The following is a 115,343-nucleotide window of genomic DNA, read 5'->3' on the forward strand; positions in this document are numbered from 1 at the left end:
CCTTTTTTGAAGAAATGATGGATAACGCGTCATTTCTACAATAAAGGAGCTTTAATGCGTTTGGCTACGAGAAAACAATCATAATATTCCTTATACAGGTAATTATGGAGATCGTTTTTTTCATGTTAGGTTTGATGCATGACTAGTGTATTGTACTACGTTACTGCCTATTGGCAAATGATAGAAACGCTCGATCCCGGATAATTTATGCAGGAAGATTAAATGAAGACCGGGGATGAGGAAGGGGTCTGAAATGGTCAGAAACGATAATCATCCGAACGAGCTGACGAAGCACGAGCAGCTTCTGCAGCATATTCGCGAGCTGCCGATCGGCACGAAGATTCCGGTTCGCCAGATGGCGAAGGAGCGGGGAGTGTCGGAGGGGACGGCTTACCGTGCCCTGAAGGAGGCCGAGCAGCTCGGTCTCGTCAGCACGAAAGAGCGGATCGGCACCGTCCGTGTAGACAGGAAGAGGCGCGGTCATCCGGAACAGCTCACGTTCGCGGAGGTGCTGGAGATCGTGCAGGGCAGTCTGCTGGGCGGCGAGGAAGGTTTGGACAAGACGCTGCACAAATTCGTCATCGGCGCGATGGAGATCGACCAGATGGCCGGCTATATCGACGCGGGCAGCCTGCTGATCGTCGGCAACCGGGAAAACGCCCACCGCATTGCGCTGCAGCAGGGAGCGGGCGTTCTGGTCACCGGAGGATTCGGAACCAGCGAGGAAGTGAGAAGATTGGCCAACGAGAGACGGCTGCCGATTCTCACCTGCCGTCACGATACGTTCACCGTCGCATCGATGATCAACAGAGCGATGTACGATCAACTGATCAAACGCAAAATTATGATTATCGCCGACCTGATGGAGCCTTCGGCCCGAAACGGTGCGCTGAAGCTGTCGTCCACCGTCGCCGACTTCGTAAAGCTGAGCGAACAGACGGGGAGCAGCCGTTTTCCCGTTACGGACGAGTGGAACCGCGTTGTCGGGATGATTACGTTTAAGGACGTATCCGGCTCTCCGACGAACCAGACGCTCGATAAGCTGATGACGAGGCGGCCGATGACGGTTACGCTCAATACGCCGGTCGCGTCGGCGGCCCATCGGATGGTATCGGAAGGGATCGAGCTGTTGCCCGTCGTGGACAGGCAAAGAAAGCTGGTCGGAGCGATCAATCGGGGCGAGGTGCTGCGGGCGATGCAGTTCGCCAATCGACCCGCCCACCTGGGCGAGACGTTCGACGCGCTCATGTGGGGCGGCTTCGCGGAGCAACGGGACGAGGAGAACAGGCTGCAGTACGCGGGATTGGCCACGCCGCAGATGTCGGGTCCGCTCGGCACGATCTCCGAGGGGGTGCTGACGTCGTTAATGCAGCAGGCGGCCAGCCGGGCCGTCGAGGATCTGCGTAGAAAAGAGTATGTACTGGACAATATGACGACGTACTTCCTGCGCCCCGTTCCAGTGGATGCGAGCATTTCGATCGTTCCGCGGATTATCGAGGCGAGCAGAAGGTATGTGAAGGTAGAGGTGGAGGCTCTGCTGGACGGCGAGGTGGTCGCCAAAGCGATGCTGGCCGCCCAGACGATCGACCCTTCCTGATCGCCGGTTTACTGGCGCATCAGCCGGGTAAAGTGGGAGTGATTGCGCAGGCCGGCGAACAGGTTGAATAAGCCGAGCAGGAGGAACGCGGCGCCGACTATGACTCGTACCGAAGAGCCGGGGAACATGAACATCTGAATGAGGGCGATAAAGATCAGCATCAGCCCCATGCTGATGTTCATTCGGGAGGCGTACAGTCCGCGAAGGCGTCCGTCGCTCGCGCGGCGGGAACGGAAGCTGTAGAACGCGGAGAAAAAGACCGTTACGACGACCAATATTCCGAATAACCATTGAAGCGCGTTGACCATGACGAAGAAGCAGCTCCTTTTGAACGTTGCGATACCTGCAGAGGTAGTTCATAAAGTCAAAGCTTGATCGCGAAGCCGAATCAGGAAGCGGATTCGTCATCGAAGCTTGAACTTTCTGAACGCGCACTTATATTCTAGGGCGTGTATGCAAACCTACTATCCTCGGAGTATACATACACGCCCTAGCATTGTACCACAAACGCAGGCTTCTTCCGACATGACTCGCATATGCGCGTACGGCCCGAACTCGGACTATTTTCCGGCCAAATGCTTTTTCGCTTCCACCCATACCTGAAGCACGCCGTCGACGACAAGCATCGTGCGGATCGTCACATCGTAGTTCTGGCCTTCGATCTGATCGTACACCTTTGTGTTAAGCAGCTTTCTGGCGAAGGTGGAATCGGTGTTGATCATATAAATGCTGCGGCCAATGAAGATGTCCAGATCCTCCTTTAACCGCTTCTTCAGCTCTTTTTCCGTCAGGATATCGACCGTCTCCGCATCGTTCGGCTCGTGAATAAAGATGGCCACGATGCTTCGTATGACGTTTTCCTTGCGTACCTGATGCGCCATTTCCAAATCTTTGCGCAGCGAGTCCGCTTGCTCCTTAAGCTCGTAGTTTTCCAGAATGATCTGGTCGACGATATTGTTTTTGAGGGCGCTGTAGACGGCGCTGCCGACGATCATGCCGCATACGAAAAAAGCCATAACCTGCATGAACTTCTGGAACCGGTCGAACGAAGGGATCCGCACAGACCGATCACCCCCCGTTGTTATGCAGCCATTGAATAAGCTCGACGCCCATATGCGCGCCAAGGAAAGCAAACAGGATGTAACCGATCTGCTGCATGGCCGGGGAGAGGTAGCCGACCAGCATGTGAGACTCGATGACCCGGATCGGATCGATCGTGCCACCGACTGCGGCGACGAGTGCCCATATTTTTAAATTGCTGGCGACCTGCAGCATTTTCTCCTTGGGCGGAGTAAACAGAAATACCGATCCCATTCCCGCGAGCAGCGCTCCTCCGAGCACGACGCCGAAGGCGATGAAGAAGCTGAAAGCCGCTTTCGTGAAAAACTCGTCCATGTCCATCCCCCCGACCGCATTCGCCTGGCGGCTTCTGCGGTTGATTGTTCTCTTTCATATCTATGGGACTGGCAGGGGCGCTTATGATACAATAATAAACGGGAATGCTCGAACGTGTGTTTGGGACACGGGTTTGGGAGAGGAAGAATTTCGGAAAAGAGGGGGATTATCATGTGCGATTTCGTCCACCTTCACGTTCATAGCGAATACAGTCTGCTGGACGGCGCCGCCCGGATCAAGGAGATGGCGGCCAAGGCGGCGGAGCTGGGCATGACCTCGCTGGCTCTGACCGATCACGGCGTCATGTACGGGGCCGTACCTTTCTATAAAGCGTGCGTTGAGCGCGGCATCAAGCCGATAATCGGCATGGAGGCCTACATAACTGCAGGCTCAAGGCATGTCAAGCAATCGCGCAAGGAGCAGCCGATCTATCATCTGACGCTGCTGGCGCAAAACGAGACGGGCTACCGCAACCTGATGAAGCTGACGACAATCGGGCATCTGGAAGGGTTCTACTATAGACCTCGCATCGATTATGAGGTGTTGTCGGCTCATTCGGAGGGCGTCATCTGCCTAAGCGGCTGCATGAGCAGCGAACTGTCTAAACGGCTTGAGGAAGGCGACTACGACGCCGCGAAGGAGCTTGCGCTGCGCTATCGGTCGCTGTTCGGAGAAAACTATTATTTGGAGATTCAGGATCATGGGCTGCTCGAGCAGAAGAAGATTACCGCAGGAGTGATCCGGCTGTCCGAGGAGCTGGGCATTCCGCTCGTCGCGACCAACGATTCCCACTATATTTGCGAGGAAGATCATTCCCTTCAGGACGTGCTGATGTGCATCGGCACGGGCAAGACGATGGACGATCCGGAGCGGTTCAAGATCGCCACCGACCAGTTGTACATGAAGAGCGGCGAAGAGATGTCCTCGATGTTCCGGCATGTGCCGGAGGCGATCGCCAACACGGTCAGAATCGCCGACAGCTGCTCGCTGGAGCTGGAGTTCGGGCGGCATATTTTGCCGAAGTTTTTTCCGCTCCCTGAGGGCAGTACGGTAGGGCGGCATTTGGCCGAGCTCTGTGCCGAAGGCTTGCGCGCGCGCTACGAGGGGACCGAAGAATGGTCGGACCCGGATTTCCGCACGGCGGCTGCCGAGCGGCTCGACTACGAGCTGCGCGTTATCGGAGAGATGGGGTTTGACGATTATTTCCTGATCGTATGGGATTTCATTAGGTTCGCGCACGAGCACGGCATCGTGACCGGGCCGGGCCGCGGTTCGTCCGCGGGCAGCCTTGTCGCGTACGTGCTGAACATCACCGATGTCGATCCGCTGAAGTACAAGCTGCTGTTCGAGCGGTTTCTGAACCCCGAGCGGGTGACGATGCCGGATATCGACATCGATTTCAGCGACGAGCGGCGCGACGAGGTCATCCGCTACGTCGTCGGGAAATACGGAGCGGAGCACGTCGCGCAGATCATTACGTTCGGAACGCTGGCGGCGCGAGCGGCTGTTCGGGACGTCGGCAGAGTCATGAACCTGCCGTACGGTGACGTCGACAAGGCGGCCAAGCTGATTCCCGGCATGCCGGGAATGTCGATCGAGCGGGCAATGCGCGAAAGCCCGGATTTCAAGGCGCTGGCGGAAGGGGCGGGCGATGCGAGCCGGCTGATCGCGATGGCGCGCAGAGTGGAAGGGATGCCCCGCCACGCCTCTACGCATGCGGCGGGCGTCGTGATCTCCTCCGATCCGCTGACCGACTATGTGCCGCTGCAGGAAGGGACGGAAGGGGTACCGCTGACGCAGTATTCGATGGAGCATCTTGAGGCGATCGGCCTGCTGAAGATGGATTTCCTCGGGCTGCGGACGCTGTCGATCATCGAGCGGGCGCTGGCGTCGATCCGCGAGCAGACCGGCCGGGAGCTGCGCTGGCAGGAGGTGACCTACGAGGACCCCGCGACCTACGAGCTGATGGGGCGCGGCGAGACGACGGGCATCTTTCAGCTCGAGTCCACCGGCATGCGGCGGGTGCTCAAGGAGATGAAGCCGTCCTCATTCGAGGATATCGTGTCCGCGGTCGCGCTGTACCGCCCCGGCCCGATGGAGTTTATCCCGCAGTTTATCCGGGCCAAACACGGTCAGGTGGAGGTAGAGTACCCGCACGCCAATTTGCAGGAGATACTTGCCGATACTTACGGCATTATCGTCTATCAGGAACAGATCATGCAGATCGCTTCGGTCATGGCCGGCTTTTCTCTCGGCGAGGCGGATTTACTGCGTCGCGCAGTTTCGAAAAAGAAACGCGAGGTGCTGGACGAGCAGAGGAAGCATTTCGTCTCGGGCAGCTTAAAGCTGGGCTACAACGAGCAGGAGGCGAACGGCGTATACGATCTGATCGTGCGCTTCGCCGATTACGGTTTCCCCCGCGCTCACGCTGCCGCCTACGCGGTGCTCGCCTTCCGGACGGCCTATCTGAAAGCCCACTATCCGGTCGCGTTTATGGCGTCGATGCTGACGGCCGTCGTCGGCAACCAACGCAAGACTGCGGAGTACGTGGACGAATGCCGCCGTATGGGAATCGCCGTGCTGAAGCCCGACGTCAACGAGAGCGGCGTGCTGTTCTCGCCGGCGGCGAGCGGGGACGCCATCCGCTTCGGGCTGGCGGGCGTGAAGAACGTCGGCACGCAGGCAATCGAGAGCATCATGCGAGAGCGGGCCGACAGGCCCTATGAGAGCTTGAGCGATTTTTGCCGCCGTATCGATCCGCGTACCTGCAACAAGCGAGTCATTGAATCGCTTGTGCAGGCGGGAGCGCTGGAGTCGATGCCGGGCCATCGCGCGCAGCAGCTCGCGGCGCTCGAGCCGACGGTTGCGGCCGCGGCGCAATGGCGCAAGGAGCGGGAGGAGCTGCAGATCGAGCTGTTCGATTTCGAGGAGACGCCGAACTGGAACGTGGAGCTGCCTCCCGTTCCGCCCTATTCGCAAACGCAAATGCTAGAGCTTGAGCGGGAGCTGATGGGATTTTATCTTTCCGGCCATCCGCTTGACGCTTACGACGAGCTGCTGGAAGAGCTGAAGATCGAGCGGCTTGTAGATATCGCCGAGTTGGCGGACGGGGCGACGGCGTTTACGGCGGGAATGATCGTCTCGCTCAAGCCGTTCGTTACGCGCAAAGGCCAAGCGATGGCGTTTCTGGAAATCGAGGATCGGATTATGGGAACGGAGCTGGTCGCTTTTCCGTCCGCATGGGCGAAAGCGTCCTCGTTCGTCAAGAAGGGCTCGCTCGTCTTCGTGCGGGCGAAGGTGCAGCATGGAGATGAAGATTACAAGCTGCTTGCGGACGATATTCTGCCGCTGGATGCTCAGGATTTGAAAGCGCAGGCGGATAGGCTGCGGCGGTTGGGACAACGCTTTGCCGGAGGCTCCGGCAGAGGCGGCGACCGCGCCGCGCCGCCGGGGGGGCCGTCCGCCAGGGGGCCGGAGGCGGCGAGAGCGGGCCCGACAGCGGCGGGAGGAACGGTTCGGGCCGGGAATGCGCCGCCATCGTCGCGGTCGCCGAGCGCCGCTCCTGCAGCGTCTCAGGGAGCTGCAGCGCGGCGAGCGGCTGCTGCGTCGTCGGAAAGCGCCGCGTCGCAGCGCGTCTATATTCTGATCGACGCCGGGCATGAGAAGCCGGCGACGCTGATCCGCCTCAAGCTGCTGCTGAAGGCGCATCCCGGCGCTCTCCCGACGATACTCCGCTACGAGCAGGCTCGCCGCACCGTAGCCTTGAGCGACGAATACAGCGTCGATCCTTCGACAGAGCTTGTCGAACAGTTGGAGAAGCTTCTTGGTGCGGGCACAGTGAGGGTTAAGTAGTTCAAATTGGCGATAAGAGAGGGAAAATCAAATGGCATTGCTTCAGTGCAATTTCGTTTCCGAAACGTTGGAGATTTCGGCTTCCATGAACGTGATTATTCCGCAAGGGGAGAAACGCCGTCCGCTTAAGACGCTGTATTTGCTGCACGGCTTGTCCGACGACCACACGATCTGGTGCCGGAGAACATCGATCGAACGCTATGCGGATGCGTACGGCATCGCCGTCGTTATGCCTGCCGTCAACCGCAGCTTCTACGCGGATATGGCGCACGGGGCGAAGTATTGGACGTTCGTCAGCGAGGAGCTGCCACGTTTGGCGCGCTCGTTCTTCCCGTTGTCCGATCGCAGGGAGGACAACTTTGCGGCAGGGCTTTCGATGGGCGGGTACGGCGCGCTGAAGCTCGGTCTCTCGCACCCGGATCGCTTCGCGGCCGTGGCCAGTCTGTCCGGAGCCGTCGACGTCAACCGTCTCGTCGCCGAGGGATTCGGCGGAGACATTAAAAACATCGTCGGAGACACGAATTCGGTAGTGGGCACATCTATCGATCTGTTCGCTTTGGCGGAGCGGGTTGCGGACCAGTCGGGCTCGCCTTTGCTATATCAGTGCTGCGGCACGGAGGATTTCTTGTACGAAGACAATATCCGCTTCCGCGACCACTGCCGCAAGCTCGGGCTTCCGCTTACCTACGAGGAGGAGCCGGGAGACCACGAATGGGGCTACTGGGATCTGAAAATCCAGAAAGTACTAAGCTGGCTCCCTTTATAGAGGCTGTTCATGACCTAAGAGACTATGCTTGACTCATCTGTTTACAAGTTATGGGTAATTGGATCGTCAAGGCATGACCCGTTCGCACACATGAGCGCCCCCTTGTGATGAGACTTTTTGGTGCGGGTGATGCGCGAAAATGGAGCTGGGGAGCGGCGAATAGGTCCGCGAGACGGTCTTAAGCAGGGCGCCGGAGCCGGCGAACGTCGAATAAGTCCGCGAGACGGTCTTAAGTGCGCTTCCGGAGCCGGCAAGCGGCGAATAAGTTCGCGAGAGGGTCTTAAGCGCGCCGCCGGAGCTGGGGAGCGGCGAATAAGTCCGCGAGACGGTCTTAAGCGCGCCGCCGGAGCTGGGGAGCGGCGAATAAGTCCGCAAGACGGTCTTAAGCGCGCTTCCGGAGCCGGCAAGCGGCGAATAAGTCCGCGAGAGGGTCTTAAGCGCGCCGCCGGAGCTGGGGAGCGGCGAATAAGTCCGCGAGAGGGTCTTAAGCGACCCGCCGGAGCTGGCGAACGTCGAATAAGTCCACGAGAGGGTCTTAAGCGCGCTTCCGGAGCCGGCGAACGTCGAATAAGTCCGCGAGAGGGTCTTAAGTGCGCCGCCGGAGCGGGGGAGCGGCGAATAAGTCCGCGAGAGGGTCTTAAGCGCGCCGCCGGAGCCGGCGAACATCGAATAAGTCCGCGAGAGGGTCTTAAGCGACCAGCCTCGGTGCCGAAAATCCGACTTTTTGAACTTATTTTGAACGGTAGTTCATAAAGTCCGATTTTGACTGCGCAACAGGCCAGGATGCAGATTCCGCATCGAATCTTGAACTATGCCGGATCTTCCGGTAGACGGCGGCAGCCCGGGCTATGCCCTGAGCAACTATCCGCATCTGCCGCTTCTCGGTTGCTAGTGTTGCGGAATCTGTGCTATGATTTCCATATTGCCTGTCTTGGTTTTTCATTGAATGCTTAAGAAATTGGGGGTACCGCATCATGTGGACGGTCATCTACATCGCACCGACCGCTAAGATCGCCGACAGAATTCAGAAGCGACTTACCGATGAAGGGTTTCTCGTACAAGTACGCCCCATAAACTTAACGAAACCGCAATACGAGATATTGGTTCCATCCGGCGAGGTGCGGGAAGTAGAAGAGGTATTAGGCAGCATTTTGCACCTGTAATTCAGTACGATACCCATAGAGGTTGTTCGAATGGGCCCGGTTGTCGGGCTTTTCGAACGCGGGCCCCGCCATTATCGCTTGTGAGGTGTCGCTGTGTTCAAGGATCTATTTCAGAAGAAAAAATACGCCGTCGTTCCGTCGGAACGCACGAAGAGGGATATTCCCGAAGGGCTGATGAACCGCTGCCCGAAATGCGGTCAAATCCAGCTCAGCAAAGAGTTGGAGAAGAACTTGAAAGTGTGCTCCGGCTGCGGACATCACTATCGGTTAAACGCCTGGGAGCGCATCGCGATGACGCTCGATGAGGGGCGTCTTTTTGAGATTGATGAGAATCTGATCTCCGAGGATCCGCTGAACTTCCCGGGTTATGCGTCCAAGCTGGAGCAGCAGAAGGCGAACTCCGGATTAAAGGATGCGATCATTACCGGTGAAGGCGAGATCGGAGGCTTCCCCGTTGTAATCGGCGTTATGAGCTTCGATTTTTTCAGCGGAAGCATGGGCTCCGTCGTTGGCGAGAAAGTGACGCGCGCCATCGAGAGAGCTACGGAGAAGAAGCTGCCGCTTATTTTCTTTTCCACCTCGGGCGGCGCACGGATGCAGGAGAGCATTCTCAGTCTGATGCAGATGGCCAAGACAAGCGCAGCGCTTGCCAAGTTCCAGGGACAGGGCGGATTGTTCATCTCGGTGTTCACCGATCCGACGCTGGGCGGCGTGTCCGCAAGCTTTGCCAGTCTCGGCGACTACAACTTCGCCGAACCCGGAGCGATCGTCGGTTTCGCCGGCCGCATCGTTATCGAGCAGACGATTCGCCAGAAGCTGCCGGACAACTTCCAGACCGCGGAGTTCAACCTGAAGCATGGACAATTGGATAAGGTTGTTCCCCGCAAGGAAATGAAAGCCATTCTGACCAAACTGCTAGATATGCACGCGTGGAAAGGAGAGCCGGCCGATGTCAAGTGAACTGCCCTTTGAGAGGCCGCTCGCCGAATTACGCAAGAAGATAGACGAGCTCAAGCAGTTCGGAGCCGAGAAGCAGATCGATTTCACGGACGAGATCTCTCGGCTTGAAGAGCGTTACAAACAGCTGGAGTCCGAGGTTTACGAAGGTTTGAGCGCGGCTCAGATTATGCACATGGCCCGCCATCATCAACGTCCAACCTCTTTGGATTATATTCCTCTTATTTTTACCGATTTTATCGAGCTGCACGGAGACCGGGTTTTTGCCGACGATCTGGCGATCGTCGGGGGCTTGGCCAAGCTGAACGGCGTTCCGGTGACGATTGTCGGACATCAGCGCGGGAAAGATACGAAGGACAACATTCAACGTTTTTTCGGCAGTCCCCACCCCGAAGGGTTCCGCAAGGCGCTCCGCTTCATGCAGCAGGCGAATAAATTCGGCCGCCCAATCATTACCTTTATCGACACGAAGGGCGCTTATCCCGGCGACACCGCCGAGGAACGCAACCAATCGGAGGCGATCGCCCGCAATCTTAGCGAAATGGCGATTTTTGGCGTGCCGATCCTCTGCGTCGTCATCGGCGAGGGCGGAAGCGGCGGCGCGTTGGCGCTGGGCGTCGGAAACCGCGTGCTAATGCTGGAGAACGCGATCTACTCGGCTATTTCTCCGAACGGAGCCGCGTCGATTCTGTGGAAGGACGCATCCAAAGCCGACCAGGCAGCGGAAGCGATGAAAATCACGGCGAAAGATTTGCTCGAGCTAGGCGTCATCGAAGAGATCATTCCGGAGCCGCAAGGCGGAGCGCATCGGGACAAGGCTACGCAAGCCGAGTCGATCAAAGAGGCGCTATGGCGCAATTTGCAGGAGCTCAGCAAGCTGACGCCGGATGAATTGAGGGAAGACCGGTACCGGAAGTTCCGCAAAGTCGGACGTTTTGGCACCGCAGAGCTGGAATAGCTCTCCATATAAGCAACTTGGATAGATAACGGAGGAAAAGAAATCATGCGTAAAACAAAAATTGTTTGTACGATCGGACCGTCCAGCGAATCGCTGGAAAATACGAAGAAGCTCATCTCTGCGGGGATGAACGTCGCCCGGCTGAACTTCTCGCACGGAGACTATGAAGAGCACGGCAACCGGATCAAGGTGATTCGTCAAGCTTCCCAAGAGCTGAACAAAACCGTCGCGATCCTGCTCGACACGAAAGGGCCGGAAATTCGTCTTGGCAAGCTGAAGGAAGAGCCAATCGACCTCGTACAGGGAGAATATATTACCCTTACAACGGAAGAGATCCTCGGCGACATCAACCGCGTTCCGGTTACGTACAAGGAATTGCCGTCCGACGTTAGCGTCGGCGCGACGATTCTGATCGACGACGGTTTGATCGGCTTGACGGTACTCGACATTCAAGGTACGGAAATCAAATGTCAGATCGTCAACAGCGGCCAGATCAAGAGCAAGAAAGGCGTTAACGTTCCCGGAGTGGCGATCTCCATGCCGGGCTTGACGGAGAAGGACATCAGCGACATCAAATTCGGCATCGAAGTCGGCGTCGATTTCATCGCGGCTTCCTTCGTTCGCCGCGCCAGCGACGTGCTTGAAATCCGCGAATTGCTGGAGCGTCACGACGCTCGCCACATTCACATCATCTCCAAGATCGAAAATCAGCAAGGCGTAGACAATCTCGATGAGATTTTGGAAGTGTCGGACGGCCTGATGGTTGCCCGCGGTGACCTTGGCGTTGAAATCCCGGCGGAGGAAGTGCCGCTCGTCCAGAAGCAGATGATCGAGAAGTGCAACCGCGCCGGCAAGCCGGTCATTACCGCTACGCAAATGCTGGATTCCATGCAGCGCAACCCTCGTCCGACACGCGCGGAAGCTTCCGACGTCGCCAATGCGATCTTCGACGGCACCGACGCGATCATGCTGTCCGGCGAAACCGCGGCGGGCAAATACCCGGTGGAATCCGTACAGACGATGTCCCGCATCGCCGAGAGCGCGGAATCTGCACTGCATTACCGTGAAATTTTCACGAAGCAAGCGAACGCCCAGCAAACGTCCGTAACGGAAGCGATCAGCCAAGCGGTAGCCAATTCCGCGCTGGATCTCGAAGCGAAAGCGATCGTTACTTCGACGGAGAGCGGTTATACGGCGCGCATGGTTTCCAAATACAAGCCGAAATCTCCAATCATCGCCGTAACGCCGGTCGAACAGGTGCTTCGTCGCCTGCAGCTCGTCTGGGGCGTTATTCCGGTGAAGGGCGTGTCTGCGTCCACGACGGACGAAATGTTCGAAATCGCGGTACAAGGCGCTTTGGAGAGCGGCCTCGTTCGTCTGGGGGACACGATCGTTATTACGGCTGGCGTGCCTGTCGGTCGTTCCGGAACGACGAACCTGATCAAGATCCACAACGTCGGCGAACTGATCGCCAAAGGGCAGGGCATCGGCTCGCAGAGCACGACTGGCAAAATCGTAATCGCAAGTTCTCCTGAAGAAGCGATCAGCAAAATGACGTCCGGCGCGATTCTTGTAGCTCCGTCGACGGACAAGGAGTATATGCCGGCTATCCAGAAGGCGGCTGCAGTTATTACGGAGTGCGGCGGCATTACGTGCCACGCGGCGGTTGTAGGGCTTAACTTGGGAATTCCTGTTATCGTCGGTGTGGACAACGCAAGGAAGCTGCTGGAAGACGACATGGAAGTGACGCTGTATGCCGAGCATGGCGTCATCTACTCCGGTCAAGCCAAAGTAATGTAAGCAACTTAACGCATGATTATTTCCCTGCGGCTTAGCCGCAGGGGATTTTTGTATACAAGTGAAACCGAGAGGCAAGATTCAACGTATCGAATTTTATCGGCAGTCCGCCTGAGAAGGAGCAAACGATGTGGCCAAATGGTTTTTGCACCCGCTGAGGGTAAGGTATCAAGAGACGGACCAGATGGGAGTCGTCTATCACGTCAATTACTTAAACTGGTTCGAGATCGGCAGAACGGAATGGGTGCGCAGGGCCGGCATCTCCTATCGGGAAATGGAAGAACGAGGTTTGCTATTGCCCGTGACCGATATGGAAGCCTCCTTTAAGCAGGCGGCCCATTACGACGAATGGATCACCGTGTGCACGCGGGTAGCGGAGATGACAAGCCTTCGCGTCGGATTCGAATCGAGAGTGCTCGCGGGCGACCTGACGGAGAGTCTGGGAGCCGAGTTTGAAGGGGAGGAGCCTCCGGGCGTTCTGCTCGTCAAGGGCGGCACTCGCCACGTATGGGTGAATAAGGAGTGGAAGCCGGCACGATTCGCTCGGGAAGCTCCGGACTGGTATGATAAAATGGCGGCATTAGCGGAACTAAAATAGGTTAAACGCGAAAAGAAAGGTGAGGGCTATGCAAAGAAAGCTGCTGACCATTATCGTGCTGGCGATTCTGATCGAGATTTGGGGCGTATATATGATGGGCCGTTGGATCGGAGGCTTCTGGACATTCGGGCTGCTGCTTGCGACAAGCTTGCTTGGCGCCTACCTGATTCAGACGGAGGGCCGCAAAGTATGGCAACAGGCTCAGCAACAGATGCAAAGCGGGCAACCTCCGGGACATACTTTGCTTGAGGGGCTGTGCGTGCTCGCGGGCGGCATTTTGCTTATCGTCCCGGGTTTTATTTCGGATATCGTCGGTTTGACGCTGCTGTTTCCCCTGACCCGTCCATTATATCGGCTGTATATGTACCGCTGGCTTGAACGCCTTGTGCGCGGAGGCAAATTCACGATCTATCGCGGGCCAAACCGCTGGTAGACGCGCGCAGACAGGCATTCGGGCGCCTAACGCTCGATGCGAAAAACGCGAAGCCGGCTGTCGATAGCCCGGGTTGCGAGAATTTCTCTGACCTGGGTCGAACTCATTTCACATTGCGTTAACGGAACGTTGATCTTCCGTTTACATTCGACCAACATAATGAAGGAAACAAGTCGGCGCAGCAGTTGGTCGCTGGCATTTTGAACAGGGGGAAGCGGATTGTCTAGCGTCAAGAAGTACATTAACCGCGATTTGAGCTGGCTGGAGTTCAATAGAAGGGTGCTCGAGGAAGCAGAGGACGCAGGAACTCCTCTTCTGGAGCGACTGGGGTTTCTGTCGATCGTGCAGAGCAACCTGGATGAATTTATGAGCGTAAGAGTGGCGGGATTACAGGCTCAGAGCAAAGCCGGCTACGCGAAAACGGATTTTACCGGCTACACGCCGCAAGGACTGATCAAGCGGCTGATGAAACGGAGCGTCCGAATGGTGCGGGAGCAGTATCGGACTTATCGCGAGCTGCTGCGGTTACTGGCTAAGGAAGGCGTATCGCTGTCGACTTACGCAGATTTGAACGACGATCAGAAGCTGGCGCTGACAGAGTATTTCAAACGTATCGTTTATCCGGTCCTGACCCCGATGGCGGTCGACCAGAGTCGTCCGTTTCCTCTCGTTCATAGCAAGGAATTGTACTTGGCGGTTGTGCTGAAGGGGGAGCAAGGAGAGGAAGACGAGGAGGATTCCACCTATTGCGCGATCGTTCAAGTGCCGTCGATATTGGCTCGCACGGTCGTCGTTCCCGGACGGAGAAACAGCCGCAAGCTGATCTACCTGCTGCTGGAGGACTTGATTAAAGAGCATATCGGCCTGCTGTTCAGCGGCTATCGGGTGGAGGCGGTTCATGCCTTTCGCGCGACGCGCAACTCCGATTTGACGCCGAATGAGGAAGGCGCAGAGGATTTGCTGCAGGAGATCGAGAAGGAGCTGCGTCGACGCCAGAGGGGATTGCCAGTCAGGCTGGAGGCGGAGAAGGGAATTCATCCCGACGCGCTGGAGCTGCTGCAGGACGAGCTGGAGCTGTCCGAGGCTTTCATCGACGAGATCGACGGACCGCTCGACCTGGGCTTCCTGTCCAAATTCGTCGCGGCTCTGCCGAATTACGATCATCTCCGCTATCCGAAGTACGAGCCGGTCTATCCGGAGGAATTCGATGATACCGACGATATTTTGCCAATACTTAGGGAGAGAGACGTGCTTGTTTACCACCCTTACGAATCGTTCGAGGTCGTCAACGACTTTGTGCTGGAGGCGGCCGCCGATCCGAACGTTCTGGCGATCAAGATGACGCTGTACCGCGTCAACGTCAACTCTGTGCTGATCAAGGCGCTGTCTCAAGCGGCGGAATCCGGCAAGCAGGTGACCGTCGTCGTGGAGATTAAGGCGAGGTTTGACGAGGCGCGCAACATCGCATGGGCGCGACAGCTCGAAAAATCGGGATGTCATGTCGTCTACGGCTTGGTCGGATTAAAAACGCACGCGAAAATTACGCTTGTCGTGCGCAAGGAAGCCGATACGCTGAGAAGATATGTGCATGTGGGAACCGGGAATTACAACGAGAGCACGTCCCGTTTCTATACGGATGCGGGGCTGTTCACGAGCCATCCCGATATCGGAGCGGATGCGACGGCGCTGTTTAACGAAATGACCGGCTATTCTACGCCGCATCAGTGGTCGGCCTTCGCCGTCGCTCCGGTTGGCCTGAAGCCGAAGCTGTTCGAGCTGATCGACCGCGAGATCGCGAGCGCGAAGAACGGATTGCCGGCCCGGATTGTGGCGAAGATGAACTCGCTCTCGAACCAGTCGATCATCGACAAGCTGTATGAGGCTTCCCAAGCAGGCGTACAAATCGAGCTGATCGTAAGAGGCGTGTGCTGCCTGCGCCCCGGAGTGCCGGGGCTGAGCGACAACATTCGGGTGATCAGCATCGTCGATCGTTATCTTGAGCACGCGAGAATTCTCGCCGTCGCCGCGGAGGGCAATGAAGAGGTCTATATTACAAGCGCGGATTGGATGACCCGCAATTTGAATCGCAGGGTGGAGTTGATGTGCCCGGTATACGACAAAGGGCTTCGCCTGATGCTGATGAACCTGCTGCAGATGAACCTTGCGGATAACGTCAAGGCGAGGGAACTGCAATCAACGGGCTCCTACGTGCGGGTGTCGAACGATCAAACGCCGCTGCGCAGCCAATTCGAAGCGGCGGATATTCCGCTTTGGAAATCGATTGCGGCGGCGTTCGACAAATAAGCTGGTTCAGGCAGGCGAGTGGTCTTCCTGGATCGTTTGCAGATCGGGAGTCATTCCCCATATTTTTTTGAATTCCTTGGCCATATTGCCGACTTCCATCTGTTCGACGGGAAGCGGATGTTCGGACTCGGCGAGCAGCTTCAAGTGTTTTCCTTTAACCGAGATGTGGAGCGAGGAGATCGCCTGCGACTCGCTGCGGTCCAGCGCCGAAGCTAGCAGCAGCAGCGCTCCAAGCTTGCCGATCGTCTCCGCGTCTCCGTCCGCAAGCATCGATTGATAGGGAGATAGCTTGCGTTTTAAGGAGCTTGCGCTCCGGTAGGAGGCAATTCCGGCAGCCAGTATTTTTTCCCGGTGGGACAGGCCGTTCCAGTGGGTGTGCAGCAGCATATAGAACGTATGGTCCGCACAGTCGTTGTAGTCGATCATTGCGCCGATTCGGAACAGTCTGGCGGCCGTATCCAACAGCCTGCGGCTGCCGGCGGGAAGCGGAGATACGATGTTCAACTGCTCGAACAGCGCCACGGCCATTTTACGCACCTGCTGCAGATGCCCTTCGGGCGCTGCGGGATATAGAGCGGCCAGATTGCGAATGCTTTCCTCAAGCACGTCGTCGTTGGATTGAGGCGGCGGATAAGGGCGGCACGTTTCGTAAAACAGTCCGTCCCGCAGGCCGGTGCCGCATACGACCAGCGTCGAAGATCGGGCATGCTCGACGACGCCCCGCAATATCGCGAGTCCCGGCACGATGACATCGCCTCGGTCTTTGGATAGGCCGGGGCGTTTTCTGCGCTGGGGGACAGGGAGCCGGGCCAGATCGTCCAGCGTGGCGGATACGTCGGAGGCGGGCAGCTCATAGCCGTGCAGATGCGGGAACGGATAGTCGATCTCCCGCTGGCGAAGCTTGGCCAGCGCCCGGACGGTGCCGCCGAGACCGATCAGGGGCAGGCCGGGATGCTGCGCAATCCAGTCGGCTTCTTGCAGCAGCCGTTTCGTTTCCGCGACGATCGCGGTCAGCGTCGCTTGCTCTACAGCGGCTTCTCCTAAGCCGTAACGGGCGGAGACATTGACGCAGCCGATCGGGAAAGACACGGCCTGAGCGACCTTCCGCTCGCGGATCAGCGTAATCTCGGTGCTGCCGCCGCCGATATCCACGACGAAGCCGTCGGCGAAACGCAGACTGTTCAACATGGCCGCGCTGCCGATGCGAGCCTCCTCTTCGCCGGATAATATTTCGATGTCGACGCCGGCGGCGGAGCGAAGCCGCCGGATCACGTCCTCGCGGTTGGCCGCCTGACGAATAGCCGCCGTAGCGACGGCGCGGACGCGTTCGGCCCCGTGCTTGGCGCATATGCGGACATAGTGGCGCAGCACTTCGGCCAGCTCATTCACCGCTTCCTCGGGCAGGGTGCCGTCGGCAGCCATGCGCTGGCTCAGCCTGGCGGACCAGCGGCCCTGGTCTACAACTCTGTAAGCTCCGCTAACCGTCAATTGATAGACGGACAAGCGAACGGTATTGGATCCGATATCGATAATTCCGGTTATCCGGTTCGTAGTTGCGCGCATTTTCCAAGCCTCCACCTGTTTTGAACCTTTGCTATTTCGCTATTGTAGCATAGAATTAACCGGCGGAATAATGAGGAAGACCGATGCAAGAATGTTTTGTGATGAGTCCGATAAATCATTTTTATACCCCTATCGGTTCCATTCGCCTGTGAAATCGATTATCATTAAAAAAGGTCAAAAAATGTTAAGATTGCTGCGGTTTGCGTACAATATCAAGCTGAGAGCGCTTGTGGCTTGCGAGCAAACATATATGGCGCATGTTCAAAAAGTCAAATCGGACTCTTTGAGCTACTTCATATTACGGGCATCCCTCTCGGCGAGGGTGGAAGACAAGCCGACGGACATGAATTTTCCGGTCAAAGGAGAGAGAAAATATGACAGCAACCAAAGGCCTTGAAGGCATCGTCGCGGCGAAGTCCTCTATCAGTTCCATTATTGACGGCGTTCTGACCTATCAAGGAATTAACATCGACGAACTCGCGGAAAAGGCTTCGTTCGAGGAAGTCGTCTATTTGCTGTGGCACGGCAAGCTCCCGAACCAATCCGAGCTTGACGAATTAATTGCGCAATTAGGTGAATACGCTTCTGTTCCGGCCGAAGTGATCGCAGGCTTGCGTCTGTATCCGAAAAACGCCAACTCGATGGCTGCGCTGCGCACGGCCGTATCCAGCCTGGCGCTGTACGACGCCGAAGCGAACGATATGAGCAGCGAGGCGAACTACCGCAAAGCGGTGAAACTGCAAGCTCAGCTGCCTACGATTGTAGCCGCGTTTGCCCGCATTCGCGAAGGCAAAGACCCGGTAGCTCCGAAAAAAGGCGTAGGAATCGCCCATAACTTCCTGTACATGCTGACGGGCGAAGAGCCTGCTCCGGTCGCTATCCAGGCGATGGACAAGGCGCTTGTGCTTCATGCGGACCACGAGCTGAACGCTTCGACGTTCTCCTCTCGCGTAACCGTAGCGACGTTGTCCGACATCTATTCCGGCGTAACTTCCGCAATCGGCACGCTGAAAGGCCCGCTGCACGGCGGAGCGAACGAAGCGGTCATGATCATGTTGGACGAGATCGGTTCCTTGGAGAACGTGGAGCCTTACATCCAGAACAAGCTGGACAACAAGGTCAAAATTATGGGCTTCGGCCACCGCGTGTACAAGAACGGAGATCCTCGCGCCAAGCACCTGATGCAGATGTCGCGCCAGCTCGGCGAGCTGAAAGGCGATATGACGCTGTACGAGATGTCCATCAAGATCGAGGCGCTCGTAACGGGCCAGAAGGGGCTTAAGCCGAACGTAGATTTCTACTCGGCTTCCTGCTATACGATGCTGGGCATTCCGCGCGATCTGTTTACGCCGATCTTTGCGATCAGCCGCGTATCCGGCTGGACGGCCCACATTTTGGAGCAATATGAAGACAACCGTCTGATCCGCCCGCGCGCGGAGTATGTCGGTCCTGTAGACCAACACTATGTGCCGCTCTCCCAGAGAGGCTAAAGCTTGTCTGCAAACCCGCTGTCCTCGGAGTATGCAGACACGCCGTAAGGCAGCAAAGCGGGTAGCCGGCGGGTTGCCTCCATCGCTGCTTGGCGCGAGGCGAGCCGCCGGTTGTTATGCCAATTTCAATATAGATCGTATTCAGGAGGAGAAACGTAATTATGAAACTCGAAAAATTCGCAGCGCCGACTTCCGGCGAGAAAATCACAGTAACGAACGGCGTACTGAACGTACCTAACAATCCGATCATCCCATTCATCGAAGGCGACGGCACGGGCCGCGACATCTGGAAAGCTTCCAAGCGCGTGCTTGACGCAGCTGTAGAGAAAGCTTACAACGGCGAGAAGCAAATCGCTTGGTACGAAGTGTTCGCAGGCGAAAAAGCATTTAACGAATACGGCGAATGGCTGCCTAACGATACGCTCGAAGCGATCCGCGAAATGATCATCGCAATCAAAGGTCCTCTGACAACGCCAATCGGCGGCGGCATCCGTTCCCTGAACGTTGCGCTCCGTCAAGAGCTTGACCTGTATGTCTGCTTGCGTCCGGTTCGTTATTTCCAAGGCGTTCCTTCCCCGGTTAAACGCCCTGAGCTTGTAGATATGGTTATCTTCCGCGAAAACACAGAGGACATCTATGCCGGCATCGAGTACCAATCCGGTACGGAAGAAGTTAAAAAAGTGCTTGAGTTCCTGCAGAAGGAAATGGGCGTCAAAAAAATCCGTTTCCCGGAAACTTCGGGCATCGGCATCAAGCCGGTATCCGAGGAAGGCTCCAAGCGTCTCGTTCGCGCTGCGGTCGAGTACGCGATCAAGCATAGCCGCAAATCCGTTACGCTGGTTCACAAAGGCAACATCATGAAGTTCACGGAAGGCGCGTTCAAAAACTGGGGCTACGAAGTGGCCGAGCAAGAATACGGCGACAAAGTGTTCACATGGGGCCAATACGACGCGATCAAAGCCGAGCAAGGCGAAGAGGCGGCTAACGCGGCTCAGAAAGCGGCTTTGGACGAAGGCAAAATCCTCGTGAAGGATGCAATCGCCGACATCGCTCTGCAACAAGTTCTGACTCGTCCGACAGATTTCGACGTCATCGCGACGCTGAATCTGAACGGCGACTACCTGTCCGACGCGCTGGCTGCTCAAGTCGGCGGCATCGGCATCGCTCCGGGAGCGAACATCAACTATGCGACCGGTCACGCGATCTTCGAAGCGACGCATGGCACGGCTCCTAAATATGCGGACAAAGACGTCGTTAACCCGGGCTCCGTTATTCTGTCCGGCGTTATGATGCTTGAGCACCTCGGCTGGCTGGAAGCGGCCGACCTGATCTACAAAGGCCTCGAGAAATCGATCGGCAGCAAAGTCGTCACTTACGATTTTGCCCGTCTGATGGAAGGCGCAACGGAAGTGAAATGCTCCGAGTTCGCCAACGAGATTATCAAAAACTTCTAAGAAGCACGACTAGAGAGAGACCGTCGTCCGATTCGGACGGCGGCTTCTCCTTCAATTGGGGAATAATCCATAATACAGGCCCGGAACGAGCAATCGTCCGGCTAAGGAGCTGCGGCGAAATTAGCGGAACTTTATTCCATCGCAGTCTCCAATGACGAGGAGGACAACCAAATGGCAATCAAACGTGCGAAAATTACGGTCGTGGGCGCAGGCTTCACCGGCGCGACTACGGCGCTGATGCTGGCCCAGAAGGAATTGGGCGACGTCGTTCTGCTCGATATTCCCCAGCTTGAGAATCCGACGAAGGGCAAGGCGCTCGATATGCTGGAATCGACCCCGGTCCAAGGGGTGGACGCCAACATTATCGGTACGGCGAATTACGCCGATTCGGCCGATTCCGACGTTGTCATCCTTACGGCGGGTATCGCGCGCAAGCCGGGCATGAGCCGCGACGACCTCGTGAACACGAACGCGGGCATCGTGAAGTCGGTGTGCGAAAATATTAAGGCGACAAGTCCTAACGCGTATGTGCTCATTCTGTCCAACCCGGTCGATGCGATGACCTACGTGGCCAATAAGGCGCTCGGCTTCCCGAAAAACCGCGTCATCGGGCAATCCGGAGTTCTGGACACCGCTCGCTACAACACGTTCCTTGCGCAAGCGCTCAACGTGTCCGTAGAGGACGTGCGCGGCGTTGTGCTTGGCGGTCATGGCGACGATATGGTTCCGCTCGTTCGCTATACGACAATCGGCGGCATCCCGGTCGAGAAGCTGCTTCCGAAGGAGCAGATCGACGCGATTGTGGCTCGTACACGCACCGGAGGCGGCGAGATCGTGAATTTGCTGGGCAACGGCAGCGCGTATTACGCTCCGGCGGCTTCCCTTGTACAGATGACCGAAGCGATTCTGAAGGACAAGAAGCGTATTTTGCCGGTGATTGCGCTTTTGGAAGGCGAATATGGCTACAGCGACCTGTTTATGGGCGTTCTGGCCGTGCTCGGGGGCGATGGAATTGAGAAGGTGATCGAGCTGGACTTGACGGCGGAAGAAAAGGCCGCGCTAGAGAAGTCTGCGGAATCCGTTCGCAATGTCATCCAAATTGTCGAGAACGCCTAACGGCCCTGGGAGCAATCGCCGAATCCTGCTTTACAGCGGGATTTCGGCGATTTTTTTGCGCTTTGCGGCGATTTTGCCTCGAGGAAGACTGCGTTTTTACCGTTTCGGCGGGAACAGTTTTGCTCGTCCGATTTTTTTGTGTATACTTAGGATGTCATAGTTTGGTGTATTGATTAATGGAGGTTGCGACTAATGGCGAATGTAATGTTGTTTTTGCACGTAGTAGGAGCGGTTGGAATGGGCATATACGCGATTCTGCCGTTCGTGGTCGGAAAGTTTAAGCAGCTGTCCGGCTCAGCGCAAGAGGGACTGGCTCGCGGTCTGATCTCCGGCGGCAGAATCGGGCAGTATTCGTTGGTGCTGCAATTGATTACCGGGGGTTACTTGCTGACGGGATTAAACGTGTCTTACAGCGTTTCCTGGATGATAGTCGTGGGCGTGCTGTTCATTGCAATCGGCGCCTTGTCCGGAATTGTGCAAGCGCCGCTTAAGATGATCGCAGCCGCGTCCGTCAAAGGCGAAAGCGCAAGCTCCTCGATTTCGAAGGTTCAAACGTTGAGCTCGATTATTTTCGTTCTGTTTTTGGTTATTATCTGGCTGATGCAAGTGCCTTGGTACAAGTAATAAGTCGTGGGCCGAATAATTGCATGAACCCTCGTTCGCTTGGCGGACGAGGGTTTTTGGTCTGGCTTTTAACGAATATTGGAACAATTCCACTGCTTGGTGCGTCAGAGTCACTGAGGTGATGCAGAAATGAAAGCTTCGTTGGCGCTGATGACGTGTCTCCTGCTCATGTTGTACGGAGGCATGATTGCTGCGCCGGGTAAAGCGCACGCCTGCTCCTGCGCGGCGCCTCCATCGGTAGAGGAGGAGCTGAGCCGCAAGACGGCGGTATTTTCGGGCACGGTAACGAAGGTGGTCAAGCCGGACAAGATGATCATCGACAGCTCAAAAGATTTGGTAGAAGTTACGTTCAACGTCAAAAAAGTGTGGAAGGGCGAACTGAGCAAACAAACGAAGGTGTATACGGCGATCGGCGAGGAAAGCTGCGGTTACGTTCATTTCAAGCAGGGCAGCCAATTCATCGTGTCCGCTTACGGAACTTCCGATCGGTTGGAGACGGGAGTATGCGAGCTGACGAAGCCGATGGAGCAAGCCGGAGCGGCGTTAGAGCAGTTGGGAGAGGGATACGAACCGGAGAGCAAGTCCGGAAGCAGACTCGCCGAAGGAGACGGCCCGGTCTGGCCGTGGGTCGCTTTGCTTGTCGCTGTTGGAATTGTCGCGTTGCTCCTTGTTCGGAACAATAGGAGAAGCAGAGGAGGAGAATGAACATGCGGAAAAAAGGGAATCTGCTGGCGCTTCTGGCCGCGCTAGTCTGTCTGCTCGTCGCTTGCGGCGAACGGACGACGGGAACGGCGGCAAATAACGGTGCCGGACAACCGTCCGGGGAGCCGGAGTATGATTATACGGGTTATATCGTCGACATGAGGGACGGACGAATTCTTGTCACGGGCTCTGAGGAGATGGACTTTAGCGCCAACGGGGGAGCGAGCCATTACTACGAAGCGATTTGGTATCAGTATGCCGGATCGGAAGTCGACATCGGCCAGCAGGTCCGGGTATGGTCGGACGGGGCGATCGCAGAATCTTACCCGGCTCAAGGCAAGGCCAAGCGAGTTGAAATCGTTGCGGCGCAGCAGCCCGACGGTGCCAGCTTGGCGACGGAGGAAGCCATCCGCCAAGCGCTCAAAGCTCCCGAGGCCGGGGGTATGTTCCCGCCTTCCGTCATAGCTGCCGAATACGAAGCCGATAGCGGCCAATGGCTGATCGAGCTCGCGCACAACGGGGAAGCGGAGACGGTCGTCATTACGATACCGGATGCGAAATAATAGAAGAGTCGGCTCCCATAAGCGATTCAAGTTCATACAATCCCTGATTTTGGTCTATTTATACGATTTATCGAACAAACGCCCGCCGTTTGAGCCTGAGCAGAGCAGCTTTGTACGATTTATCGAACAAACGCCCGCCGTTTAAGCCTGAGCAGAGCAGCTTTGTACGATTTATCGAACAAACGTACGCCGTTTAAGCCTGAGCAGAGCAGCTTTGTACGATTTATCGAACAAACGCCCGCCGTTTGAGCCTGAGCAGAGCAGCTTTGTACGATTTATCGAACAAACATCCGCCGTTTGAGCCTGAGCAGAGCAGCTTTGTACGATTTTCCAACTAACTTCCCAGCGTAAACTCATGTGTACAAATAGATCAGCTATAAAAAGGTAGGGGCGCAATCCTCGAAAGGAAAGGCCCCGCCTACTCGACCATGCACTTTTTTCTGATCGATCATCTCAAGCAACTCTGCTTATGAGGCAGCCTCACTTGTATTTTATGCGAGCCACTCGTCCCAGCGCCGTTCCAGGTAATTCTTCATCCATAGGCACACTTCCCAGAGATCGGAGACGGGCTGACGAGTAAACGGCAGCGTCTGCAAGTAGCCCGGAGGCCCGAACTCGGGAACGAAAATCAACTGGTCCGCTCCTTGATCGCGACGATGGCGAGCGATGGATCGCCACCAAGCGTCGTGCGCCGCAAGCGCTTCTGCATGCTCGGGAGCGGCCGGATGATTGACCTGCGGTCCTTCGGCATGTCCGACACGGGCGTGAACGTACGAGGCGCGGGCCGTGATGCCGGCCATCCGTTCGGCCTGATCCTCAAGCAAGGATTCGCATACGACGCACCAATGGCTGAAGTCGGCGCAAAGACGCAGCCCCGACACGTCGTTCAGCAAGCGCTCCGTCGTCCATGGCGTATACATAGCCCGTCCGCGATGCGTTTCATGAACGACGGGGATACCGAAAGAGCGTTCAATCTCTACCGCTTGACGGTAGAAGCTCAACTGTTCCTCGTAAGGCATATCGTCCTTGGCGCTGTGCACGTTAACCAGCACCGGCGAGAACGACGCCGCTCGCTCCAGCTGGCTTCGAAGCGATTCGAGGTGATCGCCGCCTGTGAACGCCATCGACGAATATTCCAGTCCATAGCGCTCCAGCAGCTCGCGGAACAGCTTCTCCTCTTCCGGCCCGGGAGGCGGGCTCTCGACTCCTGCATAACCGGCGTCCGCGATGCGCGCGAACCTTTCCTCAAGCGACCAATGCTCCATTCCCCATAACGATTTAAATACTTTCAGCTTCATGATGGCTCATCGTCTCCTTCGTTCTCGGACAGTTCGTCGATTGTTTTTGCAAAGCTTGGCGCCAGATGGACGAGAAACCATTCGACTTCAGGCAGTTCGAGCTGCTTCAGCTTTTCATCTACCTGCTTGCGGGCGGTGGCGAATTCTCGGTTTCCTGCGGACATTTCGCTGGTGCACTTCAGATAGGCGTCCAGCAGGTCGGCGGCCTTTAGCAATTTGGACAGCTCCGGGTCGGACGGCTTGCGAAAGAGCAGGGGCGCATAGCTTCCGCGAAGCGGCTCAGGCACGTTGGCCAGCAAGCGCTCGGAGGCCATAGCCTCTATTTCTCGGAAATTCGCGAGAATCCGCGGATTCTGATGCTTCACAGGCGTCGGAATATCGCCGGTGAATACCTCTGCGGCGTCATGGAACAAGGCGTAGGCGGCAAGCTGCTCCGGCTGGATGTCCCGGCCGAATATTTCCCGTGCAATAACGCCAAGGGCGTGAGCGATCAGCGACACATGAAAGGAGTGCTCGGCGACGTTCTCCGGATGCGTATTGCGCATCAGACTCCAGCGTTCGATGTGCTGCAATCGGTATAAATACGCCAAATAATGATTGGCCATGAAGGAGGCATCCTTTCTTCGGCAAGTCGGAATTGCTCGACTTTGTTACAACTTGTACGGAGTATCTTGTGCTATTATATAATGTATAGGAGTCAACGAATAGAGAGGGGATTCTGCACTTATGTCATCAGCATTCGAACAAAGCGTATACAAGCTCATCGTCGAAACATCTACGAATCTTCCGGCGGATGTCCGCCGTGCCATAGCCGCCGCTCGCGAGGCGGAGGATCAGGCAACTCGCGCAGGACTGTCTCTGTCTACCATCGCGCAAAATATCGAAATGGCCGAGTGTAACGTCTCGCCGATCTGCCAGGATACCGGCATGCCTACTTTTGTCGTTCACACGCCAGTCGGCGCGAATCAGATCGTTATGAAACGGGAAATTCGGAGCGCGATCGCTCAGGCGACGAAAGACGGGAAGCTCCGTACCAACTCTGTCGATTCGTTGACGGGCGCCAATACGGGGGACAACCTCGGACCGGGAACTCCGGTTATTCACTTCGAGCAATGGGAGCGCGACGAAGTCGATGTGCGCCTCATTCTCAAAGGCGGCGGCTGCGAAAATAAAAACATTCAATACAGCCTGCCTTGCGAGATCGAAGGACTCGGCAAAGCCGGACGCGATCTTGACGGCATTCGCAAATGCATTCTTCATGCGGTATATCAGGCGCAGGGCCAGGGCTGCAGCGCGGGTTTTATCGGAGTTGGCATCGGCGGCGACCGGACGACCGGCTACGAGCTGGCGAAGCAGCAGCTGTTCCGCAACGTAGACGACGTTAACCCGATTTCGGAGCTGGCTCAACTGGAGGACTATATTCTAGACAAAGCCAACCAGCTTGGCATCGGCACGATGGGCTTCGGCGGCAACGTTACGCTGCTCGGCTGCAAAGTCGGCGTAGCCAATCGGCTTCCGGCCAGCTATTTTGTCTCCGTCGCATATAATTGTTGGGCTTATCGTCGTCAAGGCGTGCTGCTGGACGGCGATACGCATGAGATCAAGAGCTGGATCTACGAGGGTGGCTCGAGCGTTCCGATGAAGAGCAAGGAGGCCGATTCCGCCGAAGCGCCGAGAGGGAAAGAGATCATACTGCAGATGCCGCTTACGGAAGAAGACGTGCGCGGCTTACGGGTAGGCGACGTCGTCATTCTGAACGGCGAGATGCATACCGGACGCGATGCGCTGCACAAGCATTTGATGGACCATGACGCTCCGATCGATTTGAACGGCGGAGTTATTTATCACTGCGGTCCGGTTATGCTAAAGGACGAAGACGGTTGGCACGTGAAGGCAGCCGGACCGACGACGAGCATTCGCGAGGAGCCGTACCAAGGCGATATTCTGAAAAAATTCGGTCTGCGCGCGGTGATCGGCAAAGGCGGCATGGGACCGAAAACGCTCGCCGCGCTCAAGGAGCACGGGGCGGTTTATTTGAACGCCGTCGGCGGCGCAGCCCAGTACTATGCGGAATGCATCAGGAAGGTGAACGGCGTCGACTTTATGGAATTTGGCATTCCGGAAGCGATGTGGCATCTTCAAGTTGAAGGCTTTGCGGCGATCGTCACTATGGATGCACACGGCAACAGCCTGCATGCCGACGTCGATAAAGATTCGAGAGAGAAGCTGGAGAAGTTCAAAGACGTCGTATTCGCATAACGAAGAAGGAGAGCAAGCCCGATTATGACCAAGTTTCGCCTCAAGCTCACCATGCTCTTCGTGCTCCTGATTGGCTCGTCCGTGCTGGCGGCCGGCTTGCTCATGGGCAATTCCTATCAGAAAAACCATCAGGCGGCTTTGCGCGATCATATGATTCGGGAATTGCACGTCCTGAACGCGGCCGTGCCTTGGCCGGATAAGCTGAACGAGGCTGAAGCGAGCGAATATTTGCAGCAGCAGGCGCAGCGGTTTAAGGAAATTGCCGAGATGCGAATAACGTATATTCGGCTGGACGGGACCGTCATAGGCGACTCCGACCACGATCCTCTGACAATGAACCGTCATCTGGACCGAGAGGAGGTACGCGAAGCGCTGGCCTCCGGAACGGGGAGCAGCGTCCGCTACAGCGACACCTTGAAAGAACGAATGATGTACGTGGCGATCAAGGTGAGCGGGACAGAAGGCGAGAGCGACTCCGGGATCGTGCGGCTGGCGATGAGTCTTGGCGATATCGAGCGCAGCTTGGACAGAATGTGGTTGGCGCTGATTTCAGCTCTACTGCTGTTGTTCATCGTCGCCGGAGCAGTCAGCTATCGGGTGGCGCTCGGGGTGACGCGTCCGCTGGAGCGGATGACTTCGGCGGCGAAACGAATGGCCGATATGGACTATGCAACGCGGGTGCCCGACGGCGGCAAGGACGAGGTGGGAGAGCTGGCGAAGGCGCTGAACGCGATGGCGGCAAGCCTGCAGCACCAGCTCGACGAAATCCGCAGCAACGGGGATCGGCTGCAGAGCGTACTCGACAATATGACAAGCGGCGTTGTCATGATTGCGCCCGACGGCAAGATTACGCTGTACAATCGCGAAGCGGAACAACTGCTCGGCAGCTCGGTTCGCGAGCGAGTCGGCCGAAGCGTCACGGAAATTCGCCAACATTTCGAGCTGATCAACCTGATCCGCGAAGTGTTGGAGCAGCCGGCGTACGTTCGCGAAGAGCTGACTGTGTACTACCCGGAGGAACGGCTGCTTGAAATTCATATCGTGCCGATGACGATGGGCGGGGACGATGAACAGGGCTTGCTGCTCGTGCTGCAGGACGTAACGGCGATTCGTCGCCTGGAGCGGATGCGCAGCGAGTTTGTCGCGAACGTCTCGCATGAGCTGAAGACTCCGGTGGCTGCGGTGAAGGGCTTTGCGGAGACGCTACTGGCGGGGGCGATGAACGACGAGGAAACGGCGAGATCTTTCCTTACGATTATTCAGGACGAAAGCGATCGACTGAATCGTCTGATTGGGGATATTTTGGAGCTGTCCAAGATAGAGTCCCGCCGTTCTCCGCTGCAATTTTCGCCGATCGATCTTCCGGCTTTCCTCGGGCGGATGGCTGAGCTGCTGTCGCCGGAAGCGGGCAAGAAGAGCATTGAGTTGAACGTGCAAGCAGAAGAGGGCTTATTCCTCGAAGCGGACGAAGATCGTCTGGGCCAGATTCTCATGAATCTGTTGCAGAACGGGATCAACTATACGCCAGAGGGCGGAAAAGTGAAAGTAACTGCGGAGGTCGTGGAGTCCGGAGACGGGGAAGAGGAGCTCGTGCGCATTACGGTAGCGGATACCGGGATCGGCATTCCGAAGAAAGATGTTCCCCGTATTTTCGAACGCTTCTACCGCGTCGACAAAGCCCGTTCGCGAAGCTCCGGAGGTACGGGATTGGGCTTGTCCATCGTGAAGCATCTGACCGAGCTGCATCGCGGAACGATTCGGGTGGAGAGCGAGATCGGCGCGGGCTCGAAATTTATTTTGGAACTGCCGCTGCTGCAGCCGTAAACGTTCCGTTTCCGATTTTACATTCCGTTAACATTTGAATGACGTTGGCTTTACAGTGGTATGATAAAACTAACATAGTGAGCCAATAAGGCAGCAAACTGCCGAACCGGAGGTACGCATGTCGGACAAAGTTTTGATTATAGAGGACGAACCGACGCTTGCCCGTCTCGTAACCTACAATCTTTCGCAGGAAGGCTATGAAACGGAAGTGGTAGGCAACGGAGCGGAGGGGCTTCATAAAGCGATACACGAATCCTATGCGATCATCTTCCTGGATTTGATGCTTCCAGGCATGAACGGTTTCGAGGTGCTCCAGAAGCTGCGGCAGAACGGGGTGCGCACGCCGGTCATCATTCTGACCGCAAGGAACGCCGAGGAGGAAGTCGTTCAGGGGCTTAAGCTCGGAGCGGATGATTATATTACGAAGCCGTTCGGCGTCGCCGAGCTGCTGGCTCGTACGACTGCCGTGCTTAGACGTTCGCGCAATGAAGAGAGCAAGCCGGCAAAGGCGACGGACGGGGAGAAGGTCATCACCATCGGCGATTTGCAGATTTTTCCCGATAAGTACGAGGTATGCTCGGGAGGGCAGTGGATCACGCTGCGGCCGAAGGAATTCGAGGTGCTGCTGTATTTGGCGGAACGCCCCGGCATCGTCATTACAAGGGACGATTTGATGAACGTGGTGTGGGGCTTCGATTATATCGGAGGTCAGCGAACCGTCGACGTGCACGTAAGCTCCCTGCGCAAAAAGCTCGAATTGAACCAACAGAGCGTTCAGATCGACTCGATCCGCGGCGTCGGCTACAAGCTGTTCATGAATCGGAAAAGTACGTCCAATTAGCTTATCGCACTTAATAACGACATTTTCGCCCGGTCTTCGCGACTCGGGCGATTTTTTTTTTAGCTCCGTCCCCAAGCGAGCATTTTACGTTGAAACTCCTTCGGCGAGCAACCGTTGAAGCGCTTGAACATTTTGTAGAAATGGGCCATGTTGGCCATACCGATCAGTTCGCCGACTTCGCTTACGCTGACGTCCCGGGTGAGCAGCAGTTGTTCGGCTCGTTTGATTTTGCGGAAGTTGACGTATTCGGTGAACGATTGGCCCATCATTTTCTTGAAAAATTTGACGAAGTAATAATAGCTCATGTTGGCCAATCCGCACACGGCCTCCACGGCGATCCGGTCGTCTATATTCGCTTCCACGAAGTCGATGACCGGCTTAAGGCGGATTCGTTCGACCCGATCCTGGTCGGCGAGCAGCCGGCGCGTATCGTTGCGAATCAGAATGAGCAGCAGCTTTTTGATCAACATGTTGACCGCCAGTTCGTAACCGCTTAACTTGTCGACGGCTTCCTGATGAATTTGGCGAATGCAATCCGCCGCTTCCCGCCGAGCTTCAGTATTTTCCCGGAAAATGTAGTTCATGGCGCTGAGCGGCATTTTGGTCTCGTTGAAATATTGCAGGTATGGAATCGTGCTCTGATCGAAATAATTATTAAGATCGAATTGGAGAACGATATATTTCAGATTGCCCTCGGAGTTGTGGTCTCTGTGCAACTGAGAGTTGCCGAGGATAACGATATCCCCGTCTCTAAGCTCGAAAGTTTCGTCGCTCAAGTCGACGGTCAGCGTCCCTTCCTGGACGAGCATCAGCTCGCATTCGGGATGATAGTGCCAGGTGACGCTCCTGGGATCGAGGCGAACCATTTGCCATATTTTCAACGACAATAACGGGTTCTCGTATTCAATCTTTTCTCTTAACGGTTGCAAGGGATCATCCCCTTATAGAGGTCAATTCAAGCCAAAAGACAAAATCGCATAAAATCCTCGCACTTGCCCGAATGGGAATATCGGCAAAGTATGATACACTATATTGTAGTTTGAATATGGACAAGCCGCAAGGAGGACAAGCACATTGACAAAAGTTAACGTAGGCATGATCGGCTGCGGCGGCATCGCGATGGGGAAGCATTTGCCATCGCTCGCCAAAATCCCGGAAGCGCAGGTAGTCGCATTTTTCGATATTTCGGCCGACCGCGCGCATGAAGCCAAAAACAAATTCGGTACGCACGACGCTAGAGTATATCACGACGTATACGAACTGCTGCGCGATCAAGACGTTCACGTCGTCCACGTCTGCACTCCTAACGATACGCATGCCGAAATTTCCATCGCAGCGCTCGAAGCGGGCAAGCATGTGTTGTGCGAGAAACCGATGGCCAAAACCGCCGAAGACGCTCGCCGTATGCTGGAAACGTCACAGAGAACGGGCAAGAAGCTGAGCATCGCTTATCAGAACCGCTTCCGCGCGGACAGCCGCTGGCTGTACCAGGCTTGCCGCGAAGGCAAGCTCGGCGAGATTTACGTGGCCAAAGCGCATGCGGTTCGCCGCCGCGCGGTGCCGACCTGGGGCGTATTCCTTGATCTGGAGAAGCAGGGCGGAGGTCCGCTGATCGATATCGGCACGCACGCGCTCGATCTGGCTTTGTGGATGATGGACAACTATGAGCCCAGGACAGTACTTGGCTCCTCCTATCGCAAGCTGGCGGAGCAAGGAAGCAGCGCGAACCTGTGGGGACCGTGGGATCCTGACAAGTTTACAGTAGAGGATTCCGCATTCGCGATGATCACGATGAAAAACGGGGCAACGGTATGGCTGGAGTCCAGCTGGGCGCTGAACACACTCGATGTGGACGAAGCGAAGGTGAGCTTGAGCGGAACGAAGGCGGGAGCCGACATGAAGAAGGGACTCCGCGTCAACGGGGAGGAACATGGCCGTCTCTACACGCAGGAAATTCAGATGGCCGGCGACTTCGGCGGCAACCCGCTTCCGGACGACGCGGCCGAGCAAGAGGCTCGCGCCTGGATCGAGGCGATTGCATACGATCGCGAACCTGTCGTAACGGCCAGGCAGGCGCTTGTCGTGCAGGAAATTCTCGAAGCCGTATACGAATCGGCTAGCAAAGGCCAGGCCATCAGCTTCGTCTAAGCGGGACGGGAAGAGCGGGGAGCGGCTGAATCGTGCGGAGTCTCAGGGCTGGCGAAGTTTGACTAATTGCGGTCTGTCAGACCGTAAGAGGCCGTAAAGTCGGCCGATTCGCCTTCGCAACGGTCTGTCAGACCGTAAGAGGCCTGAAAGTCGGCCGATTCGCCTGCGCAACGGTCTGTCAGACCGTAAGAGGCCGCGCCGCCGCCGTTCGCTGCTAAATAAGGGTGGCAATGGATGCCGTCTTTCATGTAAAATAGAATTGTGATTTATGAACGCGCGTACATAAAACGTGCAAAGGCTTCCACTTTCAATGAGAGGTTTGGTGAAGTTCACAATGAAATCCGGCGTATTTATCGTTCTTTTCGCCCAACAATCGTTCGAACAGGCGCTTGATACCGTCAAAGCGGCGGGACTGCAAGCGGTGGAAATCGGTACGGGAGGTTTTCCCGGCACCGCGCACGTAAATGCCAGAGAGATCGTTAACGACGACGCGGCCATCCGCGGCATTCGCGAAGCGGTTGATTCCCGCGGCTTGACGATCAGCGCGCTCAGCTGCCACGGCAATCCGCTGCATCCGGATAAAGCTACGGCTCAATCCGATCATGAGGACTTCGTCGCGACCGTACAGCTGGCGGAGAAGCTCGGCGTGGACACGGTTATTACGTTCTCCGGCTGTCCGGGAGACTCCGAAGGCGCGAAATACCCGTCCTGGGTAACCTGCCCGTGGCCGCCCGATTTCCTGACTGTACTGGAGTGGCAGTGGAACGAAGTTGCGATTCCGTATTGGAAGGAACAGTCGGCATTTGCTCGCAAACATAACATTAAAATCGCCATCGAAGCGCATCCCGGCTTCCTCGTGTACAACACGGAAACCGCGCTGCGTCTGCGCAGTGAAGCGGGAGACAACATCGGCGTGAACTTCGATCCATCCCACCTGTTCTGGCAAGGAATGGACCCGATCGAATGCGTCAAGGCGCTCGGGGACTCCATCTACCACGTGCACGCCAAGGACACGAAGATCGATAAGCGCAATACGGCGCTGAATGGCGTTCTGGATACGAAGCACTACGGAGATATCCTGAATCGTTCGTTCGTATTCCGCACGGTCGGCTACGGCCACGATGACGAGTTCTGGAAAGATCTCGTGAGCACGCTTCGCCTTGTTGGTTACGACGGCGTAATCAGCATCGAGCATGAAGACGGCATTATGAGCGTTAACGAAGGCTTCACTAAAGCGGCAGGTTTCCTTAATTCCCTTATTTTGAAAGAAAGCGCGGGTGAAATGTGGTGGGCGTAAACGACAAAATCAATGTCGGCATGGTGGGCTACAAGTTCATGGGCAAAGCCCACAGCCATGCATATAAAGATGTAGGCATGTTCTTCGAACCGGCCGCCGACGTCGTCATGAAGGCGATCTGCGGACGCGATGAGCAAGGGGTCAAGGCTGCTGCCGATAAATTCGGCTGGGAATCGTACGAGACGGACTGGCGGAAAATGGTCGCGCGCGACGACATCGACTTCGTCGACATCAATGCGCCGAGCGATGCGCATAAGGAAATTACGTTGGCGGCGATCGCGGCGGGCAAGCACGTGTTTTGCGAGAAGCCGCTTGCGCTGAACTTGGCGGACGGTCGCGAAATGCTCGAGGCGGCGGAGAAAGCCGGCGTTAAACATGCCGTCTGCTTTAACTATCGCTTCCTGCCGGCAGTGCAGTTGGCCAAGCAAATCATCGACGAGGGCCGCTTGGGTGAAATCCACCATTATCGTGCGACCTATCTGCAGGACTGGCTTGTCGATCCGAACACGCCGATGGCATGGCGGCTTAAGAAGGAAGTGGCAGGCTCCGGAGCACACGGGGACATCAATGCGCACAGCATCGATCTCGCTCGTTTCCTGATCGGCGAGTTCGATCGCGTTGTCGGCCACAACCGCACATTCGTGAAGGAGCGCCCGATTGCAACGGATGCGGCGGGAGGATTGTCCGCCGGCGCCGGCTCTTCCTCGCAGAAGGACCAGGTAACCGTCGACGACGCGACGGGTTTCCTGGCCGACTTCAAGAACGGAGCGATGGGTATGTTCGTCGCCTCCCGTTTCGCGGCCGGCCGCAAAAACCACAACACGTTCGAAATCCACGGCAGCAAAGGCTCATTGCGCTGGGATCTTGAGAAGCTGAACGAGCTGGAAGTTTACTTCCGCGAAGACGAGCCGAACCTGGCCGGTTTCCGCCGCATTCTGGCGACGGAGTCGACCCACAAGTACGCCGGAAACTGGTGGCCGACCGGTCATATTATCGGCTATGAGCACGCCTTCGTGCATATCGTGTACGAGTTCGTACAGCATATTAAGACGGGCTCGCCATTCGCTCCGACGTTCTATGACGGCGTGAAATGCCAAGAAGTGCTTGAAGCGGTCGACCTGTCGATCGAGCGCGGCTCTTGGGTCGGCATCGACGAAGTTTAAACAATCATGGTAAAAGGGAGCTATCCCAAAAGTAATTGGGACCACGCCTATGCGCAGCAGATGACTGTTCCCGGTAACTTGCCAAGGGCGGTTTTGGCTTGCGCTTGCCCGTAATTTATTAAAGAAAGCTACAGTAGACCGAAATCGAGAAATGGCGACACAGGGATGAAATCCCTAGAGTCGCCATTTCTTCATTTTCGCGCTGTCTTTGGTCAAGTGAGCTAGGTCTTAAGTGAGCTTACTTACTTTTGAGACAGCCTCGTTTATTAGGAGGTTCGAAAAGAATATGCCCGTTCGGAGACCGAATCGTTAGCCTTCGATGTCCTTGCGCAGGAATAGGTTCAGGGAGATGCGATAGGAAACGTATAGCAGCAGCAATCCTGCAATAGGCAGCCCGATAACCAGTTGCGCGCGAGTGGGCAGCATGTCAAAAGTGAGCGAATCCGCCATGTTGCCGATTCCTCCGATGAGGGCGGCGGCCAGAAAGATGACGAGAAACGAGATGAAGGATGAATTTCGCACGCCAAGCCAAAATTGAATGGGATAGTAGAGGGCTGCGAAAGCCATCGCCAACGCCGCTGACAACGACAGGTTCAGGGACGTTAACGGAAATTCGACGCCAAGACCGTATTCGTTAATCGCACGGATCGCGGCGGCGAGAATAATGCCGAGCGCCAGATAGACGAAGACGCTCCCGTATTTTGCTAGTACGATTTGTTTTCTTCGGACGGGCAGGCTGCCAATAAAAAGCATGCTCTTGTTGCGAAGCTCGAGGTTGGAGGCGAACAGCGTCATCATAATCGCGGGCAGCATGCAGATCATCAGCGGGGAGAACGACGACACGGTAAATAAACCGAACATGACCGCATACGCAGCAATGAACAGAAAGTAATATTTTAGAGCGATGACATCCTTGCGAATCAAATTAAACATGCGCTTCCACTCCCTTGGCCGTAAAGAACATAATTTCTTCCAGCGTCGGACGTTCGATACGGGCGTGCCCGGCAAACAACCGCTCGGCTTCCAGCCGGTCCCCGGTCAACCCTTCAAACCCGGATGAGGTTTCCCGAATGCCTGCGAAGATGCGGCGGACGTCCGCGTCCAGCAATTCCTTGTTTGCCTTGACGATAGCGTAGCGATCAAAGATTCGTTCCTTCGATTCATGAAATACCAGTTCCCCTCGATTAAGAAAGGCGATATAGTCCGCGACGCGATCGAGATCGGTCGTAATGTGCGTGGAAAACAAAATCGACATGCGTTCGTCCAGCATCAGCTCGGATAAAATCTCAAGCAGTTCCCGGCGAAACACGGGATCGAGCCCGGCGGTTGGCTCATCCATAATCAGGAGATCGGCATGATGAGATAGAGCGAAGGCTAGGCTCAGCTTCATTTTCATCCCTTTTGACAGGCTGCGGATTTTCGCTTTGGCCGATAGTTCGAAACGGTCGAGATATCTGCCGAATTGTTGTTCATCCCATCGCTTATAGAATGGCGCGTAGACGCTTCTCATTGCATCGACGGTCAGATGCTCGTAATAGCTGCAATCGTCGGCGACATAGCCGATTCGCTCCTTGATCTCCGCTTCATGGGTCGCATGCTCCTGTCCGAAAACTCGGACGTTTCCGTCCTCGGGAAGGGACATGCCCATCATCAGCTTGATAAGCGTGCTTTTACCCGCGCCATTCGCGCCGATAAGCCCGGTAATAAAGCCCTGCTTAACATCCATCGTTACGTCCTTCAGCTCGAAGCGCTTATACTTTTTGGTTAGGCGGCTGACCTCGATAACCGAATTTTCGTTCACGTTCAATCCTCTCCCTCCAATTCCTTGTAAAGCAGCCGAATATGGGCGACAAGCTCCTCCAGCGGCATGTTCAGCGAACGGCTTTCCTGAACGGCCTCGATCAGGGTTCCTTCTAGCAGCCGCAGCCTCTGCTCTCGAATAAATTGCGGATTCGCGCCGGATACGAACGAGCCTTTCCCGACGACGGAATCGATCAGACCTTCCTTCTCCAACTCCTCGTAGGCCCGCTTGGTCGTAATGACACTGATCTGCAAGTCTTTGGCCAACTGTCGAATGGACGGCAGCAGATGGCCCGGTGTGATTTCCCCGTTCAAAATCGACTGACGGATTTGGCGGACAATCTGCCCGTAGATCGGTTCGTCGGATGCGTTAGATAAAATGATATTCATGGCGCCTCCGTATATTGTGTATTTACCGTATATATATAATATATACACTTGAAATAAAATAAGTCAATACGAAACGAACCTGTTTATCTCCGAAGGAGAAACTTTACGTTCGCTTAACGAGAAACGAACGAATGGAAAACAATCTTTTGTTAGTTTCAGAAGTAGGAAAAATATTCTTGTTGAAATCTCGTAGTCTATCACTCATTAACGAGGTGATCTAGATGGCAACGAACGTGCTTGTCGCGGAATCTCGCGCCGTTAAGAAGAACGATGCGCCGCGCTCGGAAAGCGTCTCCCGCCGTCAAGACAGGACGTCAGTCCCGTCCATGCATGAAATGATCCCGTCCGTGGCCGTCAAGGATTGGGCGCGAAGCTGCCCGGTCATCGGCCCCGATCAGAGGGGCGACGAACTGGTCGATTTGTTCCGCCGGCAAAATCAATTCGAATGCGTCGTGATTTGCGATGAGGGCAAACGGCCGATCGGATTGATGATGAAGGATCGGTTTTTCCGCCGCTTAGGTACGTTGTACGGCCTTTCCTTATATGGGCACCAGCCTGTCTCCCACCTGATGGACAAAAAACCGATGATCGTCGAATTGTCCATCGATCCGCAGGAACTGATCGATCAAACGCTGTCCCGCTCGGAGGAAACGTTCTATGACGCCGTGCTGCTCACCGATCGCGGCAAGTTCGCGGGCGTGCTGACGGTAAACGATTTGCTGAACATCTCCAGGCTGCTGCAGCGCGAGGCGGTCAATCGGCAAATCCGCACGATCCGCGATACCGAGACGATGATCGAGAACATTCACGACTCGGTTGAACGGGTTGCGGAAGCGACGAGCGAAGCTCAGTCTTGCAGCGAGCGGATCAGTGAAATTACTGATCAGGGACGCGGGCAGCTGGAGGAAATGCTGAAGCTGTTCAAGCTTTGGTCGATGAATGCGGACAAGCAAGAGAAGGCGGCTTCGCAGCTTACGGATAGAACGTCGTCCGTTGACGGCATCGTTCGGTTGATCGCGGATTTGGCGGATCAGTGCAACCTGTTGGCGGTAAACGCCACGATCGAAGCGGCAAGAGCCGGAGAGCACGGCAGAGGCTTCGGCGTCGTTGCCGGAGAGATCCGCGCGCTGGCGGATCAAACGAAGCGTTCCGCCGGACAGATCGCTGGTCTGGTCCGGTCGATGTCGGAGGCGGTTCAAGTGTCGGCCGGCTTGGCTGGAGAAGGCAAGCAGGGGGCGGACAAAGGCGTGTACAGGGTCAAGAAAACCGAGGATACGTTCGCACAGCTGTGGAGCTCGTCGGAGATGAACCGGGAAGCGGCAACGCTTCTGCAGACGGCCTCTGCGGCAGCCAAGGGCAAGTCCGAAGAAGTGCGTCTGGAATTCCGCAAGCTGATCGGTCAGATCGGTTCCTAAATTTAACAATCGGAAAATGATTCCACAATAGCAGCTTTACAAATCGGGACTATACTCACTATAGCAATGAGAGAAATTTACCATATTCCAGAAGGGTGATAGGTGTCGATGGTGCTTAAGAAGGCGTCCCTGGCAACAGTATTGGCGTTATCCGTAGGAACTGCTTCCGTTGGAGCGGTATCCGCAGCGACAGCAACGGCGGCAAGTACGACGCAGTTGGCAAGCTCCGCTTATTTTGTTAACGGAACTGCGGTTCAACTCGGTACAATTGCGGAGAAAGGCAAAACGCTTGTGTCGCTTAGAGATTTAAGCTCGAAGCTGGGCGTTAAGGTGCACGTTGAGAGCGGAGCGATCCTAGCGAAGCTGAACGGCCACACGGTGGAGCTGAAATCCGGCAGCGGCGTGCTCAAGGTCGACGGAGCGGAGCAAAAGCTGGACGTTGCGGTCAAAAACGTCAAAGGCATCACCTACGTTGAACTGCAAGCCTATGTAGAAGCGCTGGGCGCCAGCCTGTATAAGGACGAGACCGGCACGATCTGGATCGACGCCAAGCTGCTTGCGAACGTGGATCGCATTCAATGGGTAGACGCCCAAAGGTACATCGCATCCCAAGAGACAGAATCGGGAAGAGCCGACTATCTGGTCGAGGCGACCACCGGCAAGTATCGCCTGCTGGATATTGCGGCTGACGCTTCCGATCTGGTTTTGTCGCCAAACGGGGATAAAGCGGCTTACACGAATGCCAACGGTCAAGTATCGGTACTTGATTTGACCAAAATAAGCCGCCCTGTCGTCGTCAGCAACGACACGAACATCAAGCCCGAGCTGGTCTGGTCTGCAGACGGTAAGAGCATTTTCTTCCTGCAAGGGGATAAGGGGAGCGTAATCGCGAAGCTGGATCCCGAGATTAATAAGATTACGAAAATTTTGGACGACAAGGTCGACTATAAGGCGAACCTGGAAGTGTCCGCGGACGGCAAGACGTTTACTTATACGGTAACGAAGCCCGGTTCGGTTGTGGCCGACGGCTCCAAGCCGGTAGAGGCGGACGACGTGGCCATCGACATGAAGGGAACGGAGCCGCAAATCTATCAATTCACGGTCGATCCGACGGTGAAAGAGAACAAAGCGGTGCAGCTGACGACTTCGGTCGACGACAAAGTATTCGTACATGCCGCAGCGGACGCATCGAGCGTCGTGTACGTCAGTGTGAGCGGCGACGCCGCCGCCAAATCCGCGCTGGTTCAAGTCGGCAAGGATAAGAAAACGGCGCCGTTGTATAACGAGCAAGACGTATATCAAGCGGAGTACTCGGGCGGAAAATGGTACTTGCTGACAGAAGGCGACGGAACGAATCCGTTCGTCTACGAAGTAGATCCGGCCGCCGGTTCGGCCAAGCAGCTGCATACATTGTCTGAGGATGTTAGCGAAATATTCGTCAAAGAAGGCGCGCCACTGGCCGTCATTCGCGACGGACGCGTATTCCTGGATCAGAACGGGCACTGGAAGCCGGTTTCCCGTTAATCGAAACCCCATATCGAGAGGAGAAAAAATTGACTATGAAATGGTTCAAATCGTTATCCGTCGCCGCACTGGCGATTGCTATGGTCGCAACATCGGTATCCGCTGCCGGAGCGGCAAGCTCCCTGAAGGGCAAAATCGTCATCAACGGTTCCTCCGCGCTGCTGCCGCTGACGCTGCAAGCCGCCAATGAATTTAAAAAGCTGAATCCGAAAGTTAAAATCTCCGCTTCCGCGGCAGGCTCCATCACGGGTCCGCAATCGGTCCGCAAAGGCATCGCCGACATCGGCGCCGTCGACTGGGACGCTTCCCAGGACGTGCCGGGCTTCAAGAAGTTCGACGGCCAAGTCGCGCACAAAGTCGCCATCATTCCGTTCGCTGCCGTCGTGAACAAAAACGTAAAAGTCGACGACCTGTCGACGAAGCAACTGCAAGATATTTTCTCCGGTAAAGTGACGAACTGGAAAGACGTAGGCGGAGACGACGCCGACATCATCGTCGTCAATCGCGCATTCGGCTCCGGCACTCGCGTCAACTTCCAAATGAAAGCTCTGCAAGGCACGGACTTCATCAGCAAAGGCAACAACTATAAAGAAGTCAAATCGAGCGGCGATATGAAGACGGCTGTCGAAACGACGCCTAACGCGATCGGCTACATCGACCTCGTCTACGTGACCAGCAACATGAAGGCAATGAAAATTAACAAAGTGGCTCCGACGGAAGCTAACGTAGTCAACGGAACTTATAAAGTATGGGGCTATGGCTATTACATGACGAAGGGCGAGCCGAACGAAGTGACGAAAGCGTTCATCGAGTATATCCAGAGCGCGAAGTTCCAAAACGGCTCCTTGAAGAAGCTGAAGTTCATTCCGATCTCCGCGGTTAAGTAACGCTCGCCGCCAACGACGATTCAACCGATTGAACATTCGCGAAGAAACCAGCGAAGCGGCTCCCTCGCCAAGCTGGTTTCTTCATGGGAGGAACTTGAATTTATGCAACTGGATACGTCGGCACGTCCGTCGATCGTCAGCCCGAACACGAGCGATTTGGGCGGCAGCATCAAAGCGGGCTCAGGTCGTTCCTTCGACAGGAAAAACAGACTTCTTGTTTACAATCGCTTTTTCAAAATCGCCTGCATCGCCAGCGCGGTATTCGTCTGCCTGATTCTGTTCGCGATTCTGTTCCTGATGTTTCGCACGGGGGTGCTGACGTTCCGCGACGTCTCCCCGATGACGTTCTTCTTCTCGACGGACTGGACTCCAGAAGAGGATCGCTACGGCGCTTTCGTGTTTATTTTCGGCACGTTTGCTTTAACGCTTCTAACGTTGCTTATTTCGGTGCCTCTGTCGGTCGTCATCGCCGTATTTCTGGCCGATATCGCGCCGAATTGGCTGCGCAATCTGCTTCGTCCAGTTCTGGACCTGCTGGTCGGCATTCCGTCCGTCGTCTACGGATTTCTCGGACTTACGATTCTTATTCCCTTGCTTAGAGACGTAACCGGTACGAATATGGGCGACGGCATTCTGGCCGCTGCGATCGTGTTGACGATTATGGTGCTGCCGACGATTAGCCGGGTGAGCGACGATGCGATCAGCGCGGTACCGCGAAAATATAGAGACGCTTCCTATGCGCTTGGCGCCACCCGCTTTCAGACGATCTTCAAGGTGACGATCCCGGCGGCACGCAGCGGCATCATGTACGGCGTCATTCTCGGGATGGCCCGCGCGATCGGCGAGACGATGGCCGTCGTCATGGTTATCGGCAATACGCCGCAGCTGGCCGATGCGCTGTTCAAGCCGACTTCGGTACTGACGAGCAACATCGTCATGCAGATCGCCAACGTGCCGTTCGATTCGACCTGGAATAACGCGCTCTATATGATGGGCTTCCTGCTGCTCGTGATTTCCCTGTTGATGATCGTTCTCGTGCGACTGCTGCAAAGGGGGGCTGTTCGATGAAAAACGCTACAGCGGCTGCTGGCGCCTTCCGTACGAAACGCAGTCTCAATCTGATCAACAATCGGCTGTTTACCGCATTCGTATGGGGCGTATCCGCCGCCATCGTCCTGTTTATTCTGGCGCTGCTTTATCTGATTTTGCAGAAGGGCTTGCCTTCGTTAACCTGGGATTTCATACTCGGTTTGCCGAGCGAGATCGAAGAGGGCGGAGGCATCGGTCCGGCGCTGTTCAACTCGTTCTACATGCTGGCGATTTCCCTGCTTATCGCAGTTCCGCTCGGTATGGCGGCCGGCATCTATTTGGCGGAATTCGCCCCCGACAACAAGCTCATCGGATTCGTCCGAATTTGCGTGGAAGGGCTCGCTTCGGTGCCCTCGATTATTTTCGGCCTGTTCGGAATCGCGCTGTTCGTAGAGATGTTCCAGATCGGACTGACGATTGTCGGAGGAGCGATCAGCTTGGCGTTCTTGAACCTGCCGGTCATGACGCGGGTGACGGAGGAATCGATCCGCGCCGTTCCGCAGGAGCTAAAGCAGGCTTCGTTCGCGCTTGGCGCAACGCATCTGCAGACGATTCGCCGAGTGCTTATTCCAACCGCGATCAGCGGCCTGGTCACCGGCATCTGCTTGATTGCCGGACGGGCGTTCGGAGAGAGCGCGGTCATCATTCTGACCGCAGGGGTGACGACATCGGGCGAAATGTGGGACTTTAACCTGCTCTCGCCGGGAGAGACGCTCGCCGTACACCTCTGGTACGTCCAATCGGAGGCGATCGTGCCCGACGCTGTGGCCATTTCCGATAAAGCCGCGGCCGTGCTTGTCTTCGTTATTTTGCTCTTCAATATTGTGTTCCGGATTCCGCTGTGGATCAAGGAGCGCAGAAGCAAGTAAGCGCTCATTCGAGAAGCTCGCAGTCAAAGATCGAGCAGCGCCTGAATGGCGCGCTCGGCAAGCTCCGCATTTCCTTCGCGGGCGTTCCGAACGGCGTATAGAGTCCAGTTCTCGGGACGGCCCGGCACATTCGCCGAGGCCGTCTTTCGCGCGTTCTCAGGCAGCATGCATTCGGGCAAAATAGCGAGTCCGAGTCCTGCTTCGACGGCTTGGACGATCCATTGGGCGGAATCGAACGTGCCGGCGACCGACGCGACGCCATGCCGGGCGAGCCAAGGCGCGACAAGCTCGGAAAGAGAACGTTCGGCGTGAACGACGAACGGATAGCGTTGAAGCCGCTCCGCAAGCGCGTGATCCGCCGCTCCGGTCAGCGGGTGATCTACCGGAAGCAGGAGCATGAAGGGGGAGACGAGAAGCTCGATGCTTGGCAGGCGCTCCGGGTCGGCGGATCGGCGTCCCCCGAGCACAAGATCCAGCTCGCCGAACTCCAGCCGCCGATACAACGTGTCCTCGTCGGCCGTGACAACGGCGATACGGCTGCCGGGGAAGCTTCCGACCCGCGCGAGCCATCCCATACGGGTCATTGCCGCCTGCGCGCAATCGGTGCAGCCGATGCGCAGAAGGGCGCGTTCATTGTCTCGCAGCTCGCCGATCACCGTCTCGGCTTCCTCATACAGCGCCCCGATCCGCATCGCATAAGGGAGCAAGCTTTTTCCGGCATCCGTCAGCACCATGCGACCGGCTCTGGCCTCGAACAGCTTGATCCCCCATTCCGACTCCATGTTCTTCATATGAAAGCTAATTGTCGGCTGCTTCATGCGCAGCGCGTCGGCCACTGCGGTCACTTGTTTATAGCGATCGATCAGCTCGACAATTTTCAATTTTAATAGACTCATAATCAATCCTCCGCTTGCGACATGGCGTCATTTAATAAATCTATAATACTATAAATTATATTGAATATTTATATTTACATTTTTCATTCCGTTAACAAAACGAAAACATTGCGCGAATGCGCGCCTTCTACAATATGAACTGTCAACAAAAACAAATGAGAGTTGGAAGGGGAACTATACGAAATGAAAAAGACTGCTTTGCTTCTGATGGTAATGGTATTGACGGTGGTATTGGCCGCATGCGGACAAAACAACAACAATAGCGGAGGCGCAAGCTCGCCGTCGCCGGAAAGCTCGGCTCCCGCAAGCACGACGCCGGCAAGCGAAAGTCCTGCCGCCGAGCTGTCCGGATCGCTGCTGGCGACGGGATCGTCGGCACTGCTGCCGCTGGTTGAGCAAGCTTCGAAGAAGTTCATGGACGGCAATAAAGGCGTATCGATTCAAGTTCAAGCCGGCGGAAGCGGCACGGGCCTGACGCAAGTATCCGAAGGACAATCCGACATCGGCAACTCCGACGTGTTCGCGGAAGAGAAGCTGGATGCGGACAAAGCGGCCGAGCTCGTTGACCACCAAGTGGCGGTAGTCGGAATGGCGGCGGTCGTGCACCCGGAAGTGGGCGTCGACAACCTGACGAAGCAGCAGCTGGTTGATATTTTCACAGGCAAAGTGACGAACTGGAAAGATCTCGGCGGCAGCGATCAGAAGATTCAGATCATCAACCGTCCTTCCAGCTCCGGTACTCGCGCAACGTTCGAGAAATATGCGCTTGGTCAGAAGTCCGAAGACCTGCAAGGCTCCATTCAAGAGGATTCCTCCGGTACGGTAAGAAAGCTGGTTGGCGAAACTCCGGGGGCAATTGGATACTTGGCGCTGAGCTACCTCGACGAATCGATCAAAGTGCTGAAATATGAAGGCGTAGAAGCAACGGTAGACAATGTAGCGAACGGAACGTATCCGGTATGGGCTTACGAGCACATGTACACGAAGGGCGAGCCGAGCGAGCTGGCCAAAGCTTTCCTGGACTTCATGCTGAGCGATGAAATCCAAAACGCCGACGTCGTCGAACTGGGTTACATCCCGGCGAGCCAAATGCAAGTGAAGCGCGACGTGAACGGTACGATCACGAAGTAACAAGTTCCATATCCTAAGCCCAATCAAGAGGCGTCCACGCTATGCCTCTTGATTGGCTGTGTAAAGGGAGAGGTACATGGCTCAGCCGTTAGAAAAACAGCAAGCAAAGCCGCATCTTGCGGAAGAATGGGTCGGCAGAATTTATACGCTGCTTTGCATCGCGTTTCTTATTCTCACCATTGTCTCGATCGTTTATTTCGTCGCTTCCAAAGGACTTAGCACTTTTTTCGTTAACCATGTGAACGTCATCGATTTGTTGACGGGCTTGAAGTGGGCTCCGGATGGAGAGCCTGCGGTATTCGGCGCTTTACCGTTTATTTTCGGCTCTTTCAGCACCTCGCTGCTAGCCGCGGCGATCGCCGCGCCGCTTGGCTTCTGCGCATCGGTGTTCATGGTAGAGATCGCGCCTGGATTCGGGCGCAAGTACTTACAGCCGGTCATCGAGCTGCTGGCGGGCATTCCGTCCGTCGTCTACGGCTTCGTCGGTTTGAGCGTCGTCGTTCCGTTTTTTCGCGACGTGTTTCCCGGCCAAGGCGTCGGCATCGCAGCCGGAGCGGTCGTGCTTTCGATTATGATTTTGCCTACGATTACGACAATAGCGACCGACGCGCTGGCCGCGCTGCCGAAGGGATTAAAGGAAGGCTCCTTCGCGCTGGGGGCCACCCGTTGGCAAACGATATACCGCATTGTGCTGCCGACGACGCTTCCCGCGCTCATGACGGGCATCGTGCTCGGCATCGCCCGGGCCTTCGGAGAAGCGCTGGCCGTGCAGATGGTCATCGGCAACGCGCCGCACATTCCGCGCTCGCTGTTCGAATCCGCTTCGACCTTGACCAGCGCGATTACGTTGAGCATGGGCAACACGGCGATGGGCAGCGTCGCTAACAACGCCTTGTGGTCGCTTGCGCTCATTCTGATGATGATGACCTTCGTCTTCGTCTTCATCGTGCGCTGGCTGGAAAGGAGATCGAAGCTATGAGCGCCAAAACCGCAAATAAAATCGCGACCGGGGTTATCGTCTCGGTGGCCGGCCTGATCGTTCTTGTCCTTGCCGGCTTGCTCGGATTCATTCTCGTCCGCGGGCTAGGACATATCAGCTTCGATTTCCTGACCTCCGCTCCGGAAACGATCCGCAGAGGCGGCGGCATCGGTCCGCAGCTGTTCAACTCGGTGTTCCTGCTCGTTCTGACGATGATCATTACGATTCCGCTCGGCCTGGGGGCCGGCATCTATATGAGCGAATACGCGCCGGCCAATAAGGTTACGAACAGCATTCGCCTGGTCGTCGAAGTGCTTTCCTCCGTTCCTTCTATCATCGTCGGTCTGTTCGGCTTGTTGGTGCTCGTTAACCTGTTCGGCTTCGGATTTTCGCTCTTTGCCGGAGCGCTCGCGCTGACCGTGTTTAACTTGCCGCTGATGGTGCGGATTACCGAGCAGGGGCTGCGCGGCGTACCGAGAGAGCAGAAGGAAGCAAGTCTTGCGCTTGGCTTGTCCAAGTGGAAGACAATTACTTCGGTCATGCTGCCGATCGCAATGCCGGTCATTCTGACAGGCACGATTCTTGCCGCTGGTCGCGTGTTCGGCGAAGCCGCCGCGCTGCTGTTTACCGCAGGCATGAGCTCGCCGAGACTTGACTTCACCGACTGGAATCCGTTCAGCCCGTTCTCGCCGCTGAATCCGTTCCGTCCGGCCGAAACGCTGGCGGTACACATCTGGAAAATCAATTCCGAGGGCCTGGCGCCCGACGCGAAGGAAATTGCGGCCGGAGCTTCCGCCGTGCTCGTCATCGCCGTGCTGCTGTTCAACTTCGGCGCAAGATGGCTGGGACGTTATTTGCACCGCAAGTTTACGGCTATTAAATAGAAGGGGGATGGAACCGGATGGAAGCCATCGGGATGTCCACCAATGATTTGAGCGTCTATTATGCCGAGAAGCAAGCCGTTAAACGCGTATCGCTGGATTTTCGGGCGAAGCAGGTGACGGCGCTTATCGGCCCTTCCGGCTGCGGAAAATCGACGTTCCTGAGAAGTTTGAACCGGATGAACGATCTGATTCCCGATTGCCGCATTACGGGAGAAATCTGGATTCGGGATCGCAATATCAACGATAAGACGACCGACGTCGTCTCTCTGCGCCAACGCATCGGCATGGTGTGGCAGCGGCCGAATCCGTTCCATAAATCGATCTACGAGAACATCGCGTTCGGCCCTCGTTATCATGGAACGAAGAACAAGAAGAAGCTGGACGAAATCGTCGAGCAGTCCCTGCGCAAAGCCGCGCTCTGGGAGGAGACGAAGGATCGTCTGCACAATTCCGCGCTCGCCTTGTCGGGCGGACAGCAGCAGCGGCTGTGCATCGCGAGATCGATCGCGGTCAAGCCCGACATTATCCTGATGGATGAGCCGGCCTCGGCGCTGGATCCGGTGTCGACCTCGAAGATCGAGGAGCTGATCGCCGAGCTGAAGCAGGAATTTTGCATCGTCATCGTTACCCACAACATGCACCAAGCGGCAAGGGTATCGGATAAGACGGCCTTTTTCCTAAACGGGGAAGTCGTGGAGCACGACGTGACGACGAACATTTTTACGAATCCGCAGAAGCAGGAGACAAGCGACTATATCAGCGGGCGGTTCGGATAAAGCGCCGTCGGCGCCAGTACATCAGACAAGAGGAGAATGGCCATGAACTCCATTATCGAGATCGACAACCTGAACTTGTATTACGGAGACTTTCATGCTTTGAAAAGCGTCAATATGGAAATTCCGGAGAAGGCCATTACCGCGTTCATCGGCCCCTCGGGCTGCGGAAAATCGACGCTGCTGCGCACATTCAATCGAATGAACGATATGATCGCCGGCACGCGCATCGAAGGCAAGGTTGAAATTGCCGGCACCGACATCTACTCGGGAGACGTTGACGTCGAGACGCTGCGCAAGCGAGTCGGAATGGTGTTCCAGCAGCCGAATCCGTTCCCGAAATCGATCTACGACAACGTTGCCTACGGCCCTCGTCTGCATGGCATTACCGAACGTAAGAAGCTGGATGAGATCGTGGAGACGAGTCTGCGCTCCGCTGCGCTGTGGAACGAAGTGAAGGATCATCTGAAGCGTTCCGCGAACAGCATCTCCGGCGGGCAGCAGCAGCGGCTGTGCATCGCGCGGGCGTTGGCCGTCGAGCCGGACATTCTGCTGATGGACGAAGCGACGTCGGCGCTGGATCCGATCTCCACGCTGAAGATCGAAGAGCTGGCTCAGGAGCTGAAGGACCGTTATACGATCGTCATGGTTACGCATAACATGCACCAGGCAGCGAGGGTGTCGCAGCAGACCGTGTTTTTCCTGAACGGGGAAGTCGTCGAGTATTCGGAGACGGAGCGGTTGTTCTCCAATCCGACGGATCAGCGCACGGAAGATTATATTAGCGGACGGTTCGGCTGAAGCCGGGGGAGGACGGAGAAGAATGATGGTCAAAAGACAGGAATTCGATCACGGGCTGGAAGAAATTACGCAATTGCTGGTTGAGATGGGCGGCCGTACGGAGAAGGCGCTCATCGAATCGATGGAAGCGCTGAAGAACACCGATGTGGAGACGGCGAAAAAAATCGTTCAATCCGATTCCGAGCTTAATCAGCTGGAAGAGAAAATCAGCGAGATCGGCGCGAAGCTGATCGCGACCCAGCAGCCGGTTGCCAAGGATTTGCGTCGCATTCTGATTGCGTTCAAAATTTCCAGCGATCTCGAGCGGATGGGAGACTTGGCAGTAGACATCGCCAAAGTCGTCATTCGTCTCGACGGACAGCCGCTGATCAAGCCGCTGCTCGACTTGCCGAGAATGGCGGACATTGTGGCGGTCATGATTCGGGAGTCGCTTCATTCGTACGTTACGGAGAACGTCGACCTGGCTTACAAGAGTGCGAAGGACGACGATCAGGTCGACGCTTTGTACTCGCAAATTATTCGCGAGCTGTTCTCGCTGATGGTCGAAAATCCGAAGACGGTCGGCCAGGCGATGCTGCTCAGCTTTGTCGGGCGGTACATCGAACGGATTGCCGATCACGCGACGAACATTGCGGAGAGCGTCGTCTACCTGATGACGGGCAAACGTCCGGATTTAAACCAATAGGCTAGCTTCAGGTCGAGAGCCCCGGATTGGATGCGGAATGTGGGCTTGTTGGGGCGTCTAACGGTCTGACTTCCAATAATGCAGTTGACAACATGCTCTAGGCTGTGCTATATAGGTTGAACCAAAGACGCGTTGAAGAGACGACCCCATGAAATGGAGAAAGTGAATCGGGTCATTACTTCAAAGGGCTGTTCCATAAGCAGAGTTGCTTGGACGATCGATAGACAAAAAAGGGGGATGTACCTCCTGGAGGCCGCCTCATACGCTCCTGAAATCACCGATTAACGGGTTTCCCAACTCAGATTTCAGGAGCGTAAAAGCATCGGAAGGAGATACATACCCCTGTCACCTTTAGCGTCGATCTTCCTCCGGAGCAACTTGAAAGGCTTGTGGGACAACTCTACGGGAAACCGCCCCTTTTGGGCGGTTTTTCGCTTTTTATCGCCATCATCGGCAAACGAACGGAGGATTTATATGGATGACGTATACGATTCGAATAAAAATCAGAGTCAGGATCAGAATCAGGGAATTTCCATCGGCGTTATCGGCCCGGATGCCCTGGTGAAGCGAATATTGCAAGTTCTGAAAGCGTTCCCGTCCTTTAAGCCGGTGGTGCGGACTTATGAGGAGGACGATTCGGCGCCGCGGTTGGCCGAAGAGATTGCGGACGAAGTGGAGGTCATTCTCGTATCGGGGCCGCTCCCTTACCGTCGAATTCGAGAGGAAGCGAATGTGAAGACGGCGCTGCATTTCGTGCCGCTGACCGATACCGGCTTTTACCGGGCGCTGGCTCGGCTGATCAATGCGTTAGGAACGGACCAAAGCCTGCGCTTGTCCATCGATACGCTAGGCGAGCAGATGGTGGACAAATTTCTGAAGGAGATCGGGGAATCCCGCGTTCAAGCGGATCATTACGACGGATCGGCCTATCCAACGCGCGAAGAGCTGATTGCGTTTCATCGCGAACGGTTCGAAGCCGGGATAAGCGACGGGGCGTTGACCGCCGAAGGGGCGGTGGCGCTGGCGCTGACGAAGCTCGGCATCCCGAACGAATGGGTAATCCCGACGGATCAGAACATTACGGTCGCGCTGGAGCGAGCGCTGCTGTCGACGGAAACCCGCCGGAGCAAAGAAGCGCAGATTGTCGTTGGGCTGCTGAACGCGGATCATTTCGAGAAAAGGATTCACGGCCATACGACTGAGCACGACGTGCAGAGATTTAAGTTGGATATCCACCGTATGCTGCTTGATTACGTAGAGTCGCTGGACGGCTATTTGACCCCTCTCGGAGGGGACGAGTATTTATTTTTTACGACGCGGGGCATCTTCGAGCGGGAGACCGGCGGCTACAAAACGATCCCGTTGGGCAGGCAAGCTTTTCGGAAATTCGGCCTATCGCTTAGCATCGGCATCGGCTTCGGGCGCTCTGCCAACGAAGCGGGCACGCACGCGAGAGCCGCGCTGCGCAAAGCGAAGGAGGCCGGAGGGGATACGTGCTTTATCGTGCGCGAGGACAAGACGCTGATCGGACCGCTGGCGATGGCGGATTCGCTTGAACAGGATTTGTCGATTACGGATGCAGAGCTGCTTCGGCGAACGGAGAGCGCGGGCATGACGTCCGCTTATTTGAGCAAGCTGCTCGCCCAAACGGCTCGCACCGGCAGGACGGATTATATGGCGCACGAGCTGGCCGTACTGCTTAACGTGACCGTCCGAACGGCGCACAGGCTTATTTTACAATGGATGGATCATAACCTGGTTCGAATCGTTGGCGTGGAGAAGGTTCCGAAGGGGCGGCCGCGGCAAATTTTCCGGTTCGTCTTTCTGGCGGACGAAAGCTGGAAGTAAGCGAGGGCATGGAAAGTCCGGCCTTCCGACGATTTACAGACGACTTAAAGATTTGTCTTTTAATAAGAGGGGGGATTATGATGAACTTATTCTCGACAACGGAAGGAGAAAGATTGGATGAAATCGATTGAAGAGCTGGAGGCCAAGCTGGCCGAGCCTTCGGAGGCGCTGATTCGCGATATTGCCGCCATCGAGGGAGACATTCTGCTGCTGGGCGTTGGGGGCAAGATGGGGCCGAGCCTGGCCAAGCTGCTTATGAATGCAATTAAGCAAGCCGGAGCGAGCAATCGGGTGATCGGGGCGTCGCGTTTTTCGGAGAAGGGGCTGCGGGAGCAGCTGGAGGCCGAGGGCATCGAAACGATCGCGTGCGACCTGCTTAACGAGGAACAATTGCAAAGCTTGCCGGACGCTTCGAATGTCATCTACATGGCCGGCAACAAGTTCGGCACGACGGGCAACGAATCGTTCACTTGGGCGATGAATGCTTATCTGCCAGGCAGAGTCACGGAGAAGTATCGCAACTCGCGGATCGTCGTCTTTTCCTCGGGCAACGTGTATCCGTTTACGCCGGTTGGGAGCGGGGGAGCGGACGAAACGACGCCGCCTTCGCCGGTGGGGGAATACGGTCAATCCTGTCTGGGACGGGAGCGCGTATTCGAGCACTTCTCCAAAGTCCATTCAACGAAAATGCTTGTCTATCGTCTCAACTACGCCATCGACCTGCGCTACGGCGTACTGCTGGAAATCGCCAAGTCGGTGCAAGGCGGCAAACCGATCGACCTGACGATGGGGCATGCGAACATCATCTGGCAGGGAGACGCTAATGAGATTGCCATTCGCTCCCTGCTCGTTTGCGAAGCGCCCGCCCGCTTCCTGAACGTGACGGGTCCCGAGACGATGTCCATCCGCTGGGCGGCGGAGAAGTTCGGCGAGCGATTGGGAATCGAGCCGGTATTCACGGGAACCGAGTCCGACAATGCGCTGCTGAACAATTCAACGAAGTGCCATCAACTGTTCGGCTATCCCCGCGTCTCGCTGCTCCAAATGATCGATTGGGTTGCGGAATGGGTGGAGGCCGGCGGAGCGACCTTGAACAAGCCGACGCATTTCCAGGAACGAAAGGGGAAGTTTTGAGCGATGAGCGGGAGAAGAGAGCTTACGCCCGAGCTGAAGCGGGCGCTGCATGAGGGGCTGGTCATTCCGGCGCATCCGCTGGCGCTGAACGAGAACCGCCAACTGGACGAACGGCGTCAAAGAGCGCTTAGCCGTTACTATATCGCGTCTGGCGCGGGCGGCATCGCCGTCGGCGTTCATTCCACGCAATTCGAGATTCGCGAGCCGCAGCACAATTTGTTTGAGAAAGTGCTGCGCCTGGCATCCGAGGAGGTAGCGCGAGCGGGGCTGCAGCGTCCGTTTATACGCGTTGCGGGAATATGCGGGCCAACGGAGCAGGCGGTCGCGGAGGCCGAAACGTCCGCCTCGCTCGGGTACGATGCCGGATTGCTCAGTATGGGAGGGCTGCAAGGCTGGACTGAGGCGGACATTCTGAAACGGACGGAAAAGGTGGCGGATGTCATGCCGATCATCGGTTTCTACTTGCAGCCATCGGTGGGCGGCCGGACGTTCAGCTTCGACTTCTGGCGGGCGTTCGCCGACATTCCCGGCGTCGTGGCGATCAAAATGGCGCCGTTTAATCGCTACCAGACGATTGACGTCGTGCGTGCGGTGATCAGCTCCGAGCGGCGGGACGAAATCGCGCTGTATACAGGCAACGACGATAATATCGTTAACGACTTGTTGACCGTCTACAAGTTTCAGGCGGATGGCCGTGTTGTGGAGAAAAGAATCGTCGGAGGGCTGCTCGGCCATTGGGCCGTATGGACGCACAAGGCGGTGGAACTGCTGGAGGAAATCAAACGCGTGCGGGAGCAAGGGAGCATTCCAGCGGAATGGCTGACCCGCAATGTTGAAGTTACCAACTCTAATGCAGCCTTTTTCGATCCTGCTCATGGGTTTGCAGGATGCATTCCAGGCATTCATGAGGTGCTGCGCAGACAGGGACTGCTGGAGGGAACATGGTGTCTCAATCCTCACGATCAGCTGTCGGAGGGGCAGAAGGAAGAGATCGATCGGGTGTATCGGGAATATCCGCATCTGAACGACGACGATTTTGTGCGTCGAAATCTGGCCGAATGGCTGATCTAAAGGTTGTGAGCGGAAAATGCGATTCAAAGACGTATTTTCGATTATCGGGCCGAGCATGATCGGCCCGTCCAGCTCGCATACGGCAGGCGCAGTCCGGCTCGGCCGAGTCGCCAGGGAGCTGCTCGGCGCAATGCCGAAGGAGGCTGACATTGTGTTCTACGGCTCTTTCGCGGCGACTTATGCCGGACATGGAACAGACGTGGCCGTTGTCGCGGGGCTGCTGAGGTTCGGCACGGACGATGCGCGAATTCCCGATTCGCTGCGGTTGGCGGCCGAGGCTGGGATGAAGGTGACGTTCCGGGCGGGAGCGGGAGCGGCCGTTCATCCGAATACGCTATCCGTGGAGCTGCGCTCGGACGATCGCTTCTGCAGGATGACCGGCTGCTCGATTGGCGGCGGCAATATCGAGGTGATTGAGGCTAGCGGCTTTGACCTGCGTTTTACGGCCGATTATCCGACGACGATTGTGTTTCATGGCGACCGTACCGGGGTGCTTGCGGATATTACGCGGCTGCTAAGCGGGGCGAATGTCAACATCGGCTATATGGACGTCGACCGCAAAGGCAGGCTTGGAGAGGCGGCAACGGCCGTTGAGACGGACGGGGGGCTCTCCGACGATCTGCTGGAGGAAATTCGGAGGCTGCCTGGCGTGACCGGCATAAGCTATATCGATCTGAATGGCGGTGCAGAGGCATGAGATTCCGTACTTTGAACGAGCTGGCGGAGCTCAGCGTGCGGGAAGGCAAACCGATCTACCGGTTGATGCTGGAGGATCAGGCAATGGAGTCGGGACGAACGGCCGAGCGGGAATGGGACAAAATGAAGCAGTATTACGGCATCATGAAGGAAGCCGTAAGGAAAGGGGCTGCGGCGGAAGGAGGCTCGAGAAGCGGGCTGACCGGAGGAGACGCGAAGCGGACGCTGGATTACGCTCGTCGGCCGGATTCGTCGCTCGCTCTCGATGCGGGCAAGGCGATGGCTTACGCGCTGGCGGTGTCCGAGGTGAACGCCTCGATGGGGCGCATCGTCGCCACGCCGACCGCCGGCTCCTGCGGCGTCATTCCCGGCGTATTCGTCAGCAGTCAGGAGCGGTTTGGCTGGAGCGACGACGATATGGTCGGCGGGTTGTTCTGCGCGGGAGCGATCGGTTATGTGATCGCCAACAATTCTTTTATTTCCGGAGCTGAAGGCGGCTGTCAGGCGGAGATCGGTTCTGCGATCGGCATGGCCGCGGGAGCGCTGACGGAGCTGAAGGGCGGCAGTCCGGCGCAAGTGGTGCACGCGGTCGGGCTCGCTTTGAAAAACACGCTGGGACTCATCTGCGATCCGGTAGCGGGTTTGGTGGAAATTCCGTGTATCGTGCGCAACGGCTTCGGCGCGGTTAACGCCCTGGCTGCCGCAGATATGGCATTGGCAGGCGTGCGAAGCGTCATTCCGTCGGACGAGGTCATTCAAGTGATGCTGGAAGTCGGCGGCGCCATGCCGGATATTCACCGCGAGACGGCGCAGGGCGGATTGGCACAGACGCCGACAGGCAGAAGACTTGCCGAGCAGCTTGCTGCGGGGACGAGGACGTCAGGCGACAGGAAGGATGGGGAGAACGATGGGGAATGAGGAAATCTATAGAAGCTTACGAGCTTCCGCCGGCGCGATCGAGAGTGAACTGATCGCGCTGCGCAGGAAGCTTCATTCGTATCCGGAGCTTAGCTTCGAGGAGGAGCGCACCTCGGATGCCGTCGCCGAGTGGCTGAGCGGCCTGGGGCTGGACGTCATGCGGCGCGGAGTTGGCGGTCACGGCATTGTGGCCGAACTGGCTGGCAGTCGACCGGGGCCGCGCATTGCCCTGCGCGCGGACATGGACGCGCTGCCGATCCAGGAGGAGAGCGGTTTGCCGTATGCGTCGCAAGTGCCGGGCGTTATGCACGCCTGCGGCCATGACGCGCATACGGCGATGCTGTGCGGCGCGGCGAGATTGCTGGCTGAGCGCCGGGAACGTCTCTCCGGCAGCATCCGGCTGCTGTTTCAGTCGGCGGAGGAGATCAACGCCGGGGCGAAAGCGATGATCGGGCAGGGGGCGCTGGAAGGCGTGGACGAAATCTATGGTTTGCACAACTTGCCCACGCTGCCTGCCGGTCAAGCGGGCACACGCTTCGGGGCGCTGATGGGTTCCGTCGATCAGTTCGAGGTGACCGTGACGGGCCGGGGAGGGCATGGCGCCCTGCCGGAGCAGTGCGTCGATCCGGTCGTGGCGGCGTCGGCGATCGTGATGGCGCTGCAGACGGCGATCAGCCGCGAGCTATCCCCGTTCAGTCCGGCGGTCGTGACCGTTGGCAGCGTGCACGGCGGCGCTGCTTATAACGTGATCCCGGAGCGAGTGGAGCTTGCCGGGACAGTGCGAACTTTCTCTCCGGACGTTCAAGAGAAGATGCCGGATCGACTGCTAAGATTAATCAACCGAACCGCAGAAGCTTATCGGTGCGAGGCGGAACTGCGCTATATCCGGCATGTGCCGGTGCTTGTCAACCGCGACGATTGCGTCCGCCATGCGGAGGCGGCGATCGATGCGGTTCTTGGCCGGGAAAACCGGATCGAAGCGCCCCCGGTGCTGGCGGGGGAGGATTTCTCCGTCTATCTTCAACGCGTGCCGGGCTGCTTCATCTGGCTCGGCTCGGGACCGGAGAACGGAGCCGAGCAAGCATACGGTCTTCACCATCCCCGCTACATGCTGAATGAAGACTGCCTAGCGGACGGCGCGGCGCTATTGGCCGCGATTGCGATGAGCAGATTGGATGACGAGGTGCCCGGGAAAGGCATCGAATAACGGCGAAGAGATTAAGCGAACGAGGGACGGCAAGCGGAACGGCAGCCGAATCGCCTCGTTTCGTTCCTTTTTGCCTCGATTGTCCCCTTAACGCCCGCGTCGGTTGTTTTTAGAATGAAAGCATGCGACGCAAACGAAAGGGGAAAGGTCATGGGCGGCAAACAAGCGGAATGGATCTGGTATCCGGGGGATTTCGAAATCTGGCTGCGTCGGGAGGTCGAGCTGAGACGGGACGAGCGGAAGTCGACGATCGCGCCGATCTGGCGCGTCGACAGTCCTTATACGGTCGTCAGGTTCCGGAAAAAAATCAAGCTGGACCATGCAGAAACGGTGACGTTCTTGGCGGACGGGGAGCTGCGCCTGCAAATCGGCGAGAGGACGATTGAGCATCCTGAGCGAGGCGTGAGGCTGGAGGAGGGGGAGCACGCGATAATGGCGCAGGTTCATCATCTCTCCCGCGTTCCGGCGCTGTTCGCGAAAGGGGAGACGATCGTCACGGACGAGACGTGGGAGGTCGGTCCCTTATGGCATTCCGGCTTCGAGCGCGCCGGTCGGGGGGGCTTCCGCGATCCGGCCGTTCCGCCGGCCGATTTTCGGCTCGAGACGGAGCCGCTGGCCGCCGCGAGCGTTCGACGCGAAGGGAGCTCGCTCTTCGTCGATTTCGGCCGGGAGACGTTCGGCTATGTACGGCTTCACGCGATTCGGGGAGAGGGAGTTGCAAGGCTTGTCTACGGGGAATCGGAGGAGGAGGCGAACGACTTCGAGCATTGCGAGACGTACGACGAGCTCCTCGTCTCGGAGCGGGACGGGGAGGAAGCTACCGTACCGCATTCCAGAGCCTTGCGGTACGTCCGCATTCATTGCGGCGACGGCTTAAGCGTTGGCGGCGTTTCGCTGCTTTACGAATATTTGCCGTTGGTTTACCGGGGCAGCTTCCGTTCGTCCGACCCGCAGCTTAACCGCATATGGGATGTATCGGCATATACGTTTCATTTGAACGCCCGCGAATTTTTTCTGGACGGGATCAAGCGGGATCGCTGGGTCTGGTCCGGAGACGCCTACCAAAGCTATCTCATGAACTATTATTTGTTCTTTGATCTGCCGATTACCCGGCGAACGATCGTCGCGCTCAGAGGGAAGGACCCGGTCGCGCATCACTTGAACACGATTTTGGACTATACGCTTTATTGGTTTATGGGGCTGGACGATTACTATCTCTATACGGGGGATCTGGCGTTTATTCGGGAACAGTACGGCTCCATGCTTCGCCTGATGGCCTTTTGCGATTCCCGGTGCAATGATAACGGCATGCTGGAAGGGCGGCCGGAGGACTGGGTTTTCGTAGATTGGGCGGATATGAGCAAGGAGGGCGAGCTTTGCTTTGAACAAATGCTGTACTGCCTGGCTCTGGAGACGGTTGTGCGGTTCTCCGAATTGCTTGACGACGGCGAGACGGGCGAGCGCTATCGTTCGAAAGCCGGAAAGCTGCGCCAAGACATTCGCAGGACGTTCTGGGACGAGGAAAAGGGCGCGTACGTTCACCGGAGGTTACACGGCTCGATCGATTCGTTCGTGACAAAGCATCCGAATATGTTTGCGCTGCTGTACGGCTTTCTGGAACCGGAGCAGGTCGACAGGGTGAAGCGTGAAGTGCTGCTGAATCCGGACGTTCCGTCTATTACGACGCCCTATATGCGGTTTTACGAGCTGGCCGCCTTGTGCGAGATCGGCGAACAGTCAAGCGTGCGGGAGGAGATCGCGGCCTATTGGGGCGGGATGCTCGAGCTGGGGGCGACTTCTTTCTGGGAGGAATACGATCCCGTCGTTCCGTTGCCCGACCAGTATGCGATGTACGGCAGGAAATACGGCAAGAGTCTCTGTCACGCCTGGGGAGCGAGCCCCTTATACTTGCTCGGCAAATATTTCCTCGGAGTGACTCCGGCGAAGCCCGGTTACGAGGAAGTACAGATCCGTCCTGCGCTGGGCGGGCTGGAATGGATTGAAGGCCGCGTCCCCGTTCCGGCCGGAGAGGTGTTCGTGTATATGGACCGGAAGAGCATCCGCGCTGCGGTTCCGGCCGGAACGGGACGCCTTCGATTCCGCAGCGGGACGGTTCCGACGTGCGCCGACGGCGACCTCGTTCTCCTGACCGACGGATGGTACGAGCTCCTTCTCGACTCTCCGGGCCGCGAATACGAGGTCCGGTTCACTCCGACGGCTTGACGCTCAAATTCGCTCTGTAATCGGCGGGCCCGTAACCCGTCCGGTCCTTAAACGTTCGGCTGAAGTGCTTCCAATCCCGGTAACCGAGTCTTTCGGCGAGCTCGTAGATTTTGATGCCCGGTTCCGAGAGCAGCCTTCTAGCTTCCTCGATCCGCAGGTCGGTCAAGTATTCCAGGAAGGTTTGCCCGGCCCGCTTGCGGAACAATCGGCTCAGATGCGACCGGCTGACGTACGTCAGCCGGCTAACGTCTTCCAGCGTGAGCGGTTCCCCGAGATGATCGCGCATATATTTTTTGGCTTTGGCCATAATTTGCCCTTCCCGTTCCTCGGGGTCGAGCTGCAGGTACAAGCCGTTAATTCGCTCGCTGAGCCCGTGAAACAAAACGTCTTCGTCGCGGGCCTTGGCTGACGGTATACGAGTTTTTCGCAAGTCCTGAGATCATGTCCTTGTCGCAATAATACGAACTTCCGAGGCAGCTCCTCCTCCTTAATTTACCTTCCGTTAACAAAGTACGGGACTACAAATAACGAGACCGTGTTAAGGTGAAGAAAAACAAACGGATCTCGTTAGCAGGGAAACGTCGTGCGGAGGTAGGACGTCATGATGAAGGAGATCGAAGGCTGGTTGGATCGCGAGATTGTCAAATACGGGCTGAGCGCTGACGGACAACCGCAGCGCTGCGGCTTGTTTGTCGTGCGGTGGGAGAGCGGAAGCGGGCATAACGGCGACTCGCCGGCTCGCGTCGCGCGTTTGCTGCGCTTAATCGCACTGCGGCTGTCGAAGCTGTCGAGCTCGGTGAAGGGGTGGGCGCCATCCGGCGAAGGTTTGGTTCTGATCGTCGTATTCTCGCCGGAGGAGAACGACGATTGGGCGTCGGCAGACCTCTCGCCGGGCAGAATGGCGTTTCTTATCCGAGATACGGCGCAGCGAGCGCTGCTGGAGTTCGGATGCTCCGAAATGACGGCGGCGGGCGGCGGTATCCGCAGCGGATTTGGTTGGGCAGTCGGCAAGGACGGTCGGACGCTTCCGAGTACCGCCGGTCCCCGAGAATGGGAAGCCGCGCTGCTCAACGCTTATGAGACCGCCTGGAAGCATATGTTTTTCTCCTCTGCGCCGCTCATCCGGTTTCCGCTGGAGGAACTGCGTGAATCCGCGGCCGATTTCGATTTTTCGGTTCGCTACTTGCCGATCGTGTCGCTGCTCGACGGTTCGTTGTACGGCTACGAAGCCGTTCCGATCGGAGGGCGCAAGGGAGAGCGGATCGACCTGCGCTCCTTCTACGCCCAAGCCGACCAATCCGGCAAGCTGTTCGAGTGGGATCGCCGTTTTCGGGAGGCGGCGATTCGGGGGCTGCCGTCCCGCAACGGAGACGTGAAGCTGTTTCTCCCCGTCCCCGCCAAAATTATTTTCGATCCGAGGCTTTACCCCGGAAGCACGCTGCGGAGAATCGAAGCGGCGAATCTGCGACCGGAGCATGTCGTGCTCGTTCTGATCGACGGGGACAACGAATCGGCAGCGATGACCGGATCGGCTTTGAAGCATTATCGCAATCAAGGCTTTCGGATTTCGATATCGGGAATCCGGCCGGAGCTGGATTCGCTGCGCAAAATGATAGATCTGCATCCCGACTACGCGCGTCTGGACGTCGACTGGATTCGCGGCGAGACGCCCGACTCGGTGGAGGGGAGCTTGCTGCAAGCGTTGATCGCTCTGTCGCGCAAGGAGCAGATTGTCTTTATCGCCGGGGGACTCGATCGGGAGGCTCTGTTGCCGGGCCTTGTCGCCAGCGGAATGCACTACGCCCAAGCGGAGCAGTCTGCTGAATCGGGAACGGAGAGCGTGCAGGCCCAGAAGGAGCGGATTGCCAAGCTGCAAGCCCTCATTCGGGCGGAGGTCGGCAAGAGGTTTACGGGAGCGGCCGGTACGATGGCCGCCTTGATTAATCCGGTAAAGCAGTTTAGCCGGGATACGCCGGTGTCGGAGGTGTCGCGCCATTTCGAGCAGCACCGCGAAGCCCAAGGCGTCGTGATCTCGGAGGCGGGCAGGCCGATCGGTTTATTAATGAAGGAAAAGCTGCTGCAGCTGCTGTCCGGTCAATTCGGACTTCCGCTTTACTGGAATAGGCCCGTCGGCAAAATTATGGACACTCATCCGGCCATCGTCGAAGAGTCGGTTACGGTCGATCAGGCGTCGCAGATGGCGATGGCGCGCGAGCCGGACAAGCTGTACGACGAGGTCATTATAACCAGAGACGGCCAGGTGGCGGGAATCGCTTCGATCCGTTCCATGCTGGAATGGGTATCGCAGGCCCGCGTGAAGGCCGCGCAATGGGCGAATCCGCTGTCCGGGCTTCCCGGCAACGAGCCGATCCGCAGAGAAGTGGATCGCAGGCTCGCCGAGGGTCGGCCGTTCGCAGTGCTGTATGCGGATTTGGATCATTTCAAATGGTATAACGACCAGTTCGGATTTCAGCGGGGAGACGACGTTATCCGCTATACGGCGGAGACGCTTGTTCAGGTGTCGAGGGAGCGCCCAAACGGCGATTGCTTCGTCGGTCACATCGGTGGCGACGACTTTATCGTGCTTTCTTCCGAAATCGATGCGCTTGAATCGGCGCACGAGACGATCGCCAAGTTCGAGCAAGGAATCGGCGCTTACGCTCCGACTCACTCGGAGCCGGCGTTCGACCGCTCGGGACAGCTGCTGGAGGAGCCGGCCTTGTCCCTATCGCTCTCTCTGATCCTATGTCGATCAACGGCAGGCTGGACGGCGGAGGCGCTCTCGAAGAGGGCGGCGCTGCTGAAGAAACAGGCCAAGCGCCAGCGCGGCAATTCGATCGCATGGGAGGAACTCGCGGATCGCGAGTCGACAGATATGCGAGAGGAGATGGAATTAACGGGGCGTTAACATAAACTCCGAATTTCGTTAACAAAAGCTTGCTACATTTATATTCGCGAATATTTTTACGGGGAAGCTGGTGTTCAATCGAATGGCAACGTCCTGGTTCGGCATAGAGCAACTCATCGATCGAATCGAACATCATCCTTCTATCGGCCTTATCGGCATCGATCTGTCTGAATGGAGCGGCGGCCTGGCGACCAAGTTCAGGGAAGAGGGCTTCGAATGGGAAAATTGGCTCTCCAGATCGATGAACCGGAACGATTTGTGGTTTGGCGACGAAGTGTCGGGACATCTGTGGCTGTACGCAGGTTTGCCTAATTCGTTGCAGGCGGACGAGGGAGACCGATATTTGCGGGCGATGGCCAAGCGGGTCAAGGAAGCGATCGCCGCGGAATCGGTAGGCAAGGTTCGGCATACGCGGCCGACCTCGGGCCAGAAGGAGCGGGGAATCGGCTACGCCAGCTTGCAGGGGCTTGAGAGGGCTAGCGTCAAGGACGTCGTCTACGACGGCGTCGTGAAGGCGACGGAACGAATCCGGGAATCGCTAAGCGGGCATCGCGATTGGGAGCTTCGCTGCGAACTGGAACGCCTGCTGGCGGAAAGCAGCATCAAGAGCGTCTACCAGCCGATCGTAAGGCTCGGCGACGGAAAGATTTTCGGCTACGAGGCGCTGACGAGATGTCCGGAGGGGAGCATGTTCGACGGTCCGCTCACTCTGTTCAGATTCGCCGAAAAAAACCAGATGGCCCTCGCCCTTGATCGTCTGGCCAGGGAAACGGCAATTCGGCATTCTCCGGCACTCGGAGCTATGCAGAAAATCTTTATCAACGTCACGATGAGCATTATTAACGATCCGCATTTTGTATCCGGCCAGACGGTGCGTTGGCTGAACGAGAAAGGGATACATCCGGGACAGGTCGTGTTCGAGCTGACGGAGAGAAGCTCGGTCGACGATTTCGAGGCGGCGGAAAAAATATTGGCGCATTACCGCACGCAAGGCTACGAAATTGCCATCGACGACGCGGGAGCCGGGTATTCTTCCTTGCAATCGATCGTCGAGCTGCGTCCCGACTACATTAAAGTAGACCGTTCGCTCGTCCGTCAGGCCGACAATGACGAGATGAAAAAGCACATGCTGCGCACGTTCGTCCGTTTCGCGAAGAAGATGAATATCCGCACGGTCGCGGAAGGCATCGAACGTCCGGAAGAGCTGAGGCTGCTTCGTGCGATGGGATTCGATTACGCGCAAGGATATTTGATCGGTAGGCCGAGCGAGCAGCCCGCAGCTGCGAATCCGGGAGCCATCCCCAAAGTCTGAGGACTGGGGATAGGCTCCCTTTTGCGTCGCAGGTCCGGGGTGCGGCCCGTTCCGCACTTATGGTATGATTAATCTGTATAGGTCCGATTTTTTTGAACTAGCAATTAACCCAATGTCGGCGAGGTGGACGAACGGCCATGGCTAATGTAAAGGACAAGCTGGTTCTGATCGATGGAAACAGCATTATCAATCGAGCTTTTTATGCGCTGCCTCCGCTTACGAGCAGCAACGGGCTGCATACGAACGCCGTGCTCGGTTTTACGACGATGCTTCTGAAGGTGCTGGAGGAGGAGAAGCCGAGCCATGTGCTCGTTGCCTTCGATGCCGGTAAAGTGACTTTCCGTCACGAAGGTTATTCGGAATATAAAGGCGGCAGACAGAAGACGCCTCCGGAGCTGTCGGAGCAATTTCCGCTGCTGAAGGACCTGCTGCAGGCGTTCTCCATCTCCCAGTTTGAACTGGGCGGGTATGAGGCGGACGATATTATCGGGACGATGGCGAAGCAGGCGGAGGAGCAGGGCAAATCCGCGATCATCGTATCCGGGGATAAGGACATGCTGCAGCTTACCACCGAACAGGTCAGCGTCTGGATTACGCGCAAGGGCGTCAGCGAGGTCGAAAGGTTTACGCCGGAAGGGATCCGGGAGAAGTACGGGCTGACGCCCGATCAGATCATCGACCTGAAAGGGTTGATGGGCGACGCCAGCGACAACATTCCGGGTGTTCCCGGAGTCGGCGAGAAGACGGCGCTGAAGCTGCTGCATGAATTCGGCACGGTCGAAGGCGTGTTGGAGCACGTTGAGGAAATCAAAGGCAAACTCCGCGAAAATATCGAAGCCAATAAGGACAGTGCCAAAATGAGCAAAGAGCTGGCGACGATCTATCGCGAGGTTCCGCTTGACTATACGGTCGAGGACGTCTCGTGGAAGGGCTATGATCCGGCAGTTTTGGCGGGGGCGTTCCGCAAGCTGGAATTTAAGGCGCTAAGCGAACGACTGAATCTGGGAACGGCGGACGAGGCGCTGGAGCAGCAGACGGCGGAGACGGCATCTCGCTACGAAGTCGTCCAGGTCGACAAGGAAGGATGGGACGGGCTTTACGGCGCTTTGGACGGCGCGGAAGCCTTGCTGGTGGACGCGGCGGGAGACAATCCGCATCAGAGCGAAGGCTTCGGAGTGGCGATTGCGGCCGGATCGACTTGTTATGTCGTTTCGTATGCTTCGTTGCTCGGCCCAGAGGCGACCCAGCTAAGAGAATGGATGGAGAGCGGCGATGCTCCGAAGATCAGCTACGATCTGCATCGCGTCGATCTCGTGCTGGCTCGCTCCGGCATCCAGCTGCGGGGGCATTCTTTCGACGTGCAGTTGGCCGGATATTTGCTCGATCCGACGGAACCCGATCCGTCGCTGCACGGTCTGCTGCAGCGGTATAAGCTGGATCCGATTCCATCCGACGAAGCGGCGTACGGCAAGGGTGCCAAGTTCCGCGTTCCGGCGGCGGACGAGTTGGCCAAGCATTTGGCGGCTAAAGCCGACGCGGTGCGCCGTCTGCGCGAGCCGCTTGCGGAGCAGCTTGAGAAGCTCGGCATGCACAAGCTTTATTACGAGCTGGAGCAGCCTTTGTCCGTCGTGCTGGCAGGCATGGAGAAGCAGGGCATTGAAGTGCGGCCGGAGACGCTGCAGGAGCTGGGCGCGGAGTTTCAGCGCCGGCTCGAGGAGACGACCGATGCGATCTATGCGCTGGCGGGCTTCGAGTTCAATATCGGTTCGACCCGTCAGCTTGGCGAGGTGTTGTTCGAGCGGCTTCGCTTGCCGGTCGTAAAGAAGACGAAGACGGGTTATTCAACCGATGCGGAAGTGTTGGAGAAGCTGGAATCCCATCACGATATCGTTAAGCTGATCCTCCATTATCGTCAGCTGTCCAAGCTCCAATCGACCTATATCGAAGGTTTGCTGAAGGAAATACGGCCGGAGACGGGCAAAATCCATACGTTTTATCGGCAAACGATCGCAGCGACCGGAAGGCTGTCGAGCCAATACCCGAACCTGCAAAATATTCCGATTCGTCTGGAGGAAGGCCGGCAAATCCGCAAAGCGTTCGTGCCGTCGGAGCCGGGATGGACGATTGTCGCTGCCGACTACTCGCAGATCGAACTGCGGGTGCTGGCGCATATTTCCGGGGACGACGGATTAAAAGAAGCGTTTCTTAAGGAAATGGACATCCATACGAAGACGGCGATGGACGTGTTCGGAGTTTCCGCGGATCGGGTGGACGCCAACATGAGGCGCCAGGCCAAGGCCGTCAATTTCGGCATCGTATACGGTATCAGCGATTGGGGTTTGTCGCAAAACTTGAACATCACGCGGGGCGAGGCTGCGGATTTCATTGAGCAGTATTTCGTGGCGTTCCCCGGAGTGCGCCGTTATATGACCGACATTGTAGAACAGGCGAGGAAGGACGGCTATGTTACGACGCTGCTTGAGCGTCGCCGCTACTTGCCGGAGATTCGCCATTCGAACTTCAATCTGCGTTCATTCGCGGAGCGCACGGCGATGAACACGCCAATCCAAGGAACCGCAGCGGACATCATCAAGCTGGCGATGATGCGGATGAGCGAAGAGCTGTCCTCTCGCGGCATGCGCAGCCGGATGCTGCTGCAGGTTCATGACGAATTGGTGTTCGAGGTTCCGGAGGACGAATTGGAGACGATGAAAGCCCTTGTGCCGGAAACGATGAAAAACGCGCTGAAGCTCGACGTGCCGCTGCTGGCGGAAGTCAGCGTAGGCTCGAACTGGTACGAAGCGAAGTAAAAGGAAGTGAAGAGAATGCCCGAATTGCCAGAAGTAGAAACGGTGCGTCGCACCTTGAATCAATTAATCGCCGGCAAAACGATCGAATGCGTGACAGTGACCCTCCCGCGCATTCTTCAGAAGCCGGACGATCCGCAGGCGTTCGCCGCCATGCTGGAGGGAAGAACGTTCCAATCGGTGGAACGCCGGGGGAAATTTCTCCGGCTCGTTCTGGACGGAGTGGTGCTGATTTCCCATCTAAGGATGGAAGGCCGCTACGGCTTGTACGGCAAAGACGAACCTGTCGAGCTCCACACTCACGTTAGATTTTCTTTTACGGATGGTACGGAGCTGCGTTATAAGGACGTACGCCAATTCGGCACGATGCATCTGTTCGCGCCGGGAGACGAATGGATTGCCGCTCCACTGAATAAACTGGGATTGGAGCCGCTTGACGAGAGCTTCACGTTGGACGAATTCACGCGCGTGCTGGCTAGAAGGACGACGAAGATCAAGCCGCTGCTGCTCAACCAGGAGGTTGTCGTCGGTCTAGGCAACATTTATGTGGATGAAGCGCTGCATGCGGCAGGCATCCATCCCGAGACGCCCGCCAGCGAGCTGAAGCGGAAGGAGCACCAGAAGCTTCATGACGCGATTGTCGCTACGTTGGCGGCCGCGGTGGAAGCGGGAGGCTCTTCGATTAAGTCGTATGTGAACGGCCAAGGCGAGATGGGACTTTTCCAGCATAGTTTGAGGGCTTACGGCAGAACGGGAGAGCCTTGCTCCGAATGCGGCACGCCAATTGAGAAATCGGTCGTTGGCGGTCGAGGGACGCACGTATGTCCGAGCTGCCAGAAGCCTCCGCGCGGCGGGGGCTTAACCGCAGTGTCGGTCGGCGCTGCGAAGAAGCGTCGGTCCAACGCCGTGAAGCGGCGTTTGGACGGAGTGGAGCAATAGAAGCGCATTAAGCGGGGCATTGTCGGCGCCGCCTGCATAGGATGGAAAGTACCCGGCTTCCGAAATAGGAAGCGAGGGATCGCATCCATGCAGGGGGATATGCATTATGACGGCATCTGTCGCATCGCTTCTGTTATTATCATTTGCGGTAAGTCTGGACGGCTTCGGCGTTGGAATGACTTACGGCGTCAGGAAAATCAAAATTCCCGTATCTTCCGTCGCAATTATTTCGGCTTGTTCCGGTTTGATCATTTTGCTCTCGATGATGGTCGGTGTCGCGATGACGCGTTGGATACCGCCCCAGGGAGCTTCGGCTGTGGGAGCGGTCATCCTGATCGGCATCGGCATGTGGGCTCTGCTGCAGTTTATTCGCAGCGGAGAACGCGACGAGCGAGACCGGGGCAAACACGGCAGCGCGGGAGCGGGGGCGGCGGATACGATCGGCAATGCTCCTGTGCTTAAGATGGAGCTTAAAATATTCGGATTCATTATTCAAATTCTGCGTACGCCTTCGGCGGCCGATATGGACCGGTCAGGCACGATTAGCGCAGGCGAAGCTTTTCTGCTCGGAACAGCGTTGTCTCTAGACGCTTTCGGAGCCGGTATCGGCGCGGCTCTGGTCGGCTTTCCGCCGCTGCTTACGGCGGTGGTGATCGCCGCATCGAGCGGGTTGTTTCTCTGGTCCGGCACGAAGTTCGGTATGTGGGCGTCTCGCTGGCGTTGGGTAAAGCAGCTATCCATGCTGCCCGGCATCATTTTGATCTTGATGGGTGTTTTCAAACTGTTTGTCTAGTCGACGTTTTCATGAAATCGGAAGTAAGGAAGAGATCGTATGAACATAGGTTTAACGGGAGGCATCGCCACCGGTAAAAGCACGGTCGCCAAGTTGCTCACGGAGCGCGGGGCGAAGCTGATCGATCTGGATAAAATCGCCCGGGAGGTCGTTGAGCCCGGGCAACCGGCTTTGCATGCGATCGCCGAACGGTTCGGACAAGCTGTGCTGCAACCGGACGGTTCATTGGACCGCAAGAAGCTTGGCGCAGTCGTTTTCTCCGACCTGGAGGAGCGCAAAGCGCTTGAAGCGATTACGCATCCGGCCATTCGAGCCGTCATGAAGGAACGAATGGCGCGCTACGAAGCGGAGGAACCGGACCGACTGGTTGTCGTCGACGTTCCGCTGCTGTTCGAGTCGAAGCTGGAAAGTTACTTTGAGCAGGTGATGGTCGTCTACGTTCCACGGGAGACCCAGCTGCGGCGATTGATCGAGCGCGACGCTCTGACGCCGGAGGAGGCCGAGAAGAGGCTTGCGGCCCAGATGGATATCGAGGAGAAAAAAAGGCGAGCGGACATACTCATTCACAATACAGGAACGCCGGAGGATACGGATCGGCAGATTGATCGCTTCTGGCGGGAAAAGGGGCTAGGATGAAGAAGAGAGTTAGACGCAAGCGCTTCATCCTTCTGTTAGTCCTGATTCTGCTCGGCGTTTTGTTCATCCGGTCGGATTGGCTAGGGAAAAGAATTTATCCGATTTCATTCCAGGATGAGATTAAGCGGAACGCCCAGCAGTACGAGCTCGATCCGCTTCTGATCGCAGCGATTATCCGCGTCGAATCGAACTATAAGCTAACAGCCGTTTCCCGAAAGGGAGCGGTCGGAATTATGCAAATTATGCCGGATACGGCCGCGTGGATTTTAAAGAAAGGCGATTTCGGAGAAATTACGGTAGAGGATGTCGGAAGTCAGGCGCATGCGGGAATTTCACTCGGCTCTTGGTACGTGAAGGAGCTGCATCGACAGTTCGACGGCGATCTGGTCAAGTCGCTGGCCGCCTATAACGCCGGTCCCGGGAAGGTCAAATCGTGGCTGGAAAACAGAGTGTGGGATGGAAAAGAGCAGACAATCAGCGACATTCCGTACGGGGAGACTAGACATTACGTGCAACGTGTGTTGTATTATTATAAGAAGTATCAGGATATTTACGTAACGTTATAATTTTTTTTCCAAATAGGTAAGAGGAAGCCTCGAAGCGTTTGCTTCGAAGCTTCCCGGTATTAAGTGCTTCGGCTGTCGATGATCGTTAGCATTAACGACCTGCCAGCTGTTGCTCAGCGATTTGTACCAAACGGCGGGTAATGTGACCCCCGATGGAACCGTTGTCCTTCGTAGTCATGTTCCCTTGGTAACCGTCTTGCGGGATAGCGATGCCCAGCTCTTGAGCCGCTTCGTATTTCAGTTGGTTCAGGCCTGCAGTCGCTTGTGGAACAACCAATTGGTTGCTGTTGTTGTTTTGTCCGGCCATGTGTGTTCACCTCCTTGCGGTTGGTAACTGTATTATGTGCTTTATTCTGATGTTCATGTAAGGGAAGCCTTGGAAAATCATTCAAAATCGAAGGAGATGAGTCGACGACATGAAATGCCCTTATTGCGATTACAACGGAACGAAGGTGCTGGACTCCCGTCCGGCCAACGACAACAAGTCGATTCGCCGCCGTAGGGAGTGCGAAAAGTGCGGCCGTCGGTTCACGACTTTCGAGACGGTTGAGGAAACGCCGCTGATGGTCATCAAGAAGGACGGCAGCCGCGAGGAGTTCAGCCGGGACAAAGTGCTCAGGGGCTTGTTGCGCGCTTGCGAGAAGCGTCCGGTATCCGTTGGCCAGCTTGAAGTCATCGTCTCCGAGGTAGAGCGGGAAATCCGCAATACGGCCTCGGCCGAGGTCGAGAGCCGGATTATCGGCGAGCTGCTGATGGAGCATATTTATCCCGTCGATGAAGTCGCCTACGTGCGTTTCGCGTCGGTGTATCGCCAGTTCAAGGACATCAATATGTTCCTTAAAGAGCTGAACACGCTGATGAACAAACACGGTATATAAGCAGCCAACGAGATCTCAGGCCCGCGTTCCTTGCAGGAACCGGGCTCTTTATTTTTTTATGCGATAAAAGCGTTGACAAGCCTGCTGGCTCTGTGATAAACTCATTTTTGTCGCCAACGAAATACCATCGCGCGACCGACGATATCAAGTATGTATCCCGGGCCTTTAGCTCAGCTGGGAGAGCGCTTCGCTGGCAGCGAAGAGGTCAGCGGTTCGATCCCGCTAAGGTCCACCAAAAGTGTAAATTCACGCAACCTGCGAAGGTTGCGTTTTTATTTTGGCTGGACTAAGCTGATCGAACCAAGGTGGGGGCGTTCCGCGCACAGAGAGTTGGAGGCGTTTAAACGGGGCCGCGCAAATTATTTGGGACGTCTGGAACGAATATCCGCAGCAAGTTGCCAAAAAATATAAACTTGACAGCTAGTTGTCAGGTTGGTTATTTTATACTAAGCTCATTCTAATCGCAGAAGTGGGTGATCCGTGTGGATAAAATTGAAAATACTAAGGTAGCCGCTGTATTTGAACAGTATCCTGTAAAATTTCAGAAGAAGCTGCTTTTTCTCCGGCAACTTATTTTGGATACTGCTTCACAGACAGATGGGGTTGATTCCGTGGAAGAGACATTAAAATGGGGAGAACCAAGTTACATTACGAAAACAGGAAGCACAATTAGAATAGCTTGGAAAAAGTCGAATCCAAGTCAGTATGCCCTATATTTTAACTGCAAAACGATACTCGTTGAGACATTCCGGGAAGTCTACCGTGATAAATTCACTTTTGAAGGAAACCGAGCGATTATATTCAATGAAGACGACGACATATTCGTAGATGAATTAAAGCAATGCATTTCATCGTCGCTCACTTATCACGTTCGGAAGCATGTTCCTATGTTAGGCTTATGATTCTATGATTAACAGCCTTTGGGGCAGTGAAACCGGCTAATGCGGGTCTAAGCTCGAAAGAATATCGTTATCCCGCTAAGATCCACCAAAATGTAAATTCACGCAACCTGCGAAGGTTGCGTTTTTATTTTGGCTGGACGTAACAAGCTTAGCGTGGAGCCCGTGGCGGAGACAGCTTGGTGATTGTCCATTGACATTTATCCAAAAGAATCATTGCGTTTTTTTCATTGTTTCCCCTTTTTGTACAAGCTACAATAAACTATGGTAATGATAATCATTTTCAATTAATAGAAAGAAGGAAAGGGGTACTAAAATATGAAGAGGCAACATGGAAAGCGAAATATACTTTGGGGAGGGAGTTTCCTCCTGTTATTGTTGATATTATCGGCCTGCAATAATTCTAATGACACCGTATCCGAGTCGCAGGCAGAGGAAAGCGGGAAAACAGTTCAATATACAACGATTACGGGCGAACAGGTAGAAATACCTGCGATTCCAAAAAGAGTTGTCTATATTGGTCAGACGATCGGCGATTTCTTGGCAATGAACCTTTCAGTTGTTGGCAATAACCTTCCTCAGGATGTTCCTAGTTACTATGAGGGGAAATTAGATGGAATCGTTAATGTTGGAAATCCCGGTGACTTAGAGGTGATTCTGACTTTGAAGCCCGATCTGATTATTAATGGTTATTACAAGGCAGAAGCAGACCATCATGTGGCATTATCAAAAATTGCTACGACTATTCCCTTCAACCCAGCTCTTCCTTATACAGAACGCGTAAAGGAGATAGGAAGGATCTTTGGCAAACAGGAGGAGGCGGCTCAATTGATTACTAAGTTTGAGACGCAGTCGAAAGAGATGTTCGATAAGTTTCAATTAGCTGAAGGGGAGACGGCAACAGTTTTCTATCAGCTAGGTAAATCCCTTTATGCAATGGGCGATCGCAACTTTGGCGCCATTATTTATGGAGGGAATGGCTATGCCGTGCCACCGGCTATACAGAAGAATATTCTTGATCAACAAGGGATATCTTTCCTTGATATATCAGAAGAGCTAATCCCGGAGTATGCTAGTGATAATATATTTGTACTTGTACAAGATAATGATGAAAGTAGAACGGAAGCTGACCGACTGCTGCAAAGCCCGTTATGGGGAACATTGCCTGCGGTCCAAAAGGGGAAAGTTTACGTTGTTTCTAATGAGTGGAATACGGATAATTTGTTAGCTTTGGAGCAGTTGTATAAAAAGCTGCCGGAATGGATGCACAAACAGTAAAACTGTATCTGTCCATTCCATTCTTTAAACCGAAATCAACTGTGGAAGGTTGCTTATGAATCTAGCATCCCTGTATTTTAGACTACTAAACTATGATAGGCTTCAAGTTGACCGGACGATCCCAGCGAGTAGTAGCCATAATGAAGGGATATCTTACAATGAACCGAATTTATGCACATTATGGATAGCGCTTAGTCATGATATAAGGATATACGTAGATAAAATTGCAATCGATCTGCGACAAGGGAGCAGCATTCTGGTTTTACCCTCACAAAGCTGTGCGGTTGAATCAAGTAATGAAGAGGCACACCTTGCTCGTTTTACCTTTGCAACCTTTGAAGTAAAAGGGATGACGTTGAATCCAATTGCTCAGCCCCCTTTACTTTGCGGTTATCCCTATCATCTGTTATTTTCTCAAGTCAAGCGAGTATTAGGGAATGAAGCATCGATGAGGAATCGATTTTGCTCGTCTCCAACCCCGGCGGAAATAGTGATGATGCAAGGTAGACTTCAGCTTATTCTAGGGTTGATGGCCGAGTCGGATCAGCAAGTTGCCCAGTTGCAGAACGAAGAAAAGACAAAATTGGTTCAACATACTCTACAGTATATGGAACAGCATTATGATGAGGATTTGACAGTGGAACAACTAGCCAACATGGCCGGAATGGTCAGATGGCAATATAGTCAACAGTTTAGAACATTGACCGGCCAAAAGCCGACTGATTACTTAGCCCATATACGAATAAACCAGGCAAAAGAGCTTCTCCGTACTTCTACCGAGCCATTGAGCAAAATAGCTCGACAAGTCGGGTTTAAGGATGAATATTATTTCAGCCGGTGCTTTCATAAATTAACCGGAAACACTCCGCGTGAATATACGAATCTCCATCTTCATAAGCTGCAAAAAACAGTTATCGATTCGCTTGGCAGAAAAGTTCATGTTCCTAAAGATGCAACACGTATTGTGACCGATGGTAAATTCACGCTTGGAGAATTACTCGTTCTAGGCATATCTCCTATAGGTGCAGCCATCTCTATCATGAAAGATAACGTGATTTATCACAATAAGCTGAGAAATATTCATAGTATCGGGTATTGGGCAGATCCGGATAAAATCGCGCAGCTGCAGCCAGAATTCATATTGCTTAGCTATTACCCGCAGGCTTTGAAGGAACTAGATGCGCTTGCTCCAACTGTTGTACTGGACAAGAAATTGAGCCTGTTTGAGAGATTAAGGTATATCGCTAAACTATTTGAACGCAGTAAAGCGGCGGAGAGGTGGATTACTGCATACGAGGGCAAGGTAAGACTGGTACGCAGGCAATTAGCCGATGCTTATGCTGCCGGAGAGACAGCTACTGTTTATCTCAAGCAAGGCGCAAAATTTTATGTTATGGGCCAGAACGGATTGGCTGCAAGCTTGTATGAATCGCTTGGCTTTCGTTCCTCTGCCGAAGTGATGCATCTAATCGAGAAGGGGCAAGCATGGATAGAAATTCAGCCGGATCAAATAAATCACTATGCTGGAGAGCGTAATTTTATCGTGGCTTCCTCCCAAGAACTGCAAACTGTTGCTCACTGTCCGCAGATCTCCGTTTTAGCCGCGCTGGCTCCCGGTAAGACTCATTTTGTAGATTCTACATGGAATCATAGCGATCCGATCACGCGTGAACGGTTGTTGGGAGTATTGCCCTCTATTTTTAAGAAGCAAACGATGTAATAGTATGATCGGAAATTAAGGGATTTTGGAAGGATGAAAGATCCTTATCAGGAGGCAGCGGCATGACACAAGCGTTGGAGCTGTATGATATTACGATTATTGGAGGAGGACCAGCAGGGCTGTACGCGGCTTTTTACAGCGGCATGCGCGATATGAAAACGAAGCTGATCGAAGCAAAGGAAGAACTGGGTGGGCGGCTGCTGATTTATCCGGAGAAAATGATCTGGGATGTCGGCGGGATTACGCCAATCCGTTGCGAGCAGCTCATCAAGCAACTGATTCAGCAGGCTCATACGTTTGATCCGACTATCGTATTGGGGCAGCAGATTAGCGGATTGGAGCGACTCGAGGATGGGACAATGCTTCTAACTGCCGTTACGGGGGAGCAGCACCATACACGTTCGCTTGTTTTGGCACTGGGATACGGTGTTATGAAGATGGCGAAGCTAGACATCGAAGGGGCCGAACGTTATGAATTAACGAATTTGCACTATACCGTGGAACAACTAGAAAGCTTCCGAAACAAGCGGGTGCTTATCTCCGGCGGCGGCGATTCCGCTGTCGACTGGGCGAACGAATTGGAGCCGATTGCCGAAAGTATCACTGTCGTACACCGCCGTGAACACTTTGGCGGACATGAGAAGAATGTGAAGCGGATGAAGGAATCATCCGTTGATGTTCGTACGCCGTATGCGGTGACCCGGCTTCATGGCAATGTTAGCGGCGACGCCATTGAGGCGGTATCGATTGCTCAGATAAATGCAGATGGCGCTCTAATGGAAGAAACGGAACGACTTGGGATAGATGACGTGATCGTCAATCATGGACTGCGCGGGGACTTCGGTTCGATAGTCGATTGGGGCATGGATATGGGGCAATGGAATATTAATGTGAACGAGAAACTCGCAACCAATTTGCCCGGTATTTTTGCAGCCGGAGATACGGCGAACTATTTATCTAAAGTAAAGCTGATTGCCGGAGCATTTACGGATGCAGTGTTGGCCGTCAATAGCGCCAAGCTCCACATCGAACCAGCCGCAGCGAAAATGGCCTATGTTTCTTCGCATAATACCAAGTTCAAGGAAAGGAATAAAGCGCTTGGTGTATCGGAGGAGGATGCGTAGAATAATCCTGATCTTCCAACCGAACCAAACCCCCGACACGCCGATGAGGCGTGTTTTTGGTATGGCGGACTAAGCTTGAGCGGGTTGTTTTTTGGGCAAAAAACAAATAGAATGATGAACAAATGCTTAGGGCGTGTCTGAAAACCCGCTCAGGGGCACCTTTCATCTCCCCTGCTGCGTCACTTTTGCTTGACGTACCTCCGGTACGCCTTCACAAAAGTTCCTTGCATGGAACGAAAATTCGGCAAAATTTGCTGCCCTCGGGGTATTCAGACACGCCCTAGTAAAATTCTTACAAGATTACTTTCATTGAAAATGTTCATCCGACAGGAGGGGTTATTGTATGGAACTAAGACGGATAACGGATCGCGTTTTTTATACGATGTTCAGCAAAGAGTCCGATCGGCCGACCCTTGGATATATTAATGGGGAAAAGCGTTCTTTAATGGTTGACGCAGGCAATTCCAAAAACCATCTTGAATCGTTTAACGATGCTGTAAATAACGAAGGTTTCCGAAAACCGGGAATTATTGCGATTACGCATTGGCACTGGGATCATACTTTTGGAATGCATGCAGCGGACGGGGTTACCATCGCCCATCAAAAAACGAACGCTAAATTAGCGGAGATGGCGATGTGGGAATGGACGGATTCCGAAATGAAGAAGAGATTGGCGGAAAAGGTTGAGATTGAATTTGCGGATACTTGTATTCGTAATGAGTATCCATTGCTATCGGAAATCCGGGTTGTGACTTCCGATCTCTCCTTCAGCGGATTTATGGAAATCGATTTAGGAGGCATTACTGCGCAATTGCATCATGTCGCCTCTCCGCACAGCGAAGATTCCGTTTGTGTACTCGTACCTCAAGAGAGAGTATTATTTATTGGCGATGCCGTCGGTTTGGACTATTATAATAATTGCTACTTGGATAAAGACAAGTTGCGTTCTTTACTTACAACGATTGAAGGATTCGATTTCGATACTTGTGTAGTCGGGCATGCCGAACCGGTAAGTAAACAAAAAATCGTTGAGGTCATGCATTCTCTTCTGGAACGCTGACCCGGCTTAAACGAAGTTGAGGCGTGTGGAGTGCTAGCAGACTTGAGGGCTTGTGGGATTGACGGATAAAGTAACGGAAGCGGGTAACTCCCGCTTCTTTTTTTGTATTTTATATTGTTATAAGTGTATAATATATTATAAGAGAGGAGTGGGGGAGATTGGATGCCATTCATATTCGAATAGGACAGAACCTACAGCGTCTGAGAAAGCAAAGGCAGCTCAGCTTAGATAAATTGGCCGATCTAACCGGGGTTAGCAAGGGAATGCTGCATCAAATTGAGCGAGGGGACACCCAGCCGACAGTCACTACCGTGTGGAAAATTGCTACGGGACTTCAAGTCTCTTTCTCATCGTTAATTAAAGACGACGAGCCTACAATAGCTATTGTTAATCGAAAGACAGAACCGGATCTAACGGAGGATAATGGCAATTGTCTCGTTTACGTAATGTTTCCGTTTAATCCGCAAACGCAAATTGAAATGTTCACGCTTGTATTAAAGCCTAAAGCAAGCTATGTTTCGACTCCGCACAACGAGGGGGTTGTAGAGTACATTACCGTTGTTTCCGGGGAGTTTACGATCAGGGTTAAGGATGAGGTCCATACTTTATTTGCAGGAGACGCGATACGGTTCTCAGGAAATGTTATCCATCAGTATAGGAATAATGCGAATGAGGATGCGGTCATCCAAGTCGTCATGCATTATTCAGCATCGTAAAATCGAAATATTGGAGGTAAAGATCGATGAGTCAGCTTAAAGAGAGCGCACAGCAGGTTCAAAACAAGCTAATAGAATTGGGTTATCCCAATAAAGTAATTGAATTGCCGGATAGCACAAGAACCGCTCAGGAAGCCGCCGACGCCATAGGCTGCGAGGTTGCGCATATTGCGAAGTCCATTATTTTTCGTCTTCAACATTCCGATAAACCGCTATTGGTTGTAGCGAGCGGAGTAAATCGAATTCATGAGAAACGGATCGGCCATCTGATTGGCGAGAAATTAGGTAAAGCCGACGCCGATTATGTCCGTGAACAAACGGGATTTGTGATTGGCGGGGTACCGCCGCTGGGGCATGTAAAATCGCTCCTCACACTGATTGACGAAGATTTGCTTCAGTATGACGAGATATGGGCTGCGGCCGGACATCCAAGAGCAGTGTTTCAATTAACGCCCGAGCAATTGATCAATATGACGAAAGGCAAAGTCATTTGCGTAAAATAGGCTCCCTCCAGCCACCTTTTCACAAATATTTCTCTATCATTTTGTTTAAATAATTTCGAAAGTCATCGACATAGCTTTTCGGTTCAACGACTTCTAGATTAGTGCCGAAACTTGCTAAAAACTGAAAACCCGTACTGTTATGAGGGATATCGATGGTTGCCAATAAATATTCGGAATTATAATTTTCAATACTCTTCCGACCGTACCGCTCAATGAATTGATCTTTGACGGCTGGCGAAATCAAGGCTTTAATCGCGACAAGTTGCGGTTGATAAGCGGTACCGAGTTCTTGTTCTAATAAGTATTCTCGGGGCTTAAACGTTTTTTCATCCATATCGAGGCGATCGATCCGAGACAATTTAAACGTTCGATATCCCATACGCTGTAAACAGAAGCCTTTCAAATACCAACTCGTTTCGCTAAAATGAAGCTGATACGGCTCGACCGTTCTATTCGTTGTGGCGCCATTTTTATCGATATAATCAAATGAAACCAGCCTTCTCATTAAGATGGCTTGTTGACAGAGTTTCAAGGTTTGAAGGATCTCGGAACGTCCCTCCCAATCATAGAAGGACAACTGTATTGAATTTTTCAGAGACAATGGGCTAACCATCGCCTCTATTTTTTTTATCGTCGTTTCAACTTCTTCGCTAATTAGAATCTTTTCAAAACCGCTTAATGCAGTCAATATATTCTCAAGGTCGGAGCTGCTTAAAAGACGTTTATCCACCTTGTATTCCTCCAAAATCCCGTAGCCGCCATGAACTCCGTTGATCGAATAAATCGGGATGTTGGCTAAACTCAGCGTTTCCATATCGCGAAGAATCGTTCTTTTGGACACTTGAAATAATTGCGCGAATTGTGTCGCAGAGACGATCTCCTTTTTCAGCAATATCATGATGATTGAAATGAGTCTCTCGACCTTGTCCATATTTTCCCCCTCGTTTCCCCTATCTCATCTTGAATGGTGACATACAGCTGTCACCTTTGATCTATTATACTACAGGTATCACAAGAGGAGGTTTTGTTTATGTCGGCTATTGCTTACTTAAATCTAGATGGAGTTGCGGAACAAGCGATTGAATTTTATGCGGAGGCTTTAATCGCGAATGAAGTGAAGAAAGTGAAGTTTAAGGATTTTCCTCAAGATCCGAACTATCCCTTGCCGGAAGATGAGTTAAATATGATCATGGAGTCTTCAATCGAATTCGCAGGCGGGAAAATCATGCTGTCGGATATTCTGCCTTCGATGAAGAGGGTAACAGGCGAAGTGGTGAAAGGAAATAACGTACTGATAAGTCTAGTCATAGAGGATAAACAAAAGCTGGAGGAATACTTTAATAATTTGTCGGTTGGCGGATATGTTACGATGCCTTTATCCAGTATGCCTTGGTCTTCGTGTTTTGGAATGCTGGTTGATAAATTCGGGATCGTTTGGAAATTCAATAGCGACGCAGATCTATTTCTCGACAAAATAATTGCCGATAAAATGAAATCCGACTATGGAGATTGAAAATCTGGTCCCGGTAACATCGAGGGAGGAGTTAAGGGATTGGCTGCTGAACAACGGTAAGGCGGAAAAGTGCTGCTGGATATTGGTCAGTATGACGCCTACCCCCGGTACGTTGCTGTATTTGGACGCAGTCGAAGAGGCATTGTGCTTCGGATGGATCGATGGAACCAAGAAGAAATATTCCGAAAAGACGATGGCTCAAAGGTTATCTCCCAGAAGTAAAAAAAGTTCATGGACCGAATTAAATAAAGAACGCGTCCGACGTCTTGAACAGTTGGGGCTAATGAGAGACGAAGGAAGAAGAGTTCTTCCCGACATGGATCATCGTTCTTTTAGAATCCCCGAAGAGATAGAGCAAAGGCTCAAAGAGGATAAGCAAGTGTACGATAATTTCGTGGCTTTCCCCGATCTTTATAAAAGAATAAGAATCGATACGATACAAAGCGTTAAGAGCCAGCCGGAATTGTATCGAAGCCGTTTAGACAAATTCATTGCCAATACCAGAGAAAACAAAGTGTACGGTCAATGGCACGATAATGGACGTTTATTGGATGATTAAAAGCCGGTACACAAGAAGATCCCCAGCGAGCCGACAAAGGCCCCGGGGATCTTCTTCTCGATTAGCGGCAAAAATTCTCGACAATTATCGACGTATCTCCTATGATAAAGGAAAATATGCAGCTTGAATGGAGACGGATGCGGTCGTGATTCCCCCCTATGAGGAGTTCGCAAGCGAGATTGCCGGCGAAATATCAAGTTTTTCTACTAATCCCGAGTATGAGCGGATGAGAAATCGACATTTGAGAAAATACGTAATCTATGCCGGTTGTTTGTTGGCGACTGTAGCTTTCCTGCTGTACATTGTAGATTTTGCAGTAGACGAAGAATCTTTTTTTGAAGTGATGTTGTTTGGCTTGACCGCCTCCATCGCTGCGGGTTATGTCTTTTATCGTGCCAAGAAAAACCTGTGGAAAGATTACAGCGCGGAATATAAGCAAAGAATTATCCCGATTTTGCTGGACAAGTTGAAGCAAGGAATGAATGATGCAATCGATCGCGGAGAAGATTACCAGTGCGACTACGAAATGGAGAAATACGTCGGTCACAGGCTGCTGAAGCGGACGAAGCTATTCGATCATCTGAAGATCAATGGCCTTGAGGGGGAGGACCATATCTCCGGGAGACTAGGGGAGATCAGGTTTCATTATTCGGAAATTTCCTCCTATGAGGAGTACACGTCCAATGACGAATACGCGAATAAGCGCTCGATGCTTAACTTTCAAGGCTTCGTATTCATTGCCGATTTCCCTAAGTCGTTCGAAGGCACGACGATCATCGAATCCCGCGGAAGAACCGCCCGCAATTATAAGTTGAAATTGCGCAAATTGCCTGGTTTGGAGATGATGCGTACCGACGACATCGCATTTAACCGTTTTTATAAAGTCCGCACGAACGATGAAACGCTGGCTCGGTACTTGCTGCCAGCGAATATGCTGGAGAGGCTTCTTCTGTTAAAAAAGATATTTCCGAGGAAGAAAATTGCAATCAGTCTGCACGACGGTCTGTTCGCTCTCGCGATTCACAGGATGGATCTGTTCGAAATTCAAGGATTTCGTCCCATATCGGAGAAAGCCGTTCGACGCACGTATGAAGAACTAAAGACGATTATGGAGCTATTGTTCACGCTTGGATTGAATAGACAGATTTCGGGACAGGTCAGTCCAAACCAATTGTTGCGCAAAAGTTAACGAGCACCATTACGCAGTCCTAGGGGATTGCGTTTTTTTGTTATACGCAGGCATGGGTGGTTGTCACGCAGTCGTGACAGCCTTGCCTGCTCTGTATGAGGGGCGTCAGGTTTCCTTTCCCCGATACTCAGTTATAATTGAATTATAGCTATGTACTTCAAGGAGGATTACGTGTAATGAAGAAGCGGGTATTGCTGGGAGCAGCGCTGGTCGTGGCGTTAGGAGCCGCGTGGTTGTTATATGACCAGAGTGCCAAGCCCGAAAAGATAACATCATCCGAGACCGCGGACGGAGCGAATGCGATGCCATCGGCTTCGCAGGAGGATGAGGCTACGCCCGTGCACGATATCGTCGAGTTTCGCATGCTCGATCTGGATGCGGGCTGGTTTCGGTATGCCGATGGCGCGGTTATGGTGACCAAAGACGGAGGCGCTCATTGGCAGAAGGCGGGACCGGACTGGCGCGAACCGATTGACGAAGACGTGGCTGGGGAAAAGAACGCCGTGGGAGCCGCAGAGAAGCTTGCGAAAGAGGTTGAGCAGTCGATAGGTACAATTGAGGCGGCTTATTCCGAATTTTCTCCCGGCCAGACAGTCGACTACAAGGGCGGGCAGGTCGCAGTGAAGCGAGCACAGCCCGTCTCCGGACCAATTGGCTGGGCGCTGGCAGCAGAAGGAAGCGGGCTAGTCATGCCTTTGCTTGTTACCGTCGATGGAGGGCAGACTTGGCATGATGAGGTGACTGCCGAGCTGCGCGCAAAGATGGAGGAAGAAAAGGCCCGGCGCGAGCATAGGGAGGAAGAAACGGCGTTGTATGGATCGCCGCAGCTGGCGCAGCAGGCAATGAAGCCGGGCTGGACGCTGCTGCCGGATCGAACGGTTCCCGGGGATGCTGTGCTAGTACGTCATAGCGAGCCGGGCGAGTTGGAGTGGCAAGGGAAGACCTATCAGCTTCAGCCGTTTAAAGCCGGATATTTTACATACCTTCCTATCCCTCGGTCAACGGAGCCGGGAGCATACGCGATTGGCGACAGCAAGCTGACTGTGGAGGAGAAGGAGTTCAAGACGCAGCATTTGAAGGTGTCGGAGCAGATGGAGAGCATGAGGCGGAATACCGAGCGGATCGAGGCCGATCAGAAGAAAGTCGCCGCCGCCCGAGTGAATTCGGCTCCCGCCTTCCTGTTCGATGCGGAATTCATAGCGCCGCTGAAAGGGCGGCTGTCGACGCCTTTCGGGTATACGCGTTACGTGAACGGCAAGCTGAGCAATTCGCATATGGCGATCGATCTGGCGGTTCCGGAAGGAACGCCGATTAAGGCGACGAACGACGGCGTCGTGGCGCTGGCGGACGAATTGTATTTATCGGGGAACACGATTTACCTCGATCATGGGATGGGGCTGTTTTCCCAATATGCGCATTTGTCGGAGATTCAGGTCGCCGCCGGAGATACCGTTAAAAAAGGCGATATTATCGGCCTTGTCGGTTCAACCGGTTTCTCTACCGGCCCCCATCTGCATTTCACCTTCTTTGCACATGATGTTCCGGTGAATCCGGATCTGTTTTTTGAGACGACGCCGTTCCGATGGTTGAAGGAACCGCAGTAAACGCCTTTGGGATCAAATTGTCCGAATTCATCTGCCGATATAAGTAACAAAAAACACAAGTTGAGGGTTAATCACCTTCAAGCTTGTGTTTTTTTATTGATGAAGAAGGCTATCCCATAGCTCCGACAAGGGATTGATCGATCTAACTTAGTCGTGGAGAGGTAATTCCAAGGCAGATATAAGCTCATTTATTGCCTTGTGTTCTTTACTAGCGATTTCATCAAGACAATTAAAAATAATTTTTTCTATGATCTTATGATCTTTGGATATTAAGGCTTTTAACTGGGTTACCTTAATGAATTCCGCCAAGTTTTTGATTTCTTCAAACTGAACCTTTAGATACGCATAATTACTTTGACTCAAATAATGGTGATCGTATAAATACTGAATCCTTGAAAGCATGCATTTCTTGTGTTCCCACAATACATATAGCGGTCGTATATCTTCCCAAAAATCGCCTGACTTTAAATTTAATTTATAGTAATGATAGACATCCATTCCAAAGGCAAGGTTGTTTCTTCCTGAATCGAACATCGCAAATAAGCGTGTATGATCAGTAGAGTTTAAATAGCCCTTTAAAGAATCCGCGATCCAGGTTACATCCAATATATAATCTTTACTTTGCGAGCCTGGGCGCTTCTTTTCGTAATGGTATAAATATAAAACCGTGTACCATTTTTCTATCGGACAATTTCGATAGGCACTGTCGAAGTCGGAAAAAGAGATTTTTAGCGATTTGTAAAATGGATTATACCCCAAGATATCAAAGTACTGCTCGCTGCGATTATATCCAAAAACCAATGTGTCATGATAAAATTGGTGGGGTTCAAAATGAAAGCCGGGGTCATTTGCTACGAAATGTTGATCCAAATGCAAGTCTACATAGTAGTTCCTATCAATACAGGAAATCGCAAATTCTGTAATATTATCGGTTAGATGATTGACCATTTCTTTCTTGATCGTTTGTGAGTAAAGCCAAGGATTATTCACATAAAAGTTGAAATCCTTAGAGGGACCCAAGTAAAAGTCTAGATGAATACCCTTGTCCTTAAAGTCTTTTTCGCATATAAGTTGGATATAGTTGCTGTGGAACCAGGCTTCGTAGCGTTTATCCGTTGAAAGAATGGCCAATGTCTTAGCATGGGACGAATAACTTAAGATTTCGGGTTTATCGTTGATTGCTAATCGCTTCGAGTTCGCCATATTCTCGTTTCCTCCACCCTTGGTTCGATTTCATAATTCCTTAAGTGACTTGAAATGCTTCCATATCTTCAAAAATATCACATATCAATTACTTCTACCCTTTTATAAGGAATTCCTTCTTTTCAATTCCTTGTTGTTTTCGAGATCCATACATCCGTGTGATATCCGTCTCGTCCAAATTCGAGATTAACGTGGAGTGATCGTAAAATGATGATTTTGTACGGTGCGGAGCATCACCTGCTAATATTATCCGATAAGATTGATGCGGACGAGCATGGGCATACCTTTTTGCAGCTGACAATTTCCTTGGAGGACGAGCTTGAGATCGAGGTGGAGGGACAAGTTGTAGGCTGTTCCGGCATTCTCATCGATTCGAACGTTGTTCATCGATTGCAGGGAGCGGGTCGCCCTTTATTGCTGCTGCTTATGGACAGCACCTCCGATATGGCGGCGAGCTTTAAGCGATACATAGGCGAGCGTAAGTATGCTGTGCTCCCGACAGAGACGGTGAGAACGATGAGCGAGTTGGTGCAAAGTGAGCATCCCCATGTTAAAGATACGGACAGCTATATTGCTTTTCTGGAACAGCTTACGGCGCTTATGGGTGTGGAACGGACGAAGACCGCAATTACGGATTCCAGGATAAGAGAGTTTATTCAGTTGGTAAAAGATTGCACCGACTCCGAGCACTCCGTCAGTCTGTATGCCCGTAAATTAAGTTTGTCCAACAGCAGATTGTCGCATCTCTTTAAGGAAAATACCGGCATATCGCTTAGCGGATATATGCTGCTGCACAAGCTTCAGAAGGCATCCTACCTGATTTTCCAAGGCCTAAGCATTACCGATGCGGCGATGACGGCGGGGTTCGACAGCCCCTCGCATTTGGCTGCTACGAGTAAAAGACTATTAGGGATGAATGCGAAGGATATTCGCAAAGATAGCGTCTTTTTGCAAGTTTCCTGCCTGCATGAACGGTACACTTGATGCAGGAGGTGTTTCCAATGAATGCATACTTGAAGGAAACGGAACTGCTGAATTACTCCCATCCAACGATCCAACAGCTGGTTCACAGCCGCAAGTGGGATCGTTTGCCCATGAAAGAACGGATTCTTGGCATCTATAACTACGTCCGCGACGACGTTCTATTCGGCTATAACAGGGCGGACGATATTCCAGCCTCCGAGGTACTGCGGGATGGCTACGGCCAGTGCAATACGAAAGGGGTGCTTTTTATGGCACTGCTGCGGGCCGTGGGGGTGTCTTGCCGGATGCACGGGTTTACCATCGACAAAAAGCTGCAAAAGGGAGCGATGAGAGGATGGTATTACCGGATGTCGCCCCGGGAGATCGTTCACAGCTGGGTCGAAGTGCGCTATGAAGACAAGTGGCTGAATATCGAAGGATTTATTTTGGACATCCCTTACTTGACCAAGCTTCAGCAAAAATTTGGGCAGTGCACAGGCTCCTTTTGCGGTTATGGCGTTGCGACAGACAATTTTCAGAATCCAGCCGTGTACTGGAACGAGAGCGACACTTACGTGCAAAAGGAAGGGATCGTCCGTGATTTTGGAATCTACGACAGTCCCGACGCTTTCTTCTTCGTTCATCAACAAGCGCTAAGCCCACTCAGGAAAACGATCTTTCGCGGAGTCGTTCGTCATCTGATGAATCGGAATGTGAGTCGAATAAGGAGGGGGTAGTTCGCGCATCCAAACAAAGGGCTAATATAAGAGAGCGTCCCTCGTTGGGCGCTTTCTCTTTGTTTTCTTTGATCTTCAAGCCTTTTTTTCTGCGAATGCTGCAAAGTATGCAACACCGCTCGCCGAATAGAATGCCGAGTAATTACAGTTTGACAGGAACGTCCTGTATTCGCTATGATAAAGAGGTTCGATTTGGGCCCAAAAATTTAAGGCGGTGAAACAGTGGCTACTTTAAAAGATATTGCCGAAAAAGTGGGCGTCTCGATTTCGACCGTTTCTCGAGTGTTGAACAACGATGACAGCAAAATTGTCAACGCCGTTACGAAGAAAAAAATCCTGATCACCGCCGAAGAGCTTGGCTACCGAACCAGAGGGTGGTCTAGGCGACCGATAGGGGACGAGGGCGCAAAGCCGGCGGTTACGAAGCGGGCAGGCTGCATTATCTCGCTTCCCCAGGAAAATTACTCGTATCCGTACTTCTCTCTTGTTTTGAAAGGAATAGAGAAAGGACTGGCCGACAGAGGTTATGAGCTGTCTTTTATTCATACGAGGGACGAGCTGCGAGATCCTTCGGTGCAGCAGCAAATCATTCAAGACAGCCGGATAGACGGCTTAATTATTATCGAAGGCATAGACCCTCCGATCTATGAAGCCATCAAGAAGCATATACCGGTTATTGTCGGCGTCGACGTGAACGATCCGACCATTCCTACGGTTTCCTATGACAGAGTGTCTGCTTCCCAGGCGGCAGTTCGGCATCTGATCGAGCAGGGGCACCGGAAAATCGGCTTTATCGGCGGCTTGGGACTGTCGGGGGACATCTATCGCGAGAAGAGGTTTCGGGGCTATCGTTACGCGCTGCTTGAAGCCGACATTGAACCGGAGCCGAAATGGATTTTGAACGCCGAGTGGCAAATTGAAAACAGCTTTGAATTGATGAGCCGGTTGGTGAATGAGGTGCCGCGAGAGGAACTGCCTACCGCCTTCTTCGTAGCAAGCGATGTCATGGCAATCGCAGCCATGCGCGCGGTTACGGAAGTCGGCCTGCGCGTGCCCGACGACATAGCCTTCTTCGGAGTCGACAATATCGATATTTCGCAATATACTTCTCCACCGCTATCCACCATTCATGTTCCCAAATATGAGATCGGCCAAACGGCGGCTTACTTGTTGTCCGAGTACCTGGAAGGAAGACTGTACTTTCCGATCAGAGCGCTGCTTCCTTATGAACTGAAAATCAGGCGCTCTTCGACAAAAGACTAGGGCGTGTCTGAATACTCCGAGGGTAGCAGATTTTGCCGAGTAGACAATGATTAAGGGGCCGTTCTCCCGCTGAGGAGAACGGCTTTTTTGCTATGTCGGAGTACAACGAATAGTCGATTCCTTTCGTCTGTTGTTTTAATATCAATTTTTCATTGACAAATTTGCCCCAAAACAATAAGATTGTTGTAGAAAACTTTGGGCAAATATTTTGCGTTTCCTGAAATTATTGCGCCCAAAAAGCTACGAAAAGGGGAATAACGATGAACAAAGTGACGATTATAGGCGCAGGCAGCAGTTTTACTAAAGATATCGTCGTGGATATGACGAATATTGCAAATCTGGGCGACGACGTGATCATTGGTCTGATCGATCTTGATCCCGTCCGGTTGGATCTGGCCAGACAACTGGTGGAGAAGGTTGTTTCTCTTGCCGGCAGGAAGTGGCGAGTAACGGCTTCCACAGATCGCAAAGAAGTGCTTCCCGGCTCGAATTTCGTCATTAATCAAATCGAAGTCCACGGGCTGCAAACCGTTAAGTACGAGTATGAGATTCCCTTGAAGTATGGCGTCAAGCAATGCATCGGCGACACGCTCGGACCCGGAGGGCTGTTCAAAACGTTGAGAACGCTTCCGGCCTGGCTGGATATCATTCGCGATATAGAAGCCTACTGTCCGGAATGCGTCATCCTGAACTATACGAATCCGATGTCCGCCGTTACGCTTGCCACCGTCAAAACGACAGAAATCCCCGTGGTCGGGCTGTGCCATTCCATTCAGAACACGTCTGCGCAGCTCGCGAAATATTTGGACATTCCATACGAGGAATTGAAATGGAGAGCGGGCGGCATTAACCATATGTCCTGGTTTGTGGAATTGTCGCGGAACGGACAGGATTTGTATCCCGAGCTTAAAGAGAGGATGAAAAATCCCGAACTGCTGAGGAGGGATCCGGTAAGATTGGACGCCATGAAGTACCTGGGCGCGTTCGTATCCGAGTCAAGCGGCCATTTCTCGGAGTACATTCCGTATTACCGGAAGCGCGAAGATTTGCTGGAGCGCCATTGCGGCGTCGGATACAACGGCGGAACCGGGTTCTACGCCAACAATTGGCCGACCTGGAGACAGGAGAACGACGAGCAGATCTTGCGCCGCATCTCAGGCCAAGAAGAGATCAGCTTCGAATCCTCCAATGAATATGCGGCCGTAATCATGGATGCCATGATTAATCATACGCCTAAGGTCATCTATGGAAACGTCGCCAATACCGGTCTGATCGACAATCTTTCGAATGACGGAGTCGTCGAGGTCGCTTGCCTGATCGATCGAAACGGCATTCATCCAACCCATTTCGGCAAGCTTCCCGAGCACTTGGCCGCCCTGTGCCGCAGCAATATGGCCTTCTTCGAACTCGCGGTAACCGCCGTGCTGAATAACGACAAGGAAGCCGCGATGCACGCGCTGATGATCGATCCGCTTACGTCCGCTGTCTGCTCTCTCGACGAAATTCAATCGATGTTCAATGAATTGTACGATGCGGAGAAGCCTTTCATCGCAGAGCTGCGCTAATCTTCGGCAATAAGCATGTCTTTCATATATCAATTTCATTAGGGGGAACGTTTCATGAAAAAAGCGCTTTTATTGATCGTAGCTCTGATGTTAATGGGAAGCCTGGCGCTCGCCGGTTGCTCGGGCGGAGGCAATGCGACCGGGGAGACGGGGGGCAAGGATGGAGACAAACCGATCAAGCTGGTCTGGTGGGTTCATGAGAACCCCTCGTTCGTCGAAGCCAACAAAAAGCTGATCGAAGATTACAAGAAAGTGAAGCCCAACGTCACTATTGATCTTCAGGTGTTTCCTTACGATGCCTTCGTCCAAAAAATCCGGGTGACCATGAATACGAAAACGGCTCCGGATATCGTGCAAATGTTCGGTACCTGGGTTCGGGAATATGCGAAAAACGGGCTGTTGGAGCCGGCGGCGAACGGAGCGGAGCTGCAGGCGGAGGTTTATCCGGCGGCGATCGGCGGCTTCGAGTATGAAGGCCAAGTGTACGGCGTGCCGCACGAATTCAACATGGAGAACGGGGCGGCTCTGCGGTACCCCAAGCTGTTCGAAGAAGCCGGAATCGATAAGGACCCGGCTACCTGGGCGGAACTCATTGAAGACGCCAAGAAATTGACCAAACGCGAAGGCGGCAAAATCTCCGTCCGGGGGCTGGACATTACGTCCAACGACAGCGTCGTTTTCTATTTCCTCGCGCTTATCCAGCAGCAGGGCGCCGATTTCTGGAATCAGGATCAGACGCAGGTGAACTTCTCCACTCCGGAAGCGGAGAAAGCGATGCAAGAGCTGGTCGACCTGGTCAATGTTCATCAAGTCACCGACCTGACCAAGCTTGGGACGCCGGAAGAGCCTTACATGGTGTTCTTCAAAGGCTTGTCGGCGATGACGACGGCAGGGCCGTGGACAATTGCGGAAGGCCATAACACGTTTAATGTTCAGGATTTCGATTATATGCCGGTCCCTTCCTATAGCGACGGACCTGCAGTATTTAGCGCCGAATCCGGCTGGGGAGAAGTCGTATCCAAGCAAAGCGCCAATGCCGAAGCCGCCTGGGAGTTCGTGCAATTCATGATGAAGGACGAGAACGCGTTCGCCTGGAATCTTCGCACCTCGTCCATTCCGGCCAACAAGAAAGTCGCCGAAGATCCGAAGTATCTGGAGAGCGCTCCGATCGTGAAAGCGGCGCTCGATGTCCTTCCTCACGGCCGCTGGATCGGTCCGCTGGCCGACCGCGACTATTTCTTCAAGGTGATCAACGATACGTATGCCCAAATTGTCTATGGGAAAGTCAGCGTGAAGGACGGCCTGAAGAAGACGGAAGACGACATCAACAAGATGCTGAAGTCCAAGCAGTAAGCGACGAGAAAGCGTCGGGAGCGGGCGAGCGGCTTCCCGGCGCTTAGATTTGGAGGCGACTACAGATGTCCAAACAGCAAGTGTCGGAACGAAGGTTTATCTTCCTATCGCTGACGCCGATTGTCCTGTTATTTTTGGTGTTCTCCGTCATACCCATCGGAATCGGCACCGTATTGATGCTTTTCGATTATTCGCCGTTATCCTCGTCTGTTCCATTCGCGGGCCTGAAGCATATTCGGGAGCTTCTGTCCGACGAGATGTTCTATAAATCTCTGCGCGTCACCTTCACTTTCGTAGCGGTGGCCATTCCGGCGAATATCGCCTTTACGCTGCTTATTGCCATAGGCATTAACAAGATTCGCGGCCGTTTCTGGAAAAACAGCTTTCGCACGATGTTTTTCCTTCCCGCAATCGCACCGTTGGCCGGCTCCGCCGTCATCTGGACAACGATGTTCAACGCCGACAGCGGAGTCGTGAACATGGCTCTCGGCATGCTCGGATTGCCTTCCGTCGATTGGCTGACGGATCCTTCCACAGCGCTTCTGTCCATTATTATTATGACGTTGTGGGCCGACGTTGGGTATAACATCGTGCTGTTCATGGCTGGACTCGACTCGATTCCCGAATCGCTCTACGAAGCGGCGGAATTGGACGGAGCCTCTCCCTGGCATGTGTTTTGGAGCATCACGCTTCCCATGCTTAGCCGTACCATGCTGTTTGTGTTCATTATGACCAGCATCTCTTATTTTCAGATGTTCCCCCAGTTCCAGATCATGACCAAGGGCGGACCGCTTTACGAAACCTACGTGCTGGCTCTCAACATTTACGACCAGGCCTTCACGTACATGAATATGAGCTATGCGTCTGCTATGGCATTCGTCATGCTGATCATTATCCTTGTTCTGACCCTGATCCAGATGCGGATCGGCAGATCTCAGTGGGAGCATTAAGGAGGGCGACATGCGGACGAAAAAATGGAAATGGTCGTATATGCTGCTATTTACGACTTTGTTGATCGGGTCTTTGCTTATGTTCGTGCCCTACCTGTGGATGATACTGACCTCGTTCAAGAGCAATTCGGAAATATTGACCGCCTCCAATCATCTGCTGCCTCAGGAGCCGACGCTGTCGGGCTACAAAAAAGTGCTTGGAGAGGTGCCTTTTTTTCGCTGGTTCCTGAACAGCTTGTCGACTTCGGCCATCGTTACGATCGGAGCGATGTTCACCAGCGCGTTGGCCGGCTATATCTTCGCCAAATTCCGTTTCCGGGGCAAACGCTTGCTGTTCGTCGTTATTCTGGCGACGATGATGGTTCCTTTTCAAATCGTGATGGTGCCGACCTACATCATCATCTCCAAGCTGAACCTGGTTAACGATCTGTCGGCGATCGTCATTCCTTATCTTGTGAGCGCATTCGGCGTTTTCCTGGCGAAGCAATTCATCGAGGCGATTCCGAACGAATTGATCGAAGCCGCCCGCATGGATGGAGCGTCCGAATTCCGTACGTTCTGGTCGCTTGTTCTTCCGCAGATCAAGCCGGCGTTGTCGGCGCTCGCGATCTTCTCGTTCATGGCTGCATGGAACAACTATTTATGGCCGTTGATTATTTTGAATGAAGAGTCGAAGATGACCGTTCCGCTTGCGCTCGTATTTTTCAACGGGCAAAATGTCGTGAACTATAACGTGGTCATGTCGGCGGCGGTGCTGATCATGATTCCTGTGGTCATCATCTTCCTCATCTTCCAGAAGCAATTCATCAAAGGACTGACGATGACCGGATTTAAGTGAAACCGGTTGATCGTTCGTCCCAGTTCCAGGGGAGCTTGACGCATGGTTATTCGGAAGGAACGCATGCCACGGGAGGCGGCCTTGGCTTTGGCGATGCACGGGCTGTTTATTTTCGGAAGCTCGGTATCTCTGACGTTCTTCAACATTTATTTTCTGCGGCTGAGCGAATCGTTTGCGCTTAATCTCATTTACAATGCGCTCTTCTACGCATTGACGCCGCTCGGATTCTGGATCGGGGGCTGGTTCGCGAAACGCTATGATCGGCTGCATACTCTGAGAATCAGCCTGATTCTGCACATGATGTTTTTCGTGCTTATTCTGACGCTTGGCGACGGAATTATCGAGGTTTACGGTGCGATCGCGCTTTGCCAAGGGCTTGCCGTCGGATTCTACTGGGCCGGTATTCTGGTGCTGCTGTACGACGTGTCGGCCAAGATGAATCGAGTCCGATATGTCGGCATCAGCACGGTCATGCTGACAGGGGCCGGCTTGATCGGTCCTCTCGCGGGCGGATGGCTGATCGGCGGAAGCGCGAGATTAACCGGCTATCTGTATGCCTTTGGCTTAACCTTGGCGGTGTTCGCGGCAGTGTTCGCGATCTCCCTCTTTATCGGCAAGCTGCCCTCAAGGCGAAGACGTTATTTGCTTGGCTTGACCGGGGCGATGGCTCGGCGAAACTCGCAATGGGCAAAGCTGCTAGGGCTGTGGTTCTGCACCGGATTTCTGGAAGGACTCACGCTCTTCATTCCGGCGCTGCTGCTCTACGAGGTGTTCGAACGCGAGAATGTCGTCAGCATTGCGCTGGCGGCGACATCGCTCGTCTCGGTAGCGTCGAGCTTTTACATGTCCCGCAAGGGGACGATGGAACGCGCTCCCGTCTATATGGGGGTGTGCTCCTTCGGCATCGCGCTTGGCGCGCTGCTCCTGTCCGGAGGGACGGGGACGGTACAGGCTCTTGTGTTTTTGGTCGTTGTCGCCTGTCTGAATCCGGTCTATCACAATACGTTTATTTCCCGCTTTTTTGCCGAGACGGACAAGCTGCCGCTGAAGGGGGCGTTTCGGATCGAATCCGTCGTCCTGTACGAATCGCTGCTGAACTTCGGCCGGGTCGTCCCCTTGGTCGTTCTGCTTCCATTCGCCGACTCGCTGCGGGCGGAGGCGCTCTGGATCGCGTTCGCTTGCGCGGGAGCTCTGCAAGGCGCCGCGGTGTGGCTGACATTTCGAAAAACAAAGCATTCCACGAATTAGAGAGAGGGAACTGATATGAGCAAAGTCGTCTACATTGTAGGGGAACTGAATCCCGATGCGATACTGTCCGGGCCGGACGTGAAGCCGGAGCCGAACAAGGAAAAGCTGATCGAGCATTTCGAGCTGACGCTCGGTTCCTCATCGGCCATAACCGCGTGCGTGCTCGCCCGATTGGGCGTGGAGGTAAGGTTTGTCTCCATCGCAGGCAATGACGAGTACGGTCGCTTCTGCATCGAGCAGCTAAAACAATATGGCGTCAACACCGATTACGTGGCGATTACGGATCGGGAGAAGACCGGCGTTACCTTCTCGTTGTCCAATCCGACGGACCGTTCGCTGTTGACCTACATGGGTACGATTCCTTTAGTGGAACCGAGTCTTATTCCTCTAACCGAAATTGCCCGCGAAGCAGATCATCTTCATTTCGGCTCGTTCTTCCTGCAGGAGGGTATGAAGCCGCATTGGCAAGAGGTGTTCCGTCAAGTTAGGCAGGCGGGGGTGACGACCAGTTTCGATACCGGATATGATCCGCATGAGCGCTGGGATCGCGAGATCATTGCTTCGCTGTTGGCTCATACCGATTATTTCATACCGAGCGAGACGGAGGCCGAGCATATTTTCGGGTCCTCGGACCCTGAAGAGCTGGCGAACGCCCTTCCTGAGAAACGGGGGTTCGTAGCTTTGAAGCGCGGCGGCGAGGGGGCGTCTTTGCTGCCGTCTTCGGGGGCATGGATTCACGCCGAAGCGTATCGCGTATCGCCGATCGATACGACAGGCGCGGGAGACTCCTTCAACGCCGGATTTCTATACGCGCGCTTGCACAAAGCGTCGGCCGAGGAATGTCTCCGTTTCGCGTCGGCCTGCGGCGCAATGGCGACCCTTCGCATAGGAGGCGTTAAAGGAGCGCCCACGGCGGACGAAGTGCTGCAGTTTATTGCGGGACGGCGTTGAGCGATACATTCGCGGATACGGCGAGACTGCACCGATAGGGAAGGGAGGTGATGCCGACCTGGGCAAGGTTGGTTCGATCGCAGCTTGAGCGACTTCATGCAGACGGTAAACCGGCTTTAAAAAACGGCGAATGGGAGATGAATGAGGATGAAGAAGTGGATGGTCTTGCTTGCGGCAATGATGGTAGTACTCGGAATTTCTTCGGCTGTAACGTCAGATCACCGAGTCTATGCTGCCGGCGCGGATTATTACGTATCGACCACCGGAAGCGACGCCAATGCCGGGACGAGCACGTCGACAGCCTGGAAAACGCTACAGCATGCCGCCAATACCGTTCCGGCAGGAAGCACGGTACACGTAATGGGAGGCGTATACAATCAGAAGCTGAAAATCACCCGATCGGGCACCGCTTCGGCCGGACCGATCACCTTCCAGAATTACGCTTCGCAGGCGGCCATTCTGGACGGGACGGGGCTGAGCGTAGCCTCCGAAGACAGCCTGATTGAGATCAAGGATGCCAGCTATATCGTCGTCAAAGGCTTTGAAATCCGCAATTTTCAGACGAGTACGAAGAACAGAGTGCCAATGGGCATCCAGATCCACGGTGCGGGCAGCCAAATCGAAATTCGCAACAACAAAATTCACGATATTAAAAATACGGCAACGCTAGGCTCGAATCTGGCAGGTCGCGATGCCCACGGAATTGCCGTATATGGAACGAAGGCTCCTGCCTCTCTGAACAATTTGACCATAGACGGGAACGAGCTGTACAATCTGGTGCTCGGCTCCAGCGAATCGCTGGTCGTTAACGGCAATGTCGATACTTTCTATATTACAAACAATCTGATCCACGACAATGACAACATCGGCATCGATCTGATCGGCTTCGAGGGGACCGCCCCTTCTACGGCTTACGATCAGGCTAGAAATGGCACTGTCAGAGGGAATACTGTCTACAACATCACGACCAATTACAATCCTTCGTATGGACGTACGCTTCCCAACGGCGAGTATGGCGCAGACGGCATTTACGTGGACGGCGGCAAGGACAGCCTTATCGAGGGGAACTACAGCTACAACAACGATATCGGCATCGAAATCGCCAGCGAGCATGCCGGCAAGTCGACCAGCGGAATTACCGTTCGCAACAATTTTGTCTACAACAACAATTATACGGGGATCGCGATGGGGGGCTACGATACCGGGCGAGGCTCTACCGTCAATTGCACGATTGTAGGGAACACCCTGTACAAGAACGATACGAAGGGTTTAAACGGCGGGCAGCTTCTCATTCAATACGATACGAAGAACAATATCGTAAAGAACAATATTATGGTGGCCAGCTCCAGCAATATTCTGTTCTTTAACGACTATACGCTCAACAGCGGGAATGTCATCGACTACAATCTGTTTGATGCTCCGGGCGGCTCGGCCGGGGCCAAGTGGCGCTGGAAGGGCGTGACCTACACCGGGTTCTCCGCCTACAAGACGGCGAGCGGCAACGATGCCAACTCTTTGTTCACCGATCCGCTCTTGGTGAGTGCCTCAACCGGAGATTTGCATCTGACGGCGTCTTCCCCGGCCATCAATGCGGGAGTAATCGATCTGTCTATTATCGGGACCTCCGATATAGACGGAGACGCACGAGTGCAAGGGTCCAGCGTTGATATTGGAGCGGACGAGCACTCGTAAAAGCTTTATTAAATGAAGACGCCCGCAACCGATTTGTAACGATCGGTTGCGGGCGTCTTATTTTTCCCAGCAGGCTTCTCCATGAGAATTATTGCCCAACAAGCTGTTCAAGCTCGAACGTCATGCCCGTGGAGTCGATGCTGCAGCTACGCCCATAGATCGCAATGTCCACCGGATTGCCGGAGACGACCTTAATGGAAACGCGTTGTTTGTCGACTTCCACGAGCAACTTGGATTCCTTGTAGGAGACCGGGAAGCTATAGCCGTCCCAGCGCGCAGGAAGGGTAGGGCGGAACGAGAGACGCCCGCCGTCGGAGCGCATGCCCCCGAAGCCGTAGACGATGTTCATCCAAGCGGCGGCGATGGAGGTTGTATGCAGGCCCTCACGCGTATTGCGGTTGTAGTTGTCCAGATCGAGCCGAGTCGCAAATTCGAAAAAGCTGTAGGCCTCCGCTTCCTTCCCGATCTCCGCGGCCAGAATGGAGTGGATGGAAGGGGAGAGCGAGGACTCATGGATGCAGCGCGATTCGTAATACTCGTAGTTGGCGATTTTCTCGGCTATCGTGTAGTCTCCGCTGTATAGGAACATGAACATGAGCACATCCGGCTGCTTGATCATGTCGTATCGGTACAGACGATCGTACGACCAATGCGAATAGAGCGGAAATTCCGTCACCGGAATCGAATGAATGTCGAGATGGGGCATATCGAAGAAACCGTCGTGCTCCTCGTAAATGCCGGTCTCGGGGTCCTGCGGAATTTTCATTTTCTCCGCTTTGCTTCGCCAATCCACTTGCTCTTCCGCGGTCAGGTCAAGCCGCTCGGCCAGCGCTTGGAACGCTTCTTCGGCTTCCCCGGACATGCGGTCGATGACTTCCAGCGTATACTCGAACAGCTTTTTCGCCATCAGGTTCAGATAGCAGTTGTTGTTGACCATGAGCTGAAATTCGTCCGGCCCCATGACGCCGAAATAGCCGTACAAGCCGGTCTTCTGCCCCCATTGACCACGAGTGGCGTAGAAGCGGCTAATTTGAATGAGCATTTCCAGTCCCTTGTCATAGAGGAAATCGAGATCATCCGTCATGCTCGCATAGTGGCGGATACCGTATGCGACGGCCGTGCCCACATGCAGCTGAAGATTCGAATGCTGCCAGAGATCGCAGCTTTCCGTGCCGTCGATTGTCGCGATCGGGTAGAAGGCGCCGGCGCAGTCCAACTCCTTCGCGCGTGCCAGCGCATGGGGCAGCGATTTGTAGCGGAATTCAAGCAGACTTTTGGCGGCCCGCGAATTGTTGAAAATATAGAAAGGCAAGCAATAGGACTCGGTATCCCAGAAGGCGAGACCTCTATACGCTTCTCCCGTCAAGCCTTTAGCGCCGATGTTGAAGCCCGGGTTGTCGCCGTGGTACGTCTGATACAGGTTGAAAATGCAGAAGCGGATGCCCTGTTGATTGTCGGGATCGCCCTCAATGACGATGTCAGACTCCTTCCATACGTTCTCCCAATAATTCGCCTGGCTCTGCTCCAGCTCCTCGTAGCTCGCGCCGACGTAAGCTTTTGCTTGCTGCAGCCCAGCGCTCCACAGCCGATCGTTCGTCACCGACAGCTCCTTCTCCGCGCAGTTAAAGACGAATTTATCGAAGGTTGACGCTTCGCCTTGCGTCAGCCGGATCGTCACGTCCTGCCCGATAAAACGTTCAGCCTCGACCGGCTTCGTCTGCACTGCATTCGGCACGTCCATCGCAAAGCCGGAATACAGCCGATTTTTCGTCCCGGTCGTTTCGCCGAGCATCGCCGTTACGCCTTCCTCCCAGCCGTGGCGAACGCTCTGCCAGAAGCAGCGGCCTTGATCCTCATGTACGACGGAGAAATCGAGCCCCGTTCGAACGTCGACCTGGCCGGAGAAGTTAAGCGGCTCGAATGAGATCCGCTGGCAGCCGAGGTTGGATACGTTCATGCTGACGAATCTTTCGAACGTTAAGCGAAGCTGCTTGCCGTCGGCCAGATGCCAGACGAAGCTGCGCACATATTTGCCGCGCTTGAAATCAAGCTCTCTCCGGAAGTCGCTGAACGGGCTTGTCGCAAGGTCCAGCGCCTCGCCGTTGACGTTGATTCTCACATACAGCCAGTCCACGGCGCTGACCATAAAGCGCAGAAATCGGATAATGCCTTTGTAATGCGCCGCTACCTTGATTTCCTCGAATAACCCGTTAAAGTAGCTACCGATCAGCGAATCGCCGCTGTAGCCCTCCTCGGGATAAGCCCGAACGCCCATATATTCGTTGCCAAGGGAAAATATCGATTCCGAGACGCGATTTCTGCCCGGGTCAAAGCCGTCTTCGACGACCTTCCACGTGTCTACGACAAGATACCTGTCCGCTACTTTTGCCACTTCGATCCGCTCCTCTATATGCTTGGAATCCCATACATGGATTAGAATAGGGCATTCGGAGCAAGGAACGAAGGCTTATCGTTAAGCATTTTATGTGTATTTATACCGAAAATGGCGGGGACACGATTTATTGTGTGACGTTGGTGCGCCGAAGAAAAAAAGCCGCAGAAATCGGCTTTTATGCCGATCTCTGCGACCTGTGTATTTTTATTTGCCCTCTTCGTCGGCAGAAGGACCGTAAAGGCCCGGCACCGGGATGTCAAGCAGCCGCAGGTACACTCCGAGCTGCGCCCGATGATGGACCATGTGGCTCAAGCCGAAGGTGCGAAGCGCAAGCGCCCGCGGTTGACGCTGTATAATATGGTCGCCGTTGCGCAAGGTCCATTCCTGTCCGAGTGCGTCCTCGTCGCATTCGGCTAACAGCTTTTCAAGCTTGGCGACGTTTGCGTCGAATTCCTCCAGCACTTCTTCACGTCTTTGCAGAGCTTCGCGCCGAACCGGCACGGCAGAAAGATCAAATTCCGGTTGAAGGAGAATCGCGATTTGCCAGTTCAACAGATTGATCAGGTGCGTCGCCAATCCGCCCAATGTCATCGATTTCGAATGCGGCTGCCAAGACATGTGCTCCTCCGGCAAACGCTCCAGAATACGGCGCGTAACGTTAAGCTCATGCAAGGCGTCTCCGACGATTAGTTGTTTCACCGCAGCTTCACGCTCCTCTATTGGTTTGACACATATTTATCCGAACGTCGCAAAGCGAACGCAGACCGGCTTGGACACTTCAAGCTCAATGCCGGTCGGCTGCAACTGGCCGCTCTCGGCATCGCGCGCGAACGTCACGATGTGGTTGCCGTCGCGATTGGCGACGAGCACGAACCGTCCATCCGGAGAGACGGCGAAATTGCGGGGATGGCCGCCTAATGTCGGCGCGTGCTGCACAAGGGTCAAGCGGCCGTCCGCCGCATCGACGCGATATACGGCGATGCTGTCGTGTCCGCGATTGGAGCCGTACAGAAACTTGCCGTCCGGTGACAGATGGATATCCGCGCAGACATTGTCCCCTTGCCACGTATCCGGGAGCGTGGAAATCGTCTGCGCAACGCTCAGTGTCCCCGTATCCGCGTCGAACGCGTAGACGGTAATCGTGCCGTTCAGCTCGTTAATGCCGTAGCCGTACGGAAGCTGAGGATGGAAGACGAAGTGGCGCGGCCCCGATCCGGGAGCAATGCTTGTCTCGCTCCGAAGGGATAGCGATTCGTCCGCCGAATCGATCCGGTAGACGAACACCTTGTCCAATCCGAGATCGGAGACGACCGCATAGCGGTTCTGACGGTCGACGATGACCGAATGGACTCTTGCTTGGGATTGGACGGGCAGGACGCTGTTCCCCTCATGCCGATAAACTCCGGCCGAAGGGCCGATTCGTCCGTCGCTTAGAATAGGCGAGACGCCTAACAAACCGCCGTGATAGCTCGCCGTGAAAGCCAGTCGGCTCGTACGATCAAGCTCGATATGGCAAGTTGTCGCAGGCGTCGTGAGCTCCTCGTTCAGCTTCCGCAAGCGCCCTTCGGACGCATCGAAGCGGAATGCAGCGGCAGCGCCGCAGCGCCGTCCTTCCGCGTCCGCTCCCTCGGTAATGGCATAAATCGTCCCCATATTCTCGTTCGGTACGAGGAATGTCGGATTGGGCAGGCCGTCGGCACGATCCACGATCGTCAATCGCCCGTTTTGTTCGTCGTAAGAGCAGGCGTATAGGCCGGGGCCGTCTTCGCTCGCGTAAGAGCCGATAAAGGCAAATGTTCGATTATTCATTCGAATGGCACCTCCAAGTACACGTCTATCTAGAACTGCATTTTATCACGATTTGCAAGAGAGCGCATGCGAAAAAACAGCGCAAAGCCTTAAAGCAGTCTCTTCACTCTTCCGTACCGTATCCTTCTCCTCGCTCCGATTGGCCTCGCCGGGAAAACTCCTCCTCCTCAAGACCGATTCGCAAACCATGCTGCGGGCGGTTTAATGCCGGTTCGCCGCTTTTTACAATAGAAACAGAAAATCAATCGATGTTCATACTCAGTTCATAAACGTACGTTATTTTTCTAAGTGTTGAGCCAATACAAGGAGGAAGCGAAATGTATAAAAATAACGAATGGGCCGTCGAGGCGCACGGACTCGTTAAGGTGTTCGGCGATAATCGGGCCGTAGACGGAGTAGACTTGAAGGTGCGGGCAGGTTCGATATACGGCGTGCTCGGACCGAACGGCGCGGGCAAAACGACCACGATCCGCATGCTGGCCACGCTGCTGCGGCCGGATGCAGGATCGGCGCGCGTGTTCGGCTACGACGCGGTCAAGGAATCGCAAATTGTTCGCCAATTAATCGGAGTGACCGGACAGTATGCTTCGGTAGACGAGTCGCTTAGCGCGACCGAAAATTTAATTATTTTCTCCCGGCTGCTCGGACTGGGACGGGCGGAATCCAAAGCCAAGGCGGAGGAGCTGCTTGAGGAATTCGGCTTGACGGAAGCGGCGAAGCGTCCGCTCAAAAACTTCTCGGGAGGGATGCGCCGCCGTCTCGACTTGGCGGCAAGCCTGATCGCCCAGCCGCCGCTCATCTTCCTGGATGAGCCGACGACCGGCCTCGATCCGCGCACTCGCGCACAAATGTGGGAGACGATTCGCCGACTGGTGAAGACGGGCTCGACCGTTCTGCTCACGACGCAATATCTCGACGAAGCGGACCAATTGGCCGACCGGATCGCGGTCATCGACCGCGGGCACGTCGTCGCCGAGGGCACCGTTGACGAGTTGAAGACGTCTGTCGGCACTTCATCGCTGCATTTGCGCGTGGAGCAGGCGACGGACGTTCCGGAGGCTCGGCGCACGGTCGAGCAAGTGCTTCAAGCCGTATCCGGCGTATCTTCGGAAGCCGGCGTCATCACCGCGCCGATGGCGAATGCCGATCTGGTGACCGATTTGCTAGTCGCGCTCCGCGCCAAAGGGATTCGCCTGGCCGAGATGAGCGTGCAGAAGCCGACGCTTGACGAGGTATTCCTTACGATTACAGGCGAAGGCGTCAAAGAAAAAGAGGAGGTTAGCGCATGAGAACCGCATCCGTTAAAGCGGGACCCGCCCGTCAATTGAAAAACCATACGAGCTTCGGGCAATCGGTGCGCCATTCGTTAACGATGGCCTACAGAGGCCTGCTGAAAATCCGACGCACGCCCGAACAGCTTTTCGACGTTACGCTGCAGCCGATTTTGTTCACGCTGATGTTTACTTACATTTTCGGCGGGGCAATCTCGGGCGACGTGGTCAGCTACTTGCCCGTCATTATTCCGGGCATACTTGTACAGACCGTCATTACAACCTCGATCGTGACCGGCGTGCAATTGCGCGAGGATATGGACAAAGGCGTGTTCGACCGGTTCAAGTCGCTGCCGATCGCGCGGATCGCGCCTCTGGCCGGTGCCTTGCTGGCTGACACGATCCGCTATACGATCGCCACCGTGCTTACCTTTTCCATGGGTTATCTGATGGGTTATCGTCCGGACGGAGGTTTGGGGAGCGTCGCTCTTGCGGCGGTGCTGGTCATTTTCTGTTCGTGGGCGATCAGTTGGATTTTCGCATTTTTCGGCGTCATCGCTCGCACCGCCTCAAGCGTGCAGGGGATTTCAATGATTGTGCTGTTTCCGCTCACGTTTCTGTCCAACGCCTTCGTGCCGGTAGAGACGATGCCGAAGTGGCTGCAATGGTTCGTCAACATCAATCCGGTCTCGCATCTCGTAACGGCCGTCCGCGAGCTGGCGAACTCCGGAACGGTAGGCTGGGATCTCGGCATTTCTTTGCTCGGAGCCGCCGTCATCGTCGCGATTTTCGCGCCGATCACCGTTCGTGCTTATATGCGCCGGACGTAACTTCCTGTAGGCGGAATACAGGACAGGCGAACCCCAAACGTCCCGCTCTCATTCCAGGAGAATGAAGACGGGACGTTTGTCGATTCCGCCATTTATTGGACGGAAATGTTTCGAAGCCTGCTGTATATCGCCTGCACAAGGGCGATGCACGCTCTGACGCTGACGTTTTATGGGATCCGTTCTCCGCTGTTCGGATGATCGTCAGGTGAACATCTTCGCAATTCGTGGTATGATGAGAAACGGGTGAGCAGACAATGAACAATAATGAGACAACGAACGCGGCAAACGACGGCCAAGAGACAAACCAAGAAGAGAAATTTGCCGAACTGGTCAAGGCGGTCCATCATAACGGCCTTGTCGCGCTAAGAATGCACTTCGAGCATGTGGAAGGGCAAGTGTTAAACCAGGACGTTTACGGCCCTGTGTTTGTTTTTCAAGTGAAGGACGAGGAGAACGACGGCTACGAATGCGGCTTTTTCCTGCGCGAGCTGGTCGCCAAGTTCCAAGGAGGAGGCAATCCTTCGGAATGGATGGCGTCGTTTTTCATCGAACTAATGAAAACCAAAGGGGGCAAACCGTTCCCTAAGCCGCCTGCCGACGAAGCCGAAGCCAGAGGGCTGATTGACAACGTGCTCGTTCCGCAATGCATCAAGGCGGTTACCGAGGAATTTGCTCCAGAGCAGGTACATGCAGGCTTGGCTTGGAATCAGGAGCACGGCCCCGTATTTGAAACCGGATTCCCGTCGATTCGCGACGGCAATAATGTATGCGCAATTCCCCTTCATCTTCTGTTTACGCACATGCTTCTGAATCGGGATCCTTCAGATATGCTGTTGCAGGGTCTCTACAAAATCAAAGAAGAGCATGGGCTATAAGCACGAGGTGAAAGCACACGAATGGAAACCGTTAAACCTGAATTGTCGCCGGTGCCGATCTGGCGCTGCCGAAACTCCGAATGCAAAGTATGGATCCGAGAGGAGCTGGCATCGTCCGCTTCCCCGGAATGCCCGATGTGCAAAGGCGCTATGATGCGGGGCATCAAGCATTTGCCGAAGCTGGTCAACAAGCACAAGAGCGCCCGCAAGCCTAAGAGCGACGCGGACGCTTGGAAATAACCTCCTCGACGGCTGCACTTATTCTTATCGTTAAACAAAAAAGCCTTCTCCGTCTCTGTGGCTTACGCCGCCGGATGGGAAGGCTTTTTTTTACGGCTTTACATCCTCTACCTATAGTCTCGTAGCGTCCAGTTTTTCCATTTAGGTGCCGGGGTTGGTCAATCCCGCTTATATCTATTCGACTGCGTAAAGGTCTGGCGGACCGTTTTCATCTTGGCGGTGACCTCGTCGTAAGTGTGCTCTTGTGCGCGACACGGTCGGCCCAATTATTTTGCGGAGGGCATACCTGTTCAAGGATCGGGGCCGATGCTCCATGGACAGCGCCAAGTTCCAGAGCATCTTGACAATTCGTCAGCAATCGATATGATATTATAGTGTAGTTTGAAAATGATTCTCATTGTCAATTATGTCCAATCCATTGCTTTATGTTGAAGTTTTATAGTCGAGGGGAGTTCAATCATGAAAAAAGTTTTTTTGCCTGTCATTTTAATGTTTGTTCTGATTATTAGCGCATGCGGAGGCAAGCAATCCTCCGAGCCAAGCCATGCCGGCGCTTCGTCAAGCGCCGCTCCGGAGGGCAGCGCTCCGGCAAGCAGCGAAGCTGCGAGTCAGAACCCAAGCTCCGGAACCGTCACCTACGAATCCGAGAACGGTCCCGTGGAGATTCCGGCCAACCCGCAGCGGATTATCGGCTTGACGAACGCGCCGAACATTATTTCCTTGGGCGGGCAATTGGTAGGCGTGGACGAGTGGACGAAGAAAAATCCGCTGTTCACCGATAAATTAGCCTCGGTAGAGACGGTATCCGATGCCGATCTGGAGAAGATTATCGAGCTTGAGCCCGATCTGATCATTGCCGGCTCCTGGATGAGCAACCTCGACAAGATGAGCGAGATCGCCCCTACCATTATATATACGTGGGGCAAGCTGGACTATTTGGCGCAGCAGCTCGAAATCGGCAAGCTGCTCAACAAGGAAGCGGAGACGCAGGCGTGGATCGACGATTTTACCAGCCGCGCCAAAGCGGCGGGAGAAGCGATCAAAGCGAAGCACGGTGCCGACGTAACCGTGTCCGTGCTGGAATACGATGCGAAGGATTTCTATGTATTCGGCAACAATTGGGCGCGCGGAACCGAAATTTTGTACCAGGCGATGGGGCTGAAGATGACCGATAAGGTAGAAGCGGACGCTCTCGGGCCTGGCTACTACACGCTGTCCCTTGAAGTTATTCCCGAATATGCCGGAGATTTTATCGTCTTGAGCAAAAGTAGTACTGGAGACAACGCGTTTCTGAATTCGGAGACGTGGAAAAATATCCCGGCCGTGAAAGACGGCAAAGTGATCGAGATCGATACGGAAGCCTCTTCGTACAGCGATCCGACGACGCTCGAATATTTGCTGGACATTTTCAAAAAAGGATTTCTGGAAAACTAACGAATCAGACGCAGCCGCTCTCCTTCGTCCTATGGACGCAGGGGAGCGGTTTTTCTATGAAGGGTTATTGACGGGCGGACTGGTAAAATGTTACTATCACTCATAGACCGACGGTCGGTCTAATGAAGAGGAATCATTCGGAGGGAACGTTAATGAGAGTCTCCAAGAAGCCCGAGGAAAGGAAAAACGAAATTCTGGATGCCGCCGAAAGGCTGTTTGCGATTAAAGGCTATTCTCGCGCGACGATTAACGATATTTTGCACGAGGTTGGGATCGCCAAGGGAACGTTCTATTATCACTTCCAGTCGAAAGAGGAAGTAATGGATGCGATCGTGATGCGGTATATCGAATCGGGGGTGGAGGCGGCCAAAGCAATCGCCGCAGACACTACGCTGACCGCCCATGAGAAAATGTTTCGGATCGTTGCGTCCGGCGGCCCGGAAACGGGGGGGAAGGAACGGATGATCGAGCAGCTTCACCAGGTCGATAATGCGCAGATGCATCAGAAAAGCCTGGTGGAGACCATCGTCCGCCTTGTGCCCGTACTGACGGAAATTATCGAGCAGGGGATAAAGGAAGGAGTTTTTCATACGCAGTACCCGCGTGAAACGGTGGAGTTTCTGCTTGTATCGTCGCAGTTTCTGTTCGATGAAGGCATCTTTCAGTGGGAGCCGGAGGAGCTGGCGAAGAAGGCGACCGCTTTCGCCGCCGTCATGGAATCGACTCTGGGGGCGGAGCGGGGCAGCTTCGCTTATATGATGGGCGTAGTAACGAAAGAGACGAACGGTCCGGCCGCAGTCGGGGAAGGGAGCTGACGTCAAGAAGATGCTTATTCGGATGCTGAGAAGGGATTGGCTTCGCAACAAAAGCATTTCCGCGGCTTTGCTTGTGTTTATCGCGCTATCGGCGCTGCTCGCTTCCAGCGGAGCGAATATGATCGCCGAGTTGTCCAACTCGCTCGGAGCGCTGTTCGCCAAATCCGGCGTGCCGCACTACGTGCAGATGCATGCCGGAGAAGTCGATCGTGCGTATATCGATCGGTGGGCGCGGGACAACAGCCTTGTTCGGCAGCATCAGACCGCCGAGATGATCAGAATCGAAGACGCTCATCTTGCGCTGGGCGATAAATCGACGGTCGGAAGCGGCGGTGTAATGGACCATTACTTCGTCCGCCAGAATCCTTACTTCGACCTGCTGCTTAATCTGGACAGCCAAGTGATACAGGTAAAACGGGGAGAGGTTGCGGTCCCGATTTATTACAAGCAGCGCGACGGTCTGGAAATTGGAGACAAGGTGCGGATCGCCGCCCAAGGCTTCGACATGGAGCTTACCGTCTCCGAATTTGTCCGGGATGTGCAGATGAATCCTTCCATTATTCATTCGAAGCGTTTTGTCGTCGACGAAAGGGATTTTGCCCGGCTTAACGGCAGCGGAATCGGAGAGCGGGAATATTTGATTGAATTTCAACTGAAGGATGCCGCCAAGCTTGGCGAATTTAGAACCGCATACGAGACGTCGAGCTTGCCGAAGCTGGGGCCGGCTATCGACCATACGCTGTTCCGCACGCTGAACGCATTGACGGACGGGCTGCTCGCGGCCGTCATTCTTCTGGTCAGCTTCTTGATCGGGGCGATTGCGATTCTATGCCTGAGATTTACGATTCTTGCGGCGATCGAAGAGGATTACCGGGAGATCGGCGTTATGAAGGCGATCGGGATCGCACCCAAAGAGATTCGCAAGCTCTATTTGCTGAAATACGTGATGACGGCCGCAATCGCATCCGTTATCGGCTATGCGACGTCGCTGCTGCTTCATCCGCTGTTTACCCGCAACATTATGCTTTATATCGGCACAGCACCGAAGGGGCCGGCGCTACAGCTCGTTCCAATTGCCGCCGCTTTCTTTATTTTCGCCATCGTCGTTTTGTTTTGCATGTTGACTTTAAGGCGGTTTAATCGGATTTCGGCAGTGGAAGCGCTGCGCTCCGGAACGGCGGGGGAAGCGCGGCCGTCCGGAACGAAACCGTCGCTGCACAGAAGCAGAACCCTCAGCGTCCCGTTGTTTCTCGCCGTCAAGGATATCGTCGGCCGCTTTAAGATGTATCGGATGCTGCTATTCGTCTTTATAATCAGCTCGTTTATTATGCTTGTGCCGATCAACTTTTTTCATACGGTGCAATCTCCCGACTTTAACAACTATATGGGCATCGAGAAGAGCGATCTGCGTATCGATCTGCAGCACGCCGGCTCAGCCGAGGACGACTATGAGCGCATACTCGGGCAGCTGAAGAACGACAGCGACGTGGAGCGCTACGCCGCGGTGCTCGTCGGCTCGTTCAAGACGATCGGCGCCGAAGGCGCGCTTGAGAATATGACCGTGGAAACCGGGGACTTCACGACGTTCCAGCTGGAATATTTGCAGGGAGCGGCACCGTCGCGGGCCGACGAGATCGCGCTCTCCTATTTGAACGGCCAAGAAATGGAGAAGAAGGTGGGCGATCCGATCCTGCTTATCGTGGACGGTCGGGAAACAACGCTTAAGGTGAGCGGCATCTATCAAGACGTAACGAACGGGGGCCGCACGGCCAAGGCGGCGCTGCCCGTTCGGCCCGAAACGGTGCTTCGCTACGAGCTTGCCGTCGATCTGAAACCCGGGGTGGACGTCGCCGCCAAGAGGGAGCAGTACGCGCAGGAGATGAATCCGGCGAAGGTGACCGATCTGGCCGGCTACATGGCGCAGACGTTCGGCAATACGATCGATCAGCTCAGGCTCGTCACGAGAGTGGCCACGGCCGTCGCTTTGCTCGTATCGGCGCTCATTACGGCGCTGTTCCTGAAGATGGCCGTAGCCAAGGACGCCGGTCAAATCGCAATTATGAGGAGCATCGGTTTCTCGCTGAGGCATCTCCGCATCCAGTATGCGACGAGGGCGCTAATCGTGCTTGCCGTCGGCATCGCCGTAGGAACCGTGCTCTCCAATACGGCGGGACAGAGCGTTGCGGGATTCGCCATGTCGTTTATGGGAGCCGCGCGCATTCAATTCGCCATCGATCCGCTTCAGGCTTACGTGCTGTATCCGCTTCTGCTGCTTGCCGCCGTATCCGTTACGGCGCTTGTCAGCCTCGTATCGATCAGGAAAATGAACATATCGGAGATGAATGCGACCTAGGGCGTGTATGCATACACGCCCTAACAAGGAGGAATTGCGATGGGAGTGCTGTTGGAAGCGAAAGAGTTAAGCAAATCGTATGCAAGCGGCCCCAATGACGGACAACAGGCGCTGAAAAAAGTGAACCTGCAAGTTCGCAAGGGCGAATTTATAGCGGTAATGGGGCCGTCGGGCTCGGGCAAGTCTACGCTGCTTTATAGCTTGAGCGGCATGGATCGAGCCAGCTCCGGCAGCGTAACGTTTGGCGGCGAGGAAATCTCCTCGTACTCCGAGAAGCGGCTGTCCGAGCTAAGGCTGGAGAAAATGGGGTTTATTTTTCAACACATCCATCTGCTTAAAAACTTGACCCTCTTCGACAACATCGTTTTGTCCGCTTATCTGGCCAAGCGCAGCAGCCGCAAGGAGATTAACTCAAGAGCGCTGGAATATATGCGGAAGTCAGGCATTGCCGAGCTAGCCGGCAAGAACATTACGCAGGCGTCGGGAGGGCAGCTGCAGCGAGCCGCCATCTGTCGGGCGCTGATCAATCAGCCGGAAATCGTGTTCGGAGACGAGCCGACCGGCGCGCTTAATTCCAAAACCGCGGGAGAGATAATGGACCTGCTCGCCGATATCAATGAATCCGGTACGACGATTTTGCTTGTGACCCACGATGTTAAGGTAGCGGCGAAGACGGAGCGCATTCTGTTTATGCTGGACGGCTCTCTTGTAGCCGAGCGTCGGCTCGGCAAGCTTAAGAAGGAAAAACAGGACGGCAGGGCAAGGGAAGAGGAGCTTACCGGCTGGCTGGCGAGCCTGGGACTGTAACGACGAGAGGGAGGAGGCAGGAAGATGCCGCAATCGGGAACGGAGCAAGCCGAAGGGGAGCGCGATTTATTTCTGGATTTTTTGGAAATCTTCTAAACTTTTTCCCAATTCGCCGCGTCTTAATATAAGAAGAAATCACATACCGGCGGAGGGCGGAAATCGTGTCCATTGATCTCGGCAAAACCAGGGCATTCGCATTAATCGGACTCATCACCGGCGGGCTGCTACTGGCATCCTGTTCCGATAGAAATATAAACCTAAGCCCGGCGGCAGTCGGCGAATCTCTATCGCAGGAAGAGGGACCTGCAGCAGGTGCTGCGACTAATGTCGCGCACGAGCAGCCGATCCCTGGGGACGAGGAGACTTTTCAGACCTATGTACTGGCCTCGATTCCCGAGCGGAGCATCTATCTGTTCGCCGAAGAGAATGGCGTTACACTGCAAGTCGGCGATCTCACGCGGCAGTACGATTGGATTTACATGACTCCGCGCGGAATAGAGCCCAGGCTGAAGATTGGGGACTTCGATGCCGATGGCCAGGACGAGTTGGCCGTTAATCTATATATCGGGTCGGGAACGGGAATTTCCGTAGAGGAGCTGCACGTCGTCGAGCTTGACGATCTCCGCGATTATCCGCTGTCGGTGGACGACGTCAGATCCCAGATCGATCAAGCGATCGACAGGCTGAAGGCAAGCCATGACATTCCTGGCCGGTATGCGGACAAGGAATTGTCGTTCGGGAATTGGATTGGCTACGAAATAGCCGGAGCGGGGCTGCAGGTCGTAATAGGGCTAGGCGTTCCGGAACAGGGGGCGATGCCCGAATACATCGGCGAGCTGACTGCAGAAGTCGGCTATAAGGAAGGAAAATACGAGTTAACGGATTTTCGTTTCGTCGAGGATGAACAGGCAGCGGCTTCCCATGGGGAGAGCGGGTTAGCGGAGCTGGGCGTGAACAACGAATCGGCGGAATCGCCGGACGGCAAGTATGTGGTCGAAGCCTATGGCGTAAATGAGGGTATCGCCGCGGGCGGCTTGCATCCCGCGGAAGGGATCCGACTCGTGAAAGCAAGCTCAGGGGAAGAGCTATGGTCGACTATGGGGTACTACAGTCATTCCTTTGTCTGGTCCCCGAACAGCCGTTATGCGGCCGTATCCTATGAGGCTCGCACTTGGGGAGGAACGATTGTGATCGATGCGCGGGATGGCTCGGAAATCGAACTGCCGGATCTCGAAGCGCTGCGGCGGGAATGGGGCGGGGAGACGACGGTGAACGAGCACCGTTCCGACCCGCTGTTCCGGTCCGAGGAATGGCTGGACGATCGCAGGCTGCGCGTGTCGTTCGAATGGTTCGGGGCTAATGGCGAAGGTTACTCCGGGGAATACGTCTACGACGTCCCCGGAGGCAAGCTTCTCGAACTACGTCCCAACGCTTAAACGATCTTGAATAAGCCTATTTTTCGCCGCGATATTGGTTCAATCTCCAACGCTTCTCGTCAAAATGCGGAAGGTGTTCGAAACATCGTGTTCTTCGATCGGCCTGCTGTAATGGAAGCCTTGATGGATCGTACAGCCGAATCCGTTCAAAATTTTCGCAGTATCCTCGTTTTCAACGCCTTCGGCGATTGTCTGCAGCTGGAGGCTTTCGGTCAGTGCCGCAATCGTTTTGACGATGGAATGATTGTATACGTTAGAGCAAATATCCATGATGAAGGAGCGATCGATCTTCAAGCAATCGAGAGGAAACTCCTTAATCCACCGGAGCGAGCTGTAGCCTGTGCCGAAATCGTCCATGGCGAGCTTGACGCCGATGTCTTTCAGCCCCCGCATCGTTGCGATTGTCGTCTGTGCATCCATCGCCATGCTCTCGGTAATTTCCAGCTCAAGCAGATTAGGGTTCATCCCCGTATCGTTAAGAATGTGCTTAACGGTAGCGCACAGATGAACGTCGGCAAATTGCTTGGAGGACAGATTGACGGCGATTTTCAGAGGAGAGTCCGTCTCCGCATGCAGCTGCTTGCCGAAGCGGCATGCTTGCTGCAGCACCCATTCTCCGATTTCGATAATGCAATCGGACTCTTCCGCGATCGGGATGAACTCGACCGGAGACACGTCGCCAAGAAGCGGATTTCTCCAACGGATCAGGCTTTCGAAGCCGATTACATTCCCGTTGAGGCAATCGTATTGAGGCTGATAGACGAGTCGAAGCTCCTGCCGTTCGATCGCTTTCTTAAGCTGCAGCTCGATCTGAACCCGGCGTTTGATCTGCTCGTTCAGCGAAGGCTCCCAGAACTTCATCTGATGGCCGCCCTGTTTGCGGGCGACGTACATCGCATTCTCCGCATTGGCGAGCAGCTCGTACGCGCCGTATCCGCTCGCCTCCCCGGAGAAGAGCCCCATGCTGATGCGCATGGGAAGCTGTTGATCGTCCAGCGAGATCGGCTTTATCAAGCTCTGGAAGATGGCTTCTGCGAGCAGTCGGCTGGACTTCTCGCTGCTTGAAGTATAAGCGCACACGAATTCGTCTCCGCCGATGCGCGCCGTATAGAAGTGTTTCTCGTACAGCCCGCAGTTTTCGATGCGCCTGGCGATGATCTGCAAAATACGATCGCCTACGTTACGACCGAACACATCGTTAACGACTTTGAAGTGATCGAGATCGATCGAAGCGATCGTAAGAAGCGATTGCGTCTGACGGATCGTTTCGTCCAGCCAGCGCATGAGAGAGGATCGGTTGGGAAGCTTGGTCAGCGCGTCGTTGTCCCGAAGGAAGACGACTCTCTGCTCCATCTGGCGCTGCGGGCTGATGTCGAAGCTGACCATCAGAATGCTCATCACCTCTCCGTCCCGGAAGACAGGGCGAAGATGGGTCAGCAGATAAAGGCCTTTCCACTGCATCTCGTAGCTGATCAGCTTTTCTCCGTTCCAGGCCTGATTGTAGAAGGCGGATTGATAACGCGCCAGCTCCTGGGAGAACAGCTCGACGGTATCTTTGCCGGCCAACTGGGAAGAGGGCATTCCGAACAAGCTCAACAGCTCGCCTTCGCCGAACATGCATATGTATTTTCCGTTTGTGCGGCACAGCTTCAAAATAAGGCCGCGCTGCCCTCGCAGCGTTCCTCGCAGTTCTTCGTGCACGATCGTCAAATCTTCTTCGATTTTGACTAAATGTGAAAACGATTCCAAAATAAGTTGGTGATTTTGCTCTTGAATTTTAAACAATTGGTCGGATATGGGTTTGTATTTCTGCTTCATAGCGACTTTGCAGCGCAGCAGAAAATTTTCTTCGTGAAGCCCTTCGTCCGTCGGTTGCAGGAGCAGGTCCTTGAAATAGAAGTCGGAAGCTCCGCTATCCAGCGATTCCAGTGCGTACTCCGATCCTTCGTCGGTATAGCTGCTGACCATAATGACGGGAACGGGGCAATCGTGCATAATTTGCTTCAATGCCGTCAGCCCGTCCATAACCGGCATCTCGATGTCCATCGTCACGAGATCGGGGCGCTTCGAAACGATCATCTCGATCGCTTCCAATCCGTTTCTCGCTTCTCCGACTACGATGAAGCTGTCGTCCTTGGCAAATAGCTTGGTCAGAATGCTGCGCACCAAGCTAGAGTCATCCACGATGAGAACCTTATAGGGCGTCATGGGCCACCTCTCCCGGCTTACGATTTCGTCTATTGAAGCTACATCTGGTTGCCGACAAAATCCATTTTCCCACAAATTTATTAGTTTTTTTGCCGAAAGTTTTAAAAAAGTGTTAGGAAAGTGTGAGCGTGCATGCGATAGCGGTTTCGTGTGTCGGATAATTCAAGCTTCTGCCGGCAGTTGTGATATACTGTTTACATCATATACACTTTCTGCGCGGCTTCTTGGCGAAGCTCGCTCACCCTTCAAGGAGAGAACGATGGAACGGACACGCAATGGGAATGTTGGAGACGGGCTGGACGAAGAGGCGCTGCAGAAGCTGCCGAACGGCGCCAAGCTCGGTTGGGGGCTGGTCAAACCTTCAACTCGGGGGCCAAAAGGAGAACTCAGCGTCAAGAAGATCGTCGACGCCGCGGTCGCGCTGGCCGACGGGGACGGCCTTGCCGCCGTATCGATGAACCGGGTGGCGTCGTCTCTGGGCTTCACGACAATGTCGCTCTATCGGTATATCGCCAGCAAAGACGATCTGCTCATGCTGATGTACGATTCCGTAAGCGAGCTGGAGTTACCGGAAAGAAAGAGCGGGGATTGGCGGGCCGAGATGCGGGAGTACGTATGGGCGTGCGTGGAGGTATTCGTCAAGCATCCCTGGTTCGGGGATATCCCGGTAACCTCCATCCCGATCATGCCGAACACGCTGAAGATCGTCGATTGGATGCTGGGGACGATGCGCTCCTTTCCGCTGAACGAGCACGAGAAAATGTCGATCCTGCTGCTTCTGAGCAGCTACAGCCGCTCCGTCGGGCTGATCAACCGCGATTTCGGCCAGGCGCTCAAGGCGGGGGCCAATCCGGATACGTTTAACGGGCTGGAATACAGCGCGGCCCTGAAGCAGTTGGTCAAGCCGGACAACTTCCCTCACTTGTATCCGATGGTCATGTCGGGAACTTACGCGGGGGAGAACGAACAGACGAGCACGGTCGGCAACGACTTCGATTTCGGGCTGGAGCGGATTCTGGACGGCGTTCAGCATTATTTGGATACTAGGAAGGGATGACAAAATAAGTAAACGATGAGAAAGAGGGGCGTGTATCTCCTGTAGGAGCGGAGCGTTTGCCTCGGCCGTCGTGAAATTCTCCTGTTGAACATAAGATCAGGGGATGTCCCCTGAGTAGGGTCGTACACAAGATGATCGATTAAGTGATCATCCTTTCGTACGACCCTCTTTATTTATGAGTCGGCTTCTGTGCCGTCTATCGGCGTCCGGCCTTGCGACGGAACGAGATGCCGCACCAAGCGATAGCGACAAGGATGAGCAGCGCGCACCAGCCCACGGCCAGCCAAGCTTGATTGCCGATCGGCGTGCCGGTCAGCAGACCGCGAATCGTCTCGATGACCGGAGTAATCGGCTGATGGTTGGCAACGTCCTGCAGCCAGCCCGGCATCGTCTCCGTCCGTACGAAAGCGCTGGACAAGTAAGGAAGGAACAGCAGGGCAAAGCCGTAGCCGCTGGCTGCGGAAGGGCTGCTCGCGACCAGCCCGATCGCGGCGTACAGCCAGGTGAAGGCGAGAATGAACAGCACGATGATGCCAAGCGCCGCTAACCACTCTGCCGGGCCCGCATTAGGACGAAAGCCGACGAGGAAAGCGACGCCGATGACGACTGCGGTGGCGAGCAGGTTGCGGGTAAGACTGGCGGCGACATGTCCGGTTATGACGCCCATGCTGTGGATCGGCATCGTGCGGAAGCGGTCGATAATGCCGTTCGTCATATCCACGGAGACGTCAACCGCCGTGCTGGAAGATCCGAAGCCGGCGCACAGCAAAATAATTCCCGGGACGACATAGTTGACGTAGTTGCCGCTCGGGTCGAGCGCGCCGCCGAATACATAGGTGAACAGCAGCATAAGCATCACTGGAAGCATGACGGCCATAAGCAGCGCCTCGACGTTCCTTAGGCTGAGACGGACGCTGCGTCCGATGAAGACGGCATTCGCGGCGAAGAAGGATGCCGGCGACGGCGTCAGACGAGACAAGTCATTCATGAGATCGATTCCTCCAAACGCGGTTGGGATGTAAGGGCCAGGAAAACGTCGTCCATGCTCGGCTTGCGCAGACTGACCCGCGCATCGGGCGGAAGCAGGGGAGCGAGCTCGGACAGCGCCTGCCGGACGTCGGCGATCGTGCCGGACGTGGCGACCGTTCTCAGCAACGCTTCATTGCGGTCGCGCAGCTCGATCACTTCTTCGCCGAAGCGGGCTTTCAACTCCGCGGCCGTTCCCGTCGCGACGATCCGTCCTCCGTCGATCACCGAGATTTTGTCGGCTAACTGGTCCGCCTCCTCCAAATACTGCGTCGTCAAGAAGACGGTAACGCCGCGCTCTTTCAATCGAAGGATGATTTTCCACAATGTCTGTCGGCTAATCGTATCAAGGCCTGTCGTCGGTTCGTCCAGGAACAGCACCGGCCGGTCGACGACAAGGCTGACGGCGAGATCGAGCCTTCTGCGCATGCCCCCCGAATATGATTTCACCCGTTTTTTGCCCGCCGCTTCCAGTTCAAATTGCTTGAGCAGTTCTGCCGTGCGGGCCTTGGACTCTGCGGGCGACAGCCCGGAAAGCCTGCAGATCATCCGCATGTTTTCTTCGCCGGTCAGCATTTCGTCCACGGCTGCGAACTGACCGGTCAAGCTGATGGAGCTTTTCACCTTCGTTTTCTCCGCAAAGACGTTGTACCCCGCAATTCTCGCTTCTCCCGCGTCGGCTGCCGTCAGCGTGGACAGGATGTTGATCAGCGTCGTTTTGCCCGCGCCGTTCGGTCCAAGCAGCGCATAGATGCTGCCGGAAGGCACAGACAGGTCGACCCCGTCCAGCACGACTTGTTTGCCGAAGCTTTTCTTCAAACCTTTCGTTTCGATGGCAAATGGATACATTCGATTTCCCCTTTCTCCTCTTAAAACTGTATGTGACATAAACAGTATATTATGCACACTGTTTTTGAGCAACAAATTTTTCCCGGAACGATCGGCGATCGCCTAAAACAATCCTGTTATTGAGAATGATTTTCAATTATAATCGTTGCAGAGAAAAAGAAGCGGGGAGGAGCGTCGCATTGAATTATCAAGACCACGTCCTGTTGTGGAATCAGGCGTTCGTTCAAGTCATGGATCTGCGTCATACGTATATGGAGCGGGGAGCGGCTCTGCGGGCTTATCGGCTGCCGTCCAGCGCCTTTATTTATATTGTTCGCGGGAGCGCGATCGTCGGTTTGGACGGAGAGAGCAAGCCGCTGGAGCGATTTCACGTGCTGCACGGGGGCAAGGGCATGTGCCTGGAGATTGAGGCGCAGGAGCTGCTCGAATATTATTTGATTTTGTATAAGGCGAATGTGCCGCTGCCCTGCCGCCAAGAGCTTGCAAGCCTGCTGGATAAGGAGAAGCCGTTCCATCTGCGATACGACTTTAAGCCCGGGGATCCGCTTGCCCTGTTCGATCCGCTCGTTCGGATGAACCGAAGCTGGCAGGGAGAGAAGCCGGAGGAGCGACTGTATGCCAAAGCTCTATTTTACCGATTCGTGCACGAGCTGCTGCGGCAGTTCGCCGACCAAGGCGTTGCCGCGTTTAAGCCCGATCCGGCCGCGCAGGCGGTACGCTATATTCACGAGAACTACAAAGAGCCCATTACGCTGGAAGCTCTTGCCGAGCTGCTCGACTGCCATCCCCGGCACCTGCAGCGGCTGTTCAAAACCAGGACGCTAACGAGCCCGATCGACTACCTCATTCGCGTGCGCATGAATAGAGCGAAAGAACTGCTGCTGACGACGGATTTCGTCCTTAAGGATATAGCTGAGTGCGTCGGCTACGCAGACAGCTATTATTTCAGCCGGCTGTTCAAGAAGTCCGAGGGAGTTTCGCCGATACGCTTCAGGGAGAACGCCGGCGTCTCCGATCTGGGCGGCAGTCGCTATAATCCATTTCGCTTGTCCGGATTCTCTATTGTGAAGGACGCTTCGTCTCGCTATATTGTTAATGAGCATGAGAATCATTATCAATTGGAGAAAGAGGGAGTCTTACACATGCATTGGCAAGCCAAATCTAGAACACTCGCATTCGCAACTTTGCTGCTCGGTCTATCTTTATTGCTTGGAGCGTGCGGCGCAGCAACCAACAGTCCTTCCGCAAGTCCGGCGGCTTCGTCCGGCAGCGCCGCTACGCCGTCGCCGTCCGCATCCGCGTCGCAGGCGTCCGAGAGCGAGGCGCCGCGCGTCGTCAAGCACGCGATGGGCGAAGAGACGCTCGTCGGCACGCCGAAGCGCGTCGTCATTCTGACCAACGAAGGAACGGAGGCGTTGCTCGCGGTCGGCATCAAGCCGGTCGGAGCGGTGCAATCCTGGATCGGGGACCCATGGTACGACCATATCAAGGACGAAATGGAAGGCGTAACGGCGGTAGGGGACGAGATTCAACCGAACGTCGAATTAATTGCCAGCCTTGAGCCGGACTTGATTATCGGCAATAAAGTCAGGCAAGAAAAAATATACGAGCAGCTGAAGGCGATCGCTCCGACCGTATTCGCGGCCGATCTGGGCGGCAACTGGAAGGAAAACTTCACGCTGTACTCCGAAGCGGTCAACAAAAAGGCGGAAGGCGAAAAGGCGATGGCCGAGTTCGAGAAGCGCGTCGAGGAAGTGAAGGCCAAGCTGGGAGACAAGGCGGCGACGAAAGTGTCGTTGGTCCGTTTCTCGGCCTCGCAGGTTCGGATCTACCAGAAGCAAACTTTCGCGGGAGTGCTGCTGAACCAGCTTGGAATCGCCCGTCCGGAGGCGCAGGATAAGGACGCGTTCATCGAGGTCATGACCAAGGAGAACATTCCGAGTATGGACGGGGACGTCATGTTCTACTTCGTATCGGAAAACCAGGGCTCTACGGATGCGGCCAAAGTGGTGGAAGAATGGATGAACGATCCGCTGTTCAAAAACTTGAACGTAGCCAAGAACAATAAGGTGATTCAAGTGGACGAAGCGATCTGGAACACGGCCGGAGGCTACGAAGCGGCGAACCTGCTGCTGGACGAGCTGATCGCCTACTTCGAAGTGAAATAAAACAAGGTACGCCGGCAAGCTGACGCTCGTAACGCGTCGGCTTGTTGAGCTTTGGGCGACGGGTGAGGCAGTTGAAGCAATTAAAGCAATCCAAGCAATCCAAGCATTCAAAGGAAAATACGTTTCGTTTGCATAACCGCAGGCTGAGGCTGGCCGGTTTGGTCGTTGGCGCGGTGCTGCTGCTTGCAAGCGTCTTATTGAGCGTTTTGCTCGGTCTTCACCGTTACGGAATGCCGGAGTTGTGGCAAGCTTATCGCCATTTTGACGGTTCCAACGACCATCTGATTTTGACGACGACTCGGGTTCCGCGGGCGCTTGTGGCGCTTGCCACGGGAGCCTGCCTTGCCGTTGCGGGCGCGATCATGCAAGTCGTTACGAAAAACCCGTTAGCGTCGCCGTCGGTGCTAGGCATCAACTCGGGCGCGTCGCTGTTTGTCGTCGTCGGTTTGATTGCCTTCGGCTCGTCCCTGACGCTTGGCGGCATGATCTGGATTGCGTTCGCCGGCGCAATCGCGGCTGCCGCGTTCGTCTATGCGATCGGCGCCCGCGAACGAGGCGGATTCGAGCCGGTCAGGCTGACCTTGGCCGGAGCGGCGATCGCGGCTTTCGCGTCGTCGGTCA

General features: G+C 54.6%; 104 protein-coding genes and 1 tRNA gene (1 of these 105 running past the window's edge). 82 read left to right on the forward strand and 23 right to left on the reverse strand.

Features of this window, described 5'->3' with window-relative positions:
• Window positions 1-253: 253 nt before the first annotated feature.
• A complete protein-coding gene (locus tag DFP98_RS09225) occupies window positions 254-1,597 on the forward strand; it encodes a DRTGG domain-containing protein (RefSeq protein WP_116060298.1) in 1,344 nt (447 codons plus the stop codon).
• Between the two features lie 8 nt (window positions 1,598-1,605).
• Here DFP98_RS09225 and DFP98_RS09230 read toward each other — a convergent pair whose 3' ends face one another.
• The 3 genes from DFP98_RS09230 to DFP98_RS09240 all read right to left on the reverse strand — a co-directional run bounded on the left by DFP98_RS09230 (window position 1,606) and on the right by DFP98_RS09240 (window position 2,992).
• Window positions 1,606-1,905, reverse strand: coding sequence for a YtpI family protein (locus DFP98_RS09230; RefSeq protein ID WP_116060299.1), 300 nt, complete (start codon window positions 1,903-1,905; stop codon window positions 1,606-1,608).
• Window positions 1,906-2,157: 252 nt separating this feature from the next.
• A complete protein-coding gene (locus DFP98_RS09235) occupies window positions 2,158-2,658 on the reverse strand; it encodes a sporulation membrane protein YtrI (protein ID WP_116060300.1) in 501 nt (166 codons plus the stop codon).
• A gap of 7 nt (window positions 2,659-2,665) precedes the next feature.
• Window positions 2,666-2,992 (reverse strand): YtrH family sporulation protein, encoded by a 327-nt coding sequence (locus DFP98_RS09240; protein ID WP_116060301.1) that lies wholly within the window; start codon window positions 2,990-2,992, stop codon window positions 2,666-2,668.
• Window positions 2,993-3,163: 171 nt separating this feature from the next.
• Here DFP98_RS09240 and DFP98_RS09245 point away from each other — a divergent pair, with 171 nt between their 5' ends.
• Together DFP98_RS09245 and DFP98_RS09250 are read left to right on the forward strand one after the other, a co-directional pair.
• Window positions 3,164-6,844 (forward strand): DNA polymerase III subunit alpha, encoded by a 3,681-nt coding sequence (locus DFP98_RS09245; protein WP_116060302.1) that lies wholly within the window; start codon window positions 3,164-3,166, stop codon window positions 6,842-6,844.
• Window positions 6,845-6,875: 31 nt separating this feature from the next.
• The gene (locus DFP98_RS09250; RefSeq protein WP_116060303.1) at window positions 6,876-7,610 is read left to right on the forward strand and encodes an alpha/beta hydrolase; all 735 of its coding nucleotides are present in this window, start codon (window positions 6,876-6,878) and stop codon (window positions 7,608-7,610) included.
• A 66-nt stretch (window positions 7,611-7,676) separates the two neighbouring features.
• Here DFP98_RS09250 and DFP98_RS09255 read toward each other — a convergent pair whose 3' ends face one another.
• A complete protein-coding gene (locus DFP98_RS09255; RefSeq protein WP_116060304.1) occupies window positions 7,677-8,276 on the reverse strand; it encodes a hypothetical protein in 600 nt (199 codons plus the stop codon).
• Window positions 8,277-8,584: 308 nt separating this feature from the next.
• On the opposite strand from DFP98_RS09255, the gene DFP98_RS09260 reads away from it, so the two are divergent.
• The 7 genes from DFP98_RS09260 (at window position 8,585) to ppk1 (ending at window position 15,820) form a co-directional block, all read left to right on the forward strand.
• A complete protein-coding gene (locus DFP98_RS09260) occupies window positions 8,585-8,773 on the forward strand; it encodes a glutamate decarboxylase (protein ID WP_116060305.1) in 189 nt (62 codons plus the stop codon).
• A gap of 93 nt (window positions 8,774-8,866) precedes the next feature.
• Window positions 8,867-9,733: an acetyl-CoA carboxylase, carboxyltransferase subunit beta gene (accD, locus tag DFP98_RS09265; protein WP_116060306.1), complete on the forward strand. Its 867-nt coding sequence runs from the start codon at window positions 8,867-8,869 to the stop codon at window positions 9,731-9,733.
• Window positions 9,723-10,688, forward strand: coding sequence for an acetyl-CoA carboxylase carboxyltransferase subunit alpha (locus DFP98_RS09270; protein WP_116060307.1), 966 nt, complete (start codon window positions 9,723-9,725; stop codon window positions 10,686-10,688). Before accD ends, DFP98_RS09270 begins: the two co-directional genes overlap by 11 nt.
• 45 nt (window positions 10,689-10,733) lie before the next feature.
• The gene (pyk, locus tag DFP98_RS09275; protein ID WP_116060308.1) at window positions 10,734-12,488 is read left to right on the forward strand and encodes a pyruvate kinase; all 1,755 of its coding nucleotides are present in this window, start codon (window positions 10,734-10,736) and stop codon (window positions 12,486-12,488) included.
• Between the two features lie 127 nt (window positions 12,489-12,615).
• The gene (locus tag DFP98_RS09280) at window positions 12,616-13,083 is read left to right on the forward strand and encodes an acyl-CoA thioesterase (RefSeq protein WP_116060309.1); all 468 of its coding nucleotides are present in this window, start codon (window positions 12,616-12,618) and stop codon (window positions 13,081-13,083) included.
• Between the two features lie 28 nt (window positions 13,084-13,111).
• On the forward strand, window positions 13,112-13,516 hold the full coding sequence (locus tag DFP98_RS09285; RefSeq protein ID WP_116060310.1) for an FxsA family protein: 405 nt from the start codon (window positions 13,112-13,114) through the stop codon (window positions 13,514-13,516).
• A gap of 219 nt (window positions 13,517-13,735) precedes the next feature.
• Window positions 13,736-15,820 (forward strand): polyphosphate kinase 1, encoded by a 2,085-nt coding sequence (gene ppk1 / locus DFP98_RS09290; protein ID WP_116060311.1) that lies wholly within the window; start codon window positions 13,736-13,738, stop codon window positions 15,818-15,820.
• Between the two features lie 6 nt (window positions 15,821-15,826).
• Here the strand turns inward: ppk1 and DFP98_RS09295 are convergent, their stop codons facing one another.
• Complete coding sequence (locus DFP98_RS09295) at window positions 15,827-17,383, reverse strand: Ppx/GppA phosphatase family protein (protein WP_116060312.1); 1,557 nt, start codon at window positions 17,381-17,383, stop codon at window positions 15,827-15,829.
• 374 nt (window positions 17,384-17,757) lie between these two features.
• On the opposite strand from DFP98_RS09295, the gene citZ reads away from it, so the two are divergent.
• The 6 genes from citZ to DFP98_RS09330 all read left to right on the forward strand — a co-directional run bounded on the left by citZ (window position 17,758) and on the right by DFP98_RS09330 (window position 23,332).
• Window positions 17,758-18,873, forward strand: a complete 1,116-nt coding sequence (gene citZ, locus DFP98_RS09305) for a citrate synthase (RefSeq protein WP_116060314.1) — start codon at window positions 17,758-17,760, stop codon at window positions 18,871-18,873.
• A gap of 161 nt (window positions 18,874-19,034) precedes the next feature.
• Window positions 19,035-20,327 carry an NADP-dependent isocitrate dehydrogenase gene (icd, locus tag DFP98_RS09310; RefSeq protein ID WP_116060315.1) on the forward strand — a complete coding sequence of 431 codons (1,293 nt, stop codon included), beginning with the start codon at window positions 19,035-19,037 and terminating at the stop codon, window positions 20,325-20,327.
• Between the two features lie 171 nt (window positions 20,328-20,498).
• The gene (gene mdh / locus DFP98_RS09315; protein ID WP_116060316.1) at window positions 20,499-21,443 is read left to right on the forward strand and encodes a malate dehydrogenase; all 945 of its coding nucleotides are present in this window, start codon (window positions 20,499-20,501) and stop codon (window positions 21,441-21,443) included.
• A gap of 192 nt (window positions 21,444-21,635) precedes the next feature.
• Window positions 21,636-22,067 (forward strand): hypothetical protein, encoded by a 432-nt coding sequence (locus DFP98_RS09320; protein ID WP_116060317.1) that lies wholly within the window; start codon window positions 21,636-21,638, stop codon window positions 22,065-22,067.
• Between the two features lie 129 nt (window positions 22,068-22,196).
• On the forward strand, window positions 22,197-22,772 hold the full coding sequence (locus tag DFP98_RS09325; RefSeq protein ID WP_116060318.1) for a hypothetical protein: 576 nt from the start codon (window positions 22,197-22,199) through the stop codon (window positions 22,770-22,772).
• A gap of 2 nt (window positions 22,773-22,774) precedes the next feature.
• Window positions 22,775-23,332, forward strand: a complete 558-nt coding sequence (locus DFP98_RS09330; protein WP_181917587.1) for a YobA family protein — start codon at window positions 22,775-22,777, stop codon at window positions 23,330-23,332.
• Between the two features lie 491 nt (window positions 23,333-23,823).
• On the opposite strand, the gene DFP98_RS09335 is transcribed toward DFP98_RS09330, so the two are convergent.
• Both DFP98_RS09335 and yfbR read right to left on the reverse strand, forming a co-directional pair.
• A complete protein-coding gene (locus DFP98_RS09335; RefSeq protein WP_116060320.1) occupies window positions 23,824-24,630 on the reverse strand; it encodes a sugar phosphate isomerase/epimerase family protein in 807 nt (268 codons plus the stop codon).
• Window positions 24,627-25,235 carry a 5'-deoxynucleotidase gene (gene yfbR / locus DFP98_RS09340; RefSeq protein WP_116060321.1) on the reverse strand — a complete coding sequence of 203 codons (609 nt, stop codon included), beginning with the start codon at window positions 25,233-25,235 and terminating at the stop codon, window positions 24,627-24,629. The genes DFP98_RS09335 and yfbR overlap by 4 nt, the downstream gene beginning before the upstream one ends.
• A 121-nt stretch (window positions 25,236-25,356) precedes the next feature.
• On the opposite strand from yfbR, the gene DFP98_RS09345 reads away from it, so the two are divergent.
• The 3 genes from DFP98_RS09345 (at window position 25,357) to DFP98_RS09355 (ending at window position 29,554) form a co-directional block, all read left to right on the forward strand.
• Complete coding sequence (locus tag DFP98_RS09345) at window positions 25,357-26,889, forward strand: fumarate hydratase (RefSeq protein WP_116060322.1); 1,533 nt, start codon at window positions 25,357-25,359, stop codon at window positions 26,887-26,889.
• 24 nt (window positions 26,890-26,913) lie between these two features.
• Window positions 26,914-28,713, forward strand: a complete 1,800-nt coding sequence (gene pnpS / locus DFP98_RS09350; protein WP_116060323.1) for a two-component system histidine kinase PnpS — start codon at window positions 26,914-26,916, stop codon at window positions 28,711-28,713.
• 118 nt (window positions 28,714-28,831) lie between these two features.
• Complete coding sequence (locus tag DFP98_RS09355; RefSeq protein ID WP_116060324.1) at window positions 28,832-29,554, forward strand: response regulator transcription factor; 723 nt, start codon at window positions 28,832-28,834, stop codon at window positions 29,552-29,554.
• 59 nt (window positions 29,555-29,613) lie between these two features.
• Here the strand turns inward: DFP98_RS09355 and DFP98_RS09360 are convergent, their stop codons facing one another.
• Window positions 29,614-30,483, reverse strand: coding sequence for an AraC family transcriptional regulator (locus tag DFP98_RS09360; RefSeq protein WP_116060325.1), 870 nt, complete (start codon window positions 30,481-30,483; stop codon window positions 29,614-29,616).
• 145 nt (window positions 30,484-30,628) lie between these two features.
• On the opposite strand from DFP98_RS09360, the gene DFP98_RS09365 reads away from it, so the two are divergent.
• Window positions 30,629-31,702 carry a Gfo/Idh/MocA family protein gene (locus DFP98_RS09365; RefSeq protein ID WP_181917588.1) on the forward strand — a complete coding sequence of 358 codons (1,074 nt, stop codon included), beginning with the start codon at window positions 30,629-30,631 and terminating at the stop codon, window positions 31,700-31,702.
• 62 nt (window positions 31,703-31,764) lie between these two features.
• Here the strand turns inward: DFP98_RS09365 and DFP98_RS38615 are convergent, their stop codons facing one another.
• On the reverse strand, window positions 31,765-31,950 hold the full coding sequence (locus DFP98_RS38615) for a hypothetical protein (RefSeq protein WP_147310155.1): 186 nt from the start codon (window positions 31,948-31,950) through the stop codon (window positions 31,765-31,767).
• 86 nt (window positions 31,951-32,036) lie between these two features.
• Between DFP98_RS38615 and DFP98_RS09370 the strand changes: the two genes are divergently transcribed.
• Together DFP98_RS09370 and DFP98_RS09375 are read left to right on the forward strand one after the other, a co-directional pair.
• The gene (locus DFP98_RS09370; RefSeq protein WP_116060326.1) at window positions 32,037-32,999 is read left to right on the forward strand and encodes a sugar phosphate isomerase/epimerase family protein; all 963 of its coding nucleotides are present in this window, start codon (window positions 32,037-32,039) and stop codon (window positions 32,997-32,999) included.
• Window positions 33,000-33,019: 20 nt separating this feature from the next.
• A complete protein-coding gene (locus tag DFP98_RS09375) occupies window positions 33,020-34,162 on the forward strand; it encodes a Gfo/Idh/MocA family protein (protein ID WP_116060521.1) in 1,143 nt (380 codons plus the stop codon).
• A 309-nt stretch (window positions 34,163-34,471) separates the two neighbouring features.
• On the opposite strand, the gene DFP98_RS09380 is transcribed toward DFP98_RS09375, so the two are convergent.
• Genes DFP98_RS09380 through DFP98_RS09390 form a run of 3 tightly spaced genes read right to left on the reverse strand, consistent with a single transcriptional unit; the run spans window position 34,472 to window position 36,352 of the window.
• Entirely contained in the window at window positions 34,472-35,095 is a 624-nt protein-coding gene (locus DFP98_RS09380; protein WP_116060327.1) for an ABC-2 transporter permease, read from the reverse strand.
• Window positions 35,088-35,969, reverse strand: coding sequence for an ABC transporter ATP-binding protein (locus tag DFP98_RS09385; RefSeq protein ID WP_246016471.1), 882 nt, complete (start codon window positions 35,967-35,969; stop codon window positions 35,088-35,090). Before DFP98_RS09385 ends, DFP98_RS09380 begins: the two co-directional genes overlap by 8 nt.
• Window positions 35,966-36,352 carry a GntR family transcriptional regulator gene (locus DFP98_RS09390; protein WP_116060328.1) on the reverse strand — a complete coding sequence of 129 codons (387 nt, stop codon included), beginning with the start codon at window positions 36,350-36,352 and terminating at the stop codon, window positions 35,966-35,968. The genes DFP98_RS09385 and DFP98_RS09390 overlap by 4 nt, the downstream gene beginning before the upstream one ends.
• A gap of 221 nt (window positions 36,353-36,573) precedes the next feature.
• Between DFP98_RS09390 and DFP98_RS09395 the strand changes: the two genes are divergently transcribed.
• The 5 genes from DFP98_RS09395 to pstA (DFP98_RS09415) all read left to right on the forward strand — a co-directional run bounded on the left by DFP98_RS09395 (window position 36,574) and on the right by pstA (DFP98_RS09415) (window position 42,136).
• Window positions 36,574-37,767: a methyl-accepting chemotaxis protein gene (locus DFP98_RS09395; RefSeq protein ID WP_116060329.1), complete on the forward strand. Its 1,194-nt coding sequence runs from the start codon at window positions 36,574-36,576 to the stop codon at window positions 37,765-37,767.
• A gap of 108 nt (window positions 37,768-37,875) precedes the next feature.
• Window positions 37,876-39,291 carry a stalk domain-containing protein gene (locus tag DFP98_RS09400; protein WP_116060330.1) on the forward strand — a complete coding sequence of 472 codons (1,416 nt, stop codon included), beginning with the start codon at window positions 37,876-37,878 and terminating at the stop codon, window positions 39,289-39,291.
• Window positions 39,292-39,326: 35 nt separating this feature from the next.
• The gene (locus DFP98_RS09405) at window positions 39,327-40,178 is read left to right on the forward strand and encodes a phosphate ABC transporter substrate-binding protein (RefSeq protein WP_116060331.1); all 852 of its coding nucleotides are present in this window, start codon (window positions 39,327-39,329) and stop codon (window positions 40,176-40,178) included.
• Between the two features lie 102 nt (window positions 40,179-40,280).
• Entirely contained in the window at window positions 40,281-41,246 is a 966-nt protein-coding gene (pstC, locus tag DFP98_RS09410) for a phosphate ABC transporter permease subunit PstC (protein WP_116060332.1), read from the forward strand.
• A complete protein-coding gene (gene pstA, locus DFP98_RS09415; protein WP_116060333.1) occupies window positions 41,243-42,136 on the forward strand; it encodes a phosphate ABC transporter permease PstA in 894 nt (297 codons plus the stop codon). Before pstC (DFP98_RS09410) ends, pstA (DFP98_RS09415) begins: the two co-directional genes overlap by 4 nt.
• Before the next feature lie 23 nt (window positions 42,137-42,159).
• Here the strand turns inward: pstA (DFP98_RS09415) and DFP98_RS09420 are convergent, their stop codons facing one another.
• Window positions 42,160-43,032, reverse strand: coding sequence for a LysR family transcriptional regulator (locus DFP98_RS09420; protein ID WP_116060334.1), 873 nt, complete (start codon window positions 43,030-43,032; stop codon window positions 42,160-42,162).
• Between the two features lie 183 nt (window positions 43,033-43,215).
• Here DFP98_RS09420 and DFP98_RS09425 point away from each other — a divergent pair, with 183 nt between their 5' ends.
• From DFP98_RS09425 to DFP98_RS09485, 13 genes are all read left to right on the forward strand, one after another.
• Window positions 43,216-44,163: a phosphate ABC transporter substrate-binding protein gene (locus DFP98_RS09425; RefSeq protein WP_116060335.1), complete on the forward strand. Its 948-nt coding sequence runs from the start codon at window positions 43,216-43,218 to the stop codon at window positions 44,161-44,163.
• Between the two features lie 76 nt (window positions 44,164-44,239).
• A complete protein-coding gene (gene pstC, locus DFP98_RS09430) occupies window positions 44,240-45,142 on the forward strand; it encodes a phosphate ABC transporter permease subunit PstC (protein ID WP_116060336.1) in 903 nt (300 codons plus the stop codon).
• Window positions 45,139-46,026, forward strand: a complete 888-nt coding sequence (gene pstA / locus DFP98_RS09435) for a phosphate ABC transporter permease PstA (RefSeq protein WP_116060337.1) — start codon at window positions 45,139-45,141, stop codon at window positions 46,024-46,026. Before pstC (DFP98_RS09430) ends, pstA (DFP98_RS09435) begins: the two co-directional genes overlap by 4 nt.
• Window positions 46,027-46,043: 17 nt before the next feature.
• Window positions 46,044-46,802: a phosphate ABC transporter ATP-binding protein PstB gene (pstB, locus tag DFP98_RS09440; RefSeq protein ID WP_116060338.1), complete on the forward strand. Its 759-nt coding sequence runs from the start codon at window positions 46,044-46,046 to the stop codon at window positions 46,800-46,802.
• Between the two features lie 42 nt (window positions 46,803-46,844).
• Window positions 46,845-47,600 (forward strand): phosphate ABC transporter ATP-binding protein PstB, encoded by a 756-nt coding sequence (gene pstB / locus DFP98_RS09445; protein WP_220377075.1) that lies wholly within the window; start codon window positions 46,845-46,847, stop codon window positions 47,598-47,600.
• Window positions 47,601-47,625: 25 nt separating this feature from the next.
• On the forward strand, window positions 47,626-48,285 hold the full coding sequence (gene phoU / locus DFP98_RS09450; RefSeq protein WP_116060523.1) for a phosphate signaling complex protein PhoU: 660 nt from the start codon (window positions 47,626-47,628) through the stop codon (window positions 48,283-48,285).
• 474 nt (window positions 48,286-48,759) lie between these two features.
• Entirely contained in the window at window positions 48,760-50,133 is a 1,374-nt protein-coding gene (locus tag DFP98_RS09455; RefSeq protein ID WP_116060340.1) for a hypothetical protein, read from the forward strand.
• Window positions 50,134-50,250: 117 nt separating this feature from the next.
• Window positions 50,251-51,267 (forward strand): NAD-dependent epimerase/dehydratase family protein, encoded by a 1,017-nt coding sequence (locus DFP98_RS09460; protein WP_116060341.1) that lies wholly within the window; start codon window positions 50,251-50,253, stop codon window positions 51,265-51,267.
• A 3-nt stretch (window positions 51,268-51,270) separates the two neighbouring features.
• Window positions 51,271-52,338, forward strand: coding sequence for a dihydrodipicolinate synthase family protein (locus tag DFP98_RS09465; RefSeq protein ID WP_116060342.1), 1,068 nt, complete (start codon window positions 51,271-51,273; stop codon window positions 52,336-52,338).
• 16 nt (window positions 52,339-52,354) lie between these two features.
• Window positions 52,355-53,035, forward strand: a complete 681-nt coding sequence (sdaAB, locus tag DFP98_RS09470) for an L-serine ammonia-lyase, iron-sulfur-dependent subunit beta (RefSeq protein WP_116060343.1) — start codon at window positions 52,355-52,357, stop codon at window positions 53,033-53,035.
• Window positions 53,032-53,952 (forward strand): L-serine ammonia-lyase, iron-sulfur-dependent, subunit alpha, encoded by a 921-nt coding sequence (gene sdaAA, locus DFP98_RS09475; protein WP_116060344.1) that lies wholly within the window; start codon window positions 53,032-53,034, stop codon window positions 53,950-53,952. Before sdaAB ends, sdaAA begins: the two co-directional genes overlap by 4 nt.
• Window positions 53,930-55,159, forward strand: coding sequence for a M20 metallopeptidase family protein (locus tag DFP98_RS09480; RefSeq protein WP_246016472.1), 1,230 nt, complete (start codon window positions 53,930-53,932; stop codon window positions 55,157-55,159). Before sdaAA ends, DFP98_RS09480 begins: the two co-directional genes overlap by 23 nt.
• 150 nt (window positions 55,160-55,309) lie before the next feature.
• Complete coding sequence (locus tag DFP98_RS09485) at window positions 55,310-57,382, forward strand: alpha-L-rhamnosidase-related protein (protein WP_181917589.1); 2,073 nt, start codon at window positions 55,310-55,312, stop codon at window positions 57,380-57,382.
• On the opposite strand, the gene DFP98_RS09490 is transcribed toward DFP98_RS09485, so the two are convergent.
• Window positions 57,366-57,812, reverse strand: a complete 447-nt coding sequence (locus DFP98_RS09490; protein WP_147310157.1) for a helix-turn-helix transcriptional regulator — start codon at window positions 57,810-57,812, stop codon at window positions 57,366-57,368. The genes DFP98_RS09485 and DFP98_RS09490 overlap by 17 nt on opposite strands.
• 171 nt (window positions 57,813-57,983) lie before the next feature.
• Here DFP98_RS09490 and DFP98_RS09495 point away from each other — a divergent pair, with 171 nt between their 5' ends.
• The 7 genes from DFP98_RS09495 (at window position 57,984) to DFP98_RS09525 (ending at window position 67,343) form a co-directional block, all read left to right on the forward strand.
• Entirely contained in the window at window positions 57,984-60,290 is a 2,307-nt protein-coding gene (locus tag DFP98_RS09495) for an EAL domain-containing protein (RefSeq protein ID WP_116060348.1), read from the forward strand.
• 82 nt (window positions 60,291-60,372) lie between these two features.
• The gene (locus tag DFP98_RS09500; protein WP_116060349.1) at window positions 60,373-61,602 is read left to right on the forward strand and encodes an EAL domain-containing protein; all 1,230 of its coding nucleotides are present in this window, start codon (window positions 60,373-60,375) and stop codon (window positions 61,600-61,602) included.
• A gap of 137 nt (window positions 61,603-61,739) precedes the next feature.
• On the forward strand, window positions 61,740-64,412 hold the full coding sequence (polA, locus tag DFP98_RS09505; protein WP_116060350.1) for a DNA polymerase I: 2,673 nt from the start codon (window positions 61,740-61,742) through the stop codon (window positions 64,410-64,412).
• 15 nt (window positions 64,413-64,427) lie between these two features.
• The gene (gene mutM / locus DFP98_RS09510; RefSeq protein ID WP_116060351.1) at window positions 64,428-65,348 is read left to right on the forward strand and encodes a DNA-formamidopyrimidine glycosylase; all 921 of its coding nucleotides are present in this window, start codon (window positions 64,428-64,430) and stop codon (window positions 65,346-65,348) included.
• Between the two features lie 106 nt (window positions 65,349-65,454).
• Entirely contained in the window at window positions 65,455-66,141 is a 687-nt protein-coding gene (gene ytaF / locus DFP98_RS09515) for a sporulation membrane protein YtaF (RefSeq protein ID WP_116060352.1), read from the forward strand.
• 39 nt (window positions 66,142-66,180) lie between these two features.
• Window positions 66,181-66,777, forward strand: coding sequence for a dephospho-CoA kinase (coaE, locus tag DFP98_RS09520; RefSeq protein WP_116060353.1), 597 nt, complete (start codon window positions 66,181-66,183; stop codon window positions 66,775-66,777).
• Window positions 66,774-67,343 (forward strand): lytic transglycosylase domain-containing protein, encoded by a 570-nt coding sequence (locus DFP98_RS09525; RefSeq protein ID WP_116060354.1) that lies wholly within the window; start codon window positions 66,774-66,776, stop codon window positions 67,341-67,343. Before coaE ends, DFP98_RS09525 begins: the two co-directional genes overlap by 4 nt.
• Before the next feature lie 91 nt (window positions 67,344-67,434).
• On the opposite strand, the gene DFP98_RS09530 is transcribed toward DFP98_RS09525, so the two are convergent.
• Window positions 67,435-67,650, reverse strand: coding sequence for an alpha/beta-type small acid-soluble spore protein (locus DFP98_RS09530; protein WP_116060355.1), 216 nt, complete (start codon window positions 67,648-67,650; stop codon window positions 67,435-67,437).
• Between the two features lie 109 nt (window positions 67,651-67,759).
• Between DFP98_RS09530 and nrdR the strand changes: the two genes are divergently transcribed.
• From nrdR to DFP98_RS09575, 9 genes are all read left to right on the forward strand, one after another.
• Window positions 67,760-68,221: a transcriptional regulator NrdR gene (gene nrdR, locus DFP98_RS09535; RefSeq protein ID WP_116060356.1), complete on the forward strand. Its 462-nt coding sequence runs from the start codon at window positions 67,760-67,762 to the stop codon at window positions 68,219-68,221.
• 159 nt (window positions 68,222-68,380) lie between these two features.
• Window positions 68,381-68,456, forward strand: a tRNA-Ala gene (locus DFP98_RS09540).
• Between the two features lie 247 nt (window positions 68,457-68,703).
• On the forward strand, window positions 68,704-69,123 hold the full coding sequence (locus DFP98_RS09545; protein WP_220377076.1) for a DUF1801 domain-containing protein: 420 nt from the start codon (window positions 68,704-68,706) through the stop codon (window positions 69,121-69,123).
• Between the two features lie 315 nt (window positions 69,124-69,438).
• Window positions 69,439-70,398: an ABC transporter substrate-binding protein gene (locus DFP98_RS09550; RefSeq protein ID WP_116060358.1), complete on the forward strand. Its 960-nt coding sequence runs from the start codon at window positions 69,439-69,441 to the stop codon at window positions 70,396-70,398.
• A gap of 55 nt (window positions 70,399-70,453) precedes the next feature.
• Window positions 70,454-72,118: a helix-turn-helix domain-containing protein gene (locus DFP98_RS09555; protein ID WP_116060359.1), complete on the forward strand. Its 1,665-nt coding sequence runs from the start codon at window positions 70,454-70,456 to the stop codon at window positions 72,116-72,118.
• Between the two features lie 62 nt (window positions 72,119-72,180).
• On the forward strand, window positions 72,181-73,242 hold the full coding sequence (locus tag DFP98_RS09560; RefSeq protein ID WP_116060360.1) for an NAD(P)/FAD-dependent oxidoreductase: 1,062 nt from the start codon (window positions 72,181-72,183) through the stop codon (window positions 73,240-73,242).
• A 343-nt stretch (window positions 73,243-73,585) separates the two neighbouring features.
• Window positions 73,586-74,302 (forward strand): MBL fold metallo-hydrolase, encoded by a 717-nt coding sequence (locus tag DFP98_RS09565; RefSeq protein WP_116060361.1) that lies wholly within the window; start codon window positions 73,586-73,588, stop codon window positions 74,300-74,302.
• Window positions 74,303-74,460: 158 nt separating this feature from the next.
• Window positions 74,461-75,018: a helix-turn-helix domain-containing protein gene (locus DFP98_RS09570; RefSeq protein ID WP_246016473.1), complete on the forward strand. Its 558-nt coding sequence runs from the start codon at window positions 74,461-74,463 to the stop codon at window positions 75,016-75,018.
• Window positions 75,019-75,044: 26 nt separating this feature from the next.
• Entirely contained in the window at window positions 75,045-75,521 is a 477-nt protein-coding gene (locus DFP98_RS09575) for a YbaK/EbsC family protein (RefSeq protein WP_116060362.1), read from the forward strand.
• 19 nt (window positions 75,522-75,540) lie between these two features.
• Here DFP98_RS09575 and DFP98_RS09580 read toward each other — a convergent pair whose 3' ends face one another.
• Window positions 75,541-76,452: a helix-turn-helix transcriptional regulator gene (locus DFP98_RS09580; protein ID WP_116060363.1), complete on the reverse strand. Its 912-nt coding sequence runs from the start codon at window positions 76,450-76,452 to the stop codon at window positions 75,541-75,543.
• A 99-nt stretch (window positions 76,453-76,551) separates the two neighbouring features.
• Between DFP98_RS09580 and DFP98_RS09585 the strand changes: the two genes are divergently transcribed.
• The 4 genes from DFP98_RS09585 (at window position 76,552) to DFP98_RS09600 (ending at window position 80,386) form a co-directional block, all read left to right on the forward strand.
• Window positions 76,552-77,034: a VOC family protein gene (locus DFP98_RS09585; RefSeq protein WP_116060364.1), complete on the forward strand. Its 483-nt coding sequence runs from the start codon at window positions 76,552-76,554 to the stop codon at window positions 77,032-77,034.
• Window positions 77,024-77,593 (forward strand): YdeI/OmpD-associated family protein, encoded by a 570-nt coding sequence (locus DFP98_RS09590; protein WP_116060365.1) that lies wholly within the window; start codon window positions 77,024-77,026, stop codon window positions 77,591-77,593. Before DFP98_RS09585 ends, DFP98_RS09590 begins: the two co-directional genes overlap by 11 nt.
• Before the next feature lie 241 nt (window positions 77,594-77,834).
• Window positions 77,835-78,782: a DUF3137 domain-containing protein gene (locus tag DFP98_RS09595; protein WP_181917590.1), complete on the forward strand. Its 948-nt coding sequence runs from the start codon at window positions 77,835-77,837 to the stop codon at window positions 78,780-78,782.
• A gap of 176 nt (window positions 78,783-78,958) precedes the next feature.
• Window positions 78,959-80,386 (forward strand): M23 family metallopeptidase, encoded by a 1,428-nt coding sequence (locus DFP98_RS09600; protein WP_116060367.1) that lies wholly within the window; start codon window positions 78,959-78,961, stop codon window positions 80,384-80,386.
• Window positions 80,387-80,533: 147 nt separating this feature from the next.
• On the opposite strand, the gene DFP98_RS09605 is transcribed toward DFP98_RS09600, so the two are convergent.
• Complete coding sequence (locus DFP98_RS09605) at window positions 80,534-81,589, reverse strand: hypothetical protein (RefSeq protein WP_116060368.1); 1,056 nt, start codon at window positions 81,587-81,589, stop codon at window positions 80,534-80,536.
• A 207-nt stretch (window positions 81,590-81,796) separates the two neighbouring features.
• Between DFP98_RS09605 and DFP98_RS09610 the strand changes: the two genes are divergently transcribed.
• The 10 genes from DFP98_RS09610 to DFP98_RS09655 all read left to right on the forward strand — a co-directional run bounded on the left by DFP98_RS09610 (window position 81,797) and on the right by DFP98_RS09655 (window position 93,149).
• Window positions 81,797-82,573, forward strand: coding sequence for an AraC family transcriptional regulator (locus DFP98_RS09610; protein WP_116060369.1), 777 nt, complete (start codon window positions 81,797-81,799; stop codon window positions 82,571-82,573).
• Between the two features lie 17 nt (window positions 82,574-82,590).
• Window positions 82,591-83,289 carry a transglutaminase-like domain-containing protein gene (locus DFP98_RS09615; RefSeq protein ID WP_116060370.1) on the forward strand — a complete coding sequence of 233 codons (699 nt, stop codon included), beginning with the start codon at window positions 82,591-82,593 and terminating at the stop codon, window positions 83,287-83,289.
• Window positions 83,290-83,511: 222 nt separating this feature from the next.
• Entirely contained in the window at window positions 83,512-84,552 is a 1,041-nt protein-coding gene (locus DFP98_RS09620) for a LacI family DNA-binding transcriptional regulator (protein WP_116060371.1), read from the forward strand.
• A 260-nt stretch (window positions 84,553-84,812) separates the two neighbouring features.
• Entirely contained in the window at window positions 84,813-86,117 is a 1,305-nt protein-coding gene (gene melA / locus DFP98_RS09625) for an alpha-galactosidase (RefSeq protein WP_116060372.1), read from the forward strand.
• 54 nt (window positions 86,118-86,171) lie between these two features.
• The gene (locus tag DFP98_RS09630; RefSeq protein WP_116060373.1) at window positions 86,172-87,470 is read left to right on the forward strand and encodes an ABC transporter substrate-binding protein; all 1,299 of its coding nucleotides are present in this window, start codon (window positions 86,172-86,174) and stop codon (window positions 87,468-87,470) included.
• Between the two features lie 65 nt (window positions 87,471-87,535).
• Complete coding sequence (locus DFP98_RS09635) at window positions 87,536-88,420, forward strand: carbohydrate ABC transporter permease (RefSeq protein ID WP_116060374.1); 885 nt, start codon at window positions 87,536-87,538, stop codon at window positions 88,418-88,420.
• Between the two features lie 10 nt (window positions 88,421-88,430).
• Entirely contained in the window at window positions 88,431-89,258 is an 828-nt protein-coding gene (locus DFP98_RS09640; RefSeq protein WP_116060375.1) for a carbohydrate ABC transporter permease, read from the forward strand.
• 42 nt (window positions 89,259-89,300) lie between these two features.
• The gene (locus tag DFP98_RS09645) at window positions 89,301-90,506 is read left to right on the forward strand and encodes an MFS transporter (RefSeq protein ID WP_116060376.1); all 1,206 of its coding nucleotides are present in this window, start codon (window positions 89,301-89,303) and stop codon (window positions 90,504-90,506) included.
• A 15-nt stretch (window positions 90,507-90,521) separates the two neighbouring features.
• Window positions 90,522-91,457 (forward strand): carbohydrate kinase family protein, encoded by a 936-nt coding sequence (locus DFP98_RS09650; protein WP_116060377.1) that lies wholly within the window; start codon window positions 90,522-90,524, stop codon window positions 91,455-91,457.
• A gap of 147 nt (window positions 91,458-91,604) precedes the next feature.
• Window positions 91,605-93,149, forward strand: coding sequence for a right-handed parallel beta-helix repeat-containing protein (locus tag DFP98_RS09655; protein ID WP_116060378.1), 1,545 nt, complete (start codon window positions 91,605-91,607; stop codon window positions 93,147-93,149).
• 88 nt (window positions 93,150-93,237) lie between these two features.
• On the opposite strand, the gene DFP98_RS09660 is transcribed toward DFP98_RS09655, so the two are convergent.
• The 3 genes from DFP98_RS09660 to DFP98_RS09670 form a co-directional block, all read right to left on the reverse strand.
• Window positions 93,238-95,541 (reverse strand): glycoside hydrolase family 65 protein, encoded by a 2,304-nt coding sequence (locus tag DFP98_RS09660; protein ID WP_116060379.1) that lies wholly within the window; start codon window positions 95,539-95,541, stop codon window positions 93,238-93,240.
• A 207-nt stretch (window positions 95,542-95,748) separates the two neighbouring features.
• Window positions 95,749-96,243, reverse strand: a complete 495-nt coding sequence (locus DFP98_RS09665; protein ID WP_116060380.1) for a DinB family protein — start codon at window positions 96,241-96,243, stop codon at window positions 95,749-95,751.
• Window positions 96,244-96,279: 36 nt separating this feature from the next.
• A complete protein-coding gene (locus tag DFP98_RS09670) occupies window positions 96,280-97,353 on the reverse strand; it encodes a lactonase family protein (protein WP_116060381.1) in 1,074 nt (357 codons plus the stop codon).
• A 317-nt stretch (window positions 97,354-97,670) separates the two neighbouring features.
• On the opposite strand from DFP98_RS09670, the gene DFP98_RS09675 reads away from it, so the two are divergent.
• The 9 genes from DFP98_RS09675 to DFP98_RS09715 all read left to right on the forward strand — a co-directional run bounded on the left by DFP98_RS09675 (window position 97,671) and on the right by DFP98_RS09715 (window position 107,414).
• Complete coding sequence (locus tag DFP98_RS09675; RefSeq protein WP_116060382.1) at window positions 97,671-98,642, forward strand: ATP-binding cassette domain-containing protein; 972 nt, start codon at window positions 97,671-97,673, stop codon at window positions 98,640-98,642.
• Window positions 98,639-99,454, forward strand: a complete 816-nt coding sequence (locus tag DFP98_RS09680) for an ABC transporter permease (RefSeq protein ID WP_116060383.1) — start codon at window positions 98,639-98,641, stop codon at window positions 99,452-99,454. Before DFP98_RS09675 ends, DFP98_RS09680 begins: the two co-directional genes overlap by 4 nt.
• A 254-nt stretch (window positions 99,455-99,708) precedes the next feature.
• Window positions 99,709-100,329 carry a hypothetical protein gene (locus DFP98_RS09685; protein WP_116060384.1) on the forward strand — a complete coding sequence of 207 codons (621 nt, stop codon included), beginning with the start codon at window positions 99,709-99,711 and terminating at the stop codon, window positions 100,327-100,329.
• Between the two features lie 21 nt (window positions 100,330-100,350).
• Complete coding sequence (locus tag DFP98_RS09690; RefSeq protein ID WP_116060385.1) at window positions 100,351-100,569, forward strand: cold-inducible protein YdjO-related protein; 219 nt, start codon at window positions 100,351-100,353, stop codon at window positions 100,567-100,569.
• A gap of 459 nt (window positions 100,570-101,028) precedes the next feature.
• A complete protein-coding gene (locus DFP98_RS09695) occupies window positions 101,029-102,003 on the forward strand; it encodes an iron-hydroxamate ABC transporter substrate-binding protein (protein WP_116060386.1) in 975 nt (324 codons plus the stop codon).
• Between the two features lie 152 nt (window positions 102,004-102,155).
• Window positions 102,156-102,818, forward strand: coding sequence for a TetR/AcrR family transcriptional regulator (locus DFP98_RS09700; protein ID WP_116060387.1), 663 nt, complete (start codon window positions 102,156-102,158; stop codon window positions 102,816-102,818).
• Window positions 102,819-102,828: 10 nt separating this feature from the next.
• A complete protein-coding gene (locus DFP98_RS09705) occupies window positions 102,829-105,171 on the forward strand; it encodes an ABC transporter permease (protein WP_116060388.1) in 2,343 nt (780 codons plus the stop codon).
• A gap of 39 nt (window positions 105,172-105,210) precedes the next feature.
• Window positions 105,211-105,978, forward strand: a complete 768-nt coding sequence (locus DFP98_RS09710) for an ABC transporter ATP-binding protein (protein ID WP_116060389.1) — start codon at window positions 105,211-105,213, stop codon at window positions 105,976-105,978.
• Window positions 105,979-106,139: 161 nt separating this feature from the next.
• A complete protein-coding gene (locus DFP98_RS09715; RefSeq protein ID WP_116060390.1) occupies window positions 106,140-107,414 on the forward strand; it encodes a hypothetical protein in 1,275 nt (424 codons plus the stop codon).
• A gap of 39 nt (window positions 107,415-107,453) precedes the next feature.
• Here the strand turns inward: DFP98_RS09715 and DFP98_RS09720 are convergent, their stop codons facing one another.
• On the reverse strand, window positions 107,454-109,622 hold the full coding sequence (locus DFP98_RS09720) for an EAL domain-containing protein (RefSeq protein WP_116060391.1): 2,169 nt from the start codon (window positions 109,620-109,622) through the stop codon (window positions 107,454-107,456).
• A 259-nt stretch (window positions 109,623-109,881) separates the two neighbouring features.
• On the opposite strand from DFP98_RS09720, the gene DFP98_RS09725 reads away from it, so the two are divergent.
• Window positions 109,882-110,679, forward strand: coding sequence for a TetR/AcrR family transcriptional regulator (locus DFP98_RS09725; protein ID WP_116060392.1), 798 nt, complete (start codon window positions 109,882-109,884; stop codon window positions 110,677-110,679).
• A gap of 196 nt (window positions 110,680-110,875) precedes the next feature.
• Here the strand turns inward: DFP98_RS09725 and DFP98_RS09730 are convergent, their stop codons facing one another.
• Both DFP98_RS09730 and DFP98_RS09735 read right to left on the reverse strand, forming a co-directional pair.
• Window positions 110,876-111,667, reverse strand: coding sequence for an ABC transporter permease (locus DFP98_RS09730; RefSeq protein ID WP_116060393.1), 792 nt, complete (start codon window positions 111,665-111,667; stop codon window positions 110,876-110,878).
• Window positions 111,664-112,554 (reverse strand): ATP-binding cassette domain-containing protein, encoded by an 891-nt coding sequence (locus DFP98_RS09735; protein ID WP_116060394.1) that lies wholly within the window; start codon window positions 112,552-112,554, stop codon window positions 111,664-111,666. The genes DFP98_RS09730 and DFP98_RS09735 overlap by 4 nt, the downstream gene beginning before the upstream one ends.
• A gap of 179 nt (window positions 112,555-112,733) precedes the next feature.
• On the opposite strand from DFP98_RS09735, the gene DFP98_RS09740 reads away from it, so the two are divergent.
• Together DFP98_RS09740 and DFP98_RS09745 are read left to right on the forward strand one after the other, a co-directional pair.
• The gene (locus DFP98_RS09740; RefSeq protein WP_246016474.1) at window positions 112,734-114,722 is read left to right on the forward strand and encodes an AraC family transcriptional regulator; all 1,989 of its coding nucleotides are present in this window, start codon (window positions 112,734-112,736) and stop codon (window positions 114,720-114,722) included.
• A gap of 71 nt (window positions 114,723-114,793) precedes the next feature.
• Window positions 114,794-115,343, forward strand: partial view of a FecCD family ABC transporter permease gene (locus tag DFP98_RS09745; RefSeq protein WP_425455524.1) — the 5' portion only. 506 nt of this gene lie beyond the right edge of the window; 550 of the gene's 1,056 nt are visible here — the first part of the coding sequence; its start codon is at window positions 114,794-114,796; its stop codon lies beyond the right edge, outside the window.

This window comes from Cohnella phaseoli, assembly GCF_003386235.1.
GTDB classification, from domain to species: Bacteria; Bacillota; Bacilli; order Paenibacillales; family Paenibacillaceae; genus Cohnella; species Cohnella phaseoli.

What these genes read in the sequence shown, in the direction of transcription:
- DFP98_RS09225 (WP_116060298.1), top strand. Translation starts at nt 254, where the DNA reads ATGGTCAGAAACGATAATCATCCGAACGAGCTGACGAAGCACGAGCAG.
- DFP98_RS09230 (WP_116060299.1), bottom strand. Translation starts at nt 1,905, where the DNA reads ATGGTCAACGCGCTTCAATGGTTATTCGGAATATTGGTCGTCGTAACG.
- DFP98_RS09240 (WP_116060301.1), bottom strand. Translation starts at nt 2,992, where the DNA reads ATGGACGAGTTTTTCACGAAAGCGGCTTTCAGCTTCTTCATCGCCTTC.
- DFP98_RS09245 (WP_116060302.1), top strand. Translation starts at nt 3,164, where the DNA reads ATGTGCGATTTCGTCCACCTTCACGTTCATAGCGAATACAGTCTGCTG.
- DFP98_RS09250 (WP_116060303.1), top strand. Translation starts at nt 6,876, where the DNA reads ATGGCATTGCTTCAGTGCAATTTCGTTTCCGAAACGTTGGAGATTTCG.
- DFP98_RS09255 (WP_116060304.1), bottom strand. Translation starts at nt 8,276, where the DNA reads ATGTTCGCCGGCTCCGGCGGCGCGCTTAAGACCCTCTCGCGGACTTAT.
- DFP98_RS09260 (WP_116060305.1), top strand. Translation starts at nt 8,585, where the DNA reads ATGTGGACGGTCATCTACATCGCACCGACCGCTAAGATCGCCGACAGA.
- DFP98_RS09270 (WP_116060307.1), top strand. Translation starts at nt 9,723, where the DNA reads ATGTCAAGTGAACTGCCCTTTGAGAGGCCGCTCGCCGAATTACGCAAG.
- pyk (WP_116060308.1), top strand. Translation starts at nt 10,734, where the DNA reads ATGCGTAAAACAAAAATTGTTTGTACGATCGGACCGTCCAGCGAATCG.
- DFP98_RS09285 (WP_116060310.1), top strand. Translation starts at nt 13,112, where the DNA reads ATGCAAAGAAAGCTGCTGACCATTATCGTGCTGGCGATTCTGATCGAG.
- DFP98_RS09295 (WP_116060312.1), bottom strand. Translation starts at nt 17,383, where the DNA reads ATGCGCGCAACTACGAACCGGATAACCGGAATTATCGATATCGGATCC.
- citZ (WP_116060314.1), top strand. Translation starts at nt 17,758, where the DNA reads ATGACAGCAACCAAAGGCCTTGAAGGCATCGTCGCGGCGAAGTCCTCT.
- icd (WP_116060315.1), top strand. Translation starts at nt 19,035, where the DNA reads ATGAAACTCGAAAAATTCGCAGCGCCGACTTCCGGCGAGAAAATCACA.
- mdh (WP_116060316.1), top strand. Translation starts at nt 20,499, where the DNA reads ATGGCAATCAAACGTGCGAAAATTACGGTCGTGGGCGCAGGCTTCACC.
- DFP98_RS09320 (WP_116060317.1), top strand. Translation starts at nt 21,636, where the DNA reads ATGGCGAATGTAATGTTGTTTTTGCACGTAGTAGGAGCGGTTGGAATG.
- DFP98_RS09325 (WP_116060318.1), top strand. Translation starts at nt 22,197, where the DNA reads ATGAAAGCTTCGTTGGCGCTGATGACGTGTCTCCTGCTCATGTTGTAC.
- DFP98_RS09330 (WP_181917587.1), top strand. Translation starts at nt 22,775, where the DNA reads ATGCGGAAAAAAGGGAATCTGCTGGCGCTTCTGGCCGCGCTAGTCTGT.
- DFP98_RS09335 (WP_116060320.1), bottom strand. Translation starts at nt 24,630, where the DNA reads ATGAAGCTGAAAGTATTTAAATCGTTATGGGGAATGGAGCATTGGTCG.
- yfbR (WP_116060321.1), bottom strand. Translation starts at nt 25,235, where the DNA reads ATGGCCAATCATTATTTGGCGTATTTATACCGATTGCAGCACATCGAA.
- DFP98_RS09345 (WP_116060322.1), top strand. Translation starts at nt 25,357, where the DNA reads ATGTCATCAGCATTCGAACAAAGCGTATACAAGCTCATCGTCGAAACA.
- pnpS (WP_116060323.1), top strand. Translation starts at nt 26,914, where the DNA reads ATGACCAAGTTTCGCCTCAAGCTCACCATGCTCTTCGTGCTCCTGATT.
- DFP98_RS09355 (WP_116060324.1), top strand. Translation starts at nt 28,832, where the DNA reads ATGTCGGACAAAGTTTTGATTATAGAGGACGAACCGACGCTTGCCCGT.
- DFP98_RS38615 (WP_147310155.1), bottom strand. Translation starts at nt 31,950, where the DNA reads ATGAAAGACGGCATCCATTGCCACCCTTATTTAGCAGCGAACGGCGGC.
- DFP98_RS09370 (WP_116060326.1), top strand. Translation starts at nt 32,037, where the DNA reads ATGAAATCCGGCGTATTTATCGTTCTTTTCGCCCAACAATCGTTCGAA.
- DFP98_RS09375 (WP_116060521.1), top strand. Translation starts at nt 33,020, where the DNA reads ATGGTGGGCTACAAGTTCATGGGCAAAGCCCACAGCCATGCATATAAA.
- DFP98_RS09380 (WP_116060327.1), bottom strand. Translation starts at nt 35,095, where the DNA reads ATGTTTAATTTGATTCGCAAGGATGTCATCGCTCTAAAATATTACTTT.
- DFP98_RS09390 (WP_116060328.1), bottom strand. Translation starts at nt 36,352, where the DNA reads ATGAATATCATTTTATCTAACGCATCCGACGAACCGATCTACGGGCAG.
- DFP98_RS09395 (WP_116060329.1), top strand. Translation starts at nt 36,574, where the DNA reads ATGGCAACGAACGTGCTTGTCGCGGAATCTCGCGCCGTTAAGAAGAAC.
- DFP98_RS09400 (WP_116060330.1), top strand. Translation starts at nt 37,876, where the DNA reads ATGGTGCTTAAGAAGGCGTCCCTGGCAACAGTATTGGCGTTATCCGTA.
- DFP98_RS09405 (WP_116060331.1), top strand. Translation starts at nt 39,327, where the DNA reads ATGAAATGGTTCAAATCGTTATCCGTCGCCGCACTGGCGATTGCTATG.
- pstC (WP_116060332.1), top strand. Translation starts at nt 40,281, where the DNA reads ATGCAACTGGATACGTCGGCACGTCCGTCGATCGTCAGCCCGAACACG.
- pstA (WP_116060333.1), top strand. Translation starts at nt 41,243, where the DNA reads ATGAAAAACGCTACAGCGGCTGCTGGCGCCTTCCGTACGAAACGCAGT.
- DFP98_RS09420 (WP_116060334.1), bottom strand. Translation starts at nt 43,032, where the DNA reads ATGAGTCTATTAAAATTGAAAATTGTCGAGCTGATCGATCGCTATAAA.
- DFP98_RS09425 (WP_116060335.1), top strand. Translation starts at nt 43,216, where the DNA reads ATGAAAAAGACTGCTTTGCTTCTGATGGTAATGGTATTGACGGTGGTA.
- pstC (WP_116060336.1), top strand. Translation starts at nt 44,240, where the DNA reads ATGGCTCAGCCGTTAGAAAAACAGCAAGCAAAGCCGCATCTTGCGGAA.
- pstA (WP_116060337.1), top strand. Translation starts at nt 45,139, where the DNA reads ATGAGCGCCAAAACCGCAAATAAAATCGCGACCGGGGTTATCGTCTCG.
- pstB (WP_116060338.1), top strand. Translation starts at nt 46,044, where the DNA reads ATGGAAGCCATCGGGATGTCCACCAATGATTTGAGCGTCTATTATGCC.
- pstB (WP_220377075.1), top strand. Translation starts at nt 46,845, where the DNA reads ATGAACTCCATTATCGAGATCGACAACCTGAACTTGTATTACGGAGAC.
- phoU (WP_116060523.1), top strand. Translation starts at nt 47,626, where the DNA reads ATGGTCAAAAGACAGGAATTCGATCACGGGCTGGAAGAAATTACGCAA.
- DFP98_RS09455 (WP_116060340.1), top strand. Translation starts at nt 48,760, where the DNA reads ATGGATGACGTATACGATTCGAATAAAAATCAGAGTCAGGATCAGAAT.
- DFP98_RS09460 (WP_116060341.1), top strand. Translation starts at nt 50,251, where the DNA reads ATGAAATCGATTGAAGAGCTGGAGGCCAAGCTGGCCGAGCCTTCGGAG.
- DFP98_RS09465 (WP_116060342.1), top strand. Translation starts at nt 51,271, where the DNA reads ATGAGCGGGAGAAGAGAGCTTACGCCCGAGCTGAAGCGGGCGCTGCAT.
- sdaAB (WP_116060343.1), top strand. Translation starts at nt 52,355, where the DNA reads ATGCGATTCAAAGACGTATTTTCGATTATCGGGCCGAGCATGATCGGC.
- sdaAA (WP_116060344.1), top strand. Translation starts at nt 53,032, where the DNA reads ATGAGATTCCGTACTTTGAACGAGCTGGCGGAGCTCAGCGTGCGGGAA.
- DFP98_RS09480 (WP_246016472.1), top strand. Translation starts at nt 53,930, where the DNA reads ATGGGGAGAACGATGGGGAATGAGGAAATCTATAGAAGCTTACGAGCT.
- DFP98_RS09485 (WP_181917589.1), top strand. Translation starts at nt 55,310, where the DNA reads ATGGGCGGCAAACAAGCGGAATGGATCTGGTATCCGGGGGATTTCGAA.
- DFP98_RS09495 (WP_116060348.1), top strand. Translation starts at nt 57,984, where the DNA reads ATGATGAAGGAGATCGAAGGCTGGTTGGATCGCGAGATTGTCAAATAC.
- DFP98_RS09500 (WP_116060349.1), top strand. Translation starts at nt 60,373, where the DNA reads ATGGCAACGTCCTGGTTCGGCATAGAGCAACTCATCGATCGAATCGAA.
- polA (WP_116060350.1), top strand. Translation starts at nt 61,740, where the DNA reads ATGGCTAATGTAAAGGACAAGCTGGTTCTGATCGATGGAAACAGCATT.
- mutM (WP_116060351.1), top strand. Translation starts at nt 64,428, where the DNA reads ATGCCCGAATTGCCAGAAGTAGAAACGGTGCGTCGCACCTTGAATCAA.
- ytaF (WP_116060352.1), top strand. Translation starts at nt 65,455, where the DNA reads ATGACGGCATCTGTCGCATCGCTTCTGTTATTATCATTTGCGGTAAGT.
- coaE (WP_116060353.1), top strand. Translation starts at nt 66,181, where the DNA reads ATGAACATAGGTTTAACGGGAGGCATCGCCACCGGTAAAAGCACGGTC.
- DFP98_RS09525 (WP_116060354.1), top strand. Translation starts at nt 66,774, where the DNA reads ATGAAGAAGAGAGTTAGACGCAAGCGCTTCATCCTTCTGTTAGTCCTG.
- DFP98_RS09530 (WP_116060355.1), bottom strand. Translation starts at nt 67,650, where the DNA reads ATGGCCGGACAAAACAACAACAGCAACCAATTGGTTGTTCCACAAGCG.
- nrdR (WP_116060356.1), top strand. Translation starts at nt 67,760, where the DNA reads ATGAAATGCCCTTATTGCGATTACAACGGAACGAAGGTGCTGGACTCC.
- DFP98_RS09550 (WP_116060358.1), top strand. Translation starts at nt 69,439, where the DNA reads ATGAAGAGGCAACATGGAAAGCGAAATATACTTTGGGGAGGGAGTTTC.
- DFP98_RS09555 (WP_116060359.1), top strand. Translation starts at nt 70,454, where the DNA reads ATGAATCTAGCATCCCTGTATTTTAGACTACTAAACTATGATAGGCTT.
- DFP98_RS09560 (WP_116060360.1), top strand. Translation starts at nt 72,181, where the DNA reads ATGACACAAGCGTTGGAGCTGTATGATATTACGATTATTGGAGGAGGA.
- DFP98_RS09565 (WP_116060361.1), top strand. Translation starts at nt 73,586, where the DNA reads ATGGAACTAAGACGGATAACGGATCGCGTTTTTTATACGATGTTCAGC.
- DFP98_RS09575 (WP_116060362.1), top strand. Translation starts at nt 75,045, where the DNA reads ATGAGTCAGCTTAAAGAGAGCGCACAGCAGGTTCAAAACAAGCTAATA.
- DFP98_RS09580 (WP_116060363.1), bottom strand. Translation starts at nt 76,452, where the DNA reads ATGGACAAGGTCGAGAGACTCATTTCAATCATCATGATATTGCTGAAA.
- DFP98_RS09585 (WP_116060364.1), top strand. Translation starts at nt 76,552, where the DNA reads ATGTCGGCTATTGCTTACTTAAATCTAGATGGAGTTGCGGAACAAGCG.
- DFP98_RS09590 (WP_116060365.1), top strand. Translation starts at nt 77,024, where the DNA reads ATGGAGATTGAAAATCTGGTCCCGGTAACATCGAGGGAGGAGTTAAGG.
- DFP98_RS09600 (WP_116060367.1), top strand. Translation starts at nt 78,959, where the DNA reads ATGAAGAAGCGGGTATTGCTGGGAGCAGCGCTGGTCGTGGCGTTAGGA.
- DFP98_RS09605 (WP_116060368.1), bottom strand. Translation starts at nt 81,589, where the DNA reads ATGGCGAACTCGAAGCGATTAGCAATCAACGATAAACCCGAAATCTTA.
- DFP98_RS09610 (WP_116060369.1), top strand. Translation starts at nt 81,797, where the DNA reads ATGATGATTTTGTACGGTGCGGAGCATCACCTGCTAATATTATCCGAT.
- DFP98_RS09615 (WP_116060370.1), top strand. Translation starts at nt 82,591, where the DNA reads ATGAATGCATACTTGAAGGAAACGGAACTGCTGAATTACTCCCATCCA.
- melA (WP_116060372.1), top strand. Translation starts at nt 84,813, where the DNA reads ATGAACAAAGTGACGATTATAGGCGCAGGCAGCAGTTTTACTAAAGAT.
- DFP98_RS09630 (WP_116060373.1), top strand. Translation starts at nt 86,172, where the DNA reads ATGAAAAAAGCGCTTTTATTGATCGTAGCTCTGATGTTAATGGGAAGC.
- DFP98_RS09635 (WP_116060374.1), top strand. Translation starts at nt 87,536, where the DNA reads ATGTCCAAACAGCAAGTGTCGGAACGAAGGTTTATCTTCCTATCGCTG.
- DFP98_RS09640 (WP_116060375.1), top strand. Translation starts at nt 88,431, where the DNA reads ATGCGGACGAAAAAATGGAAATGGTCGTATATGCTGCTATTTACGACT.
- DFP98_RS09645 (WP_116060376.1), top strand. Translation starts at nt 89,301, where the DNA reads ATGGTTATTCGGAAGGAACGCATGCCACGGGAGGCGGCCTTGGCTTTG.
- DFP98_RS09650 (WP_116060377.1), top strand. Translation starts at nt 90,522, where the DNA reads ATGAGCAAAGTCGTCTACATTGTAGGGGAACTGAATCCCGATGCGATA.
- DFP98_RS09655 (WP_116060378.1), top strand. Translation starts at nt 91,605, where the DNA reads ATGAAGAAGTGGATGGTCTTGCTTGCGGCAATGATGGTAGTACTCGGA.
- DFP98_RS09670 (WP_116060381.1), bottom strand. Translation starts at nt 97,353, where the DNA reads ATGAATAATCGAACATTTGCCTTTATCGGCTCTTACGCGAGCGAAGAC.
- DFP98_RS09675 (WP_116060382.1), top strand. Translation starts at nt 97,671, where the DNA reads ATGTATAAAAATAACGAATGGGCCGTCGAGGCGCACGGACTCGTTAAG.
- DFP98_RS09680 (WP_116060383.1), top strand. Translation starts at nt 98,639, where the DNA reads ATGAGAACCGCATCCGTTAAAGCGGGACCCGCCCGTCAATTGAAAAAC.
- DFP98_RS09685 (WP_116060384.1), top strand. Translation starts at nt 99,709, where the DNA reads ATGAACAATAATGAGACAACGAACGCGGCAAACGACGGCCAAGAGACA.
- DFP98_RS09690 (WP_116060385.1), top strand. Translation starts at nt 100,351, where the DNA reads ATGGAAACCGTTAAACCTGAATTGTCGCCGGTGCCGATCTGGCGCTGC.
- DFP98_RS09695 (WP_116060386.1), top strand. Translation starts at nt 101,029, where the DNA reads ATGAAAAAAGTTTTTTTGCCTGTCATTTTAATGTTTGTTCTGATTATT.
- DFP98_RS09700 (WP_116060387.1), top strand. Translation starts at nt 102,156, where the DNA reads ATGAGAGTCTCCAAGAAGCCCGAGGAAAGGAAAAACGAAATTCTGGAT.
- DFP98_RS09705 (WP_116060388.1), top strand. Translation starts at nt 102,829, where the DNA reads ATGCTTATTCGGATGCTGAGAAGGGATTGGCTTCGCAACAAAAGCATT.
- DFP98_RS09710 (WP_116060389.1), top strand. Translation starts at nt 105,211, where the DNA reads ATGGGAGTGCTGTTGGAAGCGAAAGAGTTAAGCAAATCGTATGCAAGC.
- DFP98_RS09720 (WP_116060391.1), bottom strand. Translation starts at nt 109,622, where the DNA reads ATGACGCCCTATAAGGTTCTCATCGTGGATGACTCTAGCTTGGTGCGC.
- DFP98_RS09725 (WP_116060392.1), top strand. Translation starts at nt 109,882, where the DNA reads ATGGAACGGACACGCAATGGGAATGTTGGAGACGGGCTGGACGAAGAG.
- DFP98_RS09730 (WP_116060393.1), bottom strand. Translation starts at nt 111,667, where the DNA reads ATGAATGACTTGTCTCGTCTGACGCCGTCGCCGGCATCCTTCTTCGCC.
- DFP98_RS09735 (WP_116060394.1), bottom strand. Translation starts at nt 112,554, where the DNA reads ATGTATCCATTTGCCATCGAAACGAAAGGTTTGAAGAAAAGCTTCGGC.